The 115343-nt window shown below is 61.5% G+C and carries 89 protein-coding genes, 2 pseudogenes and 1 riboswitch (1 of these 92 running past the window's edge); of the genes and pseudogenes, 46 read left to right on the plus strand and 45 right to left on the minus strand.

Annotated elements, in window-relative coordinates; genetic code table 11:
* On the plus strand, positions 1-670 hold the 3' portion of the coding sequence (locus tag NN484_RS14295) for a malic enzyme-like NAD(P)-binding protein (RefSeq protein ID WP_127648631.1). Its footprint begins 599 nt before the window's first position; 670 of the gene's 1269 nt are visible here — the last part of the coding sequence; its start codon lies off the left edge, out of view; it ends in the stop codon at positions 668-670.
* Between the two features lie 222 nt (positions 671-892).
* On the opposite strand, the gene NN484_RS14300 is transcribed toward NN484_RS14295, so the two are convergent.
* Positions 893-3337 (minus strand): penicillin-binding protein 1A, encoded by a 2445-nt coding sequence (locus NN484_RS14300; protein WP_425518810.1) that lies wholly within the window; start codon positions 3335-3337, stop codon positions 893-895.
* A gap of 219 nt (positions 3338-3556) precedes the next feature.
* Here NN484_RS14300 and NN484_RS14305 point away from each other — a divergent pair, with 219 nt between their 5' ends.
* From NN484_RS14305 to hemE, 11 genes are all read left to right on the plus strand, one after another.
* Complete coding sequence (locus tag NN484_RS14305; protein WP_127648633.1) at positions 3557-4621, plus strand: pilus assembly protein PilM; 1065 nt, start codon at positions 3557-3559, stop codon at positions 4619-4621.
* Complete coding sequence (locus NN484_RS14310; protein WP_215501251.1) at positions 4621-5187, plus strand: PilN domain-containing protein; 567 nt, start codon at positions 4621-4623, stop codon at positions 5185-5187. Before NN484_RS14305 ends, NN484_RS14310 begins: the two co-directional genes overlap by 1 nt.
* Positions 5184-5807: a type 4a pilus biogenesis protein PilO gene (gene pilO / locus NN484_RS14315; protein ID WP_215501252.1), complete on the plus strand. Its 624-nt coding sequence runs from the start codon at positions 5184-5186 to the stop codon at positions 5805-5807. Before NN484_RS14310 ends, pilO begins: the two co-directional genes overlap by 4 nt.
* Positions 5804-6331, plus strand: coding sequence for a pilus assembly protein PilP (locus tag NN484_RS14320; protein ID WP_215501253.1), 528 nt, complete (start codon positions 5804-5806; stop codon positions 6329-6331). The genes pilO and NN484_RS14320 overlap by 4 nt, the downstream gene beginning before the upstream one ends.
* A 13-nt stretch (positions 6332-6344) precedes the next feature.
* On the plus strand, positions 6345-8420 hold the full coding sequence (locus NN484_RS14325; RefSeq protein ID WP_127648637.1) for a type IV pilus secretin PilQ: 2076 nt from the start codon (positions 6345-6347) through the stop codon (positions 8418-8420).
* 4 nt (positions 8421-8424) lie between these two features.
* Positions 8425-8943, plus strand: coding sequence for a shikimate kinase AroK (aroK, locus tag NN484_RS14330; RefSeq protein WP_024011270.1), 519 nt, complete (start codon positions 8425-8427; stop codon positions 8941-8943).
* Between the two features lie 151 nt (positions 8944-9094).
* Positions 9095-10195, plus strand: a complete 1101-nt coding sequence (gene aroB, locus NN484_RS14335) for a 3-dehydroquinate synthase (RefSeq protein WP_127648638.1) — start codon at positions 9095-9097, stop codon at positions 10193-10195.
* A gap of 10 nt (positions 10196-10205) precedes the next feature.
* Positions 10206-11795: an AAA family ATPase gene (locus NN484_RS14340; protein ID WP_127648639.1), complete on the plus strand. Its 1590-nt coding sequence runs from the start codon at positions 10206-10208 to the stop codon at positions 11793-11795.
* Between the two features lie 349 nt (positions 11796-12144).
* Positions 12145-16590: a glutamate synthase large subunit gene (gene gltB / locus NN484_RS14345; protein ID WP_274657368.1), complete on the plus strand. Its 4446-nt coding sequence runs from the start codon at positions 12145-12147 to the stop codon at positions 16588-16590.
* Between the two features lie 33 nt (positions 16591-16623).
* A complete protein-coding gene (locus NN484_RS14350) occupies positions 16624-18042 on the plus strand; it encodes an FAD-dependent oxidoreductase (protein ID WP_007909438.1) in 1419 nt (472 codons plus the stop codon).
* A gap of 240 nt (positions 18043-18282) precedes the next feature.
* A complete protein-coding gene (hemE, locus tag NN484_RS14355) occupies positions 18283-19350 on the plus strand; it encodes a uroporphyrinogen decarboxylase (protein WP_127648641.1) in 1068 nt (355 codons plus the stop codon).
* 133 nt (positions 19351-19483) lie between these two features.
* On the opposite strand, the gene NN484_RS14360 is transcribed toward hemE, so the two are convergent.
* A complete protein-coding gene (locus tag NN484_RS14360) occupies positions 19484-20758 on the minus strand; it encodes an MFS transporter (RefSeq protein ID WP_127648642.1) in 1275 nt (424 codons plus the stop codon).
* A 118-nt stretch (positions 20759-20876) separates the two neighbouring features.
* Here NN484_RS14360 and NN484_RS14365 point away from each other — a divergent pair, with 118 nt between their 5' ends.
* Positions 20877-21773: a LysR family transcriptional regulator gene (locus NN484_RS14365; protein ID WP_127648643.1), complete on the plus strand. Its 897-nt coding sequence runs from the start codon at positions 20877-20879 to the stop codon at positions 21771-21773.
* Between the two features lie 94 nt (positions 21774-21867).
* Here NN484_RS14365 and NN484_RS14370 read toward each other — a convergent pair whose 3' ends face one another.
* The 22 genes from NN484_RS14370 to NN484_RS14475 all read right to left on the minus strand — a co-directional run bounded on the left by NN484_RS14370 (position 21868) and on the right by NN484_RS14475 (position 41171).
* On the minus strand, positions 21868-22305 hold the full coding sequence (locus NN484_RS14370; protein WP_127648644.1) for an excinuclease: 438 nt from the start codon (positions 22303-22305) through the stop codon (positions 21868-21870).
* Positions 22306-22458: 153 nt separating this feature from the next.
* Positions 22459-22902, minus strand: coding sequence for an excinuclease (locus tag NN484_RS14375; RefSeq protein ID WP_274657369.1), 444 nt, complete (start codon positions 22900-22902; stop codon positions 22459-22461).
* Positions 22903-22931: 29 nt separating this feature from the next.
* On the minus strand, positions 22932-24158 hold the full coding sequence (locus NN484_RS14380; RefSeq protein WP_274657370.1) for a beta-ketoacyl-ACP synthase: 1227 nt from the start codon (positions 24156-24158) through the stop codon (positions 22932-22934).
* Positions 24158-24886, minus strand: coding sequence for a 3-oxoacyl-ACP reductase FabG (gene fabG / locus NN484_RS14385; protein ID WP_127648647.1), 729 nt, complete (start codon positions 24884-24886; stop codon positions 24158-24160). Before fabG ends, NN484_RS14380 begins: the two co-directional genes overlap by 1 nt.
* Positions 24879-25343 carry a hotdog family protein gene (locus tag NN484_RS14390; protein ID WP_127648648.1) on the minus strand — a complete coding sequence of 155 codons (465 nt, stop codon included), beginning with the start codon at positions 25341-25343 and terminating at the stop codon, positions 24879-24881. Before NN484_RS14390 ends, fabG begins: the two co-directional genes overlap by 8 nt.
* On the minus strand, positions 25340-26536 hold the full coding sequence (locus NN484_RS14395; protein ID WP_274657371.1) for a beta-ketoacyl-[acyl-carrier-protein] synthase family protein: 1197 nt from the start codon (positions 26534-26536) through the stop codon (positions 25340-25342). The genes NN484_RS14390 and NN484_RS14395 overlap by 4 nt, the downstream gene beginning before the upstream one ends.
* A complete protein-coding gene (locus tag NN484_RS14400) occupies positions 26533-27123 on the minus strand; it encodes a hypothetical protein (RefSeq protein WP_274657372.1) in 591 nt (196 codons plus the stop codon). Before NN484_RS14400 ends, NN484_RS14395 begins: the two co-directional genes overlap by 4 nt.
* On the minus strand, positions 27123-27848 hold the full coding sequence (locus NN484_RS14405) for a class I SAM-dependent methyltransferase (protein WP_274657373.1): 726 nt from the start codon (positions 27846-27848) through the stop codon (positions 27123-27125). The genes NN484_RS14400 and NN484_RS14405 overlap by 1 nt, the downstream gene beginning before the upstream one ends.
* On the minus strand, positions 27845-29092 hold the full coding sequence (locus tag NN484_RS14410) for an NAD(P)/FAD-dependent oxidoreductase (protein ID WP_274657374.1): 1248 nt from the start codon (positions 29090-29092) through the stop codon (positions 27845-27847). Before NN484_RS14410 ends, NN484_RS14405 begins: the two co-directional genes overlap by 4 nt.
* Positions 29079-30242, minus strand: coding sequence for a cation:proton antiporter (locus NN484_RS14415; RefSeq protein ID WP_127648653.1), 1164 nt, complete (start codon positions 30240-30242; stop codon positions 29079-29081). Before NN484_RS14415 ends, NN484_RS14410 begins: the two co-directional genes overlap by 14 nt.
* Positions 30239-32578 (minus strand): MMPL family transporter, encoded by a 2340-nt coding sequence (locus NN484_RS14420; protein WP_215501264.1) that lies wholly within the window; start codon positions 32576-32578, stop codon positions 30239-30241. The genes NN484_RS14415 and NN484_RS14420 overlap by 4 nt, the downstream gene beginning before the upstream one ends.
* A complete protein-coding gene (locus NN484_RS14425) occupies positions 32562-33164 on the minus strand; it encodes an outer membrane lipoprotein carrier protein LolA (RefSeq protein WP_215501265.1) in 603 nt (200 codons plus the stop codon). Before NN484_RS14425 ends, NN484_RS14420 begins: the two co-directional genes overlap by 17 nt.
* On the minus strand, positions 33161-33586 hold the full coding sequence (locus NN484_RS14430) for an acyl-CoA thioesterase (protein ID WP_027611337.1): 426 nt from the start codon (positions 33584-33586) through the stop codon (positions 33161-33163). Before NN484_RS14430 ends, NN484_RS14425 begins: the two co-directional genes overlap by 4 nt.
* On the minus strand, positions 33579-35123 hold the full coding sequence (locus tag NN484_RS14435; RefSeq protein ID WP_127648656.1) for an HAL/PAL/TAL family ammonia-lyase: 1545 nt from the start codon (positions 35121-35123) through the stop codon (positions 33579-33581). Before NN484_RS14435 ends, NN484_RS14430 begins: the two co-directional genes overlap by 8 nt.
* Positions 35104-36051, minus strand: a complete 948-nt coding sequence (locus NN484_RS14440; protein WP_127648657.1) for a lysophospholipid acyltransferase family protein — start codon at positions 36049-36051, stop codon at positions 35104-35106. Before NN484_RS14440 ends, NN484_RS14435 begins: the two co-directional genes overlap by 20 nt.
* A complete protein-coding gene (locus NN484_RS14445) occupies positions 36048-36782 on the minus strand; it encodes a glycosyltransferase family 2 protein (RefSeq protein ID WP_274657375.1) in 735 nt (244 codons plus the stop codon). The genes NN484_RS14440 and NN484_RS14445 overlap by 4 nt, the downstream gene beginning before the upstream one ends.
* 140 nt (positions 36783-36922) lie before the next feature.
* A complete protein-coding gene (locus NN484_RS14450) occupies positions 36923-38602 on the minus strand; it encodes an acyl-CoA synthetase family protein (RefSeq protein ID WP_274657376.1) in 1680 nt (559 codons plus the stop codon).
* Positions 38599-39144 carry a COG4648 family protein gene (locus NN484_RS14455; protein WP_127648660.1) on the minus strand — a complete coding sequence of 182 codons (546 nt, stop codon included), beginning with the start codon at positions 39142-39144 and terminating at the stop codon, positions 38599-38601. Before NN484_RS14455 ends, NN484_RS14450 begins: the two co-directional genes overlap by 4 nt.
* Positions 39141-39395, minus strand: a complete 255-nt coding sequence (locus NN484_RS14460; RefSeq protein ID WP_003220947.1) for an acyl carrier protein — start codon at positions 39393-39395, stop codon at positions 39141-39143. The genes NN484_RS14455 and NN484_RS14460 overlap by 4 nt, the downstream gene beginning before the upstream one ends.
* 9 nt (positions 39396-39404) lie before the next feature.
* Positions 39405-39680, minus strand: coding sequence for a phosphopantetheine-binding protein (locus NN484_RS14465; protein WP_127648661.1), 276 nt, complete (start codon positions 39678-39680; stop codon positions 39405-39407).
* Positions 39664-40470 (minus strand): lysophospholipid acyltransferase family protein, encoded by an 807-nt coding sequence (locus NN484_RS14470; protein WP_274657377.1) that lies wholly within the window; start codon positions 40468-40470, stop codon positions 39664-39666. Before NN484_RS14470 ends, NN484_RS14465 begins: the two co-directional genes overlap by 17 nt.
* The gene (locus tag NN484_RS14475; protein WP_127648663.1) at positions 40446-41171 is read right to left on the minus strand and encodes a beta-ketoacyl synthase chain length factor; all 726 of its coding nucleotides are present in this window, start codon (positions 41169-41171) and stop codon (positions 40446-40448) included. The genes NN484_RS14470 and NN484_RS14475 overlap by 25 nt, the downstream gene beginning before the upstream one ends.
* Before the next feature lie 377 nt (positions 41172-41548).
* Between NN484_RS14475 and NN484_RS14480 the strand changes: the two genes are divergently transcribed.
* Positions 41549-42319, plus strand: coding sequence for a ParA family protein (locus NN484_RS14480; RefSeq protein ID WP_127648664.1), 771 nt, complete (start codon positions 41549-41551; stop codon positions 42317-42319).
* 129 nt (positions 42320-42448) lie between these two features.
* Here NN484_RS14480 and trxC read toward each other — a convergent pair whose 3' ends face one another.
* From trxC to NN484_RS27345, 6 genes and pseudogenes are all read right to left on the minus strand, one after another.
* Positions 42449-42883 carry a thioredoxin TrxC gene (gene trxC, locus NN484_RS14485; protein ID WP_127648665.1) on the minus strand — a complete coding sequence of 145 codons (435 nt, stop codon included), beginning with the start codon at positions 42881-42883 and terminating at the stop codon, positions 42449-42451.
* A 79-nt stretch (positions 42884-42962) separates the two neighbouring features.
* Positions 42963-44426: a protein adenylyltransferase SelO gene (gene selO / locus NN484_RS14490; protein ID WP_274657378.1), complete on the minus strand. Its 1464-nt coding sequence runs from the start codon at positions 44424-44426 to the stop codon at positions 42963-42965.
* Between the two features lie 48 nt (positions 44427-44474).
* Complete coding sequence (gene mscK, locus NN484_RS14495; protein ID WP_274657379.1) at positions 44475-47828, minus strand: mechanosensitive channel MscK; 3354 nt, start codon at positions 47826-47828, stop codon at positions 44475-44477.
* A 34-nt stretch (positions 47829-47862) separates the two neighbouring features.
* Positions 47863-49605, minus strand: a complete 1743-nt coding sequence (locus tag NN484_RS14500) for a potassium/proton antiporter (RefSeq protein ID WP_274657380.1) — start codon at positions 49603-49605, stop codon at positions 47863-47865.
* Positions 49606-49908: 303 nt separating this feature from the next.
* Positions 49909-50781, minus strand: a complete 873-nt coding sequence (locus NN484_RS27340; RefSeq protein WP_425518811.1) for a methyl-accepting chemotaxis protein — start codon at positions 50779-50781, stop codon at positions 49909-49911.
* Between the two features lie 30 nt (positions 50782-50811).
* Positions 50812-51534 (minus strand): annotated as a pseudogene (locus NN484_RS27345) (MCP four helix bundle domain-containing protein); the annotation flags it as partial.
* Positions 51535-51814: 280 nt separating this feature from the next.
* Between NN484_RS27345 and NN484_RS14510 the strand changes: the two are divergent.
* The 4 genes and pseudogenes from NN484_RS14510 to NN484_RS27355 all read left to right on the plus strand — a co-directional run bounded on the left by NN484_RS14510 (position 51815) and on the right by NN484_RS27355 (position 54381).
* Positions 51815-52045: a hypothetical protein gene (locus tag NN484_RS14510; protein ID WP_003220969.1), complete on the plus strand. Its 231-nt coding sequence runs from the start codon at positions 51815-51817 to the stop codon at positions 52043-52045.
* Positions 52042-52344, plus strand: coding sequence for a cell division protein ZapA (locus NN484_RS14515; protein WP_003220971.1), 303 nt, complete (start codon positions 52042-52044; stop codon positions 52342-52344). The genes NN484_RS14510 and NN484_RS14515 overlap by 4 nt, the downstream gene beginning before the upstream one ends.
* A gap of 144 nt (positions 52345-52488) precedes the next feature.
* A pseudogene (locus NN484_RS27350) lies at positions 52489-53514 on the plus strand (cache domain-containing protein); the annotation flags it as partial.
* A gap of 135 nt (positions 53515-53649) precedes the next feature.
* Positions 53650-54381 carry a methyl-accepting chemotaxis protein gene (locus tag NN484_RS27355; protein ID WP_425518812.1) on the plus strand — a complete coding sequence of 244 codons (732 nt, stop codon included), beginning with the start codon at positions 53650-53652 and terminating at the stop codon, positions 54379-54381.
* A gap of 91 nt (positions 54382-54472) precedes the next feature.
* On the opposite strand, the gene NN484_RS14525 is transcribed toward NN484_RS27355, so the two are convergent.
* Together NN484_RS14525 and putA are read right to left on the minus strand one after the other, a co-directional pair.
* On the minus strand, positions 54473-56275 hold the full coding sequence (locus NN484_RS14525; protein ID WP_274657382.1) for an acyl-CoA dehydrogenase: 1803 nt from the start codon (positions 56273-56275) through the stop codon (positions 54473-54475).
* Between the two features lie 218 nt (positions 56276-56493).
* Positions 56494-60447 carry a trifunctional transcriptional regulator/proline dehydrogenase/L-glutamate gamma-semialdehyde dehydrogenase gene (gene putA, locus NN484_RS14530; protein ID WP_215501275.1) on the minus strand — a complete coding sequence of 1318 codons (3954 nt, stop codon included), beginning with the start codon at positions 60445-60447 and terminating at the stop codon, positions 56494-56496.
* 457 nt (positions 60448-60904) lie between these two features.
* Here putA and putP point away from each other — a divergent pair, with 457 nt between their 5' ends.
* The 4 genes from putP to NN484_RS14550 all read left to right on the plus strand — a co-directional run bounded on the left by putP (position 60905) and on the right by NN484_RS14550 (position 66093).
* Positions 60905-62389 (plus strand): sodium/proline symporter PutP, encoded by a 1485-nt coding sequence (gene putP, locus NN484_RS14535; protein ID WP_127648673.1) that lies wholly within the window; start codon positions 60905-60907, stop codon positions 62387-62389.
* Between the two features lie 352 nt (positions 62390-62741).
* Entirely contained in the window at positions 62742-64757 is a 2016-nt protein-coding gene (locus NN484_RS14540) for a type VI secretion system Vgr family protein (RefSeq protein ID WP_215501276.1), read from the plus strand.
* Entirely contained in the window at positions 64747-65451 is a 705-nt protein-coding gene (locus NN484_RS14545; protein ID WP_215501277.1) for a DUF4123 domain-containing protein, read from the plus strand. The genes NN484_RS14540 and NN484_RS14545 overlap by 11 nt, the downstream gene beginning before the upstream one ends.
* A 321-nt stretch (positions 65452-65772) precedes the next feature.
* On the plus strand, positions 65773-66093 hold the full coding sequence (locus tag NN484_RS14550; RefSeq protein ID WP_215501278.1) for a hypothetical protein: 321 nt from the start codon (positions 65773-65775) through the stop codon (positions 66091-66093).
* A 107-nt stretch (positions 66094-66200) separates the two neighbouring features.
* On the opposite strand, the gene NN484_RS14555 is transcribed toward NN484_RS14550, so the two are convergent.
* Positions 66201-66614 carry a hypothetical protein gene (locus tag NN484_RS14555; RefSeq protein WP_274657383.1) on the minus strand — a complete coding sequence of 138 codons (414 nt, stop codon included), beginning with the start codon at positions 66612-66614 and terminating at the stop codon, positions 66201-66203.
* Between the two features lie 186 nt (positions 66615-66800).
* On the opposite strand from NN484_RS14555, the gene NN484_RS14560 reads away from it, so the two are divergent.
* Complete coding sequence (locus NN484_RS14560) at positions 66801-67640, plus strand: 23S rRNA (adenine(2030)-N(6))-methyltransferase RlmJ (protein WP_016772007.1); 840 nt, start codon at positions 66801-66803, stop codon at positions 67638-67640.
* A gap of 126 nt (positions 67641-67766) precedes the next feature.
* On the opposite strand, the gene msrA is transcribed toward NN484_RS14560, so the two are convergent.
* The 5 genes from msrA to aceE all read right to left on the minus strand — a co-directional run bounded on the left by msrA (position 67767) and on the right by aceE (position 77873).
* A complete protein-coding gene (gene msrA, locus NN484_RS14565; RefSeq protein WP_274657384.1) occupies positions 67767-68432 on the minus strand; it encodes a peptide-methionine (S)-S-oxide reductase MsrA in 666 nt (221 codons plus the stop codon).
* Positions 68433-68634: 202 nt separating this feature from the next.
* On the minus strand, positions 68635-71331 hold the full coding sequence (locus tag NN484_RS14570; protein WP_274657385.1) for a sensor domain-containing phosphodiesterase: 2697 nt from the start codon (positions 71329-71331) through the stop codon (positions 68635-68637).
* 253 nt (positions 71332-71584) lie between these two features.
* Positions 71585-72982, minus strand: coding sequence for an alkaline phosphatase D family protein (locus tag NN484_RS14575; RefSeq protein WP_274657386.1), 1398 nt, complete (start codon positions 72980-72982; stop codon positions 71585-71587).
* 275 nt (positions 72983-73257) lie between these two features.
* Positions 73258-75216, minus strand: coding sequence for a dihydrolipoyllysine-residue acetyltransferase (gene aceF, locus NN484_RS14580; RefSeq protein WP_127648681.1), 1959 nt, complete (start codon positions 75214-75216; stop codon positions 73258-73260).
* 11 nt (positions 75217-75227) lie between these two features.
* A complete protein-coding gene (gene aceE, locus NN484_RS14585; RefSeq protein WP_127648682.1) occupies positions 75228-77873 on the minus strand; it encodes a pyruvate dehydrogenase (acetyl-transferring), homodimeric type in 2646 nt (881 codons plus the stop codon).
* A gap of 384 nt (positions 77874-78257) precedes the next feature.
* Between aceE and glnE the strand changes: the two genes are divergently transcribed.
* From glnE to NN484_RS14665, 16 genes are all read left to right on the plus strand, one after another.
* Positions 78258-81197 (plus strand): bifunctional [glutamate--ammonia ligase]-adenylyl-L-tyrosine phosphorylase/[glutamate--ammonia-ligase] adenylyltransferase, encoded by a 2940-nt coding sequence (glnE, locus tag NN484_RS14590; protein ID WP_274657387.1) that lies wholly within the window; start codon positions 78258-78260, stop codon positions 81195-81197.
* A 305-nt stretch (positions 81198-81502) separates the two neighbouring features.
* On the plus strand, positions 81503-82537 hold the full coding sequence (gene waaF / locus NN484_RS14595; protein WP_274657388.1) for a lipopolysaccharide heptosyltransferase II: 1035 nt from the start codon (positions 81503-81505) through the stop codon (positions 82535-82537).
* Position 82538: 1 nt separating this feature from the next.
* Positions 82539-83600 carry a lipopolysaccharide heptosyltransferase I gene (gene waaC / locus NN484_RS14600; RefSeq protein WP_127648685.1) on the plus strand — a complete coding sequence of 354 codons (1062 nt, stop codon included), beginning with the start codon at positions 82539-82541 and terminating at the stop codon, positions 83598-83600.
* The gene (locus NN484_RS14605; protein WP_215501284.1) at positions 83600-84721 is read left to right on the plus strand and encodes a glycosyltransferase family 4 protein; all 1122 of its coding nucleotides are present in this window, start codon (positions 83600-83602) and stop codon (positions 84719-84721) included. The genes waaC and NN484_RS14605 overlap by 1 nt, the downstream gene beginning before the upstream one ends.
* The gene (rfaP, locus tag NN484_RS14610) at positions 84722-85528 is read left to right on the plus strand and encodes a lipopolysaccharide core heptose(I) kinase RfaP (protein WP_215501285.1); all 807 of its coding nucleotides are present in this window, start codon (positions 84722-84724) and stop codon (positions 85526-85528) included.
* The gene (locus NN484_RS14615; RefSeq protein ID WP_127648688.1) at positions 85528-86262 is read left to right on the plus strand and encodes a lipopolysaccharide kinase InaA family protein; all 735 of its coding nucleotides are present in this window, start codon (positions 85528-85530) and stop codon (positions 86260-86262) included. The genes rfaP and NN484_RS14615 overlap by 1 nt, the downstream gene beginning before the upstream one ends.
* Entirely contained in the window at positions 86259-87011 is a 753-nt protein-coding gene (locus tag NN484_RS14620; RefSeq protein ID WP_274657389.1) for a lipopolysaccharide kinase InaA family protein, read from the plus strand. Before NN484_RS14615 ends, NN484_RS14620 begins: the two co-directional genes overlap by 4 nt.
* Entirely contained in the window at positions 87011-88462 is a 1452-nt protein-coding gene (locus tag NN484_RS14625) for a lipopolysaccharide kinase InaA family protein (RefSeq protein ID WP_215501287.1), read from the plus strand. The genes NN484_RS14620 and NN484_RS14625 overlap by 1 nt, the downstream gene beginning before the upstream one ends.
* 213 nt (positions 88463-88675) lie before the next feature.
* Positions 88676-89011 carry a YceK/YidQ family lipoprotein gene (locus NN484_RS14630; RefSeq protein WP_215501288.1) on the plus strand — a complete coding sequence of 112 codons (336 nt, stop codon included), beginning with the start codon at positions 88676-88678 and terminating at the stop codon, positions 89009-89011.
* Positions 89012-89017: 6 nt separating this feature from the next.
* Positions 89018-89872, plus strand: coding sequence for a DUF3800 domain-containing protein (locus tag NN484_RS14635; protein WP_215501289.1), 855 nt, complete (start codon positions 89018-89020; stop codon positions 89870-89872).
* Between the two features lie 225 nt (positions 89873-90097).
* Positions 90098-91855 carry a carbamoyltransferase family protein gene (locus tag NN484_RS14640; protein WP_007967355.1) on the plus strand — a complete coding sequence of 586 codons (1758 nt, stop codon included), beginning with the start codon at positions 90098-90100 and terminating at the stop codon, positions 91853-91855.
* Entirely contained in the window at positions 91839-92969 is a 1131-nt protein-coding gene (locus NN484_RS14645) for a glycosyltransferase (protein WP_127648970.1), read from the plus strand. The genes NN484_RS14640 and NN484_RS14645 overlap by 17 nt, the downstream gene beginning before the upstream one ends.
* Positions 92969-93865: an antimicrobial resistance protein Mig-14 gene (locus tag NN484_RS14650; protein ID WP_215501291.1), complete on the plus strand. Its 897-nt coding sequence runs from the start codon at positions 92969-92971 to the stop codon at positions 93863-93865. Before NN484_RS14645 ends, NN484_RS14650 begins: the two co-directional genes overlap by 1 nt.
* 8 nt (positions 93866-93873) lie before the next feature.
* Positions 93874-95310 carry a PIG-L family deacetylase gene (locus tag NN484_RS14655; protein ID WP_274657390.1) on the plus strand — a complete coding sequence of 479 codons (1437 nt, stop codon included), beginning with the start codon at positions 93874-93876 and terminating at the stop codon, positions 95308-95310.
* On the plus strand, positions 95307-96461 hold the full coding sequence (locus tag NN484_RS14660) for a glycosyltransferase family 4 protein (RefSeq protein WP_274657391.1): 1155 nt from the start codon (positions 95307-95309) through the stop codon (positions 96459-96461). Before NN484_RS14655 ends, NN484_RS14660 begins: the two co-directional genes overlap by 4 nt.
* Before the next feature lie 32 nt (positions 96462-96493).
* On the plus strand, positions 96494-97378 hold the full coding sequence (locus NN484_RS14665) for a glycosyltransferase (protein ID WP_274659297.1): 885 nt from the start codon (positions 96494-96496) through the stop codon (positions 97376-97378).
* Positions 97379-97396: 18 nt separating this feature from the next.
* Here NN484_RS14665 and NN484_RS14670 read toward each other — a convergent pair whose 3' ends face one another.
* The gene (locus NN484_RS14670; protein WP_274657392.1) at positions 97397-98614 is read right to left on the minus strand and encodes an acyltransferase family protein; all 1218 of its coding nucleotides are present in this window, start codon (positions 98612-98614) and stop codon (positions 97397-97399) included.
* Complete coding sequence (locus NN484_RS14675; protein ID WP_274657393.1) at positions 98614-100476, minus strand: bifunctional O-antigen ligase/aminoglycoside phosphotransferase family protein; 1863 nt, start codon at positions 100474-100476, stop codon at positions 98614-98616. The genes NN484_RS14670 and NN484_RS14675 overlap by 1 nt, the downstream gene beginning before the upstream one ends.
* 154 nt (positions 100477-100630) lie before the next feature.
* Here NN484_RS14675 and msbA point away from each other — a divergent pair, with 154 nt between their 5' ends.
* From msbA to hldE, 4 genes are all read left to right on the plus strand, one after another.
* The gene (msbA, locus tag NN484_RS14680) at positions 100631-102433 is read left to right on the plus strand and encodes a lipid A export permease/ATP-binding protein MsbA (protein ID WP_127648976.1); all 1803 of its coding nucleotides are present in this window, start codon (positions 100631-100633) and stop codon (positions 102431-102433) included.
* 233 nt (positions 102434-102666) lie between these two features.
* Positions 102667-103371 carry a sulfotransferase family 2 domain-containing protein gene (locus NN484_RS14685; RefSeq protein ID WP_274657394.1) on the plus strand — a complete coding sequence of 235 codons (705 nt, stop codon included), beginning with the start codon at positions 102667-102669 and terminating at the stop codon, positions 103369-103371.
* Complete coding sequence (cysC, locus tag NN484_RS14690) at positions 103364-103975, plus strand: adenylyl-sulfate kinase (RefSeq protein ID WP_127648978.1); 612 nt, start codon at positions 103364-103366, stop codon at positions 103973-103975. The genes NN484_RS14685 and cysC overlap by 8 nt, the downstream gene beginning before the upstream one ends.
* Positions 103976-104077: 102 nt before the next feature.
* Positions 104078-105499, plus strand: coding sequence for a bifunctional D-glycero-beta-D-manno-heptose-7-phosphate kinase/D-glycero-beta-D-manno-heptose 1-phosphate adenylyltransferase HldE (hldE, locus tag NN484_RS14695; protein WP_215501297.1), 1422 nt, complete (start codon positions 104078-104080; stop codon positions 105497-105499).
* Positions 105500-105589: 90 nt separating this feature from the next.
* Here hldE and NN484_RS14700 read toward each other — a convergent pair whose 3' ends face one another.
* From NN484_RS14700 to NN484_RS14715, 4 genes are all read right to left on the minus strand, one after another.
* On the minus strand, positions 105590-106558 hold the full coding sequence (locus NN484_RS14700) for a metal ABC transporter ATPase (RefSeq protein WP_215501298.1): 969 nt from the start codon (positions 106556-106558) through the stop codon (positions 105590-105592).
* Positions 106559-106589: 31 nt separating this feature from the next.
* Positions 106590-107402 carry an aldo/keto reductase gene (locus tag NN484_RS14705; protein ID WP_274657395.1) on the minus strand — a complete coding sequence of 271 codons (813 nt, stop codon included), beginning with the start codon at positions 107400-107402 and terminating at the stop codon, positions 106590-106592.
* Entirely contained in the window at positions 107399-108574 is a 1176-nt protein-coding gene (locus NN484_RS14710) for an NAD(P)/FAD-dependent oxidoreductase (protein ID WP_274657396.1), read from the minus strand. The genes NN484_RS14705 and NN484_RS14710 overlap by 4 nt, the downstream gene beginning before the upstream one ends.
* Before the next feature lie 196 nt (positions 108575-108770).
* A complete protein-coding gene (locus NN484_RS14715) occupies positions 108771-109103 on the minus strand; it encodes a DMT family transporter (RefSeq protein ID WP_003221050.1) in 333 nt (110 codons plus the stop codon).
* A 102-nt stretch (positions 109104-109205) separates the two neighbouring features.
* Between NN484_RS14715 and NN484_RS14720 the strand changes: the two genes are divergently transcribed.
* Together NN484_RS14720 and waaA are read left to right on the plus strand one after the other, a co-directional pair.
* Positions 109206-110108: a LysR family transcriptional regulator gene (locus NN484_RS14720; RefSeq protein WP_215501301.1), complete on the plus strand. Its 903-nt coding sequence runs from the start codon at positions 109206-109208 to the stop codon at positions 110106-110108.
* 11 nt (positions 110109-110119) lie between these two features.
* Positions 110120-111394, plus strand: a complete 1275-nt coding sequence (gene waaA, locus NN484_RS14725) for a lipid IV(A) 3-deoxy-D-manno-octulosonic acid transferase (RefSeq protein WP_274657397.1) — start codon at positions 110120-110122, stop codon at positions 111392-111394.
* A gap of 106 nt (positions 111395-111500) precedes the next feature.
* On the opposite strand, the gene NN484_RS14730 is transcribed toward waaA, so the two are convergent.
* Positions 111501-112934, minus strand: coding sequence for a TolC family outer membrane protein (locus NN484_RS14730; protein ID WP_127648986.1), 1434 nt, complete (start codon positions 112932-112934; stop codon positions 111501-111503).
* Positions 112935-113139: 205 nt separating this feature from the next.
* Positions 113140-113245, plus strand: a riboswitch (TPP riboswitch).
* A gap of 146 nt (positions 113246-113391) precedes the next feature.
* On the opposite strand from NN484_RS14730, the gene thiC reads away from it, so the two are divergent.
* Positions 113392-115281: a phosphomethylpyrimidine synthase ThiC gene (gene thiC / locus NN484_RS14735; protein WP_274657398.1), complete on the plus strand. Its 1890-nt coding sequence runs from the start codon at positions 113392-113394 to the stop codon at positions 115279-115281.
* Positions 115282-115343 lie beyond the last annotated feature (62 nt).

Genomic DNA, 115343 nt, shown 5'->3' on the forward strand with positions numbered 1-115343 from the left:
CTGCATGAAGTTGCTGGTGAGCATGGGCGCGAAGATCGAAAACATCTTCATGGTTGACCGTACCGGCGTGATCCACTCCGGCCGTGACGACCTGAACCAGTACAAAGCCGTGTTCGCTCACACCACCGACAAGCGCAGCCTGGCTGACGCCCTGAAAGGCGCAGACGTGTTCGTCGGTCTGTCCGGCCCGAACCTGCTGAGCGCTGAAGGCCTGCTGTCGATGGCGGCCAATCCGATCGTCTTCGCCTGCTCGAACCCGGATCCGGAAATCTCCCCGGAACTGGCGCACGCCACTCGCAACGACGTGATCATGGCCACCGGTCGTTCCGACTACCCGAACCAGGTCAACAACGTACTGGGCTTCCCGTTCATCTTCCGTGGTGCCCTGGACGTTCGCGCCAAGCGCATCAACGAAGAAATGAAAGTGGCCGCTGCCAACGCCCTGCGTGAACTGGCCAAGCTGCCGGTACCACAGGACGTATGCGATGCCTACGGTGGTGCCCCGCTGGCGTTCGGTCGTGAGTACATCATTCCGAAGCCAATGGACAAGCGCCTGATCACCCTGATCTCCGACGCTGTGGCCAAAGCCGCGATCGAGACCGGTGTGGCCACCCTGCCGTATCCGAAGAACTACCCGCTGAAAAGCGTGGATGACGTGTTCAACGGCTAAGCCGTTGTAGCGCTTCAACCGAAAGCCCCGGCTCGTGAGAGTCGGGGCTTTTTGTTGGGCAGATCAAAAGATCGTCCGAACGCGGCCCGAACCTGCGGCAGCTCCTACAGGGGGGGGCCAAATGTAGGAGCTGCCGCAGGCTGCGATCTTTTGATCTTGATCTTCAGGCAATAAAAAGCCCCGCACTTCTCTCGAAGGCGGGGCTTTTGGTGGTCGCTGCGATCAGAACAGATCGATCGGCGCCTGCTCGTCCGCCGGCAGCGGGCTGCCCGGTACGGCGCCGTTACCCAACTCGTTGACCGACGGCGGTGTGTCTTCAGCCTTGAACAGCTCGAAGTAGGCGCCAGGCGTGCTCGGCGTCGCCGCGCGACCGCTGGCCGGATCCACTCGCAGGCTGAGGATGCCTTCCGGCTCAGGCTGCACATGTGGCGGCTTGTCCTTCAGCGCGGCCGACATGTAATTCATCCAGATCGGTAGCGCCACAGTGCCACCGAATTCGCGACGACCAAGGCTTTCCGGCTGGTCGAAACCGGTCCATACGGTGGTCACGTAATCGGCGTTGTAGCCGGAGAACCACGCATCCTTCGATTCGTTGGTGGTACCGGTCTTGCCCGCGATGTCGCTGCGACCCATGGCCAGTGCGCGGCGGCCGGTGCCGAGCTTGATCACGTCCTGCAGCATGCTGTTGAGGATGTACGTGGTGCGGCCATCGACAATCCGCTCGGCCACGGCCGGTGCTTGTGGCGCGGCAGCAGCGCCCGGGGCTTCGCCCGGTACCGGCGCGGCGTTGACGGTGATCGACTGAGGTGCCGGCGCTGCGATGCCATCGGTGGCCGAGCCACCCTGTGGCACGGTCGGCGGGTTGGCGACGAACAGCGTGTCGCCGTTACGGCTTTCGATCTTGTCGATGATGTACGGGGTGATCTTGTAGCCGCCGTTGGCGAAGGTGCTCCAGCCGGTGGCGATTTCCATCGGGGTCAGGGTCGCGGTGCCCAGCGCCAGCGACAGGTTCGGCGGCAGATCCTGCTTGTTGAAGCCGAAGCGGGTGATGTAGTCGATGGTCTTGCCCACACCCATCGCCTGCAGCAGGCGGATCGACACCAGGTTACGCGACTTGTACAGCGCCTCGCGCAGACGGATCGGGCCAAGGAAGGTGTTGGTGTCGTTCTTCGGCCGCCAGACTTTGTCCAGGTACTCGTCGACGAACACGATCGGCGCGTCGTTGACCAGGGTCGCGGCAGTGTAACCACTGTCCAGCGCGGCGCTGTAGACGAACGGCTTGAAGCTCGAACCCGGCTGGCGCTTGGCCTGCAGGGCGCGGTTGTAGTTGCTCTGCTCGAAAGCGAAACCACCGACCAGCGAGCGGATCGCGCCATTCTGTGGATCCAGCGACACCAGCGCGCCTTGCGCCTGCGGGATCTGGCTGAACTTCAGCGAATTGTCCTTCTGACGCTGGACGCGAATCAGGTCGCCGACCTGAGCCACATCCGACGGCTGACGCGGTGCGGCGCCCATGCTGTTGGTATTGAGGAAAGGGCGCGCCCATTTCATGGTGTCCCAGGCGACGTGTTCTTCGCCGGTACGGGTCAGCACCTGCAAGCCGTTCTTGTCGACCTGAGTGACGATGGCCGGCTCCAGGCTGCTGATGGTGCGCTGCTTGGTCAGTTCGCTGGCCCAGGCCTCATGGGTCTTGCCTGGCAGGCGCGACTCTGGGCCACGGTAGCCGTGACGCTGGTCGTAGGTCATCAAGCCTTCGTGCAGGGCAGTATTGGCCATCTCCTGCAGGTTGCTCGGCACCGTGGTGGTGACGCGGAAACCTTCGGTATAAGCGTCGCTGCCGTAGCGGCCGACCATTTCGGCGCGGGCCATTTCAGCAATGTACGGTGCGTTCACTTCCGGGGTCGGCACGTGATAGCTGGCGTTCAGCGGCTCGTTGATCGCAGCGGTGTAGTCGGCCTCGGAAATCTTGCCGAGCTTGTACATGCGCCCAAGGATCCAGTCACGACGTTCCTTGCTGCGCGCCGGGTTGGCCAGCGGGTTGAAGCGCGATGGTGCCTTCGGCAGGCCGGCGATCATCGCCATCTGCGCCAGGCTGATGTCGCGGATCGACTTGCCGTAATACACCTGCGCCGCCGCTTCGATGCCGTAGGCGCGGTTACCCAGATAAATCTTGTTCACGTACAGCTCGAGGATCTCGTCCTTGGTCAGCTGCCGTTCGATCTGCAGGGCCAGGAGGATTTCGGTGGTTTTACGCGAGAAGCTGCGTTCGCTGGTCAGGAAGAAGTTCTTCGCCACCTGCATGGTGATGGTGCTGCCGCCAGACTGAATGTGCCCGCTTTTGACCAGTTGGGTCGCCGCACGCATCAGGCTGCTCGGATCGACGCCGTAGTGGTTGGCGAAATTGTCGTCTTCAGCACTTAGTAACGCATTAATGAAATTGGGGGGAATGTCGGCGAAACGGATCGGAGTACGGCGCATTTCGCCAAATTCTGCGATCAACTTGTTGTCGCTGCTGTAGACCCGCAGCGGAATCTGCAACTGAATGCTTCTCAGCGCCTCCACAGACGGCAAACCCGGACTAAGGTAAAGAAACGCGCCGCTGAGACCTAAAAGCAGTCCGCAGAAAACGGCGACGATGGACCAACCGAAAAATTTCAGCAGACGAATCAAGGCTTTTGGACATCCAGGGCAAAGAATGAATGTGGCGACAGGGTTCCGGTAACACACAGAACAACCTGGGCCGGCAGTAAAAAGCGGAAAAAAACGCTGGGCATTATAAGCACTTTTCTGCTGAGGGCGTCATTTGCGCTTCTGTCAAGACGGGGTGAAGGAACGCAATGCGTATTACAGAGTCCGTAACTCACGGAAAGTCATAGGGAATTGGTAGTGCTGGGACTCTTCAAGAAAAAGACCAATACGTTACTGGGGATCGACATCAGCTCCACTTCGGTGAAGCTGCTGGAGCTGAGCCGACAGGGCGACCGCTACCGGGTCGAGGCCTACGCGGTGGAACCGCTGCCGCCCAACGCCGTGGTCGAGAAGAACATCGCCGAGCTCGAAGGTGTGGGCCACGCCTTGTCCCGGGTACTGGTCAAGGCGCGCACCGGGCTCAAGAGCGTGGCGGTGGCGGTGGCCGGTTCTGCAGTGATCACCAAGGTCATCGAGATGGACGCCGGGCTGACCGACGATGAGCTGGAAAACCAGTTGAAGATCGAAGCCGACCAATACATTCCCTATCCGCTGGACGAAGTCGCCATCGACTTCGAAGTCCAGGGCGTTTCGCCGCGCAATCCGGAGCGGGTCAATGTGCTGCTGGCCGCCTGTCGCAAGGAGAACGTCGAAGTTCGCGAGGCGGCGCTGGCGCTGGCCGGGCTGACCGCGCGGGTGGTCGACGTCGAGGCCTACGCGCTGGAGCGCTCGTTCGGTCTGCTCGCCACCCAACTGGCGGCCTCGCAGGAGCGCCTGACTGTAGCGGTGATGGACATCGGCGCAACGATGACCACCCTCAGCGTCCTGCACAACGGCCGCATCATCTATACCCGCGAGCAACTGTTCGGTGGCCGGCAACTGACCGAAGAGATCCAGCGCCGTTATGGCCTGACCGTCGAGCAGGCCGGGCTGGCGAAAAAGCAGGGCGGTCTGCCTGACGACTATGTCAGCGAAGTCTTGCAGCCGTTCCGGGATGCGCTGGTGCAGCAGGTGTCGCGCTCATTGCAGTTCTTCTTTGCCTCCGGGCAGTACAACGCGGTCGATCACATCCTTTTGGCCGGTGGCACGGCGTCGGTGCCGGGACTTGATCGCCTGATCGAGCAACGTCTGGGCACCCCGACTCAGGTCGCCAACCCGTTTGCCGACATGGCCTTGAGCAGCAAGGTCAACGCCGGGGCCCTGGCCAGTGACGCGCCGGCCCTGATGATTGCCTGTGGGCTCGCGCTCAGGAGTTTCGACTGATGGCGCGGATCAACCTTCTCCCCTGGCGTGAGGAGCGCCGCGAAGAACGGCGCAAACGCTTCCTGCTGATCCTGATCGGGGTCTTCGTCGGCTCGGTGGGCGCGGTGTTCATCGCCGATCAGATCATCAGCACTGCCATTGAGCGGCAGGCAGCGCGCAACGCCTACATCGGCAGGCAGATAGCCGTGGTCGACGAACGGATCAAGCAGATCAGCGAACTCAAGGCGCGGCGCCAGCAATTGGTCGAGCGCATGCGCATCATCCAGGACTTGCAGGGTAACCGGCAGATCAGCGGGCGGATATTCGATCAGTTGGCGCGCACGCTGCCGGACGGCGTGTATTTCACCAGCGTGAAACTGGTGGGCAGGACGCTGACCATCAGTGGCGCGGCGGAGTCCAACAATCGGGTTTCGGAGCTGATGCGCAATCTGGATGCCTCGGACTGGTTTGACGCGCCGAGCCTCAACGAGGTGAAGGCGACGACCGCCGGTCAGGTGGATCAGGCCAACGTCTTTCAGTTGACCGTCCGTCAGACTCAGCCAGCAACCGTGGAGGGCGAAAAATGAAACCGTCCGAATGGTTGCAGGGCTTGCGCAACATCGACTTCAACGATCTGGACACCAGCAACATCGGTTCCTGGCCGGCCGCGGTGAAAACCATGGCAGGGGCGTTGCTGGCGGTGCTGGTGTTGGCACTTGGCTACAACTTTTTCATCAGCGACATGGAAAACCAGCTTGAAGCCAAGCGTCAGGAAGAAGACACCTTGAAGGAACAATTCGCCAGCAAGGCGCACATGGCCGCCAACCTGGAGCTGTACACCCAGCAGATGAAGGAAATGGAAAACTCCTTCGGTGTACTCCTGCGGCAATTGCCCAGCGACACTGAAGTGCCGGGGTTACTGGAAGACATCACACGCACCGGATTGGGCAGCGGCCTTGAATTCGAAGAGATCAAGCTGCTGCCGGAAGTGACCCAGCCGTTCTACATCGAATTGCCGATCCAGATCACCGTCACCGGGGCCTATCACGACCTCGCGACTTTCGTCAGTGGCGTCGCCGGGTTGCCACGGATCGTCACCTTGCACGACTTCGAGCTGGCACCGGCCAACCCGGACGGCGGGACGAAGCTGCGCATGAGCATCCTCGCCAAGACTTACCGCTATAACGACAAGGGGCTGCAAAAATGACCCCGATGCGTTATTTCGCCCTGTCGATGGTGTTGCTGGGGCTGAGCGGATGCGGCAGCAGTGATGAGTTCAGCGACCTCGACGCCTACCTGAACGAAGTGCGTCTGCGGCCGGCGGGCCGGATCGAGCCGACGCCGACTTTCCACTCCTACCCCACGTTCACCTACAGCGCAGCCAACCTGCGCAGCCCGTTCTCGCGCCAGGTACGGGTCGATCTGGCCGGTCAGCAGCGCGGCGCGCGCAACGTCAAACCCGACCCCAACCGGGTCAAGCAATACCTCGAAGGTTTCAACATCGAGCAGTTTGAAATGGTCGGCACGATCTCCAATGCCTCTGGCTCCTTTGCCCTGCTGCGCGGGGCGGGCGGGGTGCATCGGTTGAAAGTCGGCGACTACCTGGGGCGCAACGACGGTCGCATCGTCGCCATCAGCGCCACGCAGGTCGATGTGGTCGAGATCGTGCCCGACGGCGAAGGCGCCTGGCTGGAGCGTCCGCGCACCATTCCTTTGAAAGAGCACTCATAGTGGAAGTCGAACAATGAACAGGATTTTTTCCACCCTCGGTTTTTCGCTATGGATAGCGCTGCTGTCACCGATGGTTCTGGCGGCCAGCCTGAAGACGCTGGATGTCGCGGCGTTACCCGGTGACCGGGTCGAATTGAAGTTATCGTTCGACGGCCAGCCCCCACAGCCCAAGGGCTACACCACCGAATCACCGGCGCGAATCGCGCTGGATCTGCCGGGTGTCACCAACCAGTTGACGAGCAAGACCCGCGATCTGGGCAGCGGCAACGCACGCAGCGCCACGGTGGTCGAGGCCAATGATCGTACGCGCCTGATCATCAACCTGACGCAGCTGACGCCCTATACCTTCCGGGTCGAGGGCAACAATCTGTTCGTGGTAGTCGGGCAGGGCGCCAAAGCGGCTGCGCCACGTCCGGCCACTGCGGTTGTGCCACGCCCGGCTGCGGCGCCGGCGAAGGTTTACGCATCCACCGCCAAGGCCATTCGTGGCGTCGACTTCCAGCGCGGCACTGCCGGGGAGGGCAACGTAGTCATTGACCTGTCGGACCCGACCATCGCCCCGGACATCCAGGAACATGACGGCAAGATCATCCTCAGTTTTGCCCGAACCCAGTTGCCGGACCGGCTGCGGGTGCGCCTCGACGTCAAGGATTTCGCCACTCCGGTGCAGTTCGTCAACAGTGCTGCGACTGGCGATCGCGCGATCATCACCGTCGAGCCCAGCGGCACGTTCGACTACTCGACCTACCAGACCGACAACAAACTGACCGTCAGCATTCGCCCGATGACGGTCGATGACCTGCAAAAACGCAATGCCGAGCGCCAGGCCTACAGCGGCGAAAAGCTTTCGCTGAACTTTCAGGACATCGACGTGCGCTCGGTGCTGCAACTGATCGCCGACTTCACCAACCTCAATCTGGTGGCCAGCGACACGGTGCAGGGCGGGATCACCTTGCGCCTGCAAAACGTGCCGTGGGATCAGGCACTGGATCTGGTTCTGAAAACCAAGGGGCTGGATAAACGCAAGATCGGCAACGTGTTGCTGGTGGCGCCGGCTGACGAAATCGCCGCTCGCGAACGCCAGGAACTGGAGTCGCAGAAGCAGATCGCCGAACTGGCGCCGCTGCGTCGAGAGTTGCTGCAGGTTAACTACGCCAAGGCCGCGGACATCGCCAAGCTGTTCCAGTCGGTCACCAGTGCCGAAGCGAAAATCGATGAGCGCGGCTCGATCACCGTTGATGAGCGGACCAACAACATCATTGCCTATCAGACCCAGGATCGCCTCGACGAACTGCGACGGATCGTGGCGCAACTGGATATCCCGGTGCGTCAGGTGATGATCGAAGCGCGCATCGTCGAGGCCAACGTCGATTACGACAAGAGCCTGGGCGTGCGCTGGGGCGGTTCGATCCAGAACAAGGGCAACTGGAACACGTCCGGGGTCAGTAACGGCACCTCGACCACCATCGGCACGCCGGGCAGTACCAGCACCAACTCGCCGTTCGTCGACATGGGCACGGTCGGTAACACCTCGGGGATCGGTATCGCCTTCATCACCGACAACGTGCTGCTCGATCTTGAGCTGACAGCGATGGAAAAAACCGGCAACGGTGAAATCGTCTCCCAGCCGAAAGTGGTCACCTCCGACAAGGAGACTGCAAAGATCCTCAAGGGCACCGAGATTCCGTATCAGGAAGCCAGCTCCAGCGGCGCGACTTCGGTGTCGTTCAAAGAGGCTTCGCTGTCGCTGGAAGTGACGCCGCAGATCACCCCCGACAACCGCATCATCATGGAGGTCAAGGTCACCAAGGATGAGCCGGACTACCTGAACAAGGTGCAGGATGTACCGCCGATCAAGAAGAACGAGGTCAACGCCAAGGTGCTGGTGAACGACGGCGAAACCATCGTGATTGGGGGCGTTTTCTCAAATACTCAAAGCAAGGTCGTAGATAAGGTGCCATTTCTTGGCGATGTGCCGTATCTTGGCCGCCTTTTCCGGCGTGATGTGGTTTCGGAGAAAAAATCCGAGCTGCTGGTATTTCTCACTCCGCGTATCATGAATAACCAGGCGATTGCTGTGAGTCGTTGATTCTGTGCGAAATTTGATTCTTGTAGGACCGATGGGCGCTGGAAAAAGCACCATCGGCCGGTTGCTGGCCAAAGAGCTGCGCCTGCCGTTCAAAGATTCCGACAAGGAAATTGAACTGCGCACGGGCGCCAATATCCCGTGGATCTTCGACAAGGAAGGCGAGCCCGGCTTTCGTGACCGTGAGCAGGCGATGATCGCCGAGCTGTGCGCGTTCGACGGCGTGGTACTGGCGACCGGCGGCGGCGCGGTGATGCGCGATGCCAACCGCAAGGCCCTGCACGAGGGCGGACGGGTGGTGTATCTGCACGCCTCCGTCGAGCAGCAGGTCGGGCGTACGTCGCGCGATCGCAACCGTCCGTTGTTGCGCACCGCGGATCCGGCGAAAACCCTGCGTGACTTGCTGGAGATCCGCGATCCGCTCTATCGGGAGATCGCCGATCTGGTGGTGGAAACCGACGAACGGCCACCGCGCATGGTGGTGCTCGACATTCTTGACCGTCTGGCACAGCTTCCACCCCGTTAAAGCGCCGCCCGAAATGCGCTATCCTCGGCGTCCTGTCACAGTCGTCGAGGTTGTGGCGGGTGGTGTGCGAGCGGCGTCACATCAGCTAAAGGTCGCGGACATCCAATCATTCAAGGCAGGACGCCTGCTTCCATCTTCACTGTGGGGACACATGCAGACACTCAAGGTCGATCTAGGCGAGCGCAGCTACCCGATTCATATTGGCGAAGGTTTGTTGGATCAGCCTGAGTTGCTGGCGCCGCATATCCATGGGCGGCAAGTGGCAATCATCTCCAACGAGACCGTCGCGCCGCTCTATCTCGAACGTCTGACTCGCAGCCTTGCACCGTTCTCGGTGATTTCCGTGGTGCTGCCGGACGGCGAAGCCTTCAAGAACTGGGAAACCCTGCAACTGATCTTCGACGGCCTGCTGACTGCCCGTCACGACCGCCGCACCACGATCATCGCCCTCGGCGGCGGTGTCATCGGTGACATGGCCGGTTTCGCCGCTGCCTGCTACCAGCGCGGTGTCGACTTCATCCAGATTCCTACCACGCTGCTGTCCCAGGTCGATTCGTCGGTGGGCGGCAAGACCGGCATCAACCATCCGCTGGGCAAGAACATGGTCGGCGCGTTCTATCAGCCGAACGTGGTGCTGATCGATACCGCGTCGCTGAAAACCCTGCCGCAGCGTGAGCTGTCGGCCGGTCTGGCGGAAGTCATCAAGTACGGGCTGATCTGCGACGAGCCGTTCCTGACCTGGCTCGAAGACAACGTCGATGCCCTGCGTGCGCTGGACCAGAAAGCCCTGACTTACGCCATTGAGCGTTCCTGCGCAGCCAAGGCTGCCGTGGTCGGTGCCGATGAGAAGGAAACCGGCGTGCGCGCCACGCTCAACCTCGGCCACACTTTCGGTCACGCCATCGAGACCCACATGGGCTATGGTGTCTGGTTGCATGGTGAGGCGGTCGCCGCTGGCACCGTGATGGCGCTGGAAATGTCCGCGCGCCTGGGCTGGATCAGCGAGCAGGAGCGTGACCGCGGCATTCGTCTGTTCCAGCGCGCCGGTCTGCCGGTGATTCCGCCTGAAGAGATGAGCGAAGCCGATTTTCTTGAACATATGGCAATTGATAAAAAAGTGATCGACGGTCGTCTGCGTCTGGTACTGCTGCGCCGGATGGGCGAAGCGGTGGTGACCGACGATTATCCGAAAGAGGTTCTACAGGCCACGCTGGGAGCGGATTACCGCGCTCTGGCTCAGCTTAAAGGTTAATAAGATTCCGATGACTAGTTTGCATGCCGACGAGGCGTTCCTCGGCCATTTCCAGTTAAGTCACGACCCTTTCGCACCGCGGGTGCCGGGCTTCAAATTCTTCCCGGCCCAGCGCAAGCCGGTGCTGGGGCAACTGCACCACCTGGCGCGTTACAGCCAGTTGCTGCTGGTGGTCACCGGCCCGCAGGGCAGCGGCAAGACCCTGCTGCGCCAGGCGCTGGTGGCCAGTACCAACAAGCAATCGGTGCAGAGCGTTGTGGTGTCGGCCCGTGGTGCTGGCGATGCCGCCGGCATCCTGCGTCAGGTCGCCCAGGCGCTGGATGTGGCGCAGGCGGAAGTCGGCGCGATTCTGGCGCAGGTGGTGCAGCTTGCTCTCACGGGGCAGGAAGTCTATCTGCTGGTGGACGACGCCGAGCAACTCGACGAGTCCGCCCTCGAAGCGCTGATGGCGCTGGGCGCCGGTGCGCCGGAAGGTCGCCCGCACGTATTCCTGTTCGGTGAGTCGTCGCTGATCGCTCAGCTGGAGGCCTTGCACCTTGAGGAAGAGCGCTTCCACGTCATCGAATTGCAGCCGTACACCGAAGAAGAAACCCGCGAATACCTCGACCAACGGCTTGAAGGTGCGGGCCGGGGTGTCGAACTTTTCACCGCGGATCAGATCTCTGATATTCACGAAAGCTCCGAGGGTTGGCCTGGCAACATCAACCAGGTCGCTCGCGATGCTCTGATCGAAGTCATGATTGCCAGCCGCTCTGCGGTGAAGCGTCCAAGTATGGGGTTCAACATGCCGAAGAAACACGTATTGGCGATTTCCGCCGTCGTTGTGGTCGCGGTCGCCGCCGCCTGGCTGATGCCGGGTCGCAACAAGGCGCCAACCACCGGCGCACCAGCCAACGAACAGGCACAACTGCCATTGGGTCAGGGCGCCAGCGGTGGCGCGCCGAACGTCGAGTTCGCCGGCAATACCCAGCCAATGCCGCTGCCGCTGGTCGGCAACTCGCAGCCGGTAATGCGCGGCCCGTTGGCTGAAGCTGCTGGCGGCATCACCGAAGGTGACGACGGCGTGCCTGTCGAAGGCTCCAGCGCGACGCCGCCGACGGTAACCACCTCCGCACCACCTGCTGGCGTTCCGGCAGGTCCGGCGCCAACCCCGGTTCCGGTGCCAGCCGCCAAACCGACCCCGGCACCGACCCAGGTTGCCACCGCCAAGCCTGCTCCGGCAGCGCCAGCGGCAAAACCGGCTCCAGCTCCGGCCAAACCTGTAGCGGCCGCCAAACCGGCCGAGAAGCCGGTTACCGTCGCCAAGGCTGCCGGTGGCAGCTGGTACGCCGGTCAGCCGACCAGCAACTATGTGGTGCAGATCCTCGGCACCAGCTCCGAAGCGGCCGCGCAGAACTTCGTCAAGGAGCAGGGCGGCGAGTACCGTTATTTCAAGAAAGTCCTCAACGGCAAGCCTCTCTATGTGATCACCTACGGCAACTTCGCCAATCGTGATGCAGCCGTTTCTGCCATCAAGGCCTTGCCAGCGAAGGTTCAGGCTGGTAAACCTTGGCCTCGCACTGTCGCCAGCGTCCAACAGGAACTGGCAACAACTCGCTGAAGATTCGGCGGCCTTACCCAGGCCGCCTCTCCAAGCACCTCAAAATTTCTACGAGTGCGCGCCGTCCCTGCGACCGCGTGCCTTGTGGTGTCTGCGTCACAGTAGTCTTTGAGTCGTTGCAGTCAGAATTAAAAAAGTTTTGACTAGCACAGCATATCGCTTTAAACCTTTCACAAATGCGACATGGATTTGCGACATTTCGTCGTCAAATTTGTGAGCGTCTGTGTCGCTGTGTACAATGACCACCCTTTTGCCCCCGCAAAGCCGGCGTACGTTCGGCGCGGCAAGCAAGTGGTTGAATTGAAAAGAAATTTGCCTCGTAAAGAGGCAGCCTGGTGAGAAAGTGTCTATGAAAGCAGGTCTGTACCAACCAGATGAATTCAAGGATAACTGTGGTTTCGGCCTGATAGCCCATATGCAGGGCGAACCCAGTCATACCCTTTTGCAAACGGCCATCGAGGCCCTGACCTGCATGACCCACCGCGGTGGGATTAATGCCGACGGCAAGACCGGTGACGGTTGCGGTCTGCTGATTCAAAAGCCCGATGCCTTCCTGCGCGCGATTGCCCAGGAAGCCTTCAGCGTCGAGCTGCCCAAGCAATACGCTGTGGGCATGGTCTTCTTCAATCAGGATCCGGCCAAGGCCGAAGCCGCTCGCGAGAACATGAACCGCGAGATCCTCGCTGAAGGCCTGCAACTGATCGGCTGGCGCAAAGTGCCGATCGACACCAGCGTCCTCGGCCGCCTGGCCCTTGAGCGCCTGCCACAGATCGAGCAGGTGTACATCGGCGGTGAAGGCCTGAGCGATCAGGACATGGCGGTCAAGCTGTTCAGCGCCCGTCGTCGCTCGTCGGTGGCCAACGCCGCCGACACCGACCACTACATCTGCAGCTTTTCGCACAAGACCATCATCTATAAAGGCCTGATGATGCCGGCCGACCTGGCCGCGTTCTATCCGGACCTCGGTGACCAGCGCCTGCAAACCGCGATCTGCGTGTTCCACCAGCGCTTCTCCACCAACACCCTGCCGAAATGGCCGCTGGCTCAGCCATTCCGCTTCCTCGCGCACAACGGCGAGATCAACACCATTACCGGTAACCGCAACTGGGCGCAGGCCCGTCGGACCAAGTTCACCAACGATCTGATGGATCTGGAAGAACTCGGCCCGCTGGTCAACCGTGTCGGTTCCGACTCCTCGAGCATGGACAACATGCTCGAACTGATGGTCACCGGTGGCATCGACCTGTTCCGTGGCGTGCGGATGATCATTCCGCCTGCGTGGCAGAACGTCGAAACCATGGACCCGGATCTGCGTGCGTTCTACGAGTACAACTCGATGCACATGGAACCGTGGGACGGCCCGGCCGGCGTGGTGATGACCGACGGTCGCTACGCGGTGTGCCTGCTCGACCGTAACGGTCTGCGTCCGGCGCGCTGGGTCACCACCACCAATGGTTTCATCACCGTTGCTTCGGAAATCGGCGTCTGGAACTACCAGCCAGAAGACGTGATCGCCAAGGGCCGTGTCGGCCCGGGGCAGATCCTTGCCGTGGACACCGAAACCGGGCAGATCCTTGACACCGACGCGATCGACAACCGTCTGAAGTCCCGTCATCCGTACAAGCAATGGCTGCGCAAGAATGCCCTGCGCATCCAGGCGACCATGGAAGACAACGACCACGGTTCGGCCTTTTACGACGTCGATCAGCTCAAGCAATACATGAAGATGTATCAGATCACGTTCGAAGAGCGCGATCAGGTGCTACGTCCGCTCGGCGAACAAGGCTACGAAGCCGTGGGTTCGATGGGCGACGACACGCCGATGGCCGTGCTGTCGCAGCGTGTGCGCACGCCGTACGACTATTTCCGCCAGCAATTCGCGCAGGTCACCAACCCGCCGATCGACCCGCTGCGTGAAGCGATCGTGATGTCGCTGGAAATCTGCCTCGGTGCCGAGCGCAACATCTTCCAGGAATCGCCGGAACACGCCTCGCGCGTGATCCTCAGCTCACCAGTGATCTCGCCGGCCAAATGGCGCTCGCTGATGAACCTTGAGCGCCCGGGTTTCGAGCGGCAGATCATCGACCTCAACTACGAGGAAAGCGTTGGCCTCGAAGCGGCCATCCGCAACGTCGCCGATCAGGCCGAAGAAGCCGTGCGTGCCGGTCGTACCCAGATCGTTCTGAGCGACCGTCATATCGCGCCGGGCAAACTGCCGATCCACGCTTCGCTGGCGACCGGTGCCGTGCACCACCGCCTGACCGAAAAAGGCCTGCGCTGCGATTCCAACATCCTCGTTGAAACCGCGACCGCTCGTGACCCGCATCACTTTGCGGTGCTGATCGGTTTCGGCGCTTCGGCGGTCTATCCGTTCCTGGCCTACGAAGTGCTGGGTGACCTGATCCGTACCGGTGAAGTGCTGGGCGACCTCTACGAGGTGTTCAAGAACTACCGCAAGGGCATCACCAAAGGTCTGCTGAAGATCCTGTCGAAGATGGGCATCTCGACCATCGCCTCGTACCGCGGTGCGCAGCTGTTCGAAGCCATCGGCCTGTCCGAAGAAGTCTGCGAGCTGAGCTTCCGTGGCGTGCCGAGCCGCATCAAGGGTGCGCGTTTCGTCGACATCGAAGCCGAGCAGAAAGCACTCGCCAGCGAAGCCTGGAGTCCGCGCAAGCCGATCCAGCAGGGCGGTCTGCTGAAGTTCGTCCACGGTGGCGAATACCACGCCTACAACCCGGACGTGGTCAACACCCTGCAAGCCGCCGTGCAGCAGGGCGACTACGCCAAGTTCAAGGAATACACCTCGCTGGTGGACAACCGTCCGGTGTCGATGATTCGCGACCTGTTCAAGGTCAAGACCCTCGACAAGCCGCTGGACCTGAGCGAAATCGAACCGCTGGAATCGGTGCTCAAGCGCTTCGACTCCGCCGGCATCTCGCTGGGCGCCCTGTCGCCGGAAGCTCACGAAGCCCTGGCCGAAGCCATGAACCGCCTCGGCGCGCGTTCCAACTCCGGCGAAGGCGGCGAAGACCCGGCGCGCTACGGCACCATCAAGAGCTCGAAAATCAAGCAGGTCGCCACCGGCCGTTTCGGTGTGACTCCGGAATACCTGGTCAACGCCGAAGTGATGCAGATCAAGGTCGCGCAGGGCGCCAAACCGGGCGAGGGCGGGCAACTGCCGGGCGGCAAGGTCAACGGGCTGATCGCCAAGCTGCGTTACGCAGTACCGGGCGTAACGCTGATTTCGCCACCGCCGCACCACGACATCTATTCGATCGAAGACTTGTCGCAGCTGATCTTTGACCTGAAACAGGTCAACCCGAAGGCGCTGGTTTCGGTCAAATTGGTCGCGGAAGCAGGCGTCGGCACCATCGCCGCCGGTGTGGCCAAGGCCTATGCGGACTTGATCACCATTTCTGGCTACGACGGTGGTACCGGTGCTTCGCCGCTGACTTCGATCAAATACGCGGGCGCACCGTGGGAGCTCGGCCTCGCCGAAACCCACCAGACCCTGCGCGGCAACGACCTGCGCGGCAAAGTCCGGGTGCAGACCGACGGTGGCTTGAAAACCGGCCTCGACGTGATCAAGGCCGCGATCCTCGGTGCCGAAAGCTTCGGTTTCGGTACTGCGCCGATGATCGCCCTGGGCTGCAAATACCTGCGTATCTGCCACCTGAACAACTGCGCCACCGGCGTCGCGACTCAGAACGAGAAGCTGCGCAAGGATCACTACATCGGTACCGTCGACATGGTGGTGAATTTCTTCACCTACGTCGCCGAAGAAACCCGTGAGTGGCTGGCCAAGCTCGGTGTGCGTTCCCTCGAAGAGCTGATCGGCCGTACCGATCTGCTGGAAATCCTCGAAGGCCAGACCGCCAAGCAACATCACCTGGATCTGACCCCGCTGCTGGGCAGCGATCACATCCCGGCGGACAAACCGCAATTCTGCGGCGTTGAGCGCAACCCGCCGTTCGACCAGGGCCTGCTGGCCGAGAAAATGGTCGACATGGCGACGTCGGCGATCAACGACCTCAGCGGCGCCGAGTTCGATCTGGACATCTGCAACTGCGACCGTTCGATCGGTGCGCGGATCTCCGGCGAAATCGCGCGCAAGCACGGCAATCAGGGCATGGCCAACGCGCCGATCACCTTCCGCTTCAAAGGGACGGCCGGTCAGAGCTTCGGCGTGTGGAACGCCGGCGGTCTGAACATGTACCTGGAAGGCGACGCCAACGACTACGTCGGCAAAGGCATGACTGGCGGCAAGCTGGTCATCGTGCCGCCGAAGGGCAGCGTCTATCAGACTCAGAACAGTGCCATCATCGGCAACACCTGCCTGTACGGCGCCACTGGCGGCAAGCTGTTCGCCGCCGGCACCGCAGGCGAGCGTTTCGCCGTGCGTAACTCTGGTGCCCACACCGTCGTGGAAGGCACTGGCGATCACTGCTGCGAGTACATGACCGGTGGTTTCGTCTGCGTATTGGGCAAGACCGGTTACAACTTCGGCTCTGGCATGACCGGTGGTTTCGCCTACGTGCTCGACCAGGACAACACCTTCGTTGACCGGGTCAACCACGAACTGGTGGAAATCCAGCGGATCAGCGGCGAGGCGATGGAAGCCTATCGCAGCCACCTGCAAAACGTGCTGAACGAGTACGTCAAGGAAACCGACAGCGAGTGGGGTCGTGAACTCGCCGAAAACCTTGATGACTACTTGCGCCGTTTCTGGCTGGTCAAGCCGAAGGCTGCCAACCTGAAATCGTTGCTTTCCAGCACTCGTGCCAACCCGCAGTGATATGCGCCTGAAGAGTTTGATGAGGTTTTAACAATGGCTGAACGTCTGAATAACGACTTCCAGTTCATCGATGTCGGGCGCAAGGATCCGAAGAAGAAACTGTTGCGTCAACGCAAGAAAGAGTTCGTCGAAATCTACGAACCGTTCAAACCCCAGCAGTCGGCCGACCAGGCCCACCGCTGCCTGGGTTGCGGCAACCCGTATTGCGAATGGAAGTGCCCGGTGCACAACTTCATTCCCAACTGGCTCAAATTGGTGGCCGAGGGCAACATCCTCCAGGCCGCCGAGCTGTCGCACCAGACCAACACCCTGCCGGAAGTCTGCGGCCGGGTGTGTCCGCAGGATCGTCTGTGCGAGGGTGCTTGCACCCTCAACGACGGTTTCGGTGCGGTGACCATCGGTTCGGTCGAGAAGTACATCACCGACACCGCGTTCGCCATGGGCTGGCGTCCGGACATGTCCAAGGTCAAACCGACCGGCAAGCGTGTAGCGATCATCGGCGCGGGCCCGGCGGGCCTCGGTTGTGCCGACGTGCTGGTACGTGGCGGCGTGACCCCGGTGGTGTTCGACAAGAACCCGGAAATCGGCGGTCTGCTGACCTTCGGCATCCCCGAGTTCAAGCTTGAGAAGACCGTGCTGAGCAATCGTCGCGAAGTCTTCACCGGCATGGGCATCGAATTCCGCCTCAACACCGAGGTCGGCAAGGACGTGACCATGGAGCAACTGCTCGCCGAATACGATGCCGTGTTCATGGGCATGGGCACCTACACCTACATGAAGGGCGGTTTTGCCGGTGAGGACCTGCCGGGCGTCTATGACGCGCTGGACTTCCTGATCGCCAACGTCAACCGCAACCTGGGCTTTGAAAAGTCGCCGGAAGATTTCGTCGACATGAAAGGCAAGAAGGTTGTGGTGCTCGGCGGTGGCGACACGGCGATGGACTGCAACCGTACTTCGATCCGCCAGGGCGCCAAGTCGGTGACCTGCGCTTATCGTCGTGACGAAGCGAACATGCCCGGCTCGCGCAAAGAGGTGAAGAACGCCAAGGAAGAAGGCGTGAAATTCCTCTACAACCGCCAGCCGATCGCCATCGTTGGCGAAGACAAGGTTGAAGGTGTGAAGGTGGTCGAGACCCGTCTCGGCGAACCGGACGCCCGTGGCCGCCGCAGCCCCGAGCCAATCCCGGGTTCCGAAGAGATCATCCCGGCCGACGCCGTGGTCATCGCGTTCGGTTTCCGTCCGAGCCCGGCGCCGTGGTTCGAGCAGTTCGAGATCCAGACCGACAGCCAGGGCCGCGTCGTCGCGCCTGAGCAAGGTCAGTACAAGCACCAGACCAGCAATCCGAAAATCTTCGCCGGTGGCGACATGGTGCGCGGTTCCGACCTGGTGGTGACGGCGATCTTCGAAGGCCGCAATGCTGCCGAAGGGATCCTCGACTACCTGGGCGTCTAACCAAACAACGCAATACCTTGTAGGAGTGAGCCTGCTCGCGATGACGGTAGATCAGTCACCTGATGCATTGACTGAAACACCGCTATCGCGAGCAGGCTCACTCCTACAGTTGTTTTTGGGTGCTGCAGACTCTGTACTCCAACGCAATAAATTGACCCGATAGACAAAAGGCTGACCTGCATCCGTGCCTTTTGCGTCGCGCTCTGAGAAAATGCCCGCACTTTTTTTCCGGATGCCGACATGACTGCCCTGAAGAACGACCGTTTCCTCCGCGCCCTGCTCAAGCAACCCGTTGACGTCACCCCGGTGTGGATGATGCGCCAGGCCGGCCGCTACCTGCCTGAATACCGCGCCAGCCGTGCCCATGCCGGTGATTTCATGAGCCTGTGCATGAATCCGGAATTCGCTTGCGAAGTCACGTTGCAACCGCTCGACCGTTATCCACAGCTGGACGCGGCGATCCTGTTTTCCGACATCCTCACCATCCCCGATGCCATGGGCCAGGGCCTGTACTTCGAGACCGGTGAAGGTCCGCGCTTCAAGAAAGTTGTCAGCACCCTGGCAGACATCGAGGCGTTGCCGATCCCGGATCCGCACAAGGATCTCGGCTACGTGATGGACGCGGTCAGTACCATCCGCCGCGAGCTGAACGGCCGTGTGCCGCTGATCGGTTTCTCCGGCAGCCCATGGACCCTGGCGACTTACATGGTTGAAGGCGGCTCGTCGAAAGACTTCCGCAAGACCAAGGCGATGCTCTACGACAACCCGCAAGCCATGCACCTGTTGCTGGACAAGCTGGCGCAGTCGGTGACCTCGTACCTCAACGGCCAGATCCAGGCCGGCGCGCAAGCGGTGCAGATCTTCGATACCTGGGGCGGCAACCTGTCGGCGGCGGCGTACCAGGAGTTCTCCCTGGCTTACATGAAGAAAATCGTCAGCGGCCTGATCCGCGAGCACGATGGTCGCAAGGTGCCGGTGATCCTGTTCACCAAGAACGGCGGTCTGTGGCTGGAAAGCATCGCCGAAGCCGGTGCCGACGCACTGGGTCTGGACTGGACCTGCGACATCGGCAACGCCCGCGCCCGCGTTGGCGACAAGGTCGCGCTGCAAGGCAACATGGACCCGACCGTGCTGTACGCAAAGCCTGAAGCGATCCGCACTGAAGTCGGGCGCATTCTGGCCAGCTACGGCAAGGGCAGCGGCCACGTGTTCAACCTCGGCCACGGCATCACCCCTGAAGTGGATCCGGAGCATGCAGGCGCGTTCCTGCGCGCGGTGCACGAGTTGTCGGCGCAGTATCACGAGTGATCTTCGCCCAATAAAAAACGCCCGGCTTATGTCGGGCGTTTTATTAAGCTCAAAAGATCGCAGCCTGCGGCAGCTCCTACATTGGGATTCGCGTTTCCCTGTAGGAGCTGCCGCAGGCTGCGATCTTTTGCTTTTAAGCTTTCACACCGCCAAGTGGCGGCAACTTCGCCAGTTTCAACGCCACCAACAGCGCGATCAGCAACAGCGAGCCGATAAACAGACCGATGCCATTCCACCCGCCGAGATGCCAGAACACCCCGCCTGCCGTCCCGGCAATACTCGAACCGGCGTAATAGCTGAACAGATACAACGACGACGCCTGCCCCTTGGCCTTGGTCGCCCGCCGCCCGATCCAGCTGCTCGCCACCGAGTGCGCGCCAAAGAAGCCGAAGGTGAAAATCAACATACCGACAATCACCAGCAACAGCGGCGTGAACATGGTCAGCGCAAGGCCGGCGAACATCAGCGCAATGGTTGCCCACAACACCTTGCGCCGACCCAGTTTGTCGGCCAGCGAACCAATCTTCGCCGAACTGTAGATGCCCGACAGGTACACCACCGAGAGCAGGCCGACGAACACTTGATCAAGGTTGTACGGCGCGGCCAGCAGGCGATAGCCGATGTAGTTGAACAGGGTGACGAACGCGCCCATCAGCACGAACGCTTCCAGAAACAGCAGCGGCAGGCCGGCGTCGCGAAAGTGCATGGTGAAGCCGTCGAGCAGGCTGCGTGGGTGCAGTGAGCGTGCGCGGAAGTTGCGCGACTCGGGAAGGATCTTCCAGAACACCGCCGCCGCGACCAGCGCCAGGCCGCCGATCACCAGCATCGCCGTGTGCCAGCTGACAAAGTCGATCAGCACCCCGGTGATCAACCGCCCGCTCATCCCGCCAATCGCGTTGCCGCCAATGTACAGGCCCATCGCCAGGCCGATGTGCTGCGGATGGATCTCTTCGCTCAGGTAGGTCATCGCCACCGCCGCCAGGCCGCTCAATGACAGCCCGATCAGCGCACGCATGATCAACACCCCGTGCCAGCTCGGCATCATCGAACTGGCGATGGTGCACAGGGCGGCGGCGAACAGCGCCGCGACCATCACCGGTTTGCGCCCGATGCGGTCGGAAATCGGCCCGGTGATCAACAGACCGAAGGCCAGCATGCCGGTCGCCACCGAGAGGATCAGGCTGCTCTGCGCCGCGTTGATCGAATACTCGTGGGACAGCAGCGGCATCATCGGTTGCACGCAGTACAGCAGGGCAAAGGTCGCGAAGCCACCGCTGAACAGCGCCAGCACTGTGCGCATGAACATCGGCGTGCCTTTTTCGATGTAGATCTCTTGCAGCTCGGCGATCACATCGTCCGCGGCAGCAGGCGGGACTTCATGGGCCAGGGGGGCGACAGCTGTTTTCACTTCAGACCTCGGAGGGCACGGCCAGGCAGGCAATGAAAAAATCATATAGCTGGCTAATGTTTCTATCCAATATATTGTTCGACCTGTTTGATAGCTTTAACGACCTAATGGGGTGTCCATGGAATTGCGTCACTTGCGCTACTTCATCGCCGTCGCCGAAGAGCTGCATTTCGGCCGCGCTGCACAGGTGCTGGGCATCTCCCAGCCGCCGCTGAGCCAGCAGATTCAGGCGCTGGAGCAAGAGGTCGGTGCCCGGTTGTTCGAACGCACCAATCGTCGGGTCGAACTGAGTGAGGCCGGCCGATTGTTCCTGGAAGAGGCGCGGCTGGTGCTGGCGCAGGTCGACAAGGCGGCGGATGTCGCCCGGCGTGCGCAACTCGGTGAGCTGGGTGAATTGAAAATCGGCTTCACCTCGTCGGCACCGTTCAACTCGACCATTCCCCAGGCGATCTTTGCCTTTCGCCAGCGTTTTCCGGCAGTGCACCTCAACTTGCGGGAGATGAGCAGCACACAAGTCGCCGAGGGCCTGGTGGATGAGTCGATCGAGGTCGGGATCATGCGCCCGCTGGGCCTGCCGGATTCGCTGAATGTGGTGGAACTGATGCGTGAGCCGCTGGTGGCGGTGCTCGGCTCCAAGCATCCGTTGGCGCAGGGCACTGAGGAAGGGCTATTCCTCTCGGCGCTGGCGCTGGAACCGTTCGTGTTCTTCCCGCGCAGCTACGGCAGCGGTCTGTATGCGCAATTGCTGAGTCTGGCGCGCGATGCCGGGTTCAGCCCGCACTTCGCCCAGGAGGCCGGGGAGGCGATGACCATCATCGGTCTGGTCGCGGCGGGGCTGGGGGTTTCGGTGTTGCCGGCGTCCTATCAGCGGATGCGCATCGACGGTGTGGTCTATCGACCGTTGCTCGATCCGGAGGCGGTGTCGGCGGTGTGGCTGGTGCAGCGCAAGGATCAGAAGTCGCCGATGGCCAAGGCGTTTGTCGAACTGCTGACGCGCAAGGTCGAGGGTGTTTGACCTGCCGCCAAAAGATCGCAGCCTTCGGCAGCTCCTACATGGATATGTGGTCCCTGTAGGAGCTGCCGAAGGCTGCGATCTTTTGATCTTGCCGTTAAGGCAACCGCACCAAATCCCCCTTCAACGCCACCCGCGTCACGAACACCCCGGCCCGGCACTCATAGGTATTCAAATCCTTGCGCACATGCTGGTCGTAATAACTGACGATATTGACCACTGCATTCGCCCCGACCCGCTTGGCATCGGCCTGCAACTTGATCAGGTTCGACTGCAGCACCCACTCGCAGGAAGCGTGATCACTCTTGTTGAAGCCGTTGGTGCGTAAATCGCTGACCACGTCCCGGCGCAACAATTGCTGCGTGCCCTGCGGCCCATTGCCGATCAGAAAGAACTTCACGCTGCCGTCCAGCCGCCCGGCGCGGATCGCGTCCGAGAGCACGGTCTCGAACGGCATGTACATCAGATTCGTGGCGTGGCTGGCGCTGGGCAAAAAACCAAGTAACGCGGCGGCAATCAGGGCTTTCACATGCATGGTCATCTCCTTGACGGTGAAAGAGAACCGCGAGTGCTCGATGGACAGGGCTCGCCGCTCTGACAGGCGAGGTGTGGTGGCTTGTCAAAACGAGTGTAGATGCTGAAAACGAAAAGGGCGCCCGATGGCGCCCTGGTGACAGTGCTCCGGCGGTTACTGCACGTTCGCCAGATCACCCTTCAATGCAACGCCGGCCATGATCGCGCCGGCGTGGCATTCGTAGTTCTGCGAATCCTTGCGCTCGTTGCTCTTGTAGAAGCTGACGATGTTGGTCACGGCGTTGGCGCCGGCGCTTTTTGCCGCTTGGTGCAGGCTGATGATGGCCGATTGCACGACCCATTCGCAGGCTGCCTGATCGGACTTGTTGAAGGCGTTGGTCTTTTTGTTGGTCACGGCGCCGCTGCTCACGACGGTGACTTTGCCGGCCGGGGCGTTGCCGGCCAGGTAGAACTTCACACTGCCATCGATCTTGCCGCTGCGGGTCGCTTCGGCCACCGCTTTGTCGAACGGCAGGAAGACCTGGGTGTCACGGGCCTGGCTGACCGTCGGCAAGGCACAGAGCAGCAGGGAGGCAATGGCGAGCTTGTTGAAACGCATGGAGGTCTCCTTGACCTGGATTGATACGGTTACGGCCAGCGGCGGAAAATCAACGAGGTGTTGACGCCACCAAAAGCGAAATTGTTGTTCATCACATACTCGTGGTGCATCGGGCGGAATTCGCCGCGCAGGTAGTCGAGCTTGCCGCAGTGCGGATCGACCTCATCGAGGTTGAGCGTGTGCACGTACAGGTCGCGATTGAGCATTTCGATGCTGAACCACGACTCCAGCGCCCCACAGGCCCCGAGCGTGTGGCCGAGGAAACTCTTCTGCGAGCTGATCGGCATGTGTTCGCCGAACAGGCTGCTGGTGGCCAGGGTTTCGGCAATGTCGCCCTGTTCTGTCGCGGTGCCGTGGCCGTTGACGTAGCCGATGGCATCCGCTGTGAGCCCGGCGTCTTCCAGCGCCAGTTCCATGGCGCGGCGCATGGTGATCTGTTCCGGGCGGGTGGTGTGCTGGCCGTCGGCGTTGCTGCCGAAACCGACGATTTCCGCGTGGATCCGCGCGCCGCGAGCCAGGGCATGTTCCAGCTCTTCGAGCACCAGCATGCCGCCGCCTTCGCCGATCACCAGGCCATCGCGGCCCTTGTCGTACGGACGTGGGCTGGTCTGCGGCGCATCGTTTTTCAGGCTGGTGGCGTAGAGCGCGTCGAAGACCATCGCTTCAGTCGGGCACAGCTCTTCGGCACCGCCGGCGAGCATCAGTGGCAGACGGCCGAACTTGATCGCCTCATAGGCATAGCCGATGCCCTGGCTGCCACTGGTGCAGGCGCTGGACGTCGGGATCAGGCGCCCGGTGAGGCCGAAGAAGATGCTGATGTTGGCGGCGGTGGTGTGCGGCATCATCCGCACGTAGGAGTTGGCGTTGAGGCCCTCGGCGACCGAGTTGAGCAGCATGTTGCCGAACGCCTTGATCTCGTCGGTGCTGCCGGTGGACGAGCCGCAGGCTACGCCCATGCGCCCGTCCTTGATCGATTCGTCGCCGAGCAGGCCGGCATCCGCCAGGGCCTGTTCTGCCGCGCCCACCGCCAGCCGCGACACCCGGCCCATGCTGCGCAGTTGCTTGCGCGTCCAGTGCGCCGGGACGACAAAGTCATCGATCGGACCGGCCAGACGCGTGTTGAGTTCGCTGAAGCGGTCCCACTCGTCCATCCGGCGGATGCCGCTGCGGTTGGCCGCGAAGTTGCCGGCGATGGTCTGCCAGTCGCTGCCCAGCGAGGTGATGCCGGCCATGCCGGTGACGACGACGCGCTTCATCAGCACAAGCCTCCGTTGACCGCCAGGACCTGGCGGGTGATGTACGAGGCTTCCGCCGACATCAGGAAATTCACCGCACTGGCGACCTCTTCCGGGGTGCCCATGCGTTGTGCGGGGATCATTTTCATCAGCTCTTCCACCGGCACGTTTTCATCCAGCATCGCCGTGTCGATCAGACCCGGCGCGACGCAGTTAACCGTGATTTTGCGCTTGCCCAGCTCGATCGCCAACGCTTTTGCAGCGCCGATCACCCCGGCCTTGGAGGCGCTGTAATTGACTTGGCCACGGTTGCCGATCAATCCCGACACCGAGGTGATGCAGACGATCCGACCGGCGGCGCGACGGCGGATCATCGGCATCATCACCGGGTGCAGGACGTTGTAGAAACCGTCGAGGTTGGTGCGCAGCACCACGTCCCAATCGTCATCGCTCAGCGCCGGGAAGGCGCCGTCGCGGGTCAGTCCGGCGTTGAGCACCACACCGTAATAGGCGCCGTGGGTTTCGACGTCGGCCTCAAGTATGGTTTTGCAGGTTTCGCGGTCGGCGACGTCGAATTGCAGGATGCGCGCCTTGCGACCCAGCGCCTGGATCTCGGTCTGCACCGCTTGGGCTTCGACAACGCCGCTGCGGCAATGCAGGACGATGTCGTGCCCGGCCTGCGCCAGACGCAAGGCAATGGCGCGGCCGATGCCACGGCTGGAGCCGGTGACCAGTACGGATTCAGTCATCGTTCGACTCCCGGTTTTGTTCAAGATATTGGGATGGCTGGGGCGGACGGAACACATTCAACCGCGCGCTGGCCTCGATGCCGGGCCCGTGGATGTGGCATTCGAACACGCCCATGCCGTTGTCGTCTTCCAGCGAACGGATGCCATGGATGGTCAGTTCGCTGCCGGCCGGGAACACCTCGACGTTGCACTCGAATTTACGCGTGCCGAGCAGGAAACCCAGCACCACCGGGTTGCCCTTCTGCCGTGCGTGGCAACCGGCGAACGCGGCGACACTCTGCGCCATCAACTCAACGCCGACCCACGCCGGCAGGCTGCCGTCGGACAGGCTGAACAAACCGTCGGGCTTGACCGTGAGGCACGTGTGGATCTGCTCCTCGTCGAAACTGAGGATGCGATCGATCAGAATCATGTCGCCAGCGTGGGGCAGCAGTTCGGCGAGCGGCCAGTCGGTCATGGGGCGTCTCCGATAATCAGGCTGACGTTGTTGCCCCCGAAGGCAAACGAGTTGCTCATCAGGTAGCGGGGTGCAATGGACGACAGGCGTTCGCTCGCGGTCACCCAGTTCAGGGCCGGCAGGTCGGGATCGGCCTGGGCATCCCAGACGTGCGGTGGCAAGGCTTGTTGCGGATTGTCGGCGCTCAGGCTCAGCCAGCAGAACGCCGCTTCCAGCGCACCGGCCGCGCCGAGGGTATGACCGGTCATTGGCTTGGTCGACGAGCAAGCCACGCCGTCGGGGAACAGGGTGGCGACCGCCAGACTTTCCATCGCATCGTTATGCTGGGTCGCCGTGCCGTGCAGGTTCAGGTAATGGATTTGCGCAGCTTGCAGCTGTGCGCGGTTCAAGGCTTTCTGCATCGCTTGCAGGGCGCCGCGGCCGCTCGGTTCCGGGGCGGAAATGTGGTGCGCGTCGGAGCTGGCACCGGCGCCGAGCAGGGCGATGGCCGGGCCGCCGTCACGGTGCTTGCTCATCAGGAACAGCACCGCCGCTTCGCCGATGTTGATGCCGTTGCGGTTGGCCGAGAACGGATTGCAGCGCTCGTCGGACACCGCCTCCAGCGCGCTGAAACCGTTGAGCGTGAGTTTGCACAGGCTGTCGACCCCGCCGCACAGCACGGCATCGCACAGGCCCAGATCAAGCAGGCGCTGCGCGCTCATTAAGGCCCGGGCGCTAGAGGTGCAGGCGGTGGAGATCACGTAGGCCGGGCCGCTGAGTTGCAGCCAGTCGGCCAGAAAATTCGCCGGTGCGCCGAGCTCCTGTTGCCGATAGTCGTACTCGATGGGGAACTGTTGCTCGCGGATGTAGTGCGCCAGACCGCGGCTGGCTTCGTCGATCCCCGAAGTGCTGGTGCCGAGCACCACACCGATGCGCTCGCGGCCATAAGTCTGGATGGCCCGCTCGATGTCAGCGCGAATCTGCAACGCAGCTTCCAGCAGCAGTTGATTGTTGCGGCTGCTCTGGTCGGCCAGTTCGGCCGGGATCGCCGCCAGCTCACCGTGCACCGCCGCCACGGGCAGTTCGCGCCCGGCGACCCAGCCGGATTCGCGGCGCATGCCCGAGCAGTCACCGGCAAACAGATTCTGCGCGACTTGATGCTTGTCGCGGCCTAGGGCGCAGATCACGCCGAGGGCATTGAGGTAGGCAGTCATGGCGTCGATTCACCGAGGGGAGAAACCCGATAGTGCGGGCCTTGGGGCAGGTTCAATTCGAAGCTCAACGGTTGTGCATAACGGATCGCCCAGCGTGGCGGCAGCGAGCGTTGCCCAGCCTGTTGCTGCGCGGCGGGATAATTGCGCAACAGCTCGCCGGACGGGGTCAGGGCGAACAGCAGCGCGGCAAACAGCTCCCGGGCTTCCGGGTTGGGCGGCAGCAGACCGTCGGCCTGCCAGCGCCCGTCGATCAGTCGCTGACGGGCCTGAGGAATGCCCAGCGGGTCCATCATCGACCAGCGAATGCCAGGGCCTTCGCGCTGGATCACCAGCAGCCAGTCCTGACGCTGATCGGCTTGCTGGCGTTCGATGTGCAGTTGCAGCGGCAGGGGCAAAGTCGGGTTGCTCGCGGGCAGCGGGGCCTGGCTGGCGCAACCACTTAGCAGGGCGAACATCACCAGCATCAGCCACACCACAAACCTTGTAGGAGTGAGCCTGCTCGCGATGACGGTGGCACATTCGAAAAACATGTTGGTTGACCTACCGCTATCGCGAGCAGGCTCACTCCTACAGGTTATGTGTCGCATCAGAGACCACCTTCAAGCGGCTTGCGGGCAACGACATTCACCAAGGTTTCCTCGCGCTCGCCAAACGGTTTCGGCTTGCGCAACCCAAACCGTTCCAGCAAACCGAAATCCTTCGACCGGCTCCACCACAGATACGGGTACGAGACATTGCGTTCACCGAACTCGAAACCCTGCTGGCGAATCATCTCCAGGTACTGCGCGGCACTCTTCTGCACCTGCATCGGATGGCGGAACAGCCAGCGGATCACCCAGGTATCAATGTAGGCTTCGGTGGACTCGGCGAACAGCAGATAACCGCCCGGCTTGAGTACGCGGTAGAACTCGGCGAGGGCTTTTTCCTGTTCGACCAGGTGATGAAAGGTCTGGTGGCAGAACAGCAGGTCGACACTGGCGTCCGCCACGTTGAGCGTCGCGCAGTCGCTGCCGAGCAGTTCTACGTCAAAGCCTTGCCGCGCTGCTTCTTCGGCGCTCAATTGCAGACTGTGCGGGTCGGCATCGACGCCGATCAAACGCTGTGGCGCGAAGGTCTGGCGCAGATACCGGAACGACTTGCCTTGGCCACAGCCGGCATCCAGCAGCACCGGATTGGCCGGCAGCGCCTCGTTGAAGAGCCCGCGCAGGTCGTTGATCGCCACGCGCAACACATGGTGCTGCCAGGTGTGGCTGCGCAGGAACCAGAAGCCGAAGCGGGTTTCCTCGACGTAGCTGTCGCTCAAGTAATTCATGGGGCGTCCTTTGCACAGAGTTCGGAAATCATCTTCAACCGGCGGCGCGCTTCGCTGACGAACGGGTTGCGTTCATCCCAGGCGTAACCGGCGAGGATCGAGCAGATCATCCGGCGAATGTCCGCCTGGCTGTCTTCATAAAAAATCACGTCCTGGAAGGTGCCGGCGTACCAGCCCTCGACGTAGCAACGGAAGGTGTCGACCCCGCGTTTGAGCGGCTCGGCGAACTCGCGCTGCCAGTCGACGGTTTCGCCCTGCAACTGCCGGTGCAGGACGGCGGCAGCCATGCTCGCCGAGCGCATGGCGATGGTCACGCCGGAGGAAAACACCGGATCGAGAAATTCCGCCGCGTTGCCGAGCAGGGCGAAGCCCGGGCCGTGCAGGGTTTTGACGTTGGCCGCATAGCCGCCGAGGGTGCGCGCCGGGGTGTCCCACACGGCGTTGTTCAGCACGCCGGCGAGGCTTGGGGTCTCGGCGATGAAACCGCGCAGGCAGGCATCCAGATCGGTATCGCGGCCGTTGAAGTGTTCGGCGGCAGCGACTACGCCCACCGAGCAGCGACCATGGCTGAACGGGATCGTCCAGAACCAGATGTCGCGATGCTCTGGATGGGTGGTGACGAGGATCTTTTCGCGGTCGAAGGCCGGGTTGTCGATGTGATCTTCGACGTGGGTGAACACCGCCTGGCGCACCGGGAAATTCGACGGTGCTTCCAGATCGAGCAGGCGCGACAGCACCCGACCGTAACCGCTGGCGTCGAGCACGAAATTCGCTTGGATGCGGTACTCGCTGCCGTCTTCGCGCAGCACGTCGAGCTGCGGTTTGGCGCGGTTGAAATCGACGCGGACGATGGCGTCGCCATAGCGGATCTCGACACCTTGCAGCGCTGCCTGATCGGCCAGCAGCTTGTCGAAATCGGCGCGCTGCACCTGGAACGTGGTCGGCTTGCCGCCGGTGAAGGTGTCGCCGAAATCGAAGGCGCTGTAGCGCTCGCCCCAGGCAAACGCGGCACCGGTTTTGCGCTGGAATCCGGCGGCGTTGACCGCGTCGAGCATGCCGGCCTCTTCGACGAAATCCAGACAATGACTGAGCAAGCTTTCACCGATGGAAAACCTTGGAAAATGCTGGCGCTCGATCACCAGCACATCGTGGCCCTTGCGCTTGAGCAATGCGGCGGCGATGGCCCCGGATGGGCCCGCGCCGATGATCACGACCTGACGGGATTCCATTTCAACGATTGGCACGTGAGCTCCGGGACAGTGGGTTTTGCAAGTTCAGGGGCGCGCGATGCAGGCCGATCAGGGCCGGCAACAGCGTCGCGATCAGGCCCATCAGCATCAGTGCGAAGTACAGCGCCGGGCTGATGAGCTGTTGTTGCAGCAACAGGTTGAGAAAGACGATTTCGCTCAGGCCGCGGATGTTCAGCAGCACGCTTTCGCGCCAGCGGCTGGCGCCTTCGAACGACGCGCCGGCCCAGCCCAGACCGAGCCAGTTGCCGAGCAGTTTACTGGCAATCGGCAACAGCAGCAGTGCCACCCATTGCAGCGCACCAAGGCTGGCGAGGGCGCTGTGTACGTCGATCTGCACGATGCCGAAGGTGAGGATCAGCGGGATCGCGATCCACGTCTGCAAGCGGCTCATCCACAGCGCTGGCAATGGCAGCACCAACGGCACTTTCAGCAGCGCCATGCACAACAGGTAACCGATGCCGAAAATCAGTGCGTTGAGCTTGTAGTGCTCGGTCAGTACCAGCAGCGCGAAGAAGCCGAGGCTGTAAGTCAGCGGTCGACGCACACGGAGCAGATGCAGCAGCACCGGCACGCAGGCCAATCCAAGTGGCAGTAACAGACTGCTCAAATGCAGGCTGCCCTGAGCGAGGCCGAACAGCGTCCAGCAGGTCAGATCGATCAGGATCGCGGTCTGCACCAGACGCCTTGTGGCGGCGGGCGGGTAATCGATGTGGCGCAAGTACAGGTACAGCACCGGGATCGCGGTGATCGCGAACACCAGGCCGATCGCCAGCGAGTTCAGCCACGGTTGCGTCGGCAACAGCCAACAGGCGACCGCTAGCCCGCAGGCGAACGGCACGGCAAAACTCGGCACGGCGATTTTCACGCTCTGGCGGTCCAGACGCAGGTCGATCACATCGCTGAGGATGTGCCCGAGCAACAAGGCGAAACTCAGGCTGTAGAGGTCTTTCAGCCACACGGGCGCGATCAGCTCGGCGCCGCTGAGCTGCCAGCCCGGTTCGATCCAGAAGTACATCAGCAGCGGCAAACCGAAGCTTGCCAGGAGCAACTGGCTGACGATCGGGATCAGGCCGAAATACCGGCCGACACGGGTCGCCACGGCGAACAACGCCAGGGCCATCAGCCAGAAGCCGACGACCATCACGCTGCCGGCTCCGCGACGGCGGCGCTGTGGGCGTGACGTCCGGCCCACGGCGCGAGGATGAAACTGAAGGCCAGCCCCAGGCTTACCGACAGGCCGAAATTGCTCACCGCCGGCGTACTCGACACCGCCAGCAAACCGAACGACAGCCAGGTCGTCAGCGCCGCCAGCAAGGTGCCCAGCAGGCTGACAGCCGCGCCGCCGACCTGCTCACGCATGAGGATCGCGTAATCGACGCTGATCGCCGTTACGAGCAGCAGGCCGAACAGGCTGAACAGGGTCAGCGGCTGGCCGAGCCAACCGAGGCTGGCGAGGCTGCACAGCGCCGCCAGCAGCGGCAGGGCGACGATGCGCAAGGCGCCGCCGAAGCCGAACGGCACGATCAGCACCAGCACGATCAATACACAGGAGGCGAGTTTCAGTTCGGCGGCGCTGATCTGGGTCGCGGCGAATACGTTGTTCAACTCGCCGAGACGATCAACCAGCATCACTCCCGGTAAGTCCAGCGCCTGCACCCGCAGCAGCGACGGATTGTTCAAACCTTGCAGGCTGGTCATCGCCGCCACGCCATCATCGGTCGGGCCGAGCCACAGCGTGCGGTACGGTTCGCCCAAGGGGCCCGCCAGCGCGGCGTCGATGTCCTCGGCAGGCAGGTTCTGCAACTGTTGCAACTCGGATTGCAGCGCGGCGAGCGGTACGCCGAGGTCGAGCAATGGCTGCCAGAACTGCGGCAGTTGGCTCAGTGCCTCGCGAACCTGCTGTTGCTGGCTCGGTGGGCTGAGCAGTTGATCGAGGGCCAGATAGCCTTGCAGCTTGTCGAGGTTGACCAGTTGTTGCAGACGTTCGCTCAACGCGGCCTGGCGCTCCAGCAGCTCCTGCTGATTGGCCCCGCGCACCAGGAAGAACTGGCTGGTCGGCTGGTAGCCGGTGATGCGCGCGATGGTCTGCGCCTCGTCGGTCAGCCGTTGCGGTGCGCCGACCCATTGGCGGATGTCGTTCTTGCTTTGCAGTTGCACCAGACCGCCGGCGCAGAACGCGATCAGCAGCGCCAGCAGCACCGGGGTGCGTACATGTTCGAGCAGGGTTTCGCGCAACTTCACCAGGCGTTCGGCGAGGCGCAGCGGCCATTGCGCCGGCTGCAGCTCAACGTTTTTCAGCAAGGCCGGCAGCAGGCACACCGCCGACAGGTAGGCGCCGAGCAATCCGGCGGCGGAGAACACCGCGATTTGCGTCAGCGCCGGGAATGGCGTCCAGGCCAGCGCCAGATAACCGATGGCGCTGGTGATCAGGCTCAAGGTCAGCCCGGAGAGTGTCAGGCGCAATGCCGGCCAACTGCGCCACGGTTTGAGGCTCCAGCTTTTCGACAGATAGTGCAGAGGGTAATCCACTGCCACGCCGATCAGGCTGGAGCCGAGCACCAGCGTCATCACATGCATGTGGCCGAACAACGCCACGCAGGCCACCGCGCCGAACAGCATGCCCACCAGCACCGGCACGAACGCCAGCAACACCCGCCAGCGGCGAAACGCCAACAGCAGCAACAGCAAAATGCCGAGGGTGGCGCCGCCGCCGACCCAGGTCATTTCGCGGGTAGCTTGCTGCTGACCGTTGGCGGCGTAGAGCAGACCGCTGGCGGCCAGCAGTTGCACGTCGGCTTTCGCCGCCTGCTCGCGACTGTGCTGGAGCAGGTCCGCCACTTTCAGTGGCAGGTTCATGTCGAAGGCATTGCCGGTGGTGCGCGCGCGCAGCAGCACCCAGCTCTTGCCGTCGGCATCGGCGACCAGTGTTCCGCTGCCGATGTCCAGTTGCACCGCGCCGTGTTTCGGCTGGCTGTTCTGGATGCGTCCGGTGAGGCCCAGCCAGTCGTCCTGGCTCGGCACCAGACTGAAACCGCTGAACGGGTCGAACAATGCCTGCACCCGTTGCTGGATAAACGCATCGGGGTGCTCGGTCAGCAGTTGCCGGTCATCCGCCGAGAGCATCGCCAGCCGCCCTTGCAGCAGTTGCGTGCGCAGGGCCGGGAGGTCGGCTTGCAGATTCCACTGAACCTTTTCGAACAGGCCGCTGGCTTGCCATTGCTCGCCCAGGGTCTGGGCCATGACGACCGCTTGCTGGCGATCGGTATGGCCGACCAGCACCAGCATTTCCCGGTTGAGCGGCTCCTGCATGCGCTGTTCGGCACGCAGTTCGAGGGCGTCAGGGTGAGTGCCGGGCACCAGTTCCATGAGGTTGGCCGACAGCGGCGCACCGTCGCGCCACTGCCAACCGGCCAGCGCGACGACCGCCAGCAGCAGGATCAGGAACAGCCACGGCAGCCTGCGTTCACTCGGCAAAGTCATGTTGCTCCGTGTCGCTCAACGGCTGGCTTGCGGTGCTGTCCTGCATGCGCAGCACGGTGCTGTCGCCCTGGGTTTCCAGCAGTTCGATGGTCTGTACCAGCGCACCGCCGTCGATATTGATTTGGTTGAACACTTGCTTGAGCAGCACCGAACGCGGGGTCAGGGTCAGTTTCCATTGCTGTGCGTCGCCGCTCAGGGCCAGCTCGAAATCCCGTTGCAGGCCGCTGCTGTCACCTTGCAGCACGGCGAGAAACAAGCGGTTCTGCTCGGCCCCGGCGCTCTTGTTCGGCAGCATCTGCCAGCCGTTGCCGTCACGGCGGGCGATGCCGTTGGCGGTGATGCGGTAGTCCTGCTGCAGCGGGGTCTTGAGCAACCAGAGCAGGCCATGGTTTTTCGCCAGGACGAAGCTGCCCTTGCTGATCAGTGGCTGGGGCAGGGCGCGCAGGTGTTTCTCCTGGATGAACTGGCCGTGGATCACGTCCGGTTTCGCCAGTTGCTCGCTGAGCTGTTGCAGATCGAAGGCGTTGGCCAGGCTTGAGACAGCGAGCAGTGCCAACGCACCGAGGCATTTGCAGATCAGGTTCATCGCAGCATCCTTTCCACCGCATCGGTGAACACTTTGGGTGAGGCCAATTGCATCTCGCGGCTGCTGATCTCGACCGCCACTTGCACCGAGCTGGCGCGGGTCAGGCGTTCGCCGGTCTGCAGGTCGGTGATCAGGTAATTGATCTTCAGCCGGTTCTCCCATTCCACCAGGCTGGCGCGCACGTTCAAGCGCTGGCCGAACACCGCGCCACGCACATAACGCAGTTGCAGGTCGATGATCGGCCATGCATAACCGGACTCGGACATCTGCGTGTAGTTGTGGCCGATCTGGTCGAGCAGCGCGCAGCGCGCCACTTCCAGGTATTTGACGTAGTGCCCGTGCCAGACCACATGCATCGTGTCGACGTCGAAGAACGGCACGAGGATTTCCGTGTCGGCGTGCAGGACTCCGGCGCTACGCATGCAGCCTCCAGTGTTGCTCGGCGATGCGTTGCAGGCACAGGCGCAGTTCGCCTTCCAGCGCACGGTCTTCGATGACCGGCGGGAAGTCTTTGCCCAGTGCTTCGTGCATGGCGGCCAGAGCGGGCGGCAGCGGTCGCGCATCCTGATCGCGACCGCGCAGCCACACACCTTGGTTAGCCGCGAGCAACGTGGCAGCGGCGACCTGTTCGGTCAGCTCCAGCACGCGGATCGCGTCGCGGGCGGCGATGGTGCCCATGCTCACCTTGTCCTGGTTGTGGCACTCGGTGGAGCGCGAGAACACGCTGGCCGGCATGGTGTTTTTCAGGGCTTCGGCGGTCCAGGCGCTGGTGCCGATCTGCACGGCCTTGAAGCCGTGGTTGATCATGGCGCGATCCGCCGGGGCGCCGGACAGGTTGCTCGGCAAACCATGGTTGTAGCGCTCGTCGACCAGCAGCGCGAGTTGTCGGTCGAGCAGGTCGGCCACGTTGGCCACGAGGTTTTTCAGGCTGTCCATGGCGAACGCGATGTGCCCGCCGTAGAAGTGCCCGCCGTGCAGCACGCGCTCGGCTTCGGCGTCGATGATCGGGTTGTCGTTGGCGCTGTTGAGTTCGGTTTCGATGAACGAACGCAGCCAGCTCAGGCTGTCGGCCAGCACGCCGAGCACGTGTGGGGCGCAACGCAGCGAGTAGCGATCCTGCAGGCGATGCAGCGGCGCGGTCGGCGCGTCGATCGCCAGATCCTTGCGCAGCCACGCGGCGACCTGCATCTGCCCCGGGTGCGGTTTGGCGGCGAACAGGCGTTCGTCGAAGTGTTCCGGATTGCCTTGCAGCGCGACCACGTTGAGCGCGGTGATGCGTGTGGCCAGTTGCAGCAGGTAGTCGGCGCGGGCGTAGGCAAGACAGGCAAGGCCAGTCATCACTGCCGTGCCGTTCATCAAGGCCAGCGCTTCTTTCGGGCGCAGCACCAATGGCGTCCAGCCGAGTTCGCGATGCACGTCGGCCGCTTGTCGGCGTTCCCCACGGAACATCACTTCGCGCTCGCCGGACAGGGTCGCGGCGACGTAGGACAGCGGCGTCAGGTCGCCGCTGGCGCCCACCGAGCCTTCTTCGGGAATCAGCGGCAGGATGTCGTGTTCGAGGAACTCTTGCAGGCGCTCCAGCAGTTCAATGCGCACCCCGGACACGCCGTGGCACAGCGACTGCAAACGTGCGGCCAGCACGGCGCGGGTGGCCTGGGCGTCGAGCAGTTTGCCCAATCCGCAACCGTGGAAGGTGTAGAGATGACGCGGCAGCGCCTCGACGTGATGCAGCGGCACCGCAACCACGCAGGAATCGCCGTAACCGGTGGTCACGCCATAGATCACGCCTTCCTTGTCCAGCAGCGAGTCGAGAAACCGCGCGCCCTTGGCGATGCGCTCACGGTAATCGGCGTCGCTCTGCAACTGCACGGGCGCCTGACGGTTGGCCAGGGCCAGCACGTCTTCGATGCGCAAAGGGCGTTCGCCGAAGGTTACCGGCTCATGGGTTGGCGTCGTCATCGGTCTTCCAGAAAGGGTAAAAGTTGAACCATTGGTGCGGGGCTTCGAGGCAATAGTGACTCAGGCGCTGCGCATAACGGGTGGCCCACTGATGAATGACCTGTTCGCGCTCGCGACGTGTCCACGTCACGCTGTCGGCAAACGGCTCGAGGGTCAGGCGATAGTGGCCGTCCGGTTGTTTCAGGCACATCAACAGATTGACCGGGCATTTGAGTAGCCCAGCCAGCAGCCACGGCCCCTGCGGGAACGGTGCCGGGTGGCCGAGAAAGTCGACGGTGACGCTGCGCCCGCCGTGCAGCGGCACACGGTCGCCGGCAATCGCCAGCCACTCGCCGCGCTCCAGGCGTTCGTGCAGTTGCAGCATGATCACCGGGTCCAGTTCGCTGACCTGAATCAGGCGCAGGTTGGTCGCCCCGGCCTCGCCGAGCAATCGGTTGAACTGCTCGGCGTGCTTGGTGTGCACCAGCACGTTCATGGTGACTTTTTCGCCGATCTCCGCCAGCGCCCGGCACACTTCGAGGTTGCCCAGGTGCGCGCCGACCAGCAGTTGCCCACGCTGGCCGCGCAGCTGATTGCGCAACAGCGCCGGGTCGATGATTTCGATCTGCTCGATGCGGATTTTGCCGTTCCACACGTCGAGCTTGTCGAGCAGTGAATCGGCGAACGCCATGAACTGGCCGAACACCCGCCAGTGGCTCGGGCGCAAATCGTCGCGCTGGCTCCAGTCGGCCAGTCGTTGCTGGTACTGCCAGGTGCTGTGGCGGGCGGTGCGACCGAACAGGAAAAAGTACAGAACGATGCCGTACAGCAACGGACTCAGCAGGCGCCGGCCAAGGACTTTGGCGGCCAGCGCGGTGAATTTCATCAGCAGGAAACTGCCGCGCTCTTCGCGGTCGGCCCAGTGCTTGTTGTCGCTCTCGACGCTCATGTTCGCCACCGGCGCCAGAGGATCAGCGGCAGGCGCAGCAACATGCCGAAGAACAACCGGGTGTGCATGCTGGAAATCAGCGCGTTGTCGTGAAACAGACGGAAGTGCGACACGCCGTCCAGCGGGTAATGCACGCTGGTTTGCAGCCAGCGCATCGGCTGATTGCGCCACGACAGGCGCACCAGGATGTCCGAGTCGAAATCCATGCGCTTGCCGATCCGTGCCGAGTCGATCAACGCCAGGGTCGGGGCCAGTGGATACACGCGAAAGCCGCACATCGAATCGCGGATCTGCAGCGACAGCGTGTTGATCCAGACCATCACGTGGGTCAGGTAGCGCGCATACAAACGGCCCTTGGGCACGCTGTCGTCGAACAGCGGGTAACCGCAGATCAGCGCTTGAGGATGCGCGCGCGATTCTTCGACGAAACGGGCGACGTCCTGCAGGTCATGCTGGCCGTCAGCGTCGACCTGCAAGGCATGGCTGAACCCCAGGTGCGCCGCTTCGCGCAGGCCGGTCATCACCGCGCCACCCTTGCCCTGATTGAGGGTCAGGCGCACCAAGTGCACGTTGTCGCGTTCAGCCAGGGCGTCCAGCACTCGTGCGCAGGACGGGCTGCTGGCGTCGTCCACCAGAATGCACGGCAGCTCTTGGGCGAGCAGGGCGTCAACCACGGTGCTGATCGCGGTTTCGTGGTTGTAGACCGGGATCACGGCGCAAGGGCTATGCATGGTTCTCACCCCGGCTCACACAATCTTTGTGGCGAGGGAGCTTGCTCCCGCTCGAGTGCGAAGCACTCGCACTCGGTGGTGTGCCGAGTAGTTTTGGGGCCGCTTTGCAGCCCAGCGGGAGCAAGCTCCCTCGCCACAGGTTATGCATGACTTGGCTCCAAAAGAATCCGTCCGCTGGAGCAGGTGGCCGTGTCGTTACGGTAGGCGAAATACAGTTTGCCGCGCTCACGATCAAAGCGCAGGTGCAGCTGGATTTCATCGCCCGGGCGCACCAGTTGCTGGAACTTCAGCACTTCCATGCCGGCAAATTTACCCGGCAGGTCCAGCAGCTGCTGACCGAGTTTCAGCGCCCATTCCACTTGCACCACGCCGGGCAACACCGGGGCCTTGGGGAAGTGGCCACTGAAGTAGGCCAGATCCGCTGGCACCGCCAGTTGCAGGCTCCACTCGCCCGCGGTTTCGACCTGTTCCAGCACTTCGGGGGCTTTCGGCCGTGGCGCCAGCAGCAGCGCGTCGATGTCGGCCTGTGGCAGCTTGCCCTGGCTGTTCAGCGGCAGTTGCCGCACCAGACGCCAGCGCCGTGGCAAGGCCAGGGCTTCGCAATGCTGGCTCAGGTGTTTGCGCAGGGCTTCGGTCAGACTGCGGCGACCATGTTCGCGCAAGGCGAACAGCCCCGACTCACTGAGCACCAACACGGCACCGAGCACCGCGCGGTTTTCCTGGACTACGCCCAGCCGCGCTTCGGCGACCCAGTCGTGGGCGATCAGCGCCTGTTCCAGCATCGGCAGGGAAATGCGCTTCTCTTCGAGTTTGACGATGCGGTCCAGCCGCCCCAGCAGCTCGAAGCGACCGTCGGCGGCGATGCGTGCGGCATCGGCGGTGTGTTCGACATGACCGGCCGGCAGATAGGGTGAGGCGACCAGCAGGGCGCCGTCACTGTCCTGGCTCAGTTCAACCCCGGCGAATGGCTGCCACAGGCTTGCGCCCTGACGCCAGGCGATGCCGCCGGTTTCCGAGCTGCCGAGGATTTCCGTCGGCCACTGCTGTAAACGTTGCTGCAGGCTGTGCGCGGCGTCTGCCGGCAATGCGCCGCCGGAGGAAAACACCCGGCGCACGGCACTCAGGGCCGGCCAGTCGAGGTTATCGCCCATGCGTTTGAGCAGCGCCGGGCTGCTGACCCAGGCGAAGGCCGGGTGTTCGCGGCTGGCGCGTTGCAAGTCTTCCGGAAACGCCAGTTGCTTGCGCACGAATGGGCGCCCGGCGCACAGCGGCCACAACACGCGGAACAGCAAACCGTAGATGTGCTGGGTGGCGACGCTGCCGATGATCCACGCCTCACCGAGATCCGCGCCCCACAGTTGCTCCAGCGCCGCGACCTCGTTGGCCAGTTGGCGCAAGGTCTTGTCGATGCGCTTGGGCTCGCCGCTGGAGCCGGACGTGCACAGGCTCAGGTGGCACTGGTCCAGATCCAGTTCAGCGCCAGGCAGGGCTGGCTGCTGCAGATCGTTCAAGTGAAGATCCGCGCTGTGATCGGTCAGCCAGACATCGACCTCACTCGACCAGCGCTGGCGGGTCTGCGCCTGCAGGTCCGCTGGCAGCAACACACTGACGCCGGCGCGCCAGGCACCGAGCAGGGCACTGGCGAGGTCGGCGGCATCTTCCAGATGCACTGCCATACGCTGCACGCCACGTGCCTGCAGGCCGGCGGCAATGCTCAGCGCCTGCTCGCGCAGTTGCGCGTGGTCGAGGGCCGGGGTGTCGGTGATCACTCGCCCCGGCAGGGCCTTGAGCAACAGGTGCTCAAGTTTTATCCAGTTCATTTACGGCCTCTTACCCGTTGTCGTATCAGCCATTCAATGGCAAACATCAGGCCGATCAATCCGTAGGAGATCAGGCCGGTGTACAACATCCACCAATTCAGCGGCGCCCACAGGGTCAGGAGGGCGGCGCACAAACCGTTGCAGAAGAAAAACACGCTCCAGGCCACGGTGACCTGGCGGGTGTAGCGGATCGCCTCGGGCGGCAGTTGCGGCTCGCGGATTCGCGCCAGGCGCTCGACCATCGGCGGGCCCCATTTCAGGCTCAGGCTGAACAGCGCCAGCATGAAGCCGCTGATCAGCACCGGGTACCAGCGCAGCAACAGCGGGCTGTCGAACAGCGCCAGCATCACGCAGAAAACGATCGCCACGCAGGCCATCCACAGACTGCCGGGCTTGCGCTCGCCGGTCAGCGCGCGCGCCAGCCACAGGCTGCCCAGCAGCAGCCCGAACTGCCACGGGGCGAAGTGCTCCATGCCGAAATACACCGCAAAGGGGTACAGCAGGCCCGCCAGCAGCAGGCCGAGGCCGATCAATCGGCTCATGCGGCCGGTTGAACCAGACGGTAGACCGCCTCGACCACGTCACCGACGGTGCGCACCGACTTGAATTCTTCGGCGGCGATTTTCTTGCCGGTCTGGCGTTTGATGTGATCGATCAGGTCGACCGCGTCGATGCTGTCGATTTCCAGATCCTGATACAGATTGGATTCCAGGCTGATACGCGCCGGATCCAGTTCGAACAGCTCGACCAAGGCATCGCGCAAGGTGTTGAAAATGTCGTCACGAGTTTGCATGGTCCGGTCTCAAGCTGCCTGTTTTGCCGTGACGAACGCCGCAAGGCTCGCCACGTTGGTGAAGTGGTTACGGGTGTCTTTGGCGTCGGCGTCGATCTTGATGCCGTATTTTTTCTGGATGGCCAGACCCAGTTCCAGCGCGTCGACAGAATCCAGGCCCAGGCCTTCGCCGAACAGCGTCTGCTCGTCGCCGATATCGTCGACGCTGATGTCTTCGAGGCCCAGGGCATCGATGATCAGCAGTTTGATGTCGCGCACCAGGCCAGGGTTATTCAGATCGCTCATCTTCGGCGAGCTCCTTAATGAAGTAAGAGTGCAAATAATCGTTGAGCTTGCGCGAGGCCTGCGGAGCCGGACCTTGCGTTGCGTAAGTCTGTGGGTCTATATCGGCCCCGACACGAAAACTGAAGTGCACGCGGCGGTGAGGGATCCGATACCAGGGTTCGGCCTTGGTCAGGGTGGTCGGGTTGACCTTGATGACCACCGGGGTAACGATTTTCGCACCGCGCAGGGCAATCGCCGCGGCCCCCCGATGAAAGGCCGGTGCCCGCCCCGGCCGGGTGCGGGTACCCTCGGGGAAAATGATCAGGGTCTGGCCGTTTTGCAGGGATTGGGCGGCAGCGTCGAGCATGTCCATGCTGCCGTCATTGCTGATGTATTCGGTGCTGCGCAGCGGGCCACGGGTGAAAGGGTTTTCCCACAGGGTTTTCTTCACCACGCAGTTGGCCTGGCGCACCAGACCGATCAGGAACACCACATCGATCAGCGACGGGTGGTTGGCGATGATCATCTGCCCGGGGCGGCCCAGGCGTTCGGCCCCTTGAATGTCGTAGGTCAGCACGCCGCTCCGGGCCATGAATCGCACAAAAAACCAGAACAGCTGACTGACGGTCTGCCGCGCGCGCTGACGATGTTTCAACGCATCCCCGGGCAGGCAACCGAGCAGCGGAAACACCAGCAGGCGCAGGCACAGCCCGCCCAGCCCGAACAGCGCAAAACTTGCGGCGGTGGCCAGCAGGCGCCAGTAGTAGGCGTCGCGGTTTTTCTCGGTCACGGGTTGCGTTGCCAGGTCCATACACGATTTTTCCAGGCATGTTGGCAATGGGTTTGCTGACCGAGCAGGGTTCGCAACAGATTCAGCGCATGCGGCCAGTGCGCTTTGGACAGTGCTTCGGGGCCGCTGTTCAGGGTCAGCCGCCAGTCGGTACCCGGGGTGAGCAGCAGGCCGACCGCATAGGGGAAGGGCACATCGTCGATCCACTGTGAGTAAGCCTGCGGTGGCTGTTCTTCGGTGATCACCAGCAGCACCGCCGGAGCGCCTTCGTCGAGCAGGGCCGCGGCTTCGAGCATGCCGTGCTCCAGACCATCGCCGGCTGCCGCGAGGGCCGTCATTTCGCTGGTTTCGCCGCGCATGATCGACCACAGGCCGATAATGGCGTTGTGCACCGACAGGCTGAACTGGGTCGGTGATAACGGCTCGTCCTTGGCCAGGTCACTGAGGATTTCAAAGGTGCGCGGGGTTTCGCCGTGCCGCGAAACAAACACCAGCGGCAGGTTCTCCCGTCCGTCGGCCAGCGGCCAGCCGACACTGAACGCCATCCGCGCCAGGCGGCTGAGGCGCCGGCGCTGCATGGCTGGCAGGAACGACACATCGGGCGCGGCATCGCTGCTCTGGAGCACGACCGGTTGTCGGCTCCAGGCCTGCCAGGCGTCCACGCTGTCGAGCCCCGGGGCCCACGCGCGCCATTGGGCGATGTTGAAGTTGATCACGGACATTTATCCCGCCCCTGCGGGCTTGTATTGACGCGTTGAGTCGCCAAAGCCGCAGCCGGGCTGTGCTGACGTTACCGGACGCGGCGTGGCGCCTGACGTTCGGGTGGCGCGCATTATCCCGGTGCGATGAGTGTGTAGCAAATGCTGGTTACATTTTGCGCAGTTAAATGTACCGGCTGGTTCGTGGAAAAAATGTTAATCGGCCATTGTCCATATTGGCGGAAGTTTGTCTGTCGGGCATCTCGGCGATTACTGGCAGTTTTTGCCCCGTTGCCATGGGGATATTTGCACCTGACCTTGTAGTCCGTGTCCATGAAGGTAGCGAAGCCAACCCGCACGCATCTACACTCGGTCATTCTTTGATACACGGAGGTTTTGTCATGCGGCGCGTGGTGTTCAATCAGAAAGGTGGCGTGGGCAAATCCAGCATTGCCTGCAATCTGGCGGCGGTCAGTGCCAGCGAGGGCTATCGCACGCTGTTGGTGGATCTCGATGCCCAGGCCAATTCCACTCAGTATCTGACGGGGCTCACCGGGAACGACATACCGATGGGCATCGCCGACTTCTTCAAGCAGACCCTGTCTTCAGGGCCGTTTTCGAAGAAGAACCAGGCCGACATCTACGAAACCCCGTTCGACAACCTGCACATCATCACCGCGACCGCCGAACTGGCCGATCTGCAGCCCAAGCTGGAGGCCAAGCACAAGATCAACAAGCTGCGTAAGTTGCTGGACGAGTTGTCGGAAGATTACGACCGGATCTACCTCGACACCCCGCCGGCCCTGAATTTTTATGCGGTGTCGGCACTGATTGCCGCCGATCGTGTGCTGATTCCCTTCGATTGCGACAGCTTCTCGCGGCAGGCGCTGTACGGGCTGCTGGCGGAGATCGAAGAGTTGAAGGAAGACCACAACGAAGGTCTGGAAGTCGAAGGCATCGTGGTCAACCAGTTCCAGGCCCGGGCCAGCCTGCCGCAGCAGATGCTCGATGAGTTGATTGCTGAAGGCTTGCCGGTGCTGCCGGTGTATCTGAGCAGTTCGGTGCGCATGCGTGAGTCGCACCAGGCCAGCACGCCGCTGATCCACCTCGACCCCCGGCACAAGCTGACGCAGCAATTCGTCGAGCTGCATAACTTGCTCGAAGACGCCTGATACCGCGAATTGCACAGTTCCAATTGTAGGAGTGAGCCTGCTCGCGATGAGTCCGTCACATTCAACATCTCTGTTGATTGCAACGACGCCATCGCGAGCAGGCTCACTCCTACAGGGGCTTGTGGTGTTTCAGATGCCCTGGCTACGCAGCCACGCCATCAACTGTGGCAACGGAAACGCCCCGCTCTGGCGCGCCACTTCCCGCCCATTCCTGAACAAAATCAGGCTCGGTATCGAACGAATCCCCAACTGCGCCGACAACTGCTGATTGGCCTCGCTATCGAGCTTGGCCAGTCGGCATTTGCCCGCCAGTTGCGCCGCCGCCTGCTCGAACACCGGCGCAAACGACTTGCACGGCCCGCACCAGTCCGCCCACACGTCCACCAACAGCGGCAGATCACCCTTGATCTGGCTGGCGTAGTCGCCTTGCTTGAGGTCGAACGGCTTGCTCAACAGCACGTCGGATTTGCAGCGCCCGCATTTAGGCTGGTCCGCGAGGCGCTCGGCCGGGATGCGGTTGAGGCCGTTGCAGGAAGGGCAGGGGATAAGGAGTGGGCTGGTCATGTTCGGCTCGTTGAGTTCAGCGGTTCGTACAACTTATCTGGTGCCGTACGAACTGTTTATCAAGATGAGGCGCTGGCACTCACGACGAACAACTAATTTCCAAATGCTTGCCCCACTCCGGCGGCCGCTCGGCATAACCCTCCATCCCCGGTTGCTCGTCGAACGGCTTGCTCAGCACCGCATGCAGCCGGCGTACCTCTGAGTAATCGCCTTGCTCAGCCGCATCGATGGCTTTTTGCGCCAGATAATTGCGCAGGATGTACAACGGATTGACCGCATGCATCCGCGTGCGGCGCTGTGCCTGATCAGCGTCGCCATCACGGGCAACCCGGGCGACGTAGCGTTCGCCCCAGGCATCAAAGCCCTTCATGTCGACAAAATCGTCGCGCAAACGGGCGACGGCCTGCTCGGCGGAATCTTCACCGAGGCGACGGAAGAACAACGTGTAATCAACGCCGCTGTTCTGCATCAGTTGCAGCAGGTTTTCCACCAGTTGCTGGTCATCCTCTTCGGCCGTGGTGAGACCGAGGCGACGGCGCATCAGGTCGAGGTAGTGCGCCTGGAACAGTGGCAGGTACAAACCGAGGGTTTCGCGCAGGGCTTCGACGCTGATGAACGGCGTCAGGGCCTGGGCCAGGGCGCTGAGGTTCCACTGGCCGATCGGCACCTGATTGCTGAACGAGTAACGGCCCTGATCATCGGAGTGGTTGCAGATGAAATTGGCGTCGAAATCGTCAAGGAAGGCGAACGGGCCGAAGTCGAAGGTGATGCCGAGGATCGACATGTTGTCGGTGTTCATCACCCCGTGGCAGAAGCCGTAGGCCTGCCACTTGGCGATCAGTTCGGCATTGCGCTCGACGATTTCGCGGAACATCGCCAGATGCGGTTCCGGTTGTTCCAGACACTCGGGGAAATGCATCGCCAGCACGTGCTCGCCGAGCTGCTTCTGCTGCTCGGGACGCTTGGTGTAGTAGAAATATTCGAAGTGGCCGAAGCGGATATGGCTCGGCGCCAGGCGCAGCACCATCGCCGCGCGTTCCTGCTTTTCGCGCCACACCGGGGTGTCGGAGCCGATCACGCAGGCTGCTCGTGAAGACGGGATGTTCAGTGCGTGCAGCGCTTCGGAGGCGAGGAACTCACGGATCGATGAGCGCAACACCGCGCGGCCATCACCCATGCGCGAAAACGGCGTCTGCCCGGCGCCCTTGAGGTGCAGGTCCCAGTGCTCGCCAGCGTTGTTGTAGACCTCGCCCAGCAACAGGCCTCGACCGTCGCCCAGTTGCGGTGTGTAGCCGCCAAACTGGTGCCCGGAATAGACCATCGCCCGAGGCTCGGCATCGGCCCACAGCTTGTGGCCGCCGAACAGTTCGGCAAACTCCTGGGTTTGCGCGGTTGCCGGGTCGAGATCGAGCAGGGCCAGCGCCGCCGGGCTGGCGACGACCAGACGCGGGTTGTCGATCGGCTCGGGCAGCACATGGGCGCAGAACGCATCACCCAGGCGGGCGAAGCGATTGTCGAAGGTCAGTTCGTCGAGGGCTTTCAAGGGCCGGCTCCAGCAGAATGTCCGAGCATTCTGCTGGGATTAGACCGGTTAGTCGAGTTTGGTGGGCGGCGGCTCTTGCAGCGGCTTTTGCTCCGCGCCGATCGGGACGATGGTTTTGGTTTCCGCTTCAACCGGCACCAACTTGTATTCCTGACCGTGGAGGTTCTTCAGGTAGACCTCCATCTGGCGGAACGAGATGTTGATGTGCTGCTTCTTGAATTCGCGGTTGATGAAGCGGTTCACTTCGTCGATCACCGGGTTACGGTCACCGAGGTCACGCACGTGCATGCGCAATTCGTGATCGAGGGTGCTTTCGCCGAAGTTGAGGAAGTACACGTGCGGCTCGGGTTCCTTGAGCACGCGCGGGTTTTCCCGGGCGGCCTTGAGCAGCAGTTCCTTGACCAGATCCAGGTCGGAGCCGTAATCCACGCCGAGTTTCAGCGTGACCCGGGTGATGGTGTCGGTCAGCGACCAGTTGATCAGTTGCCCGGTGATGAACGTCTTGTTCGGGACAATGATGTCCTTGCGGTCGAAGTCGGTAATGGTCGTGGCGCGGATACGGATCTTGCTCACGGTGCCGGACAGGTTGCCGATGGTGATGGTGTCGCCGATCCGCACCGGGCGCTCGAACAGGATCATGATGCCGGAGATGAAGTTCGCGAAGATCTCCTGCATACCGAAACCAAGGCCCACCGACAGCGCCGCCACCAGCCATTGCAACTTGTCCCAGCTCACGCCGAGGGTCGACAAGGTGGAGACGAAGCCGACGCCGGCGATCACGTAGGACAGCAGCGTCGTGGTCGCGTAGGCACTGCCCTGGGCCAGGTTGAGTTTTGACAGCACGAACACTTCGAGCAGACCCGGCAGGTTGCGCGCCAGGGCGAAGGTGATGCCGATGATGATCAGCGCACCGAGCATGTCGCCGATGCTGATCGGCACCATGCTCATGTTGGCGCCGGTGCCGCTGGTGTATTCGTAGAGGGTGATGTTGTCGAGGTACGAGAACACCGAAATCAGGTCAGCCCAGACCCAGTACAGCGCGGCGATGAAGCCGCCGAGCAGCGCCAGACGGATCAGACGCAGCGACTGTTCGTTGACCTTTTCGATGTCCAGCGTCGGCTCTTCGATCACCGCTTCGCCGTCGCCGGCCTCTTTGGCGGCCTGACGCTTGGCCAGGGCGCGCTGGTAGGCCAGACGTCGTGCGGCGACCGCCAGACCACGGACGAACGTGGCTTCGATCACCAGCCAGAACATCAGCAGGTACAGGGTGTTGATCAATCGGTCGCTGAGTTTCAGCGCGGTGTAGTAATAGCCGAAGCACACCGCGACGAACAGGGCGATCGGCAGCACGGTGAACATCACGCCGACGGCCTTGCGGAACAGCGAAGTGTTTTCGTGGGCCGGGCTGCTGATCAGCAGACGGCTGAGCAACCACGCCATCAGCGCGTAGCAGGTCAGCACCACCGGCATGCCGAGCACGTCGTCGGCCAGCGCCGCCGGTTGCAGTTCGGCGACGGCTACCACAGTCACCAGCGCCATCACCACCAGCCCGAGGCGCCGGATCCAGCCCTGGAGGAACTCGACCTGCGGCTTGTCCCAGCGGAAGTGCAACTCGGCCACGCCGCCCGGCGAGAGAATCCGGTAAGCGGTGTAGAACACCAGCCACGCCTGCCCCATTTGCAGCAGCGCCGCGCCCATGTTGGCGTTCTGTCCGCGGGCGTCGATCTGCAAGGCCAGACCGCACAGCGCCAGGCCAAGAGCGACCGGCATCGCCAGCAGAATGTTGATCAGGATCGCCTGCGGCGTGTGCCACTGGCTGTCACGCTTGAAGTGACCGATGTCCTGGTGAACCTTGTTCAACCGCGCATACAGCGCCTTGCGCCGCCACAGCAGGGCGCCGATCAGCAAGGCCAGCGGCAGGAACAACAGCGGACGCTGGGTCAGGCCGTCGGTCAGCTCGCTCAGGCTCGAAGCCAGCGGCAGGGTGTCGATCTGGCGTTTGAGCCGTTCCGGCACGCCGCGTATCCATTCCATGTCCAGCGGCTTGTTGCTGGGAATCCAGAACATCTGCTCGTCGAGGGTCGCGCGCAGGCTTTGCGCGGTACTCAGCAGTTGTTTCTGGTTGAGTTGCAGGGTGATCGATTCGTTGAGCACCGCGCTCAGTTCGCGGTTCAGACGCTCCAGCAGGTCGGCGCGGGTGTTGGCCAGTTCCATCAGGCTCTTGCGCAGTTGCGGGGTGACTTGCTCGGGCGGTTGGGTGGAGAGCAGGTTGTCGACGTAGGTTGCCGGATTGCTCAGCAGTTCGCGCTGCTGGCTGACTTCGAACTGATACAGGCGAATGTCGGCGATCTGGTCCGCCAGATCCCGGTCAACCTTGAGTCGCGGCAACGCCTGCTTCTGCTTATAGAGAATCTTCGACAGCAGCAGGCTGCCCTTGAGCACGTTGATCTGCTCGTCGAGGGCCGAGTCGCTTTGCGTCAGGCTGTCGAGCTGCTGTTTGGTCTGCAGGTTCTGCTGGGTGACTTCGTTGAGGCGGTCGGTGCTTTTGAGCAGATAGTCGGAGAGCTTGAGGTTGGCCGAACTTTCGGTGGCGAGCAGGCTGCTGCCGCCGGCCTTTTGTGCCTCGATCGATTGTTGGGTAACGGTTTCCTGAGACTGCGCCAGACGCTTCTGGTTGATCAGCGTCTGCAGTTCCTGAATCTCGCGGTCGAGGCGGTCGGACTTCTCCGAGAGCAGGTCATGCTGACTGTTGCCCAGATCCTGCAACTGGCTGTTGCCGGCCAACTCCTGACGGCGCAGCGGGATCAGCGCGTTCAGCGCGGCGAGCTCGGCGTTCAACTGATCGCGCTGCTCGGCACTGACTGTCTTGCCCGCGTCCTTGCCTGACTTGAGGATGTTGTTGATCTGCTGAATGCGCGTCTGGCTGCTGGAAATCTCCGCCTGAGCGCGCTCGGGGCGGGTCTGGGCGGTGATGATCAGGCTGTTGGCATCGGCCAGGGCTTTTTGCAGATCGCTTTGCTGGGTCGAGCGATCAGTGAGGATCTGCTCCAGTTGCTGGATCGACTCTTTGGGGAAACGCTGCGCTACCGGTACCACCGCCGTAGCCTTGAGGCGCGTCAGTTCGCGGGTGTTCTCGATGGTTTGCCGCGGTGCGGTCGCCAGTTGCTGCTTGAGGTCGATCAGCTTCTGGTCGTAATCACGCCGGCTGTTGAGCTGATTGAGCGTGGTTTGCAGGACCGTTTGCAGGGCCTTTTTATCGGCATCCGGCAGTTTGCTGTCGGCGAGTTTGTCCAGGCTGGCCTGCACGGCTTCGCTGGACGGCGGTTCGGCGGCGTACAGCGGGCCGACGGAAAGACTCAGGCCCAGCAGGGCCGCGAAAAAGAAGGAGCGCAGGGTAGGCATAGAGACCGGTCAAGCAAGTGAGAGTGGACGCAGTTTAGAGGAAGAGACCGGGACCCGGGCGACTTCCTTCGGGGAATCTGACGCCCACTTTGCCGATCTTGTTCCCGTCCATGACCGCGACCGTCCAGTGGGTGTTGTTCCACTCCACCTGGTCGCCAACGATCGGTGCACCACCGACCTTGTGGGCAATGAACGCGCCCAGGGTCATGTCTGGATCAATGCCCTCGGCCGGCAACCCGTAAAGCGCTGCAACCGCTTTAAGCTGGGCGTCTCCTTCGAGCACAAAGTCGCCGAAGAAACGCAGATCCAGGCCACGTTGCGGCGCTTGGCTGAACAGTTTGCCGAGGGCGGGAAGGTTGTGTTCATGGCCGATCACACACAGCAAATCATCGACTTCCAGCACCGTACTACCCGACGGATGGAGCAGTTGCTGACCACGAAACAGGGCGGCGATGCGTGTGCCTTCGGGCATTTTCAGTTCACGCAGGGGCGAGCCGATGCACCATTTCTCGGCGCCGAGCTTGTAAACGAACAGTTCCCACTCGCTGGTGACGTGCACTTCCAGCGCGGAACGGGAGATCGGTGCAGGCTCCGGCGGTACCGTCACCTTCAACAGTTTGGCGACCCACGGCAGGCTCGTGCCCTGCACCAGCAGCGACACCAGCACGATGAAGAACGCGAGATTGAAGTACAGCTGCGCATCCGGCAGCCCGGCCATCAACGGGAACACCGCCAGAATGATCGGGACCGCGCCGCGCAGGCCGACCCAGGAAATAAACGCTTTCTCGCGGCCATGGAACGCCTTGAACGGCAGCAGTCCGACCAGTACCGACAACGGCCGGGCGAACAGAATCATCCACAGCGCCAGGCCGAGGGCGGGCAGGGCGATGGGCAGCAAATCATGTGGGGTGACCAGCAGCCCCAGCACGAGGAACATGCCGATCTGCGCCAGCCACGCCATGCCGTCGAGCATGTGCAGAATGCCGTGGCGGCTGCGCACCGGGCGGTTGCCGATCACCAGACCGCACAGGTACACCGCGAGGAAACCGCTGCCGTGCAAGGCGTTGGTCAGGGCGAACACCACCAGGCCGCCGGCGATCACCAGAATCGGGTACAGGCCGGTGGCAAGGTTGATCCGGTTGACCAGTTGCAGCATCAGCCAGCCGCCACCCAGACCGATCACGCCACCGATGCCGAACTCGCGGATCAGGTGGATCAACAGGCTCCAGTGCAGGCCGGTCTGGCCGCTGGCGAGCATGTCGATCAGGGTCACGGTGAGAAACACCGCCATTGGGTCGTTGCTACCGGATTCGATTTCCAGGCTGGCGGTCACCCGTTCGTTGAGGCCCTTGCCGCCGAGCAGCGAGAACACCGCCGCCGCATCGGTGGAGCCGACGATGGCGCCGATCAGCAGGCCCTGGATCAGGTTCAGGTCGAACAGCCACGCGGCGGCCATGCCGGTCAGCCCGGTGGTGATCAACACCCCGACCGTCGCCAGCGACAGCGCCGGCCACAAGGCCACGCGGAAACTCGAGACCCGGGTACGCAAGCCACCGTCGAGCAGGATCACCGCGAGCGCGAGGTTGCCGACCAGATAGGCCGTCGGGTAGTTATCGAAAATGATCCCGCCGCCATCGACCCCGGCGGTCATGCCGACCGCGAGAATGATCACCAGAATGGGGATGCCGAGACGGGAAGAGAGTGAGCTGACGAGAATGCTCGCACCTACCAGCAACGCGCCGATCAAGAACAGGCTGTTGATGGTCGTCGCATTCAAAGGCAGTACTCCAGAAGCGTAAAGACGGGCACAAACTGACCATGCAGTCTGCGTGCCAGCGATTCTAACCTGTTGAAATGTGATGCTGTCAAAAAGCTTTTTACAGCGTGATCACACAGGCGGTGCGGCATGTGATGCCTGTGGCGAGGGAGCTTGCTCCCGCTGAGGTGCGCAGCGCCCCCAAAAATCAGACGCTACGGTTTTCTCAGAGCAGACGCAGTGGCTGGATTGCGACTGCTGCGCAGCCGAGCGGGAGCAAGCTCCCTCGCCACAGAGAGTTCATTTACTTCAAGGTAAATGTTGTTACAGGCTGAAGCGCCCAACCATGTTGTTCAGGTCCAGCGCCAGACGCGACAGCTCATTGCTCGCCGCACTGGTCTGATTCGCGCCGGTAGCCGACTGCACCGACAGGTCGCGGATGTTCACCAGGTTGCGATCCACTTCGCGGGCCACTTGGGCCTGCTCTTCGGCGGCGCTGGCGATCACCAGGTTGCGTTCGTTGATTTCGACGATCGCGGTGTTGATGGTGTCCAGCGACAGGCCGGCGCCACGGGCGATGTTCAGGGTCGATTCGGCGCGTTCGGTGCTGTTGCGCATCGAATCCACGGCGTGTTCGGTGCCGCTCTGGATGCTGCCGATCATGCGTTCGATCTCGCTGGTCGACTGCTGGGTGCGATGGGCCAGCGCACGGACCTCATCCGCCACCACAGCAAAACCACGCCCGGCTTCGCCGGCACGGGCTGCCTCGATGGCCGCGTTCAAGGCCAGCAGGTTGGTCTGATCCGCCAGACCACGAATCACGTCCAGCACCTTGCCGATGTCACGGGATTCATTCGCCAGATCACCGATCAGGTTTGCGGTGCTCTGCACGTCGGCGCTCATGCGTTCGATGGCGCTGACGGTTTCCTGCACCAGGTCACGACCGTCGCCGGCTGAGGTGGTGGCGTTCTTCGAGGCTTCCGAAGTGCTCACGGCATTGCGTGCGACTTCTTCCACAGCGCTGGTCATTTCGTTGACCGCGGTGGCGGCCTGTTCGATTTCGTTGTTCTGCTGGGTCAGGCCACGGGCGCTTTCGTCGGTGACGCTGTTCAGCTCTTCGGCAGCGGAAGCCAGTTGGGTGGCGGAACCGGAGATGCGTTGCAAGGTGTCGCGCAGCTTCGATTGCATCTTGGCCATGGCGGCCAGCAGGCGCCCGGCTTCGTCGCTGCCATCAACGTGGATCGGCTGGGTCAGGTTGCCTTCGGCAATGGTCTCCGCCGCGTCCAGCGCTTTGGAAATCGGCTTGGTGATGCTGATGGTCAGCAGCCAGGCGAACAGCAACGTCAGACCGGTGGCGACGACCAGCAGGGTGACCACCAGATTGAACGCCGAAGCATATTGCTCGGCGGCCTGCTGGTTGGTTTCGCTGATCTGCTGACCGTTGATCTGCATCAGGCGGTTGAGCACGGTGTTCATCGCTTCGGAGTTGTTCAACAGATCGGTGTTGAGCAGATTGCGCAACTCGTCCACCTGATTGTTGCGCGACAGGCTCTTCATCCGGTCTTCAATCTGGCGATACTGGCCCAGCAACTGCACGTATTGATCGTAGGCGGCGCGTTCTTCCGGGCTGCCGATCAGCGGCTCGTAGGCAGTCTGGGCGGCGCGGATCTGCTGGTTGCGCGTCTCCAGCAGCTCGATGGTCTTCTGCTGCACGTCCGCTTCGCGGTTGACCAGCAAGCGGTATGACAGTACCCGCTGGCGCAGGGTCAGTTGAGTGAACTCGTCGAGGTTCTTGATGCTCGGCACGCTGTTGGCGGTGATATCCTCGGCCGCGCCGCGGATTTTGCTCATCTGGTTCAGGGCGAACACGCCGAGAATCAGCATCAGGCCGCCGATCAGGGCGAAACCGGTAAACGCCCTGGGGGCGATATTCATATTTCGAAGGGACATGGTGCGGGTACCAAGGAAAGGGCCGCATCCATGCGGGCTGAGACTGCTGTATGGATGACTTATCGGTCATGCGACTAAAGTCTTGAGGCGGTGTGCGTATTTGTCGCATACGGCCCTTGGCGACGAAGTGCAGGAACCAGATCGGCAGATCACAGTCTTTTAAACTCGCGAGAACGGTCGGCCACCAGGAAAATCAAGGCCTTGCGCCGGTTTAACCCTGGCATCCGCAGTGACTTTTCTTTATCGTACGCGCCCTTTGAAAAACGCCTGGAAGATCAAAATGTTGGAAGCATCCCTCAGCCAATTGGAACAGCTCGTCAGCGACCTGGTGCAACAGAACCAGACCCTCACGCAAACCAACCAGACCCTGTCCACGGAACTGGCCCAGGCCAAGGATGAAAACGAAAGCCTGCAACTGAGCCTGATGGAACAGGAAGAGAAGCACGGCGCCACCGCAGCGCGCATCCAGGCTCTGGTTGATCGCGTCAACGCAGGTCCTGTCAGCGCATGAACCACGGCACAGCAGGGGTAAAAGTCATCTCCATTCTCGGGGAGGACTATTCGATCAAGGCACCGGCCGGGGAAGAACAGACCCTGCTGGACGCCGCACTGATGCTCAAGGCCGCACTGGCCGACACCAAACGCAAATACCCGACGCTGATCGGTGACCGCTTGCTGGTGCTGGCAGCCATGAATCTGTGCTCGCAGCAGATCGAAATGAAGAAGCAGCACCAGGAAGAACTCGACCGTTACCAAGAGCAAGTCAGCGCCACGGTCGAAACCATCGCCAAGACCATCAATCAGGGCTGATGGGGTTGCGCACAACCAAAGAATAGATTGTCGATCGGGTTGTATACAATCGGCACGGCTGTTGCATTGTTTCGGCCACTTATTCTTTGGGGGTGCTCCATGCAGTTCTGGCGTCGCAGTATTCAATGGCAGCTGATTCTCGGCATGGGCAGCGCCCTGTTGGTCAGCGTCCTGATCGTGGTTGGCATTTATACCCTGGTGGTCAACCGCCTCGCCCAGAGTTATCTGGTCGAACAAGCGCTGCCGTCGAGCATCGAAGCGACGCGCAACGACATCGAACGCATCCTCGTCCAGCCACTGACCGCCGCCAAAGATATCGCCAGCAACAGCATGGTCCGCGACTGGCTGGTCTCGGGTGAAGACAGCAGCAAAACAGCGGCCTTCGCGCAGTATCTGGAAGGCATCCGCGCCGAACACAAGGCTTTCACCGCGCTGATCATCGGCACTGAATCCAATCACTACATCACCGAAAAAGGCCTCGACCGCACCCTCAGTCGCGCCAAACCGGCCGATGCCTGGTTCTATTCCTTCCTCGACAGCCCCCAGCCGCGCACCCTGAATATCGACAACGACGGCGCTACCGGAGAACTGGCGTTGTTCATCGACCTGAAAGTCGAGCAGGCCGGCAAAGTGGTCGGCGTGGCGGGGCTTGGCCTGAGCATGAAAGAGCTGTCGGCGCTGATCCACAATTTCAGTTTCGGCGAGCGCGGCAAGGTCTATCTCGTGCGTTCCGACGGTTTGATCCAGGTTCATCCTGAAGCGCAGTTCAGCGGCAAGCGCACTTTGAGCGAGCAGATCGGTGCTGATGCAGCGCAGTCGGTGATGGGCCAAAAAGAGGCCGTGAGCAGCAGTTTCCAGCGCGACGGCGAAGACTTCCTCGCTTTCAGCCTGCCTTTGCGTGATCTGGGCTGGACACTGGTGGCCGAAGTGCCGCAGTCGCAGATCTATGCCGAAGCTCGCAAAGCAATGTGGATGAGCGGCGGTATCGGTCTGGCGGTGGCATTGGTGTGTCTGGCGCTGGTGGTGTGGCTGGCCCAGGGCTTGGTGCGACCGATTCGTCAGGTAACAGCCGCGCTGGTAGCCATCGGTAGCGGCGGTGGAGATTTGACCCATCGGTTAGATTCCAGCCGCGCCGATGAGCTGGGCGATCTGGCTCGGGGTTTCAACCGATTCCTCGACAGCCAGCGCGCATTGATCGGTGAAGTGCTGACCACCAGCGAGCGCTTGCGCACCGCCGTCGGCCAAGTGGCCAGGGTGGTGGAAAACACCGCCGAGCGCTCCGGACGCCAGCAGGAAATGACCGACATGGTCGCCACCGCCGTTCACGAAATGGGCCTGACCGTGCAGGAGATCGCGCAGAACGCCGGCAACGCCGCGCTGGCCTCGCAAACCGCGCGCGATGAAGCGCTGCAGGCGCGGGAAGTGGTCGGTGGCTCGATCCGCCATATAGAAAGCATGTCTGATGAGATCGGTATAGCGGCGGGGGCGGTGGGTGAGCTGGCGCATCAAGTGGCGTCGATTGACTCGGTGCTGGCGGTGATTCGCGGGGTGTCCGAGCAGACCAACCTGCTGGCACTCAATGCCGCCATCGAAGCGGCGCGCGCCGGCGACATGGGGCGTGGGTTTGCCGTGGTGGCGGATGAAGTGCGCACCTTGGCGCGTCGCACACAGGCCTCCACCGACGAGATTCAGCAGATGATCGGCAGCCTCAAGCAGGGCGCCGAGAATGCGGTGTCATCGATGCGCACCGGCCAGGCCGCGACCGGCACTGGCGTTGAATCGAGCCAGCGTACCGGCGCGTCGCTGACCGCGATTACCGGGCAGGTGGAGCGTATCAGTGACATGAATCATCAGGTGGCGACGGCGACCGAGGAACAGTCAGCGGTGACCGAGGAGATCAATCGCAATGTGCAGGGGATTTCCGACCTGGCGCGGGCCACAGCAGGGGAGGTTCGGGCGTGTCGCGAGGATTGTCAGATGTTGCAGCGGTTGGCGGATGATCTGGCGCGGCAGATGGGTGGGTTCAAGTTGAGCTAAAGGATCAAGATCAAAAGATCGCAGCCTTCGGCAGCTCCTACATTGGAATGCGTTTCCTGTAGGAACTGCCGAAGGCTGCGATCTTTTGCTTTTAGAACCACGCATCCTGCATCGCCAGACACGTATCATCCCGCGCCTCCAGCAACGCCAGCTCATGCTGGCAACCTGGCACTTCCCACGTCAGGAAATACCGCGCCGCCTGCAGCTTGCCCTTATAGAAGTCGGCATCCGCCGGATTGCCCTTGGCCAGGCCTTCTTCGGCGCGGATCGCCTGCTCCAGCCAGCGCCAGCCAATCACCGTGTGCCCGAACACTTTCAGGTACAGCGCCGAATTCGCCAGGCTGCTGTTGACCTTGCCCTGCGCCAGATCGGTCAGCAGGCCGATGGTTACTGTTTGCAGGCGCGCCAGCAGTTTTTCCAGTGGCTCACGCAGTGCGGTCAGCGATTCATGCGCGGTAGAGCGCTCGGCAGTGTTGGCGATCAAGCGGATCAGTTGCTTGAGCCCTGCGCCACCGTTTTGCGCCAATTTGCGTCCGAGCAAGTCCAGCGACTGGATGCCGTGGGTGCCTTCGTGGATCGGGTTCAGGCGGTTGTCGCGGTAATACTGTTCTACCGGGTATTCACGGGTGTAACCGTGGCCGCCGAGGATCTGGATCGCCAGTTCGTTGGCCTTCAGGCAGAACTCCGACGGCCAGGATTTGACGATCGGCGTCAGCAGGTCCAGCAGCTCATGGGCCTGTTTACGCTCGGCGTCGGTCTCCAGCGTCGTGGTGTCATCGAACAGCCGCGCCGCGTACAGGCCGAGGTCAAATGCTCCTTCGACGTAGGACTTTTGCGTCAATAGCATGCGTCTGACATCCGCGTGCTGAATGATCGCTACCGGCGCGGTGGTCGGATCCTTGCTGTCCGGTACTCGGCCCTGCGGGCGCTCCCGGGCGTACTCCAGCGAATACAGGTAACCGGCGTAACCGAGCATCACCGCGCCCATGCCGACGCCGATCCGTGCCTCGTTCATCATCTGGAACATGTAGCTCAAGCCGTGGTGCGGCTTGCCCACCAGATAGCCGACGCACTCGCCGTTATCGCCGAAGTTCAGTGCTGTAGAGGTGGTGCCGCGCCAGCCCATCTTGTGGAACAACCCGGCCAGCAGCACATCGTTGCGCTGGCCCAGAGTGCCGTCATCGTTGACCAGAAACTTCGGCACGATGAACAGCGAAATACCCTTCACCCCCGGCGGCGCGTCCGGCAGCTTGGCCAGCACCATGTGCACGATGTTTTCCGACAGCGGGTGATCGCCGCCGGAAATGAAGATCTTGTTGCCCTTGAGGCGATAAGTGCCGTCGGACGCGGGCTCGGCACGCGTACGAATATCCGACAACGAGGAACCCGCGTGTGGTTCGGTCAGGGCCATGGTGCCGAAGAAGCGACCGTCGATCATCGGTTGCAGAAAGCGCTGTTTCTGCTCATCGGTGCCGAAGCTTTCGATCAGGTTGGCCGCACCCATGGTCAGGAACGGGTACGAAGTGGTTGCCGCGTTCGCCGATTGAAAATGCGCAAAGCAGGCTTGCGACAGCAACGTCGGCAGTTGCATGCCGCCGGCATCGAAACTTCTCGCGGCGTTGAGGAAACCGGCTTCGAGGAAGGCATCCACCGCCGGTTTGACTTCCGGAATCAGAATCGCCTGGCCATTCTCGTAGCGCGGCTCGTTCTCGTCACCTTTGCGGTTATGCGGTGCGAAATATTTCTCGGCGATGCTGCGCGCGGTGCCGATGGCGGCGTCGAAGGTCTCGCGGTTGTGCTCGGCAAAGCGCTCACGCCGGGTCAGGCCCTCGGCATCGAGGACTTCGTACAGCTCGAAAGCCAGATTACGGGAACTGAGCAGCGTCTCGGACATGGCGGCCTACCTGAAATTTGGGGTTGGGCCGAGTCTAGGCTTGCTGATAGAGGCTGAACAGGATGATTGATGGGCGTGATACAGAAGCAAAAGATCGCAGCCTTCGGCAGCTCCTACAGAGAAACACGATCCCCTGTAGGAGCTGCCGAAGGCTGCGATCTTTTGATCTTCTGTATGAGTGCCAGGCGACCATTGCGGTCGCCTGGAGTTACAGAGGTTTAACCGATGGTCATCAAGCTCGCATTACCACCCGCCGCAGCGGTGTTAACACTCAACGCCCGCTCGATCACCAGACGCTCCAGCGCAATGTTGGTTTCGCCCTGGGACAAGCCCTGAACCCCAACGATCGCACCGGCGCGCTTGGCGATCTGCTGGCAGACACCGCGCAACTGGTCGGAATGGCCGTGATGCAGAACGGCATCAAACACCACCTCGTCCTTGTTCCAATCGGAAACCAGCTTGATCCGCGCCTGAATCTCCTTCGGCAGGCGTGCGAACAACGCCTTGCTGAGGTCGGACTCCGGCCATACCGCCGAACCGCCGACAGCCAATACCGCCGCCAGTTGGGTCAGCAGATCGCCTTCAACCTCCGCCAGGCACAGCACGTGCTCACGCGGCAGGATCGCGTAGCTGTTCTTCTCGCCAGTCGGACCGGCCAGCACGCGGGTGATACCGCTTTGCGACTGGGCGGCGTACTGCGCGCACAGGGTGCTCAGGTCGGCGTACTTGTTGCTTTCAGCCCAGGCTTTCAGCGCGTTCAGCGGTTTGCTCATGGCATCACGCAGGCGCACGTCCGGTGCGACGACCGCATCACCGCGAGCGAAGGATTGTTCGATCGCATCGGTAGGACGAGTCGACAGCAGGCGGTACAGGTACAGCGGGCCACCGGCTTTCGGGCCAGTACCCGACAGGCCTTCGCCGCCGAACGGCTGCACGCCGACCACGGCACCGACGATGTTGCGGTTGACGTAGACGTTACCGGCGTTGACGTTGTCGATCACCTTGGCGATGGTCTCGTCGATGCGGGTGTGCACGCCGAGAGTCAGGCCATAACCGGAGGCGTTGATCTGGCCGATCAACTGGTCGATGTCCTTGCGCTTGTAACGCACCACGTGCAGCACCGGGCCGAAGATCTCGCGTTGCAACTCGTCGAAGCTTTCCAGCTCGATCAGGGTCGGCATGACGAAGGTGCCGCGTTTAACTTCTTCGCTGTCGGCAATCGCCACCTGGTACACACTGCGACCTTTATCACGCATGCCCTGGATGTGCTTGTCGATGCCGGCCTTGGCTTCGGCGTCGATCACCGGGCCAATGTCCACAGACAGACGCTCAGGGTTACCGAGACGGGATTCGGCCATCGCGCCTTTGAGCATTTCGATGACACGGTCTGCGGAATCTTCCTGCAGGCACAGTACACGCAGTGCCGAGCAACGCTGGCCGGCGCTATCGAAGGCCGAGGACACCACGTCGATCACGACTTGTTCGGTCAGTGCCGAGGAGTCGACGATCATCGCGTTCTGGCCACCGGTTTCGGCGATCAGTGGAATCGGACGGCCCTGGCTGTCGAGACGGCCAGCGATGTTGCGTTGCAGCAGACGTGCGACTTCGGTGGAACCGGTGAACATCACGCCTTTGACGCGCTCATCACCAACCAGCCCGGCACCGACGGTTTCACCGCGCCCCGGCAGCAGTTGCAGCACGCCTTCGGGAATCCCGGCTTCGAGCAGCAGGCGCACGGCTTGCGCGGCTACCAGCGGAGTTTGCTCTGCCGGTTTGGCGAGTACCGGGTTACCGGCGGCCAGTGCGGCAGCCACCTGGCCACTGAAGATGGCCAGCGGGAAGTTCCACGGGCTGATGCACACCACCGGGCCCAGTGGGCGGTGGGCGTCGTTGCTGAAATCGTTGCGTGCCTGCACCGCGTAATAACGCAGGAAGTCGACGGCTTCACGGACTTCAGCGATGGCGTTGGCGAAGGTCTTGCCGGCTTCACGGGCCAGCAGGCCCATCAGTGGCTGGATCTCGCCTTCCATCAGGTCGGCGGCACGTTCCAGAATCGCGGCGCGTTCGGCTGGCGGGGTGGCCTGCCAGATTGGCGCGGCATTCAGGGCGCACTGGATCGCATTGTCGACGTCTTCGACGGTGGCTTCCTGCACGTGACCGACTACATCGCGGTGATCTGCCGGGTTCAGCACCGGTGCTGGCGCTTCGGTGCTGGAGGCGCAACCGAGCATCGGCGCGGCTTTCCAGTTGTTGTGCGCGGTGGCGAGCAGGGCGCAGGACAGCGAGGCCAGACGGTGTTCGTTAGCCATGTCGATGCCGGCGGAGTTGGCGCGCTCGGCGCCGTACAGGTCACGCGGCAGCGGAATGCGCGGGTGCGGCAGACCAAAACCACCTTCCACGGTCGCCATCTGCTCGATCTGAGCCACCGGATCGGCCACCAATTCCTGAATCGAAATCGACTGGTCGGCGATGCGGTTGACGAACGAGGTGTTCGCGCCGTTTTCCAGCAGGCGACGCACGAGGTACGCCAGCAGGGTTTCGTGGGTGCCGACCGGTGCGTACACGCGGCACGGACGGTTCAGCTTGCCTTCGGAAACTTTGCCGACAACCTGCTCGTAGAGCGGTTCGCCCATGCCGTGCAGGCACTGGAATTCGTACTGGCCCGGGTAATAGTTCTGACCGGCAATGTGGTAAATGGCCGACAGGGTGTGGGCGTTGTGCGTGGCGAACTGCGGGTAAATGACTTCCGGTACCGACAGCAGTTTGCGTGCGCAAGCGATGTAGGAAACGTCGGTGTACACCTTGCGGGTGTAGACCGGATAGCCTTCCAGGCCTTCGACCTGGGCGCGCTTGATTTCGCTGTCCCAGTACGCGCCTTTCACCAGGCGGATCATCAGGCGATGACGGCTGCGGCGAGCCAGGTCGATCACGTAGTCGATCACGTACGGGCAACGCTTCTGATAAGCCTGGATCACGAAACCGATGCCGTTCCAGCCGGTCAGCTGCGGTTCGAAGCACAGACGCTCGAGCAGATCCAGCGACAGTTCGAGACGGTCGGCCTCTTCGGCGTCGATGTTCAGACCGATGTCGTATTGCTTGGCCAGCAGGGTCAGCGACAACAGGCGCGGGTACAGCTCATCCATCACGCGCTCGTACTGCGCACGGCTGTAACGCGGGTGCAGTGCCGAGAGCTTGATGGAAATGCCCGGGCCTTCATAAATCCCACGGCCGTGGGAGGCTTTGCCGATCGAGTGAATAGCTTGTTCGTACGACGCCAGGTACTTCTGCGCGTCGTGCTCGGTCAGTGCCGCTTCACCGAGCATGTCGTAGGAATAGCGGAAGCCCTTGGCTTCGAACTTGCTCGCGTTGGCCAGTGCCTCGGCGATGGTTTCGCCGGTGACGAACTGCTCGCCCATCAGGCGCATGGCCATGTCGACGCCCTTGCGGATCATCGGCTCGCCGCTCTTGCCGATGATGCGGCTCAGCGACGACGTCAGGCCGGCTTCGTTGTGGGTCGACACCAGTTTGCCGGTCAGCAGCAGACCCCAGGTCGCGGCGTTGACGAACAGCGACGGGCTGTTGCCCAGGTGCGGATGCCAGTTGCCGGTGCTGATCTTGTCGCGGATCAGTGCATCGCGAGTGCCTTTGTCCGGGATACGCAGCAGCGCTTCGGCCAGGCACATCAGCGCTACGCCTTCCTGGGACGACAGGGAAAATTCCTGCAGCAGGCCCTGAACAATGCCTGCACGACCGCCGGCACTTTTCTGGTTACGCAGTTTTTCCGCGATGGTCGCGGCGAGTTTGTTGGTGGCTTCGGCCATCGGTGCCGGCAGGCGTGCCTGTTCGATCAGCATCGGTACCACTTCCGGCTCGGGGCGGCGGTAAGCGGCGGTGATCGACGCGCGCAGTACTGATTGCGGCAGGATGCTTTCAGCGAATTCGAGGAAGCACTGGTGGGCGTGATCGGTGTGGACTTCACCGGCGTCATCGCTGTCCTTGGCGGTCAAACCGTTCAGCTCGGTCAGGGTTGCACCACCCTCGAGTTTCTCCAGGTAATTGAAAATTGCCTGCTTGATCAGCCAGTGCGGCGTGCGATCAATCGAGGTTGCGGCAGCCTTCAGGCGCTCGCGGGTCGGGTCATCGAGTTTGACCCCAAGGGTGGTGGTAGCCATATTTTTATCCTCATGGTTGCCACAGTTGCGTGGCATCAGCTGGCGGCAAGATTAGCCGTGCGCTGAGAGAGGTGCAACCGGGTGCAACCCTTTTTTTGTCGGAATAATAGGCAGCTCGTCAGGAATTATTTTCTGGTACGAAAGTGCTGCTCCTGCTTGGTGCTTTTGCTTCTAGCCAACGGTTATGACTGCCACAAAAGGGAGCAAAAACGGGGTATTTGAGGCTAAATCCGACTAGGTGCAACTTATTCGTTCGAAACTGGTTGCACCTTATTTGATTTGTTGCATAGCATTCGCGCCCAAGGTGCAACCGGGATACCCGGTGTACCCGGCTGATGGCTTTCCTGGGGAAACATCAGTCTTAAATGCGCGGGATCCCGGATCGTCTGCCAAACGTCGTCGTTTGCGAGCGGTTCACCACCGCCGCTACATAAAAACAAAGCCAGGGCGTAACTCAATGAGCGTTAGCAATCCAACCCTGATCACGTTCGTGATCTACATCGCAGCAATGGTGCTGATCGGCCTGATGGCCTATCGCTCCACCAACAACCTTTCTGACTATATTCTGGGCGGTCGTAGCCTGGGCAGCGTCGTGACGGCTCTGTCTGCCGGTGCTTCCGACATGAGCGGCTGGTTGCTGATGGGCCTGCCGGGCGCCATCTACATGTCCGGCCTGTCCGAAAGCTGGATCGCCATCGGCCTGATCGTCGGCGCCTACCTGAACTGGCTGTTCGTCGCCGGCCGTCTGCGCGTGCAGACCGAGCACAACGGCGATGCGCTGACCCTGCCGGACTACTTCTCCAGCCGTTTCGAAGACAAAAGCGGCCTGCTGCGCATCATTTCGGCGATCGTGATTCTGGTGTTTTTCACTGTCTATTGCGCATCTGGCATCGTGGCTGGCGCCCGCCTGTTCGAAAGCACGTTCGGCATGACCTACGAGACGGCGCTGTGGGCCGGTGCTGCGGCGACGATTGCCTACACCTTCGTTGGCGGTTTCCTCGCGGTGAGCTGGACCGACACCGTACAAGCCACGCTGATGATTTTCGCGCTGATCCTTACGCCGATCATCGTGTTGCTGGCTACTGGTGGCGTCGACACCACGTTCCTGGCGATCGAAGCGCAAGACCCAAGCAACTTTGACATGCTCAAGGGCACCACCTTCATTGGCGTCATTTCGCTGATGGGCTGGGGCTTGGGCTACTTCGGTCAACCGCACATCCTGGCGCGTTTCATGGCCGCTGACTCGGTGAAGTCGATTGCCAATGCCCGTCGCATCTCCATGACCTGGATGATCCTGTGCCTGGGCGGCACCGTGGCTGTGGGCTTCTTCGGTATTGCCTACTTCTCGGCGCACCCGGAAGTTGCAGGTCCCGTGACTGAAAACCACGAGCGCGTATTCATCGAGCTGGCAAAACTGCTGTTCAACCCATGGATTGCCGGTGTGCTGCTGTCGGCGATTCTGGCTGCGGTGATGAGCACCCTGAGCTGCCAGTTGCTGGTGTGCTCGAGCGCCCTGACTGAAGACTTCTATAAAGCGTTCATTCGCAAGACAGCTTCCCAGAAAGAACTGGTCTGGATCGGTCGCGCCATGGTGCTGGTGGTGGCGCTGATCGCCATCGCACTGGCAGCCAACCCGAAAAACCAGGTACTGGGTCTGGTCAGCTACGCGTGGGCCGGTTTCGGTGCTGCGTTCGGTCCGGTGGTGCTGATCTCGGTCGTCTGGAAAGGCATGACTCGCAACGGCGCACTGGCGGGTATCCTTGTCGGTGCGATCACCGTTGTGGCGTGGAAACACTGGGAAGTGATGGGTCTGTACGAAATCATCCCGGGCTTCATCTTCGCCAGCCTCGCGATCTACATCGTCAGCAAGTTCGGTTCGCCGACCACTGGCATGGTGCAGCGCTTCGAAGCGGCGGAAAAAGATTTCCACCTGAACAAGTGATGCGCTGAGCTTCGGCTCACAAGAGAACGGTCCGTTTCCTACAGGAGGCGGGCCGTTTTTTTATGCCTGTGATTTCTTGAAAACGCTGAGGATCTCATGTGGGAGCGAGCTTGCTCGCGAAGACGTCGTGTCAGTCGGTGGGGATGTCGGCTAATAGGCCGCTTTCGCGAGCAAGCTCGCTCCCACAGGGTTCAGTGATGTTGCAGAGGGATTTGTCTGTAGTTGAGGGCGCTGCTTTTTGCAGGGTTTTTCATCAATGAGAGTAGGGCAAATCTGATTTTCCCGTCACCCACCCAACACCCCTTACCCCTCATGCAGAATCGCCCGCCCTCATTTTGCAGAGACACATCGGATGTTCGCGCCTGCCAATCAACCGCGTTTCACGTTGACCCTCGAAGGCGCCCAACTTGACCTCAAGGTCCTTGAGTTCACGGGCAAGGAAGCCATCAGCCAACCCTTTCGCTTCGAGCTGGAACTGGTCAGTGAGCGACCGGATCTGGATCTCGAAAGCCTGCTGCACCGTCAGGCGTTTCTGAGTCTTGATGCGGACGGTTCCGGTATCCATGGTCAGATTTATCAGGTCGGGCAGGGCGACTCCGGGAAACGTCTGACGCGCTATCACCTGAGCCTGGTGCCGCGTCTGACGTACCTCGGTCATCGCATCAACCAGCGGATTTTCCAGCATCAAACGGTGCCGCAGATTGTTGCGCGAATCCTCAAGGATCACGCGATCCTGCGCGATGCGTTCGAGTTTCGACTCGGCAGCGATTACCCGGTGCGTGAATATTGCGTGCAATACAACGAGAGCGATCTGGCCTTCATCCAGCGCCTGTGTGCCGAGGTCGGCATTCATTACCACTTTCAGCACAGTCCCGAAGGTCACGTGTTGGTGTTCGGCGACGACCAAACGGTGTTCCCGCGTCTGGCCGCGCCGACGCTGTACCTGCCGGGCAGCGGCATGTCGGCCGGTGCAGCGGCCATCCAGCGTTTCAATGTCCGGGTGGAAACCCGCACCAGCGTGGTGACCCGGCGCGACTACAACTTTGAAAAGCCGCAATTGCAGCTGCAAAGCCGCAGCGAAAGCGAGCTGCGCCCGGTGCTGGAGGACTATCACTTTCCCGGCCAGTTCAACGACCGTGAAACCGGCAAGCACCTGGCGCAACGTGCGCTGGAAAGGCATGTCGCCGACTACCGTCAGGCTGAAGGTCTCAGCGATGAATCCGCCCTGGTGTGCGGACATTTCCTGCAACTGACCGAGCATCCGCGCCAGGACTGGAATGACCTGTGGCTGCTCACTGCCATCGAGCACCGTGGACGACAGCCACAAGTGCTGGAGGAATCGGTGACCAGTGATGGGGAAACATTCCAGGGCTACCGTAATACCTTTCTCGCCACGCCGTGGGACGTATTCTTCCGCCCGGCCCTCGGCCCGGAGAAACCACGGATGCTCGGCTATCAACCTGCCGTCGTCACCGGACCGAAAGACACCGAAATCCACTGCGACGAGTACGGGCGGGTCAAGGTGCAACTGGCCTGGGATCGCGACGGCGAGCTCAACGAGCATTCCAGTTGCTGGCTGCGTGTCGCTGCAGGGTGGGCGCATGACCGTTACGGCAGCGTGCTGATCCCACGGGTTGGCATGGAAGTGCTGGTCGGTTTCATCGACGCCGATGCCGACAAACCGCTGGTCATGGGTTGCCTGCCAAACGCCGCGACCCCGGTGCCGCTGGACTTGCCGGCGGACAAGACCCGCAGCATCTTCCGCAGCCAGAGCAGTCCCGGTGGCGGCGGTTACAACGAACTGCGCATCGAGGACAAGAAAGGCGCCGAGGAAATCTACCTGCGTGCCCAGCGCAACTGGACCCAGCATGTACTGCACGATCAACAGGTGCAGGTCGACAACCAGCGCAGCATCGTCGTCACGGGCACTGCCAAACATGAACTGAAGGCCGACGAACAACGAATCACCCACGGCCAGCGCCAGACCGAGGTGAAGCAGGACGATCACCTGAGCGTGTCCGGCGACCGGCATATTCGGGTAAGCAATCAGGCAACCAGTGCCAGCGGACAAGTCCACGTCAGCGCTGGGCAACAAGTGGTCATCGACGGCGGCGCGAGCGCGACGATTCAGGCAGGCGGGCAGTGGATCAACATCGGCCCCGGGGGGATCTTCAGCAGCGTGCCGATCCAGGTCGGTGGCGCGCCGATGGCGGCGATGAGCGCGACACCGAGTGTGCCGGGATTGCCGGCAAAACTCGCAGCAGTACCTGCGGCCATTCTCACCGCTGCGCAAATCATGAGCTTTAAAGGTGATGCGCCATTCTGCGAAGAGTGCGAGCGCTGCAAGGACGGTGTTTGTGCAGCCTGATTGCCTCACACCTGCAGCGTGGTTGGCGCGTGAACCGCTGAAACCTTCGGAGCAACTGTTCGCAATCTTCAGTAGCGCCAGCGACGCCAAGCCACCGCAGATAGCACCAAGCCGGATTTGGGCGGAGACGATCTACGCCGAGTGGGACGCAGTGATGCCGTTTGTGGGAATTGTCGCGGCGGACAGTGAGTTTCTCGATTGGGTGGCGAACACCGAGTCTCGCGATTGGGGATGGCTGGCGGTGTCCTCGGCGAGTCTGGAAGTGCTGGTCGAGCATTTTCGTAGTCTGACGCAGGTGCTGATGCCGGATGGGAAGGCAGTGTTCTTTCGCTTCTGGGATGGGCGGTTTTTGTTGCCGATCTTGCAGTCCGATGAAGTGGATTCGGCGCAACTGATGTCGGTGATATCGCGCGGTTTGATCAATGGTCAGGCTGCGGATATCGGGGGCAGGGCGCAAGCTTCGGGTCGGGTGTTTCCTTGGTGGACGGTGCCGGAATCGGTCTTGGCTGCGGCGGGGGATGACGTTCGCGTCGGCAATGCTGTGCAGTGGCTGAGCGAGCAAAATCCTGCATTGTTCGAGGCCTTTCCCGAGCTGGTTTTACAGTGCAAGGTCAGGCAGTTTTTTCTGCTGGCGACGTCGGAAGAATCGTCTTCATCGGCGTTACTGGAGTATTTGCTGGCAGAGACGGAGTGACATTTCCGGGCGAAGTCCTCGGACGTTTCCTGCGAGTTGCGGCGGCTTTCATGAACTGGTGGGCGGTGGGTGGCAGGGATAGTCTTTTCGTTGTCACCGCAAACTCGGTGACAGGGTGTGGAAGCCCTTTATCGTTAGGCGCCTCTAGCGCCACCCGTCAGGCGCTCGTTATTGTCTGTGATTTATGGTGGCTGTGCGCGGGGCGCTTTCGAGTGCGCCGGGTGCCTAACGTCCTGGTCTTCCACACCTGCGTACAGCCGCCACCCTTTTGCGTGGAAGCAAAGGTTGGCGGTTTCCGTCCATACGTTAGGAGGCAACCCCATGACAAATTTGAACCCCGATCCACCCTACGAACAACACATCCCCCACCCCGACAACCGCTACATGGCCCTGACCAGCAACTGCAACGACATGCCCACGTTGTTCGTCGACACCCACGCCCCGCTCGATATCCTGATGGACGCCGCCAACTACCGCATCCGCGCCGTGGTCCAGGTGCTGGAAAACCTGTGCATGCGCGGTTCGATCGAGTGCGACTCGATGATCCTCAGCGACTTTGCCCAGCTCTGCGTGATTCCGTTGCGCGATGGGTGTGATGTGCTGGATGTCATCGGCAAGCGGTTGCATGCAATGCCTTCCTGAATTTCCAGGAGCAAAATCAAAAGATCGCAGCCTTCGGCAGCTCCTACACGGGATCATTTGTAGGCGCTGCCGAAGGCTGCGATCTTTTGACGTTGAGGGTGTGGCAGTCAGTCTGCGATGTACCGATCCTGACTCTTGATAAAACTGTCGAAAGCCTCTGAGTTGTAGACCTCCAGGCATCCATAAAAAACGACATTGCTTTTCGAGTGCTTGCTGATCGACGGTGTCTGCTCATAGGCCGCATACACATAGTTTCTGGTTTCTTTATAGGGATCGTGCAGCACCTGCAGCGTGTCTTCATTTTGCAGGACGGTGTGCATGCCTTTGCCCATGAACGAGTAGGCGCCAGCGGACAGACCGATGTCTTTTTGCAATGCTGAATTTTCTTTGAATGGCTTCAGGATGCAGTGACTCAAACCGTAGTTCTTGAGCATTTGGCGAGCCTGCGCTCTGTGATTTTCGTCCGATACGGCGTGCATTGAGCAGATCAGGGACAGAGAGAAAATGAAAGGGCGACGCATGGGTTTGACTTCCTGTCGAGGTTACCTGCCAGTCAAGCGAGATAGATGACCCGTGGCGAGGGGATTTATCCCCTCGCCAGCCACAGGTATTGGGTCAGATCTTAACGTGTAAGAGGCCGCTCAGCCGCCAACCCCTGACTTGCCGCCCGGTAAAAGGTAAACTTCACGGCCCTCGCAGGAGCAGCCATGAATTATCGTCACGCCTTCCATGCCGGCAATCACGCCGATGTGTTCAAACACCTGACCTTGACCCGCCTCATCGCTCTGATGTCGCGCAAGGAGCAGCCGTTTGCCTATCTCGACACGCACGCCGGGATCGGTCTGTATGACCTGCAGGGCGACCAGGCCAACCGTACCGGCGAGTACCTGGAAGGCATCGCGCGTTTGTGGGATCAACCAGACCTGCCGGCGCTGACCGCCGACTACATGAAGGTGCTGCACGAGATGAACCCGGATGGCCAGTTGCGCTACTACCCGGGCTCGCCGGAGCTGGCGCGGCGTCTGACCCGGCCGCAGGATCGGGTGATGCTCAACGAGAAGCACCCGGAGGACGGCGTGCTGCTCAAGGACAATATGGCCGGCGACCGTCGGGTGAAAGTGCATCTGGGCGAGGGCTGGCATGTTGCGCGGGCGATGCTGCCGGTGCAGGAAAAGCGCGCGGTGATGTTGATTGATCCGCCGTTCGAGCAGCTCGACGAGATGCAGCGTTGCGCGGCGTCGATGAAAGAGGCCATTGGCCGGATGCGCCAGACGGTGGCGGCGATCTGGTACCCGGTGAAGGACCAGCGTGCGCTGCGTCGTTTCTATCAGGACCTGGCCGGTACCGGTGCGCCGAAGTTGCTGCGCGTGGAGTTGCTGGTGCATCCGCTGGACACGCCGAACAGCCTGAACGGTTCGGGTCTGGCGATAGCCAATCCGCCGTGGGGGCTGGAGGAAGAGTTGCGTGAGCTGCTGCCGTGGTTGTCCAAGAAGCTTGGGCAGACCCAGGGTGGGTGGCAGATGGATTGGTTGATTGCCGAGAGCTGATCAACGGCAAGATCAAAAGATCGCAGCCTGCGGCAGCTCCTACAAGGTTTAGTGTCGTCCACCAATGTGTGAACGATTACGGACCTGTAGGAGCTGCCGCTGGCTGCGATCTTTTGCTTTCAGGGTTTAGTTACCCGCCAGGCTCGGTGGCATGCACACGCCGGTGCCGCCGATCCCGCAGTAGCCTTCCGGGTTTTTCGCCAGATATTGCTGGTGATAGGTCTCGGCGAAGTACACGGTCGGTGCCTGTTCGATCTCGGTGCTGATTTCGCCCAGGCCGGCCTTCGACAGTTCTGCCTGATAAACAGCCTTGCTCTTCAGCGCCGCTTTGAGTTGCTCAGGTGAGGTCGCGTAGATCACCGAGCGGTACTGGGTGCCGATGTCGTTGCCCTGACGCATGCCCTGCGTCGGGTTGTGCAGTTCCCAGAACATCGCCAGCAGCTCTTCGTAGGTGACCTTGGCCTTGTCATACACCACCAGCACCACTTCGGCGTGACCGGTCAGGCCCGAGCAGACTTCTTCGTATGTCGGGTTCGGCGTGTAGCCGCCAGCGTAACCGACCACGGTGCTGACCACGCCTTCACGCTGCCAGAAGCGGCGTTCCGCGCCCCAGAAGCAACCCAGACCGAAGATCGCGAAGTCGACGTCCTGGAAAAACGGGCCGAGCAGCGGGGTTTCTTCGAAGACGAAATGCTTTTCAGGCAGGGTCATCGCGGTTTCGCGGCCGGGCAGGGCTTGGTCTTTAGTCGGTAGCACGTTTTTATTCACCAGAATTTCCGAGCGCAGAACCATGAGCGTTCCTCTCAGTCAGGATGGGATGTAAAAGGTAGACCGTCAGTGTGCCCAATGATGCCGAGTTAATCACTACCCAATGTAGGAGCTGCCGAAGGCTGCGATCTTTTGATTTTGCTTTTTAAAAACCAGATCAAAAGATCGCAGCCTTCGGCAGTTCCTACAGGGGTCGGCATGTTATGGCGAGAATGGGGTAGCGGGGTTAGAGGCAGAGCGGGCCGCGCGGATAGCGCTTGAGTGCCTGGATCAGTTCGGCGCCGGGGATCGGCCGGTCGAACAGGTAGCCCTGGCCGACGTCGCAGCGGTGACGACGCAGGAACGCCAGTTGCTCGGCGGTCTCGATGCCTTCGGCCACGACTTTGAGTTTCAGGTTGTGCGCCATGGCGATCACCGCCGAGGTGATTTCCATGTCGTCCTGGTTGTCCGGGATTTCGTGGATGAAGCTGCGATCGATCTTGATGATGTCGATCGGGAATTTCTTCAGGTAGCTGAGCGACGAGTAGCCGGTGCCGAAGTCGTCCATGGCCAGGGTCAGGCCCAGGCGCTTGAGCTGGTCGAGCTGCAAGTGCGTGTCTTCGGTGGCTTCCAGCAGCAGGCCTTCGGTCAGCTCCAGCTCCAGCAGGTTGGCCGGCAGCGCTTCTTCCTTGAGGATGTTGGCGATGGACGCGACCAGATCCGGATCGGAGAACTGTTTCGGTGACAGGTTGATCGCCACCTGCAGATTGCCCATTCCGGCCGCGGTCAGCGCCTTGCTCATGCGGCAGGCCTGACGGGCGATCCACTTGCCGATCGGAATGATCAGGCCGGTTTCTTCGGCGACGCTGATGAACTGGTCCGGGCGGATCATGCCGCGTTCCGGGTGATTCCAGCGCAGCAGCGCTTCCATGCCCAGCAAACGACCGCTGCGCAGGCACAGCTTGGGCTGGTAGAACACGTCCAGCTCGTTCTGGGTCAAGGCGCGGCGCAGGTTGTTCTCGACGAACAGCTTGTAACTGGCCTCGGCGTTCAGCGCTTCGGTGAAGACTTGCACCTGGTGTTTGCCGTTGGCCTTGGCCTTGTGCAGGGCGAGGCCGGCGTTGCGCATCAAAGTCTGCGGGTCGCGCCCGTGCAGCGGCGCGCAAGCCAGGCCCACGGAGCCGGTGACGCTGATCAACTGGTTGTCGACGAACATCGGTTTGTCGAGGGTCATCAGCAGTTGGCTGGCAATCTGCTGACCGGCTTCGAGATCGGTGTCGTCGAGCAGCACGGCGAATTCGTTACTGGCGAAACGGGCGAGGCTGCCGCTTGGGCTGAGGCTGTTGCGCAGGCGCCGGGCGAGGCTGATCAGCAGTTTGTCGCCGGTCTGGTGGCCGAGGCTGTCGTTGATCCGCTTGAAGTTGTCGATGTCCACCAGCAGCAGGCTGATCGGGGTATCGCTATCCCGGGCGAAGCGTTCGTCCAGATTGCGGATAAACGCCGGGCGGTTGCCGAGGTTGGTCAGGTTGTCGGTGTACGCCAGACGCTCGATGCGTTGCTGCGCCAGTTTGGTCTGGGTGATGTCTTCGTAGATGCCGATGTAGTGCGTCAGCTCGCGGTTGTCGCCATATACCTTGGAGATCGACAACTGCCCCCAGTACGGTTCGAGGTTTTTGCGGCGGCTCTTGAACTCGCCCTGCCAGCTGTTGCTTTTGGCCAGCGCCGAGGGCGCGTCGAACAGCAGCTCGCTGAGGTTCTCCAGCGCCGGTAGCTCCGACAGGCGCTGGCCGTGGACTTCCTCGGTGGAGTACTGGGTGATCGCAGTGAAACTCGGGTTGACGTACTCGACCACGCCGTCGCAATTGACCAGCAAAAAGGCGTTGGCGCTTTGCTCGACCGCACGCTGGAACAGGTGCAGGGCGCTGGTGGCGGTGCGGCGGTTGTGGTTGTTGATGACCTGGGCGAACTGATCGGCCAGTTCACCGGCAAAGGCGATTTCATCCGACTGCCAGGCACGGCTGACGCCGGTCTGCTCCAGGCACAGCACGCCGACCACCTGACCGTCGACACGGATGCTGGCGTCGAGCATGGCGTTGACGTCCCGCGGGCGCAGGGCTTCGGCCATCTCGCGGGTACGCGGGTCGCGCATCGCATTGTGCGCGTCGATGGCGCGGCTGCCGTGCAGGGCTTCCATGTAGTCGGGGAAACCGCTGATGTCGATCACCTCCGGCAGGATGTATTCCTGAGTCGCGCGGTGATACGCGGAAATCGGCACCAGCAGATTCCCTTCGAGGTTCCACAGGCTGGCGCAGTCGATTTCATAGATGTCGCAGGCGCAGCGGGTGATCAGCTCGGCGGCTTCTTGCAGCGAGTTGTGGCTGCTGTAGCGCTGGCGGGCCAGCAACAGAATCAGATCCTGTTGGGCGCGCACCCGCTCAAGGTGCTGCAGTTGTTCCTGCTGGGCGCGCTGGTTGAGTTCCAGAGCGATCTGCAGACGGGAATTCTGGGTTTCGAGGTCGACGGACGGCAGCGTCGGCGCCTCGTCGAACACGTCATCGACGGCCAGCAGATAGCCGCGCAACAGATGACGATTGTGCTGTTTGTAGGCTTCGCCGAGTTCGAGGATGCTCAAGGCGCCGGCGACGGTGTGCAGGGTGTAGCGCACCAGATAGTGCGGGCTGTCGCGCAGTTGTTGCTGAATGGTGTCGTGCAGTTGATAGCGCGCTTCTGGCTCCATCAGGCTGGCGTAGGGCGAGCCGACCAGCGCACACAATTCGACAGCCGGCTGGCCGAACTGGCGCTCGCAATTGGGATCGAGAAACAGCATCGCCCAACTGGCTTCATTCAAGCGCTCGAAACGCAGCATGCCGAGCCGCGAGGGCACAGGCAACTGCGTCACTACCTCGGCCGCCATACGGCTGGCGGCATCGGGTTGGCTCTTCATGAAGGAACTCGCTTGGAAATATGCTGAACGCGCCGGGCTCTCGCCCTCTTTACTGTTGCCTGCGGCAAGGTTGCATCATTGCGGCACCGACTGACAAGAGAGATGAAGGCCAAGTGCTATAAGAATATGTCGGCCGCCCAAGGCATTTCTCCAGCGCCTCTTGCAAAAGAGCAAAAGATCGCAGCCCGCAGCGGCTCCGACAGGGTACGCATGCCGATGTAGGAGCTGCCGAAGGCTGCGATCTTTTCGGAATTCAACGCAATTTCAGGCCAATCGACTGCAGGCGTTTACCATCCCGATCATGGTAATTGATCAAAATCTGATCAGATTCGACCAGCACATGGGCGAAGTTGTCTTCGCTGACCACAGTGCTGGTCAACTCATGCTGATAGTCACCCGCAGCCGTGCGCACCAGCGGTTGATCGAGGATAAACGTCGACGCCTTGGCATAAGGCAACAGCTTGCTGTTGCAAAACGGCGAGGAAACGATGGTGTGCACTTCGAAGTCCGGGTCTTCGCTGTGGGTCAGGCGCGAGGTCAGTGAGCCGTGCACATCACCCGAAACAAACACCACATTCCTGATCCGCTGGGTGCGGATGGTTTCCAGCAGGCGCAGGCGTTGTTCCGGGAAGGCTTTCCAGGCGTCGTCGCCGTGCAGTTTGCGGTCCGGGTAGAACATCACGCTGGTGACGACGAATTTGACCCGCGCCGGGCTGTTGATCAGCCATTCGAGCAGCGCCTGCTCCTGCGCCTCGTCAAGTATGCGGCGATCATTGGTGGACAGGTTGCGCCGGGTGCGGCTGTCGGTCACGAACCATTCAATGTCGCCGTCGCTGAATTGATACCAGTAGTGCTCGAGTTTTGCCCGGTTCACTTCATTGTTAGTTGTCAGTTCATGTGCGGGGCTGTGGCTGACTTGATAGATTTCATACGCCGCCATGGCATTGCGATATAACTCGTGATCGGACTTTCCGGCGTTCGCCGGCCAGTTGTCTTCGATTTCGTGATCATCAAGAATCATGTAAGTCGAGGTGCCGGCCATCAGTCGCTGAATGTTGGGTTGTGAGAACGCTGCACGGTATTTACTGAGAATTTCCTTATATTCACGATCAGGTGCAATCAGATTAAGGTCGTCGACATAAATCTGATCGCCCGTCATCAATGTGGCACTGATGGGTGGTTGTGCACCTTCGATCAACTGGTTGATGGAAGCAAAGATCCGGTCACCGAGGTGGGGCAGCGACGGGATACCCGCGCTCATGCGCAAATAGCGGCAGGAGCCGACGATGTAAGCCCGCGGCTGCAAGGCTTTGCTGGAACGGGTACGCAGGCGGTAGATTTCCCGGGGCCACTGCAGTGGCAGTTCGGCAACACTGTCCACGGTGTGTACCGGACTCATCGGGCTGAACCAGCCGGTCTGGTATTCATATTCGGTGTCGCTGCTCAAGTTATTGAGTGCGAATACTGTCGTCATGTCGCGCAAACTATCGAGTTCGGCGAAAGTGCCGGTCGACCATTGCTGTGTGCCTGTCACCCTGTAACGGATGGCGGCAAATACCGGCGAGTTACCTTGATAGTCTGCACGAATAAATATTCGCGCATGATTAGTTGTCGTGTGGCCGATGGTCGGGCCAATAGTCGGTTTGAACATATTCGAATCCGTTCGAGTAAGTTTGTTGTTGGTAGATAGCGCAGAAGTTTTGTTCTTTAACTAGAGGGGCAGAGGTTAGTTGGCTGGCGATAAAAAATATCGAGGCGAAGTGGACTAAGTTCGTAGCTTAAGTAAACCGAACGTGTAGGAAGAGTTGCTGCTATTTACTTCAGGCAAAAAAAGCCCCGTCAAACTGACGGGGTTGAGGTACGAGCGTGTGGCGCTCGAAAACGTGAAACACGATTGGCCCTCCCGTGGGGGAGGGCCAATCGGGGTTACAGCAGGATGGTGCGGATGTCGCCCAGCAGGCTGCCCAGACGCTGAGTGAAGCGTGCAGCAGCGGCGCCGTTGATCACGCGGTGATCGTAGGACAGCGACAGTGGCAGCATCAGTTTCGGCTGGAAGGCTTTGCCGTCCCAGACTGGCTGGATGGTTGCCTTGGAAACACCGAGGATCGCCACTTCCGGCGCGTTGACGATCGGCGTGAAGCCGGTGCCGCCAATGTGGCCGAGGCTGGAAATGGTGAAGCAGGCGCCCTGCATCTCGTCCGAAGACAGCTTCTTGGTGCGGGCTTTTTCAGCCAGCGAAGCGGCTTCTGCAGCCAGTTGCAGCAGGCTCTTCTGGTCGACGTTCTTGATGACTGGTACCAGCAGGCCATCCGGGGTGTCGACCGCGAAGCCGATGTTGACGTACTTCTTGCGAATGATCGCCTTGCCGCTTGGTGCCAGCGAACTGTTGAAGTCCGGCAGTTCCTTGAGCAGGTGCGCACAGGTCTTGAGCAGAAGCGGCAGGATGGTCAGCTTGACGCCGGCCTTCTCTGCAACGGCTTTCTGCGCAACACGGAAAGCTTCCAGCTCGGTGATGTCCGCCGAGTCGAATTGCGTCACGTGCGGCACGTTCAGCCAGCTGCGGTGCAGGTTGGCAGCGCCGACCTGCATCAGGCGGGTCATCGGCACTTCTTCGATTTCGCCGAAGCGGCTGAAGTCCACGACCGGGATCGGCGGGATGCCCGCGCCACCGGTTGCGCCGCCAGCAGCCGGCGCTTCCTTGGCCTTCTGCATCATCGCCTTGACGTAAACCTGCACGTCTTCCTTGAGGATGCGACCGTGCGGACCGCTGGCGCCAACAGCGCTCAGCTCGACGCCGAACTCGCGGGCCAGTTGACGCACGGCAGGGCCGGCGTGAACTTTCGCGCCAGGTTTGGCAGGCGCAGCCACTGGAGCGGCAGCAGCAGGTGCGGCGGCCGGAGCAGCAGCGGCTGGCGCTGGGGCGCTCGGTGCAGCGGCGGCAGCTGGAGCCGGGGCAGCAGCAGGGGCCGCGCCTTTGACTTTCAGCTTGAGGATCAGGTCGCCGGTGCCGACTTCGTCGTCCAGCTTGATGGAAACGCTTTCCACCACGCCGGCGGCAGGCGATGGGATTTCCATGCTCGCCTTGTCGGATTCCAAGGTGATCAGCGACTGGTCGGCTTCAACGCTGTCGCCAGCCTTGACCAACACTTCGATGATCTTGGCCTTGCCGGCCGAACCGATGTCCGGAACGTGGATGTCCTGAACGCTGTCGGCTACCGGTGCGGCTGGAGCAGCGGCTGGCGCCGGCGCAGCAGCAGCGGCTGGCGCAGCAGCCTGGGCCGGAGCGGCAGCAGCAGGGGCCGCAGCACCCGCCACTTCCAGATCCAGGATCAGGTCGCCGGTGCCGACTTCGTCGTTGAGCTTGACGCTGATGGCCTTGACCACGCCAGCGGCAGGCGACGGGATTTCCATGCTCGCCTTGTCGGATTCCAGGGTGATCAACGATTGATCAGCCTCGACCTTGTCGCCGACCTTGACCTGGATCTCGATGATCTGGGCCTTGCCCGACGAACCGATGTCCGGCACGTGCACTTGCTGAACCGAAGCGGCAGCAGGAGCAGCGGCTGGCGCGGCGGCAGCAGGGGCAGCAGCCGGTTTGGCTTCAGCTTTTGCAGCCGGTGCAGCGGCAGGCGCAGGGGCCGCTTGCGCGGCGCCCTCGACTTCCAGCTCGAGCAGTTCGTCGCCTTCTTTCAGGCGGTCGCCCAGCTTCACTTTCAGGCTTTTGATGACGCCGGCTTTCGGGGCCGGCACTTCCATGCTGGCCTTGTCCGATTCCAGGGTCAGGATGCTCTGGTCGGCTTCGATACGGTCGCCGACCTTCACAAACAGTTCAATGACTTCACCTTCACCGCTGCCGATGTCAGGTACGCGAATGAGTTCGCTCACAAAATGTCTCCTCAGCAGTCCAGTGGGTTGCGTTTTTCCGGGTCGATGCCGAACTTGACGATGGCCTCAGCCACGACTTTAGGTTCGATATCACCACGGTCAGCCAGTGCTTCCAGGGCTGCCAACACCACGAAATGACGGTCGACTTCGAAGAAATGACGCAGTTTCTTGCGGCTGTCGCTGCGGCCGAAACCGTCGGTGCCCAGGACTTTGAATTCCTTGGACGGTACCCACTGACGGATCTGCTCGGCGAACAGCTTCATGTAGTCGGTAGAGGCAATGACCGGACCCTTGCGGCCGTTCAGGCACTCTTCGACGTAGCTCAGCTTAGGCTTCTGGCCAGGCTTCAGGCGGTTGCTGCGCTCTACGGCCAGGCCGTCGCGACGCAGTTCGTTGAAGCTGGTGACGCTCCACACGTCGGCGCCGACGTTGAACTCTTCACGCAGGATCTTCGCTGCTTCACGGACTTCACGCAGGATGGTGCCGGAGCCCATCAGCTGTACGTGGTGTGCCGCGTCGCGGGTGTCTTCTTCGAGCAGGTACATGCCTTTCTTGATGCCTTCTTCGGCACCGGCCGGCATGGCTGGCTGCTGGTACGACTCGTTCATCACGGTGATGTAGTAGAAGATGTCCTGTTGCTCTTCGGTCATCTTCTTCATGCCGTCCTGAATGATCACCGCCAGCTCGTAGCCGTAGGTTGGATCGTAGGTGCGGCAGTTCGGGATGGTCGCGGCCAGCAGGTGGCTGTGACCGTCTTCGTGCTGCAGGCCTTCACCGTTCAGGGTGGTACGGCCGGCGGTGCCGCCGATCAGGAAGCCACGGGTACGGCTGTCGCCAGCGGCCCAGGCCAGGTCACCGATACGCTGGAAGCCGAACATCGAGTAGAAGATGTAGAACGGCAGCATCGGCTGGTTGTGGCTGGAGTACGAAGTACCGGCGGCGATGAACGAGCTCATGGCGCCTGCTTCGTTGATACCTTCTTCAAGGATCTGACCTTTCTGGTCTTCCTTGTAGAACATCACCTGGTCTTTATCGACTGGCTCGTAGAGCTGGCCGACGGACGAGTAGATGCCCAGCTGACGGAACATGCCTTCCATACCGAAGGTACGGGCTTCGTCCGGGATGATCGGAACGATGCGCGGGCCGATTTCCTTGTCCTTGACCAGCTGCGCGAGGATCCGCACGAAGGCCATGGTGGTGGAGATTTCACGGTCGCCGGAACCATCGAGGATGGCTTTGAGGGTGTCCAGATCCGGCGTCGGCACGCTGAAACTCTGTGCGCGGCGCTGTGGAACGAAACCGCCCAGGGCTGCACGGCGCTCGCTCAGGTAGCGGGCTTCGGCGCTGTTTGGCTCTGGCTTGAAGAACGGCAGGTTCTCCAGCTCTTCGTCCTTGACCGGGATGTCGAAACGATCGCGGAACAGCTTCAGGCTTTCAACATCAACCTTCTTGGTGTTGTGCGCGGTGTTTTTCGCTTCGCCGGCGCCGGTGCCATAACCCTTGATGGTCTTGGCCAGGATAACGGTCGGCTGTTCTTTGTGGTTGACCGCTTCGTGGTACGCCGCATAGACCTTGTACGGGTCGTGGCCGCCACGGTTGAGTTTCCAGATCTCGTCGTCGGACAGATCGGCAACCATCGCCTTGAGTTCAGGCGTGTTGAAGAAGTGCTCGCGAACGAACGCGCCGTCTTTGGCTTTGTAGTTCTGGTACTCGCCGTCGATGACTTCGTCCATGCGACGTTGCAGGATGCCGTCGACGTCTTTGGCCAGCAACGGGTCCCAGAAACGGCCCCAGATGACTTTGGTCACGTTCCACTGAGCACCGCGGAACACGCCTTCGAGTTCCTGGATGATCTTGCCGTTGCCGCGAACCGGGCCGTCGAGGCGCTGCAGGTTGCAGTTGATGACGAAGATCAGGTTGTCCAGCTTCTCGCGGCCGGCCAGGGAGATGGCGCCCAGGGATTCCGGCTCGTCGCACTCGCCGTCGCCCAGGAAGCACCAGACTTTCTGTTTGCCCGGCTGGATGAAACCGCGGTGTTCCAGGTACTTCATGAAGCGTGCCTGGTAGATCGCCTGAATCGGACCCAGACCCATGGATACGGTCGGGAACTGCCAGAAGTCAGGCATCAGCCATGGGTGCGGATAGGACGACAGGCCCTGACCGTCGACTTCCTGGCGGAAGTTGTTCATCTGGTCTTCGGTGATGCGGCCTTCCATGAATGCACGGGCGTAAACGCCTGGCGAGGTGTGGCCCTGGAAGTAGATCAGGTCGCCACCGTGTTCGTCGGTCGGGGCCTGGAAGAAGTAGTTGAAGCCGATGTCATACAGGGTCGCACTGGAGGCGAAGCTGGAGATGTGACCACCCAGGTCAGAATCTTTCAGGTTCGTACGCATTACCATGGCCATCGCGTTCCAGCGTACCAGCGAGCGAATGCGGCGTTCCATGAACAGGTCGCCAGGCATGCGTGCTTCGTGGGTGACGGGGATCGTGTTGCGGTAAGGCGTGGTGATGGCGTAAGGGAGCTGCGAGCCGCTGCGGGTCGCGAGTTCGCCCATACGGGTCATCAGATAGTGAGCACGGTCTTCGCCTTCTTTGTCGAGAACCGATTCCAGGGCGTCCAGCCATTCCTGGGTTTCGACGGGATCGAGGTCTTGCATGGCTTGCTCCAGGGCGGAAAGGCTTCCAGAATCGGTTGCCTGAGTTTGCGACTGGCCTTGTGGGCAGACGATTTAAAATTCTTGGATTGCCGACAGGTTGTTCCGGCGGCGTGTAGTTTTACTACAAATCTTTGAGCATTTCAGCCTTTCGGATGTATAGACGAGTAGTAAAACTACAGATGAAAGGCTTGTGGCCTCCGACTGCGTTGTGAGAATAATCGTTAAGGTTGGTCGATTACCATCCGTAAAAGGTGAAACTTTGATGCTGGATGCTAAAGAAGAAGAAATTTCAGCTATTTCTAACTTTTGTTCGACAGTCCTTCGCGTAGCGGGTTTTCATCAAACACTACAAGCGGCCATTTACACGCCGATCAAGGATAGACCATGACCCTGCCCGCGCTTGCCGAACTGCCCGCCATTCTCCTGCCGTTGGTCACTCGATCCGAGCAGTCGTTCCGTACGGCCGTCGCTTCACTGGAAGACGATCACGGCTTCTCTACCTGGACGCCGCAACGCTGGGTGCAATTCGCCCGCGTCAGTGCCGCCAGCGATTTCGTCATTGAACAGAGCGTTCGTGACCCTTTGATGTTGCTGTCGCTGGTGCAGTCCGGCGAACTCGACCGGCCATTCGCGCCGGGTGAGCTGTGCGCGCAGATTGCCGCCGCCGTGAACACCGCGCAAAGCGAAGACGAACTCGGTCGTGTACTGCGTCGGCAGCGCGCTCGCCATCAAGTGCGGATCATCTGGCGTGATCTGAACCGCCAGGCCGATCTGGTGCAGACCTGCCGCGACCTTTCCGACATGGCCGACGCCACCATCGACCAGGCTTATCAATGGTTGTACAGCCGCCATTGTCAGCAGTTCGGCACGCCGACCGGCCGGCGCAGCGGCCTGGCGCAGCAGATGGTCATCCTCGGCATGGGCAAACTCGGCGCGGTCGAGTTGAACCTGTCCTCCGACATCGACCTGATCTTCGCCTACCCCGAGGGCGGCGAAACCGTCGGCGTGAAGCGCGCGCTGGATAATCAGGAATTCTTCATTCGGCTCGGTCAGCGCCTGATCAAGGCCCTCGACCCGATGACCGTCGACGGTTTCGTATTCCGCGTCGACATGCGCCTGCGTCCGTACGGTTCGTCCGGCGCGCTGGTGCTCAGCTTTAATGCACTGGAGCAGTATTACCAGGATCAGGGCCGCGACTGGGAACGCTACGCGATGATCAAGGCGCGGGTGGTGGCCGGCGATCAAGCGGCGGGCGCGCAGTTGCTCGACATGCTGCGGCCGTTCGTTTACCGGCGTTATCTGGATTTCTCGGCGATCGAAGCGCTGCGCACCATGAAGCAACTAATACAGCAGGAAGTGCGGCGCAAGGGCATGGCCGACAATATCAAGCTGGGTTCCGGCGGTATCCGCGAAGTCGAGTTCATCGCCCAGGCCTTCCAGTTGATCCACGGCGGGCGCGATCTGAGCCTGCAGCAGCGTCCTCTATTAAAGGTACTGAGCACGCTGGAGGGGCAGGGTTATCTGCCGCCGGCGGTGATCAGCGAGCTGCGCGAAGGTTATGAATTCCTGCGTTACACCGAACACGCGATCCAGGCGATTGCCGACCGCCAGACCCAGATGTTGCCGGACGGCGCTCAGGATCAGGCGCGCATTGCGTTCATGCTCGGTTTCGCCGATTGGGAGGCTTTCCACGAAAAACTGATGTTCTGGCGTGGCCGGGTGGCCTGGCACTTCGCGCAGGTGATCGCCGATCCCGATGAAGAAGAGGGTGCCGATTGCGAAGTGGTGGTCGGCGGTGAATGGCTGCCGCTGTGGGAAGAGGCGCAGGACGAAGAGGCCGCTTGCCGGCAATTGGAAGAAGGCGGCTTCAAAGATGCGGCCAAAGCGCTGAAAGCGCTGGCCGGTTTGCGCGGCAGCGCACAGTTGCGCGCGATGCAGCGGCTGGGGCGCGAGCGTCTTGATGCCTTTATTCCACGATTGTTGGCGCAGGCGGTGGAGCACGCCGATCCGGATCTGGTGCTGGAACGGGTGCTGCCACTGGTCGAAGCAGTGGCTCGACGCTCGGCTTATTTAGTGTTGCTGACGGAAAATCCAGGCGCCCTGCGGCGTTTGCTGACGCTGTGTGCGGCCAGTCCGTGGATCGCCGAGCAGATCACCCGCTTCCCGTTGCTGCTCGACGAACTGCTCAACGAGGGGCGCCTGTTCAAGCCGCCGCTGGCCCCTGAGCTGGCTGCCGAACTGCGCGAGCGTCTGACGCGGATTCCCGAAGACGACCTCGAACAACAGATGGAAGCGCTGCGTCATTTCAAGCTCGCGCACCGTTTGCGCGTCGCCGCGTCGGAAATTGCCGGCAGCCTGCCGTTGATGAAGGTCAGCGATTACCTGACCTGGCTGGCCGAAGCGATTCTCGAGCAAGTGCTGGCCCTGGCTTGGCGCCAGACGGTCGCCAAGTACGGCACGCCGCTGCGCACCGACGGCACCTTGTGCGATCCCGGCTTCATCATTGTCGGTTATGGGAAAGTCGGCGGGCTGGAACTGGGGCATGGTTCTGACCTGGACCTGGTGTTCATCCATGACGGCGATCCGCAGGCGGAAACCGATGGGCCGAAGCCGATCGATGGCGCGCAGTTCTTCACCCGGCTGGGCCAGCGGATCATTCACCTGCTGACCGCGCAGACCAACTCCGGGCAGTTGTATGAAGTGGACATGCGCCTGCGGCCGTCCGGTGCCTCGGGGCTGTTGGTCAGTTCGCTCGGTGCGTTCGAGCGCTATCAGGAAAATGAAGCCTGGACCTGGGAGCATCAGGCGCTGGTGCGGGCGCGGGTGCTGGTCGGCAGTCAGGATGTCGGGCAGGCGTTCGAGAAAGTCCGGGCGCAGGTATTGGGCAAGGCGCGGGATCTGGCGAAGTTGCAGCAGGAAGTCAGCGAGATGCGCGCCAAGATGCGCGACAACCTCGGCAGCAAGGGCACCGCGGCCGGTACGGCGGCGAACGCCTTCGAAGCCACGGCACCGTTCGACCTCAAGCAGGACGCCGGAGGTATCGTCGATATTGAATTTATGGTGCAATACGCGGCCCTGGCGTGGTCGCACAGCCACCCGCCATTGCTGCGCTGGACCGATAACATCCGCATTCTGGAAGAGCTGGAACACGAAGGGCTGATGCCTGCCGAAGACGCCAGCCTGCTGCGCGAGGCCTATAAAGCCTACCGCTCCGCCGCCCACCGGCAGGCCTTGCAGAAGGACGCCGGGGTGATCCCGGGTGACCAGTTTGTCGAGGAACGCCGGCAGGTATTGCGGATCTGGAAAGAGTTGGGGCTGAGCTGAACACGGTTTGAGCTGCACGTAATACCCTGTGGGAGCGAGCTTGCTCGCGAAGGCGGCGTGTCAGGTGACAGCGATGTCGAATGTGATGGCCCCTTCGCGAGCGAGCTCGCTCCCACATGGGATGTGTGGTGATTTGCAGATTGAGACACGAACAAACAATGTAGGAGCGAGCCTGCTCGCGATAGCGGAGTGACTGTCGACAGTGATGTTGAAGGTAATGACCCATCGCAAGCCGCCGGTGTTCCCACTGTGATTCTCGAGGCGGGGAGGCGTAAATGCCTCCCCGGTTCGTTTATGGAAACCACATGAATATTCTGATCGTTGGGCCCAGTTGGGTCGGTGACATGGTGATGGCGCAGACACTGTTTCAGTGTCTCAAGCAGCGCCACCCGCAATGCGAAATCGACGTGCTGGCCCCCGAGTGGAGCCGGCCGATCCTTGAGCGCATGCCCGAAGTGCGCAAGGCCTTGAGCTTCCCGCTCGGCCATGGCGCGCTGGAGCTGGCGACGCGCCGGCGGATCGGCAAATCCCTGGCCGGCCAGTACGATCAGGCGATCCTGCTGCCCAACTCGCTGAAGTCGGCGCTGGTGCCGTTCTTTGCCGGGATCAAACAGCGCACCGGCTGGCGCGGCGAGTTCCGCTACGGCCTGCTCAATGACGTGCGCACGCTGGACAAAGAGCGTTATCCGCTGATGATCGAGCGCTTCATGGCCCTGGCCTATGAACCGAACGCCGAGCTGCCGAAACCCTATCCGCGTCCGAACCTGCAAATCGATCCGGTGACCCGCGAAGCGGCGCTGGCCAAATTCGGCCTGACGCTTGATCGCCCGGTGTTGGCCCTGTGCCCCGGTGCCGAGTTCGGCGAATCCAAGCGCTGGCCGTCCGAGCATTACGCCAAGGTCGCCGAAACGCGGATTCGCGAAGGCTGGCAGGTGTGGTTGTTCGGCTCGAAAAACGATCACGCGGTGGGTGAAGACATCCGCGCGCGGCTGATTCCCGGCCTGCGTGAGGAGTCGGTCAACCTCAGTGGCGGCACCTCGCTGGCCGAGGCCATCGACCTGCTGTCCTGCGCCGACTCGGTGGTGTCCAACGATTCGGGTCTGATGCATGTGGCGGCGGCGCTGAACCGTCCGCTGGTGGCCGTCTACGGCTCGACTTCGCCGGGTTTCACCCCACCATTGGCCGAACACGTCGAAATCGTTCGGCTGGGGCTCGATTGCAGCCCTTGCTTCGATCGCACCTGCCGTTTCGGCCATTACAACTGCCTGCGCCAGCTGATGCCGGACGCGGTCAACGATGCCTTGCAGAGATTGCAGGGCTCCGTGGTCGAGGTTCATTAAGTTGCGGGTATTGTTGATCAAGACTTCATCGCTGGGCGACGTGATTCATGCGTTGCCAGCGCTGACCGACGCGGCCCGGGCCATCCCCGGGATCAAGTTCGACTGGGTGGTGGAAGAGGGCTTCGCCGAGATCCCGACCTGGCACCCGGCCGTCGACAAGGTGATTGCGGTGGCCATCCGCCGCTGGCGCAAGAACCTCTGGCAGACCCTCAAGAGCGGCGAGTGGAAACGCTTCAAGCAAAGCGTGCGCGCCAACAAGTATGACCTGGTGATCGATGCTCAAGGCCTGCTGAAAAGTGCCTGGCTGACCCGCTACGTCAAAGCCCCGGTGGCTGGTCTCGACAAGGGATCGGCGCGCGAGCCGATCGCTGCGCGTTTTTATGACCGCAAACTGGCCGTGGCCCGTGGTCAGCATGCTGTCGAACGCGTGCGGCAGTTGTTCGCCATCGCCCTCGGTTATGACCTGCCCAAGGGGCTGGGCGACTATGGCCTCAACGTCGAGCGTCTGGTGGAGTTGCCACGCAAGAGCGCGTTCGTGGTGTTCCTGCACGGCACCACATGGGACACCAAACACTGGCCGGAAGCCTATTGGCGCGAGCTGACCGAACGGGTCGGCTACCTGGGCGTCGGGGTCAAACTGCCGTGGGGCAACCCGCTGGAGAAGGCCCGCGCCGAGCGTATTGCCGCCGGTTTCAAACACGCCGAAGTGTTGCCGAAGCTGAATCTGGCCGGCGTCGGCAAAGTGCTGGCCGGTGCCCAGGCGTGCGTGGCGGTCGACACCGGTCTCGGTCATCTGGCGGCCGCGCTGGATGTACCGACGATTTCGCTGTTCGGCCCGACCAACCCGGGCCTGACCGGCGCCTACGGCAAGGTGCAGATTCACATGGCCAGTGATTTCCCCTGCGCCCCTTGCCTGCAAAAGAAATGTACCTATCAACCGACCGCGCAGGATGCCCGTCAGTTTGACCTGAAGCGTGAACAGCCTCTGTGCTTCACGCGTCTGAACCCCGAGCGTGTCGCCAGCCGACTGAGCACGTTGTTAATGGCTGAGGAACTGCGCTGATGCAATTGGCATTCGTCCTGTACAAATATTTTCCGTTCGGTGGCTTGCAGCGCGATTTCATGCGCATCGCCCTCGAATGCCAGAAGCGCGGTCACCAGATTCGCGTCTACACCCTGATCTGGGAAGGCGACGTGCCGCCCGGTTTTGAAGTGCTGGTGGCGCCGGTCAAGGCGTTCTTCAACCATCGACGCAACGAGAAACTCACCGCGTGGATGGAAGCGGACCTGGCCAAGCGTCCCGTGGATCGACTGATCGGATTCAACAAGATGCCGGGGCTGGACGTCTACTACGCCGCCGACGGCTGCTTCGAAGACAAGGCGCAGAACCTGCGTCACTCGCTGTACCGCCGCTGGGGCCGTTATCGCCACTTCGCCGAGTACGAGCGCGCGGTGTTCGCCAAAGACGCGAAAACCGAAGTGTTGATGATTTCCGAAGTGCAGCAACCGCTGTTCATCAAGCATTACGACACGCCGCTTGAGCGCTTCCACCTGCTGCCGCCGGGCATTGCCCAGGATCGTCGGCGCCCGGCGGATGCCGATGAGATTCGCGCCGGTTTCCGCGCCGAATTCAACCTCAAGGACGACGAACTGCTGCTGGTGCAGATCGGTTCCGGGTTCAAGACCAAAGGCGTCGATCGCAGCCTCAAGGCGCTGGCCGCATTGCCCGCCGAGCTGAAGAAACGCACCCGGCTGTTTGTAATCGGCCAGGATGACCCCAAATTGTTCCAGATGCAGAGTGCAACTTTGGGCCTGGGCGACAACGTGACGTTCCTCAAGGGCCGCAGCGATATCCCGCGTTTTCTGCTCGGTGCCGATCTGTTGATCCATCCGGCGTACAACGAAAACACCGGTACGGTGCTGCTCGAAGCGCTGGTGGCGGGTTTGCCGGTGCTGGTCAGCGCGGTCTGCGGTTACGCCCATTACATTGCCGAGGCGGACGCCGGGCGCGTGCTGGACGAGCCGTTCGATCAGGCGCAGCTCACCCAATACCTGATCGACATGTTGGGCGACGCCTCTGCACGCGCGGCCTGGAGCCGCAATGGTCTGGCCTTCGCCGAGACGGCCGACCTCTATAGCATGCCGCAGCACGCGGCCGATGTGATTCTGGCGGAGCACGCTTAAATGAAGTTGATGCTGGCTGAACCGTTCAAGAGCCTATGGGCCGGGCGCGATCCGTTCGCCGAAGTCGAAGGCTTGCAGGGCGAGGTCTACCGCGAGCTGGAAGCTCGACGGACGCTGCGCACGGAAGTCGATGGCAACGGATTTTTCGTCAAGATCCACCGTGGCATCGGCTGGGGCGAAATCTTCAAGAACCTGCTGACCGCCAAGCTTCCGGTGCTCGGCGCGGGTCAGGAGTGGAAGGCGATCCAGCGTCTGCAGGAAGTCGGCGTGCCGACCATGACCGCTGTCGCCTACGGCGAGAAGGGCAGCAACCCGGCCGATCAGCATTCGTTCATCGTCACCGAAGAGCTGGCGCCGACCATCAGCCTTGAAGACTTCAGCATCGACTGGGTCAAGCAGCCGCCGGAGCCCACGCTCAAGCGGGCGCTGATCGCTGAAGTCGCGCGCATGACCGGCATGATGCACCGCGCCGGAGTCAACCATCGCGACTGCTACATCTGCCACTTCCTGCTGCACACCGACAAGCCGGTCACCCCGCAGAGCTTCAAGCTGTCGGTGATCGACCTGCACCGTGCCCAGACCCGTCCAAAGATCACTCAACGTTGGCGCAACAAGGACCTGGCGGCGCTGTATTTTTCGGCGCTGGATATCGGCCTGACCCGTCGCGACAAGCTGCGTTTCCTCAAAGGCTATTTCCAGCAACCGCTGCGGCAGATCCTGGCCGAAGAAGCGCCGCTGCTGAGCTGGCTCGAAGGCAAGGCCAACAAGCTCTACGCGCGTAAACAGCGTTACGGGGATGCGCTCTGATGGCGGGTTGGACTCTGGAGCCGCAATACAGCGATCTGGTCGACGATTTTGGCAGCCTCGAAGCGGTGTTTGCCCTGCAGGGCGAGCGCCTGACCCGCGACCCGCTGTCCGAAGTCATCCGCGTGCAGCGCAACGGCGTCAACTATTACGTCAAACGCTACGTCGGCGCCGGTAAAGGTTTGCGCCGTTACCTGGGCAAGCCACGAGTGAAGATGGAGTGGCAGAACCTCAAGCGCTTCGCCAAGTGGGGCATTCCCACCGCCGAAGTGGTGGCTTGGGGCCTGGAACGACGTGGCGCCGCTTATGCCCGTGGAGCGATGATCACCCGCGAGCTGCCGCGCACCGAAGACCTCTCGGCGCTGGCCGAACGCAACGATCCCAAGCTCAAGGATCGCGGCTGGGTCGATGGCATCAGCCGGCAATTGGCGGTGTACACCCGAACCATGCACGATCAGCGCTTCACCCATAACGATCTGAAGTGGCGCAATCTGCTGATCGACGATCAGGCGCAACTGTTTCTGATCGACTGCCCGAATGGCGATTTCTGGCGCGGCTTCTGGCTCAAGTACCGGATCACCAAAGACCTGGCCTGCCTCGACAAGGTGGCCAAATATCACCTGTCGAACACCCAGCGCCTGCGCTTCTACCTGCAATACCGCGGACGTGATCGGCTCAATGCCGCCGACAAGAAACGGATTCGTCACGTGGTGAGATTTTTCGAGGGACGCGAATGACTGATTTCCTGGCCGCTGAAGACCGGGCGCTGCTTGAGCGTCATGGCCTCGGCACTTTCGATGCGCTCTGGGCCAAACAGCTCGAAGCGGTGGACGAGCCGAACACCGATGGCGGTGGCTGGAGCAGCGTGTTTCGCCTGGAGCTGGACGGGCAGGCCTATTACCTCAAGCGGCAGAGCAATTATCTGACCCGCACCCTGCATGCACCGTTCGGCGAGCCCAGTTTCGCCCGCGAGTTTCGCAATATCAGCCGTTACAACAAATTGGGGATTCCTGCGCTGCAGGCGGCGTTCTTCGGTGAGCGCAAGGTCAAGGGTGACGTTCACGCGATCCTGCTGACCCGCGCCCTCGACGGCTGGGACGACCTCGATTCGCTGTTGCAGCGCTGGTCCGAGCTGACCGCCGCGCAGCAGTCGGCGATTCTCCAGGCCTGCGGGCAACTGGCGCGCCAGCTGCACGGCGTGCGTCAGGTGCACGGCTGCTTTTACCCGAAACACATCTTTTTGCAGGCTGATGGCGAGCGCTATCGGGCGCAACTGATCGACCTGGAAAAGACCCGGCCACTGCTGTTCGGTCAGCGTGATCGGGTCAAGGACCTGGAGCCACTGCTGCGTCGCGCACCTGAATGGAGCGAGGCGCAATTGCGCGAATTGCTCGCGGCGTATCTCGATCAGCCAATCGACAGTTCGCTGGTCGACAGTTGGGTTTCACGACTGACCGCACGTCGCAGTCGCAAGGAGACCCGTTGATGCAGTTGTCCGAACTGAAAAACGCCGGACGCACGCCGAGTCTGCCGCTGACGATCACCCTCGCCGATGCGGCAGGCCCCGCGGATCTGCAGTTGCTGAGCCTGCTGCGGGTGTTGCCCGGGCAGCGCTATGTCGGTGCCGGGGTCTGGCGCGGGCGGCCGGTGCTGGCCAAATTGCTGGTGGGCAGCAAGGCCGCGCGGCACTTTCAGCGTGAGCTGGCGGGCGTCAAGTTGCTCGCCGGCCAAGGCCTGACCACACCGTTGCTGTTGGCCGATGGCTTGCAGGACGGTGAGGGCGGCTGGCTGCTCTTCGAATTTCTTGAAAACGCCGAAAGCCTCGGTGATGCCTGGCAGCAGGTCGAATCGCTGCCAGTGCTGGCGGACGAGCAATCGGCGGTACTGGCCGAGGCGCTGGGGGCCATCGGTCAGCTGCATGGCAAGGGCCTGTGGCAGGAAGATCTGCACCTGGACAACCTGTTGCGCCATGGCGGTCAGTTGTACCTGATCGATGGCGCGGGGATTTGCGCCGAGACCGCCGGTCAACCGTTGTCGCGGCAGAAGGTGCTGGAAAATCTCGGGGTGTTTTTCGCCCAGTTGCCCAAGTCGCTGGAGCCGTTCACCGAAGAATTACTGGTGTATTACCTGCTGAGCAACAGCGAGCATGCGCTACCGCTGGAAGCGTTGCAGAAGCAGATCGCCAAGGTTCGCGCCTGGCGCCTGAAGGATTACCTGATCAAGGTTGGCCGCGAATGCACCTTGTTCAGTGTGCGGCGCGGTGCGTTTGGCCTGCGGGCGATCCGTCGCGAGGAAGAGGTGGCGATGCTGCCGGTACTGGAGCAGGCCGATGCGCTGCTCGATCAGGGCCATCTGTACAAGACCGGTGGTGCGGCGAGCGTTGGCAAGGTCGAAGTGGCCGGGCGTACGCTGGTGATCAAACGCTACAACATCAAAGGCTTTGCGCACTGGCTCAAGCGCTTCTGGCGTCCGAGCCGCGCGTGGCACTCGTGGCGTGAAGGCAATCGCCTGGCGTTTCTCGGCATCGCCACGCCGAAACCGCTGGCGGTGCTGGAAAAGCGCTTTCTGTGGTTGCGCAGCCGCGCCTATCTGGTGACCGAGTTCCTGCCGGGGCCGGACATCATCGAGCGCTTCGCGCCGTACGTCGAAAGTGGCGCGGCGCCGGAGTCCGAATTGTTGGCGCTGGATCAACTGTTTGCGCGGCTGATCGCCGAGCGCATCAGCCATGGCGACTTCAAGGGCCATAACCTGTTCTGGCAGGAGGATCGCTGGGCATTGATCGACCTGGATTCGATGTGTCAGCACGCGTCTGTCAGCAGTTTTGCGCCGGCTTATGCGCGGGATCGGGCGCGGTTCATGCGTAACTGGCCCGAGAGCAGCGCGCTGTATCAGGTGATCGATCAGCGGTTACCCAAGGACATCTCCAGCGCTAACTGAAACCCTTCGCCAGCAGGCTGCTCCCACATTGGAATGCATTCCCCTGTAGGAGTGAGCCTGCTCGCGATGAGGCTTTAACCCCCCCAAAAAAATTCCCCTTGAGCAATGACGGACAAACACCACTGACTTGTCCTACAGCTTCTCCAGAAGCCATGAACTGTGCCCGCCCCAGCCCAGATGCTAGCTTGCCCTGACCACTTCGGAGGGCAAAACTTGACCATCAAAAAGGCTGTAGCGTTGGGCGCCTGCTCATGGGTTTTATCCGGTTGCGGCTCCGCCGCCTCGGTGCTGCAAATGGACGCCGACGTCGCCCGCGACCTGCGCAAACAGAAAACCTACTGCCAATCGATTCCACGGATCTACAGCGGTCTGGTATTCGATTTCTGCGTACTCAATGCCCCACCTGACCCTACCGGTGTGCTGCTGCCATTCGTGCTGCTGGATCTGCCGTTGTCCGGTGTGCTGGACACGGTGGTGCTGCCGTATACGATTTATCAACAGGTCGTGGATGGCAATATCAGCATCTATTGGCGATCGGATCGCGGGTGACCTGTTTTGCAGTTTTCTCTGTTTGAAAACCAGAGCGAGTCGCAAGCGATTGTCGAAGCGACAGCGCTTTTGTATCCGTCCGGAAGATACAGCGACTTCGTCATCTATGTTGATGAAAGCGGTGATCACGGAATGCAGAAGCTGGATCCCTATTACCCGATATTCGTGCTCGCTTTTTGCGTTTTTCACAAAAGACATTACTGCGAAAAGGTCATTCCGGCTGTCCAGAAATTCAAGTTCAACCATATGGGGCATGATCTGATCGGGCTGCATGAGCTCGAGATCCGAAAAGAAAAAGGAGCATTCTCCAGCCTGTTCACGTCCAGAGCGCACAAGCATGGCTTTCTTGACGAGCTGACCGGCATTATCGAGGCCAGCAATTTCGTCCTGATCAGTTGCGTCATCGACAAGGCCTTGCTTCGTGAAAAGCAGGCATTTGCTGACAACCCCTATCACTTGGCTCTCGGCTTCTGTCTGGAAACGCTGCATGAGTTTTTGCAGGAAAAGCATCAACAAAAAGCGTTAACACATGTGATTTTCGAGCGGCGAGGCAAGCGCGAAGATAACGAGCTTGAGTTGGAATTCCGTAGGGTATGTGGTGGGGCGAACCGATTGGGTATTCAGATGCCGTTTGACATCGTCTTCGCCACAAAACAAGTGAATTCCACCGGATTGCAGCTGGCTGATCTTGTTGCGAGACCCATCGGCATGAGCGTTTTGAGGCCGGGTCAGGAAAATCGAGCGTTTGACGTGCTCAAGCGCAAGTTCTACTGCAGCGGTGGGCGGCACAATGTCGGAGAAGGTTTCGAGAATTGGGGGTTGAAGCTTTTCCCGCCCTCAGAAAGCGAAAAGCCCCGGTGATCTCACCGAGGCATTAGCGCCGACCGGGATCCCCCAGTCCATTTGCACGTGAGTCTATGTTCAGAGGCTCGAGAGTGTCAACGCGAAGGCCCGCCAGTTCCGCTAGAGGCTTGTCGGCGCTTTTACGCTATAATCCCGCCCTTTAGCTGTCTCTCGCCCGGTGCGAGGGCACATCAATTTTCAAGGCGCATCGCGCCTGAATGCAGACTAAAGAGGCTAGACCCTGTGGCATTGACGATTCTTGGCCTGTCCGGCGCCCTTAGCCATGACCCTTCAGCCGCCTTGTACATCGACGGCAAGCTGGTGGCGGCGGCTGAAGAAGAGCGCTTCGTCCGCGATAAGCATGCAAAGAACCGCATGCCCTACGAATCGGCGAAGTTCTGCCTGGAGCAGGCCGGTATCAAGCCGTCCGACGTTGACGTGGTGGCGATTCCGTTCGCCCCGATCAGCCTGTTCGGCAAGGCTCGCTGGCACTATGCCAAGCGTTACTGGTACGCCCCGGATCGCGCCCTCGATGCGATCCTGATGGGCAACCGTCGCTACAAGCGCTATCGCAACAAGATCGTCTGGTGCCTGGAGCAGCTGGGTTTTGATCCGAAGAAGATCAAGATCGAGCCGGTCGAGCACCACCTGGCTCACGCCTCCAGCGCCTACCACTGCTCGGGTTTCAAAGAGAAAACCGCGATCCTCGGCATCGACGGCAAGGGCGAGTACGCCACGACCTTCTTCGGTTACGGCGAAAACGGCAAGATCCACAAGATCAAGGAATTCTTCGATCCGGACTCCCTCGGCGGCCTGTACGGCGCGATCACCGAGTTCCTCGGTTTCGAGATGCTCGACGGTGAGTTCAAGGTCATGGGCATGGCGCCGTACGGCGATGCCAGCAAATATGACTTCTCGCGTCTGGCCTCGTTCGAGAACGGCGAGCTGGTGATCAACACCGACTACGCCAACGTGATTGGCCTGCGTCGCTACAAAGAGAAGGGCAAAGGCTTCTACTTCTCGCCGAAGCTGATCGAGTGGCTGGGTCCGAAGCGCGAAGGCGACATCGCCGACGAGCCGTACATCCACTACGCCGCGAGCATGCAAGCGCTGTTCGAGAAACTGGCGTTGCAGATGATCGACTACTACCTGGGCGACGTGCTCAAGGAAACCGGCAAACTGGCCTTCGCCGGTGGCTGCGCGTTGAACGTCAAGCTGAACCAGAAAATCATCGCCCGCGATGACATCAAGGAACTGTTCGTCCAGCCAGCGTCCGGCGATGCCGGTACGGCGGTCGGCGCAGCGGCCTATGTGTCCCACGCCCGTGGCGTACCGGTCGAGAAGATGGAACATGTCTACCTCGGCCCGTCGTACAGCAACGAAGACGTGATCGCCGCGTGCGCCCGTCACGAGAACAAGCCGACCTGGCGCAAGCTCGACAACATGCCGGAGCAGATCGCCAAAATCATGGTCGATGGCAACCCGGTGGCCTGGTTCCAGGGCCGCATGGAATTCGGTCCGCGTGCACTGGGTGGTCGTTCGATCATCGGTTGCCCGAGCGTGGCCGGTGTGGCTGACCGCATCAACCATCAGATCAAGTTCCGCGAGCGCTGGAGGCCTTTCTGCCCGTCGATGCTCGACACCGTGGCGCCACAGATGATCAAGATCGATCACCCGGCACCGTTCATGACCTTCACCTTCGAAGTGGCGGAAGAGTGGAAGACCCGCGTGCCGGAAGTCGTCCACGAAGACGGCACCTCCCGTGCCCAGGTGCTCAAGCGCGAATACAACCCGCGCTACTACGACATGATGAAGGCGCTGGAAAATCTCACCGGCAACGGCGTGTCGCTGAACACCTCGCTGAACCGTCGTGGTGAACCGATGATCTGCTCACCGACCGACGCCCTGAACATGTTCTTCGGCTCCGATCTGCAGTACCTGATCATGGAAGACATTCTGGTGGTCAAAGAGGGTGCAAACGCTTATGACTCGCTCGGCTGAACGCCATGTGCTGCAGTTCTGTCACGGCTATGACGGGCCGTTCCTCGACTGCGCACGGCAGTACGCCAGCCTGTTCGCGGGCACCGGTTATCGGGTGACCACGGTCTTTCTGACCGGGGCCGCCGACAGCGAGGTGGCCGCCGCGTGTGCTTCCGATGAAGTGTTGTTCATGGAATACAGCTCCAAGGCCATTCGTGGCCTGAAGCTGGGCGCCATCGGCGATCTGCGCAAGATCGCCGCTTCACGCAATTTCAGTTTCTGCATCGCCCATCGCTTCAAGCCGATCTACATCGCCTTGCTCGGCACGTCGCTGCCGGTGATTGGCGTGCACCACGCGTTTGACGATTACAAACGCGGCACGCGCAAGCTGTTCGCGCACATTTTCCGCAAGCGCCTGAGCCTGCTCGGTGTATCCGACGCGGTGCGCGACGACATGCGTCGTTGTCTGCCGAAATGGCCGTCCACCCGCATCCAGACCCTGTACAACCGCATCGACGTGCCGGCCTTGCAGGCCAGTCAGGTGTCGGCTCGCGAAGCCCGCGAGACCCTGGGGCTGGCGGCGGATGCGTTTATTGTCGGCAACGTCGGACGGCTGCACCCGGACAAGGATCAGGCCACGTTGCTGCACGGCTTTGCTGCAGCGTTGCCCGGTCTGCCGGGAAACAGCCAACTGGTGATCCTCGGCAAGGGCCGTCTGGAGCAGGACCTCAAGGAGCTGGCGCGCGAGCTGGGCATCGGTGACCGGGTGCTGTTTCTCGGCCAGGTACCGGATGCGCGCAATTACTTCCGCGCCTTCGATGTGTTTGCCCTGAGTTCCGATCACGAACCGTTCGGCATGGTGCTGCTGGAGGCCATGGCCGCCGGCGTTCCTTTGCTCGCCACCGCGTGTGGCGGGGCGAGGGAAGTGGTCGAAGGCGTGGGTATCCTGTTCCCGCTGGGCGATGCCGAACACCTTGCACAAGGTCTGCAACATTTGGCGGGTATGGATGATCAGCAACGCCGGCAGTGCGCCGAGCTGATGCTCGATCGCCTGCGTGAGCGTTTCTCCGACCGTGCGGTGCGCGACACCTTCTGGCGTCTGCCGCAAGTTACCGATCTGGCACCGAGGGGCTGATGCTCAACCGATTTCAAGGCTGGCGCGAGCGTGGCTGGTCGCCCGTTGACGCCTCCATCTATGCAACCGCCTGGCAGCGTTTTGGCGGTAGCGTCGCAACGCATCCGCTGGTGGTCGAACGTCTGGCCGCGCTGGCCGGTATCCCGGTGCGTTATCTGGCCTGGGAGCAGGGCGGCGAAGTCAAAGCGGCGATCCCGACCTGGGGCCGCGACCTGGCCCTGTCCAAGGACGTGCTCAAGCGCAACGGCAAGAAAGGCCTGTTCGATCTCGGCAATGCCGAACTGATCCTGCCCGCTGCTGCCGATGCCCAGGCACCGCTGCGTCATCGCGCGCGCTATCTGTCGGCGCTCAACGAAAACCGCTTCAGCGGCATGAAGTTGCAGACCGAGCAACTGGCCATGGCCCGCACCCCCGAAGAACTGTCGAAGAAATTTCGCTACAACCAGCGCCGCGAACTGCGTCTGCTGGAAGAAGCGGGCGGTGTGGTGCGCCCGGTCGGCGAGTTTTCCAGTGCCGAGCTGGCGGCGATCTACTGCGACTTGTTCCAGCGCCGCTGGGGCTTCCCGGCCACTGGCGCGGCGCGCATGGCCGAGGTCATCGAGCTGCTGCGCGAACTGCTGATCGGCTCGGTGATCTTCCTCAACGATGCGCCGATCGCGATTCAACTGGTGTACCGCGTCGAAGCGCCGGAGTGGATCAGCGTTGAGTACATCAACGGCGGTGTCGATCCCGAAACCCGCGAATTCAGCCCTGGCAGCGTGTTGAGCTTCCTCAATACGCAAAGCGCCTGGGAACACGCGCGAGCACTGAACAAGCCGCTGCGGTTTTCCTTCGGTCGTGCCGACCGTGAATACAAGGATCGCTGGTGCAATCCTGTGCCGGTGTTCACCGTATGAGTCAGCCCATGAGCCGCAAACAACAACTGCTCAAACGTCATCGTCGCAATAAACGCATCACGTTGCTGATCGCCCTGATCGTATTGATCGCGCTCGGTGTGCTGGTGGCGTGGTGGTTGCCGTTGGTGCTCGCGGTGGTCGGCTGGATCGCCCACGAAGCGTGGTTTGCCGATCATCTGTTCTACTCGCCGAAAGACGATTACCAGTACAGTTTTCCGCCGTTCACGCCGCAGCCGAAGGTCCATCTGAACGGTGAGCAATTGCGCCTGGACGAGGGCGTGATGCTGGTGGAGGAGGCCACGCTGATCCTCGCGGTGCGCGTCAAAAGCAGCTGGCTCGGACGCTTCTTCGATCCACGTGTCGAACTGCTCGGCGGGACGCACCCGGATGCGCAAACCTTTGAGCGCGGCGTCAACGGCCTGCGTTACCTGAACCTCAGCGGTCAGGCGCAAGCCCTGTCGCAAGGTCAGTTGCGTCTGCGCGGGCGGTTCTGCCGGGTGACCGGTGAGCCGGTGCTGTGGGCGCTGGAACAACCTGATTATCGCCGTCAACGCGTGATGGTGATTGCACCGCACGCCGACGATGCCGAGCTGGCCGCCTATGGCTTGTACAGCCAGGCCGATGAAACCTGGATCGTCACCCTCACCGCTGGCGAGATCGAAGCCGAACATTATCAGCAGATGGGCATGAGCAAGGTTGAGGCCGCGCGGCTCAAGGGCCGTCTGCGTGCCTGGGACAGCCTGACCGTACCACGTTGGGCCGGCGTGCCGCAGGAACACTGCGTGCAGCTCGGTTATTTCTGCCTGCAACTGGCGGCGATGCAAGCCGCGCCGAATCTGGCAGTGGGCTCGCGGGAAGCTGACCTGAACGACACGCGACTGTTTCGTCAGTTGAATCCGTTCACCTTGCCGGGGGACGCCGACGGCGCGCCGACCTGGAACAATTTGCTGGCTGATCTGCGTGAAGTGCTGCTGCGCGCCCGCCCGGACGTGATCGTGCTGCCGCATCTGACGCTCGATCCGCACCCTGATCATATCTGCGCGCAACACGCCGTCTTGCAGGCCTTGCACGGCCTCGACTGGCAGCCGACGCTGCTCGGTTACGCCAACCATCTGCACGACAACGACCGCTGGCCGATGGGCAACACCGGACAGGGCATTGCGCTGCCGCCGGCCTTTGATTCGAGCGTGGCGATGCAGCCGCTGTGCCTGCCGCTGTCCATCGAACAGCAGCGGGACAAGGCCATGGCGCTGGGCATGATGCATGACTTGCAGCCACCGGCACCGTTCAAGCGTCGTCTGCGCCGAGTCATTCAGCGCCTGCTGGCCGGTCGGGCAACCTCGGTCTACGGGGAAAACGAGTTTTTTCGAAAAGCGGTCAGACGCCAGGAATTGTTCTGGTTATTGAAGCACGGTGAACCGGGCGATCAGCGGGGAGAGTCATGAGTCAACGGTCCAAGGTGTTGCAGCTGCAACCCGACTACAACGTCAAAGCCCATGACTTCGCCGACCTGGCCGAGCAGATCGTCAAGGCGTTGCCGTCGGATCGCTATGAGGTCACTGCTGCGTTTCTGCGCGGCAAGCCCGGGCCGGGCGAGCCGGTCAGCCGGGCCGACCGTTCGGTGTATTTCGAGTTTTCCGACAAGTCGCTCAAGGGCATGCGTCTGCGGGCGATGTGGCAGCTGTACAAGTTCTGCCGCCGGGAAAAGTTCGACGTGGTGATCTGCAACCGCTTCAAACCGGTGAACATGATGCTTGCGCTCAACCGCTGGTTGAAGGTGCCGCTGTGCATCGGCATCTCCCACGGTTTCGGCGAATACGATCGTTTTTACCGGCGCCGCCAGACTCAGCGCCTGATCGACCGCCACTGGCGGTTCGTCGGGGTGTCGCCGGCGGTTAAACAGTACCTGCTGGACTGCGATTGCGGATTTACCGACCAGAACACCTACGCGATTACCAATGCTATCGACATCGAGCAGGCCGAAGGCTTGCAGCACAGCCGCGAAAAAGCTCGCGAGTTGCTGGGCATCGATCCGAATGTGCGTTTGATCGGCGCGTTGGGGCGATTGGTGTCGGTCAAGGGCCATACTTATCTGCTACAGGCTTTTGCCGCGCTGAAAGACAAATACCCGAACACGCAGTTGGCGATCATCGGTGCCGGACGCCTGCAAGCGCCGCTGGCCGCCGAGATCGACCAACTGGGCCTGAGCGGCCGTGCGCACCTGCTGGGTTTCAAGGAAAACGCCCTGCAATACGTGCGCGCGTTCGACATCTGGACCATGCCGTCGCTGGCCGAAGGCCTGGGGTTGGCACTGCTCGAAGGTATGAGCGGCCACTTGCCGGTAATCGCCTCGAACGTGCCGGCCATGTTGCCGCTGATCGAGGGTGCCGGCGGCCTGGCGATCACGCCCAAGGATGTGCCGAGCCTGGTCGCCGCGCTGGATAACTACCTGGCGCTGTCGGACGACGAGCTCAAGGCCAAGGGCGAGCAGGCCTACCGCTATCTGCAGGAACAGCACGACATCGAGGTGTTCCGTCAGCAATACCTGGACCTGATCGACTCTGGCCTTGAGCAGGCTCGCAAGGAACAGCCGTGAGCGAAGAACAAGCCGTGAGCGAAGACAAAGCCATCAGCGAAGCAGACGCCCTCGTCACCGTCATCATCGCCTCGTACAACCACGGCCCGTACATTGAGGAAAGCATCCTCAGCGTTCTCAATCAGAGCTACAAGAACATCGAGTTGTTGGTAGTCGATGACGGTTCGAAAGACGACAGCGTCGAGCGCATCAGCGCGCTGCAGGCGCAGTACGGTTTCGATTTTCGTGTGCAGCAGAATCAGGGCCTGACCAACACCCTCAACGGTGCCATCGCCCGTTCGAAGGGTAGCCTGATCGTGCCATTCGGCTCCGACGACATCATGTACCCGGAGCGGATCGCCACCCAGGTGGCGTACATGGACGGCAAGCCTGAAGTCGGGATCTGTGCCGGCAACATCGAGTTGATGCACGCCGACGGCAGCCTTTACCCGGAGAAGCGTCAGCGCCGCGACGTGCCGTTCCGCCGCCTCGATTTCGATGACATGTTCCTTGAGCGCAAGCCTTACCCACCGGCACCGACCCTGATGATCCGTCGCGAGGCGTTGGAAAAGGTGGGTGGGTTCGACCCGACGATTCGTCTTGAAGACCTGTACATCGAGCTGAAGGTGACCCGCGCCGGTTACTTCATCGATGGCCTGAACGTGGTGATGGCGCGCTACCGCAAGCACGCCACCAACTCGTACAAAAACCATCGCTTCATGATCGAGAACATTCTGCGCACCTATGCGCTATTCAGCGATCATCCGCTGTACGACGAAGTGCGCTTCAAGGCGCTGAACTCAATGTTCCTCAAGACCGCCAACCGCAATCGCAAGCTGGCGCGTGAGCTGCTGGCGCAGATCCCGTTCAAGGCCTGGAACAAGAAGACCTGGCGCGGCTTGGGGCGTTTGCTCTTTTCTCCGCTGGAAAAGGATTGAGGCGACGGTCGCTCGCTCTCAGCGAGCGGCTTTCTCCGGCAGGCGCTTTTCACCCTTCTGGCGCTGACGCAACCAGTGCACAACCTTCTTGCCGACAGCCATGCCCGGTTGCTCGATATAGAGAAACGTCGCGCTGCTGATCAGAATCAGCAAGCACGTGCAGACAGCCACCAAGGGCAGGTACACCGACGTTTCCCGCGCATCGATATCCAGCAGCAGCGGTAGCCGTTGCACCATCAGCCACAGGACGAACCCGTGCAGCAGATAGGTGCTGTAGCTGATCTCGCCGAGCCAGCGAATGCTGCGTGGTTTCAGCGCACCGAACAGATCATTGCCGGACGCGACGATCACGAAAAACAGTCCCAGCAAAAACAGCGGTGCAGTCTTGAACGCTCGGTTGAACGCGGTGAACGCAATCACCAGCGCGAGCACAGCGATGATGCTCGCCAGGCGCGACTGGCTCCACGCCACGAGCGCCGGCCGACGGATCCAGTACGCGGCGGCGATGCCACCGAGAAAGCTCGCCAGAAAGTGCTTCTTCAGCGAATGCTCCCAGCCGATGAGTTGGTACAGCGCGTAGATGCCGATCAGGCACAGCACCACTTGCAACCAGCTGCCGCGGTAGATGAACACCAATCCGGCCAGTGGCAGCGCCAGGTAGAAAAACACCTCATAAGCCAGCGTCCAGGTGACGTTGGATATCAGCATGCCGGAGTGGGGGTACTGGTTGATGTCCGGCCGGTCGAACGTCAGCCAGGCGAGAATCTGCTTGGACAGTTCCAGGCCAGGCTCTTTCAGTTGCCAGTTCTGCAAGTGGAAGATCGACACGAACACCAGCAGCATCAGCGGCAGGTACAGCGGATACAGGCGAAATACCCGTGAAACGCCGAACGCCAGCCAGTCGTGGTTGCGTCCTTGCGCGAGCAGGCGGCTCCAGAACAGAAACCCGGTAATCATGAAGAACAGCGCAACGCTGCCCTGACCCAGCATCGAATAGAAGTTGCTCGGAGGGAAGTCGATTACCCCGGTGCGCAAGAAGATCCAGGTAATGATCGAGTGGTGCACGAATACACCAAACGCCAGATAGCCGCGCAGTCCGTCGATGCTGGCATAACGGCTTTCGCCGGAATGCTGCAGGTGCCGGGCGATTTTCGGTACCGCGCGCAATAGCAGGGCGGAGGTGGCGATGGCCAGCAGATAGGCGACCAGCGCAAATAGAGGATTGTTTTCAGTCATCAGTGAACTCGGGCCGGAGTGTTGCCGGCCAGCACTTGCCTGTGCAGATTTTCAACCGCGGATTTAGACGCCGTCACGGCGTACCCCTGGAGCAACGCATCGAGGTGATCCTCGAACAACCAGCGTTTGTCGACAGTGTAACGTTGCATATGACGCAAATTGCGTTGGCGCAGTGAAAGACTGAGCGGGGTAGGGTAGATGCGCAGGTCGGCCAGATCAATCAGCCCGAATTCGCCATCTTCCAGTACCAGAACGTTGCCCAGGTGCAGCGAGCGGAAATAAACGCCTTTCTCGTGCAGTTGCGCCATGAATTTGCCGAAGCGCTCTACCAGCGCCTGACGCACCGCCGGAGCCGTGATGCTCTGCAGTACCTGGCGCAGGGTGTGACCCGGCAACGGCGCATAATGCACGGCGCTGCTGCCATCGTCGAGGCGGTACAGATTCAATACTTGCGGGGTGGGAATGCCCATTTGACGCAATTGTTCGCTGTTGACCGCAAAACGTTCGGAATAAGGATTGAAACTGCCTGAGGTGTACCAGCGACGCCGGCGGAACAGTTTGAGGAAGCTGCCGTCGCTCAGGCGCAGGACTTTCGGGCCGAGGCCGTCTTCCTCGATGATCTGGGCTTCGCTGCTCAATTGTTCAAGGCACGCAACCGTCAACTTTTGCACCGGCAGGGTCAACAGGCGCCGCGCGCGTTGATTGATGCTCAGCGCCGCGATCAGCGCCAGCGGGATCCACAGCAGGAACCAGTGCTCCTTGGGCCGCGAAATGATTCCGCCGCCTTCGGTCAGCCCGGCACCGATACCGAATACCAGCAAGGTCGAGGCAATGATCAGCAGTGGCTGCACACGCTGGCGCCAGCTGCTCAGCAGGCCCCAGGTCAGGAAAAACAACCAGGGCAGCAAGCCGATGATGCCGACGTAATACAGAACACCCAGGGCAAAACTGTGCGGCTCTTGAAAGCTGACACCGTTGCCGGGATCGACCGCAAGGCTGGCGCTGTAGCCATGACCGATCCATGGATGATCCGCAATCATGTGCAGCACTTTCTGCCAGATTTCCAGCCGGTAGGAGTCGCCACGCTCGGTGATCATCTGTCTAAACATCATTACAACGGTCACACCGCTCATGGCCAGGGCGATCAGTAGTCCGACCGAACGTCGGTTCCAGCAGATGAAACACAGCCATAGCGCCGCCATGGTCAGTGCCACCAGCGGCGTTCTGGAGCCAGTGCCAATCACCGCCATGAACATGATGGCCATCGCGGGCACGCTGAGCCACATCATCTGGCGGCGTTTGCAAGTCATGGTCACGCTCAGCCAGTAGGCACTGAAGAATCCGAACAGGTGCGAACTGAGCAGCGGATTATCGAAGGCACCGCCGCCGATCAGACGCATCCCCGGCTCATAGACCCGGGCGAACATGAACAGGAAGAGGGTGGTGGCAATCAGGGCGACCAGCGCCGCGCCGAACAGCAGGGGTTGAAGGATATCGCTGCGGTAGCGCACCAGCAGGTAGCAGCCGGCAAACAGCAGCAAGGTATGCAGTGGTGGTTTGAGCATTCCGCCGAAGGGCTCGCCTCCGGGGCCCCAGGCGAGGCTGAGCAAAGCCCATGCGGCAAACAGCAGGATCGCGATGAAAATCGGCTCGCGCAGCAGTTCCTTGAGTTCGCGCGGGCGCAGGCACAGCGCGATCAGTGTCGGAATGCTGAACAGTCCGTAAAACAGCTTGTGATGCAGGCTTCGGCCCGGCAAAAAGAACAGCGCGCACAAGAGCAAGAAATAACCCGTGGGAAGTATCCACAGGCTAATGAAATCGAAAATCCGATTGGACGTACTGCTGAAGCCGCGAAGTTGCATGCTGTGAGATTCGTTCCTGAGGTTGATCGACCATTCGAGTGATGGCTATTTGATGCGGAAAAAGATGCCTAACAATAACAGCCTTTCGCCGATTGCCAGAACCCTGAAGAAGCTGTGCTAAAGTCAGCGTCCTTTTTATCGACTTTCGCGTGATATGACCGACTCCAGTCCCGCCGCAAGCCCTTCGAGCTTGAAAATCTACTTCCGCCTGCTCGGTTACGTCCGGCCGTACATCAGTCTGTTCCTGATCAGCATCGTCGGCTTTCTGATTTTCGCCTCGACGCAACCGATGCTCGGCTACATTCTCAAGTACTTTGTCGATGGCCTGTCCAACCCCGAAGCGGTGCTGTTTCCCACCGTACCGTACCTGCGTGACCTGCAACTGCTGCAGGCCGTGCCGCTGCTGATCATCCTGATCGCGGCGTGGCAGGGGCTGGGTTCCTATCTGGGCAACTATTTCCTGGCCAAGGTTTCCCTGGGCCTGGTGCATGACCTGCGGGTGCAGTTGTTCAACAACCTGCTGGTTCTGCCCAACCGCTACTTTGACAAGCATAACTCCGGTCATCTGATTTCGCGTATCACCTTCAACGTGACCATGGTCACGGGGGCGGCAACAGATGCGATCAAGGTCGTAATCCGTGAAGGGATGACGGTGATCTTTCTGTTTGCGTCGCTGCTGTTCATGAACTGGAAGCTGACGCTGGTGATGGTTGCGATCCTGCCGCTCATCGCCGTGATGGTGCGCACCGCGAGCAAGAAATTCCGCAAGCAGAGCAAGAAGATCCAGCTGGCGATGGGCGACGTCACGCATGTGGCCTCGGAAACTATCCAGGGCTATCGCGTGGTACGCAGCTTCGGCGGCGAGGCGTACGAAGAACAACGCTTCCTCAACGCCAGCCAGAGCAACACCGACAAGCAACTGCGCATGACCCGCACCGGTGCGATCTATACGCCGATGCTGCAACTGGTGATCTACACCGCGATGGCGGTGCTGATGTTCCTGGTGTTGTTCCTGCGCGGTGACGCTTCGGCCGGTGACATGGTCGCCTACATCACGCTGGCCGGCCTGCTGCCCAAACCGATCCGCCAATTGTCCGAAGTCAGCTCGACCATCCAGAAAGGCGTGGCGGGTGCCGAGAGCATCTTCGAGCAGCTGGACGTCGAGCCAGAAGTCGATACCGGTACGGTGGAACGCGACTCGGTGAGCGGTCGTCTGGACGTGCGCAACCTGAGCTTCACCTACCCGGGCACCGAACGGCAGGTGCTCGACGACATCAGCTTCTCGGTCCAGCCGGGGCAGATGGTTGCACTGGTAGGGCGTTCCGGCAGCGGCAAGTCGACGCTGGCCAACCTGATTCCGCGTTTCTATCACCACGACAAGGGCGAGATCCTTATCGACGACGTGGAAGTCGAACAGTACAAACTGCTCAACCTGCGTCGTCACATCGCCCAGGTCACCCAGCATGTCACCCTGTTCAGCGACACCGTGGCCAACAACATCGCTTATGGCGATCTGGCCGGTGCACCGCGTGAGGACATCGAAAAAGCGGCGCGTGATGCCTACGCGATGGACTTCATTTCGCAACTGCCGCAAGGCCTGGACACCCAGGTCGGTGAAAACGGCGTATTGCTGTCCGGTGGTCAGCGCCAGCGGCTGGCGATTGCCCGTGCGCTGCTCAAGAATGCACCGTTGCTGATTCTCGACGAGGCCACCTCGGCACTCGATACCGAATCCGAGCGGCACATTCAGGCGGCACTGGATCAAGTGATGAAAGGCCGCACCACGCTGGTGATCGCCCACCGTCTGTCGACTATCGAGAAGGCCGACCTGATCCTGGTCATGGATCAGGGGCGGATCGTCGAGCGCGGCACTCACGATCAGTTGCTGGCACAGAACGGCTACTACGCCCGCCTCAACGCCATGGGCCTCGATGCCCCGGCCGAAGATATCGCCTGATTCCGGGCCTTACCCTGTGGGAGCGAGCCTGCTCGCGACAGCGCTGCAACAGACGACATCCGTGTCGAATGTGCATACGCCATCGCGAGCAGGCTCGCTCCCATAGTTGTTTGTATCCAGACCTTTACCCTTCTTGACCAAACCGGAATAAATCCCGGCACCGCGCTTGTTAAGGTTCCTGAACGAACTCTGACTTTTATCGAGGGGGCCATCCCCGTCGCGCGGGTACTTTCATGCTGCAACGCTATCTCTGGAAACTGCTGCCCAAGCCGCAGCGGGCCTTTCTGCTCGGGCGCCTGTCGGTGGTCGATCGCCAGGTGGTGAACAAATCGATGTCGGCCAAGCTGACCTTTCCCAAGGCCTTCGAGCAACGTTCCTGCCTGTTCATCCATGTCCCCAAGTGTGCCGGTAGCAGCATCTGCACGGCGATGTTCGACGGCTGGCGTCCTGGGCATTTGCCGCTGTACTGGTATGAAGAGCAATTTCCCGAACAGTTCGCGAAGGCCTTCAAGTTCGCTTTTGTCCGTGACCCGCTGGAGCGTGCTTATTCGGCCTACGCCTTTTTACGCGGTAATGAACTGAGTGCGCGTGACCATGCGGCGCAGCGGCTGGTGCGGCAATATCGTGATTTCGACGACTTTGTCACACGCTGGCTGCGTCCGGAAACGATAGCCCGGCAATTGCACTTTGCGGCACAGACCGACTTTCTTACCGACTCGCTGGGGCATCTGGCGCTGGACTTCGTCGGCTATCAGGAGCATCTGGCGCGGGATTTTGCTCTGGTCTGCGAGCGGTTGGGGCTGACCGGCCAGCTGCCGCACGTCAACAGTTCCCGGGAACGGCAAGCGATGCCGGCGCGTGAGTTCTGTTCCGTGCGCACTCGGCGTCTGGTGCGCCGGGTTTATCAGCGTGACTACGAGTTGCTCGGTTATGAATGAGTTCTTGTCCCTGCCTGTACAGGCGCGAGCCATTCGGCCTTATGGTCTGGCGCTCTCGCAACAGGCCCGGGCCGCGCTCAAGGCGCAGCGCCCATGCTGCCTGTGGCTGACTGGCTTCTCCGGAGCCGGCAAGTCGACCCTGGCCAATGCACTCGAATTGCACCTGTATGAGTCAGGTCTGCACACCTTCCTGCTGGATGGCGACAATGTGCGTAATGGTCTGTGTCGGGACCTGGGTATGAGCGACGCCTGCCGTCGGGAAAACACACGGCGCATGGCGGAAGTGGCGCGGCTGATGGTCGAGGCCGGACTGATTGTGATCGTCGCGGCCATTTCGCCGTTCCGCGCCGAACGGGACGCCGCGCGCAGGCTGTTTGCGCAGGGTGACTTTATTGAAGTGCACGTCAGTACTTCGCTCAAGGTTTGTGCCCGCCGCGATCCGAAAGGTTTGTATCAGGCTGTACGGGAAGGGCGAATCAAGCACTTCACGGGGGTGGACAGCCCTTATGAAGCCCCCCTGGCTGCAGAGTGGCAGATCGATACCGAGGACGTGGAGTTGTCCGAAGCCTGTGGACAACTCGCGGCGCTGGTGCTCAAAAAATAAGCAAAATACTCAGCTGTTTCATCCTGTTGCAGGCGGCACTCAAGCCTGCGCCAACCCTGTGTTAATATCGCGCCCCTGTTCATTTTGTATGTGGGTTGCTCCATGAAGTTGTCCATGCCGCGATTCGATCAAGCCCCAGTCTTGGTGGTCGGCGATGTCATGCTCGACCGTTACTGGCATGGTGGAACCTCACGGATTTCCCCTGAGGCACCGGTTCCGGTCGTAAAGGTCGAGCAAATCGAGGACCGCCCGGGCGGTGCTGCCAACGTTGCCCTGAACATTGCCGCGCTGGGTGCGCCGGCGTCGCTGGTCGGTGTGACCGGTGATGACGAAGCCGCCGACAGCCTGAGCAACAGTCTCAAGGGCGCGGGCGTGCGCGCGCTGTTCCAGCGCATTGCGCATCAGCCGACCATCGTCAAACTGCGGGTCATGAGCCGGCACCAGCAATTGCTGCGTATCGACTTTGAAGAGCCGTTTGCCACCGATGCCCTGGCCCTGGTCTCGCAGGTCGATGAGCTGCTGGAAGGCATCAAGGTGCTGGTGCTGTCCGACTACGGCAAAGGCGCGCTGAAAAACCATCAGGCCTTGATTCAGGCAGCCCGGGCCAAAGGCATTCCGGTGCTGGCCGATCCCAAGGGCAAGGATTTCTCGATCTACCGTGGCGCCAGCCTGATCACGCCGAACCTCAGCGAATTCGAAGCCATCGTCGGCGGCTGCGCCGATGAGCACGAGCTGGTGAGCAAGGGCGCTGCGCTGATGCACGATCTCGAACTCGGCGCGCTGCTGGTGACCCGTGGCGAACACGGCATGACCCTGTTGCGTCCGGAGCATCCGGCGCTGCACCTGCCGGCCCGTGCCCGTGAAGTGTTCGACGTGACCGGTGCCGGCGACACGGTGATTTCCACGCTGGCGGCCGCAATTGCTGCCGGTGAAGAGTTGCCGCACGCCGTGGCGCTGGCCAACCTCGCTGCCGGCATCGTGGTCGGCAAGCTCGGTACTGCTGCGATCAGCGCTCCGGAACTGCGTCGTGCGATCCAGCGCGAAGAAGGCTCGGAACGTGGCGTTCTGGGGCTCGAGCAACTGGTACTGGCGGTCGCCGATGCCCGCGCGCATAACGAGCGCATCGTCTTCACCAATGGCTGTTTCGACATTCTGCATGCCGGTCACGTGACCTACCTCGAGCAGGCGCGCGCCCAGGGCGACCGTCTGATCGTGGCGATCAACGATGACGCCTCTGTCAGCCGCCTGAAAGGACCGGGACGTCCAATCAACAGTGTCGACCGACGCATGGCGGTCCTCGCCGGCCTCGGTGCGGTGGACTGGGTGATCAGCTTCCCGGAGGGTACCCCGGAAAACCTGCTGCGCGAGGTCAAACCGGACGTGCTGGTCAAGGGCGGTGATTACGGCATCGACCAGGTAGTCGGCGCGGACATCGTCAAGGCTTACGGCGGCACGGTGAAAGTGCTGGGGCTGGTGGAAAACAGCTCGACGACGGCGATCGTGGAGAAAATCCGCGGTCACTGATCCAAGCTAAAAAGATCGCAGTCTGCGGCAACTCCTACATTGGAACGCGTTTCCCTGTAGGAGCTGCCGCAGACTGCGATCTTTTGCGTTTCAGGAACTGACTTTCTTGCGCGGTACGATCTTCTTCAGCAGTTGCTTGGCCTTGCCGCGCAACCGCGCCAGTCCCGTGGGCTTCTCCGGTGGCGTCAGGCCTTGCTGGCGCAGCCAGTCCTTCCAGCGAATCCGCTCCTCCCGCACCAGCCAGCCATCCTGTTTGGCAAAGCTTTCTGCCAGATACAAGCCGCGTGTGCCTGCTGGATACAGCTGCCCTTTCTTCAAGGTATACAGCTCGGCCAGTGGCTCGCCATCCTGCAACGGCATCAGGTACAGGTCCGGGCGTTTGCGATCCAGGCGCGCCACCAGTTGATCACCCTCCAGCCGCTCATCGACATGGAACAGACTCAGGGATTTGGCTTCCTTGGGCACTTCCAGGCGCAGGTCGTAGATCAGTTGCAGCGACGCGGTGGGCAAATGCACATAGGCCCGTGGCCGTTCGAGCAATTGCAGATTGGCGCAGCGCACCGGCCGCGCCGAGCCGGACAACGGCGTCAGGCGAAACGGCAGCGCCTCGCGATAATGCAGGGCGGACGAGTAGGGCGCGGGCAGCCAGGTGTCGTTGAAACGCCCGCCGAGCCAGCCTTCCGGGGTTTCCAGCAGGCACTCTTCGGCAATCTCCTGAATCGCGGTGTGCAGCGGGATATTCAGCTCATGGGCCGGCACGTAACCGGAAATCAGCTTGAGCACCACGTCACCGCGATCCTGGCGGCGTTGGCGCACCAGCACCCAGTAGTCGCGATTCTGCCAATGCAGGGTCAGGCGCACCGAGACTCCGAGGTTAGCCAGCTCCAGCGCGAAACGCTCGGCATCCGCCACGCTCACCGGTTTGCGTCGCTGCAGGGTCTGGGCGAAGTTCAGCGGCATGCCCACGCTCTGATAGGTCAGACCTTCGGGCGTGGCTTCGACGAACAGCGGCAGAGTCTTGAAGTTGCTCGGGTTCTTTCTGATGAGCGTGCGCGGCATGTCGGCTCCTGCTTAAGGCCGCGGGGCGGCGTCAGTGACCACGAAGGACCTGGGCAACGGTCGCAACGTTATGGGCGAGGTGCAGCGGATTGATCGTCCCGACAATAGCACTGGCGACGCCGGGCTGTTGGAACAACAACTCGAAGCTGGCGCGCACCGGGTCCACGCCGGGGCTCAGGCACACATGGCCGCTGGCCAGGGCTTTTTTCACCAGAATGGCTTTGCCGTGGGCAGCAGCATAGTCAATGACTGCCTTCTCGCTCTGTTCGTTCAGATTGTAGGTGACCATCGCGCAGTCCCCTTGCTCCAACGCTTTCAAGCCGCCTTCGACAGTTTTGCCGGAGAAGCCGAAGCCACGAATCTTGCCCTCGGCCTTGAGCACGGCGAGGGTGGCATAGACTTCCTCGTGCTCAAGGATCGCCAGGTCGTTGCCGTCGGAGTGCACCAGCACCAGGTCGATAAAGTCGGTTTCAAGACGTTGCAGGCTGCGCTCGACCGACATCCGCGTATGCGCGGCGCTGAAGTCATGGCGCGACAGGCCGTCGGCAAACTCTTCACCGACCTTGCTGACGATCACCCAGTCCTGACGCTGGCCGCGCAGCAGCGGGCCGAGGCGTTCTTCGCTGCGGCCATAGGCCGGGGCGGTGTCGATCAGGTTGATGCCCAGCCCCTGCGCCTGTTTGAGCAACATGCGCGCCGCGTCATCGTCAGGGATCTGAAAACCGTTGGGGTATTTCACGCCCTGGTCGCGGCCGAGCTTGACCGTGCCCAGGCCCAGCGGGGACACCAGCAAACCGGTGCTGCCCAACGGGCGATGCAGTTCGTGCAGGGTCGCTACGCTCATGGCAACAGTTGCTCCCAGGCCGGTACGCCCATCGGTGGTTTCGGCAGCGCCGGCAGTGGCTCGGCGGCTTGCGGCTGAATGCCGTCGCGCTCCAGCGAGGCGATGACCCGGTCGGCGAAGTCCGGCGCCAGCGCGAGTTTGGTCGGCCAGCCCACCAGCAGGCGACCAAACTCGGCGAGGAACGCATTGTCCGGACGGGTCAGGCCGGTTTGCAGCGGTTCGGCGCGATCCACACGCAAGGTCGCCCATTGCGTAGTGCTGAGGTCGATCCACGGCAACAACTGAGCGATTTCCTTTTGCGCCGTGGCAATCTGCTCCGCCGGCTCGCGGTTCACGCCCTCGCTTTCGGCGATGTCACCACCCAAATACCAGACCCACTGACCGTCGGCGGCCGGGTGCGTGGTCACGGTGATGCGCGGTTTGGTGCCGCCGCCCAGGCAGTGAGCGTAGAGCGGCTTCAGGCCCGGGCCTTTGGCGATGATCATGTGCAGCGGCCGACGTTGCATGGCCGGTTGGCTCAGGCCCAGGTCTTCCAGCAACTGGGCGGTACCGGCCCCGGCGCTGAGGACGATGCGTTGAGCACGAATCTCGCGGCCGTCGACTTTCAGGCCGACCAGCACGCCTGCTTCCAGCAATGGCTCGATGGTTTGCCCGGCGAGCAGACCGTCACCGGCCAGATCGGCCAGGCGCTGGATCAGGCTCGGCACATCGACCACCAGTTCAGCCAGGCGGTAGACCTTGCCTTTGAAGCGTTTGTCTTGCAGCGCGGGCGGCAGTTGATCGCCCTTGACCTGATCGACCCGGCCGCGCACGGCTTTGCTGGCGAAGAAACTGGTGAGATTGCCGGCCAGGGTGCCGGGCGACCACAGGTAATGCGCTTCGGACAACAGGCGTACGCCGGTCAGGTCCAACTCGCCGTTGCCAGCCAGCGCTTCGCGCCAGCGGCGCGGCATGTCGGCGATGGCTTCCGAGGCGCCGGTCAGCGCGCCGTGCAGCGCGTACTTGGCGCCGCCGTGGATGATGCCCTGGGACTTCACACTCTGCCCGCCGCCGAGGCTGGCGCTTTCCACTAGCACGGTCGAAAAACCCTGACGGCGCAGACGCGCGTTCAGCCAGAGGCCGGCGACACCAGCGCCGACAATCAGAACGTCGGTGGAAATAACGGATGGCATGCAACGACCTCAGTGTTCAAGACGAGGGCGCAGTATACAGACTCGGGAAAGAGGGGGATTTGTCGATGATCAACAGGGGGCCGTAAACCTGTAGGAGTGAGCCTGCTCGCGATGGCGGTGGATCAGACGACATGAATGTTGAATGACAGACCGCCATCGCGAGCAGGCTCACTCCTACAGGAAGCCGCGTGGTCTGTTAATGCCCGGCAGTTTTCGAGAACAGCTGGATCACGACGACGCCAAGCACGATCAGCGCCATCCCGAGCATCGCCGGCACGTCCAGCTTTTGCCCGTAAATGAACAGCGCCGCGACGCTGACCATCACAATACCCATGCCCGCCCACACGGCGTAGGCGACGCCCACCGGCACGGTGCGCACCACCAGGGTCAGCATCCAGAAGGCGATCCCGTAGCCGACGATGACCAGGATCAGTGGCAGCGGGGTGCTCAAGCCTTTGACCGCTTTCATCGAAACGGTGGCAATCACTTCGGCGCAGATGGCGATAGCCAGAAAGGCGTAGGCGTTCATGTGTAGATCCTCATGTAAAACGTTGCTTGCTGGGGCGGCATTCTAGTGATTCGCCAGATGGGGTAAAGTCATTACCTATCTGTTTAAAAGATGGGTTAAGTCATGAATACCCAGTGGAACCTGGAACAACTGCGCGCCTTCGTCAGCGTCGCCGAACACCGCTCTTTTTCCGCCGTGGCGCGCCAGCAGCGCAAGGCGCAGTCGGCGATCAGCAGCGCCATTGCCATGCTTGAAGATGACCTTGGCGTCAGCCTGTTCGAACGTAGCAGTGGTCGCCAACCCAGGCTCACCGAAGCGGGCGAAGCGCTGCTCGAAGAGGCCCGGGAAGTGCTGCGTCAATGCGAACGCCTGAACGGTCGGGCGATGGCGATGATGCGCGGCCAGGAAGCGCAGTTGCGCGTGGCGCAGGACGAAGCGATGCCTTATCAGGCTCTGGTGGAAAGTTTCGACGCCCTGGCCGAGCAATTTCCCAGCCTCGAAGTGCAACTGACCAGTGCCGCCCAGGGTGAAGTGGCGCGCAAACTGGTGGAGCGTCGTGCCGATCTTGGCTTGCTGTTCTATCACGATGAAATCCCTGAAGCACTGGAGCGTCGAGTACTGGGCCGGGTGGAAATGGTCACCGTCTGCGGGATCAATCATCCGCTGGCGACGCAGGCCTACGTCACCTGCCAGCAACTGGCGCAACACCGGCAGCTGTTGATGTCGACGCAAACCAGCGTCTATCCCGGCAACGAGCCGGCCAGCCCGCAGGTGTGGCGTGCCGACAGTTTCTACGTGATGGCCGAATGGCTGGTGCGCGATCTTGGCTGGGCGTGGTTGCCCCGGCATGTGGTGCAGTATTCGGCTTATCAGGGGCTGATGGTGGAACTGGACAGCGAATGGACGCCGCCGGCGCTGGTGGTGGAACTGGTCTGGCGCCGGGATGAGCCTTTGGGGCCTGCCGCGCGCTGGCTGGCCGAACGTTTTGCCGTGCACTTGCGGGCGATTGGCGACAAAAGTCGATAAACTCCGCCGCCATGAATAGAACTCTCTACACCGCGCTGTTTTACCTGGGGCTGCCATTGGTGGCGATTCGGCTGTGGCTGCGCTCGCGCAAGGCTCCGGCGTATGCCAAGCGGATTGGCGAGCGCTTCTCCTACGCAATGCCGTCATTGCAACCCGGCGGGATCTGGGTGCACGCGGTGTCGGTGGGCGAAAGCATCGCCGCCGCGCCGATGATCCGCGCCTTGCTGCAACGTTATCCACAGCTGCCGATCACCGTGACCTGCATGACCCCGACCGGTTCGGAGCGGATTCAGGCGCTGTTCGCCAACGAGCCGCGCATCCAGCATTGTTATCTGCCGTACGACTTGCCATGTGCGGCGGCGCGCTTCCTTGATCGGGTGCAGCCGAAACTCGCGGTGATCATGGAAACCGAACTGTGGCCCAACCACATTCACCAGTGTGCCAAACGCGGGATTCCGGTGGCGCTGGCCAACGGGCGACTGTCCGAGCGTTCAGCCCGAGGTTATGGCCGCTTCAGCAAGCTGACCGCGCCGATGCTCGCTGAAATGAGTTTTTTCGCGGTGCAGACCGAGGCCGAAGCCCAGCGTTTCCGCGATCTGGGCGCGCGTCCGGAGACGGTCGAGGTCACTGGCTCGATCAAGTTCGACCTGACCATCGACCCGCAACTGCTGCAACGCGCCAACGAACTGCGCGGCCAATGGCAGGCGCTGGAGCGACCGGTGTGGATCGCCGCCAGCACCCACGAAGGCGAAGACGAAGTGGTGCTCGACGCCCATCGTCGCCTGCTGGCGAATTACCCGAATGCGCTGCTGATTCTGGTGCCGCGCCATCCCGAGCGTTTCAATACGGTGTTCGAACTGTGCCAGCGTGAAGGCTTTGCCACGGTGCGCCGTTCAACCGGTGTCAGCGTCGAGGCGGACACCTCGGTGCTGCTCGGCGACACCATGGGCGAGCTGCTGTTTCTCTATGCGCTGGCCGACAGCGCTTTTGTCGGTGGCAGCCTGGTACCGAGCGGCGGGCATAACCTGCTGGAGCCGGCGGCCCTGGCCAAGCCGGTGCTCAGCGGCCCGCATCTGTTCAACTTCCTCGACATCGCCGCGCAGTTGCGCGAAGCCGGTGCGCTGGCCGAAGTGGATGATGCCGAAGGGCTGGCGGTGGAGGTACAACGGCTGTTCGAATTGCCGCGTGATGCGCAGCGCATGGCCGAGGCCGGGCTGGCGGTGATGCGCCGCAATCAGGGCGCATTGCAGCGGTTGCTGGATGGCTTGGGCCGGCTGATCAAATAAGTCAGCACATCCAAAAGCAAAAAGATCGCAGCGTGCCGCAGCTCCTACAGGAAAATGCATTCCAATTGTAGGCGCTGCGGCACGCTGCGATCTTTTGCTTTAAGGCTTAAGGTCGGGCCTTGAGCTGTGCTTCCGCAGCCTTGGCCAGGTCCGGCGGCAGGAAGTCCTTGTCCGGGTTGTAGTCGGCTTTCAGATAGCGGCTCAGGTCCTGCAAGTCACCCGGGTTCAACGTCCCCGCCGCCTGCTTCAGGCGCAGGTTGTCGAGGATGTAGTCGTAGCGGGTGTTGTTGTAGTTGCGCACCGAGGTGTACAGCTGGCGCTGGGCGTCGAGCACGTCGACGATGTTGCGCGTTCCCACCTGATAGCCGATTTCCGTGGCTTCCACCGCGCTCTGGTTGGAGATGATCGACTGGCGGCGCGCCTGCACCTGCTCGACATCGGTGTTTACCGCGCGGTGCAGATTGCGGGTGTTTTCGACGATCTGCCGGCGCAGGGATTCGCGCTGTTGCTCGCTCTGATCCAGTTGCGCATACGATTGGCGCACTTGCGAGCTGGTCAGCCCGCCGCTGTAAATCGGGATGTTCAGTTGCAAGCCCAACGTGCTTTGCTCGACGTTGCCACTGTATGGGGTACCGAAGGCGTTAGGGTTGGCGAAACCGAGGGCGTCGTTGTCACCCTTTTCGTATTTGGCCACGGCATCGAGGGTCGGCAAGTGGCCGGCCTTGCGCTGCTTGAGGGTCTGTTCGGCGGAGCTGACCGCGAAGTTGCTCGCCAGCAGATTGAGGTTCTGTTTGGCGGCAGTGTCGACCCAGGCCTTGGCGTCGTTCGGCGCCGGCGGCAGGATCGGCAGCGTGTGCACGATGCCCTGAATCGAGTTGTACTGACGGTTGGTCAGGGTGATCAGCGCTTCGAACGCATCATCGACCTGACGCTGGGCAACGATGCGGTTGGCGCGTGCGGTGTCGTAACTGGCTTGCGATTGCAGCACGTCGGTCTTGTCCGACAGGCCGACGTCGAAGCGTTCGTTGGACTGGTCGAGCTGACGCTTGAACGCGGCTTCTTCAGCCTTGGTCGAGGCCAGGTTGTCCTGACTGCGCAGCACGTTGAAATAGCTTTCGGCCGATTGCAGGATCAGGTTCTGCTCGGTGGCCGACAGTTGCAGCGCGGCCTGCTCGTTGACGTCCTTGGCAGCCTGGTACTGGAACCAGCGGTCGGCGCGGAACAATGGCTGAGCCAGAGTCGCCTGATAGGAATGCGCGCTGCGATTGGCAATGGCGGAAGGCTGGTCGATCGAGGTGCGCACGTCCGCGACTTCAGCGCCGCCGGAGAGGTTAGGCAGCAACCCTGCGCGAGCCTGCGGCACCACTTCTTTCTGGGCGCCGTACTGAGCGCGGGCGGCGGCCAGATCGGCGTTGTTGTCGACCGCTTCCTGATAGACGCTGACCAGATCGGTCTTGGTCGACAAGGGCGCTTCTGCTGCCCAGGCCATTGCGTTGGACGCACAAGACACGGCAAGAGCCAGTGAAAGTTTGCGCAGCATGAGGCGATCCCTAGCAAAAATATTATGAAAATAATGTGCGCGCCAAGGCTACGGCGCGGCCCCGACAGCGTCAAGGCGCGCAGGGCAAAGCGAGTGTAGTTGCGCAATCGTGCGGCAACAATCCTGCAAGTCCCGGTAATTGCGCCATTCATCATGGTGTTTGCCGCGGTGTTGGCGTTCTTTGCCGGTTGTGTCTAGACTGGCCGGGTTCTTGTCGGGGTGCCTTGCTATGAGGCTGAGATCGAATAATTTCGGATCCCGTTGAACCTGATCAGGTTAGCGCCTGCGTAGGGAACAAGATTTCTCGTCACCCGGCGAGTCCTCTTGTGCTTCGTCCGGGATATTGTTCGACAATCGAACGCTCGACGACGATGCACAGCACCTGTCCTGGTGCGTCCGTGCCTTTCAGGTTCTGCTCCGACAATCCACTGCCTGGATGCTGTCTGGAGAGCCCGTGATGACTACAAAATCAAAAAACGCGATCAACCTGAGTGACTCGGCCAAGGTCGATGAGCAGTCGGTTCAACCGTTCACCCGTTCGCAAAAAGTCTACGTTCAGGGCTCGCGCCCGGACATCCGCGTGCCAATGCGCGAAATCACCCTGGATGTGACCCCGACCGACTTCGGCGGCGAGATCAACGCGCCGGTCACCGTCTACGACACCTCGGGCCCGTACACCGATCCGAACGTGGTGATCGACGTGCGCAAAGGTCTGGGCGATGTGCGTTCGGCGTGGATCGACGACCGTGGCGACACCGAGCGTCTGCCGGGCCTGAGCTCCAACTTCGGCCAGGAACGTCTCGCCGATCCGGAGCTGACCAAGCTGCGTTTCGCCCACGTCAACAACCCGCGCCGTGCCAAGGCCGGGGCCAACGTCAGCCAGATGCACTACGCGCGCAAAGGCATCATCACCGCCGAGATGGAATACGTCGCCATCCGCGAAAACATGAAACTGCAAGAAGCCCGCGCCGCCGGCCTGCTGGACCAGCAACACGCCGGCCACAGCTTCGGCGCGAGCATCCCGAAAGAAATCACCGCTGAATTCGTCCGCGAAGAAATCGCCCGTGGCCGTGCGATCATTCCGGCCAACATCAACCACGTCGAACTGGAACCGATGATTATCGGCCGTAACTTCCTGGTGAAGATCAACGGCAACATCGGCAACAGCGCCCTGGGCTCGTCCATCGAAGAAGAAGTGGCGAAACTGACCTGGGGCATTCGCTGGGGTTCGGACACCGTGATGGACTTGTCCACCGGCAAACACATCCACGAAACCCGCGAGTGGATCATCCGCAACTCGCCGGTGCCGATCGGTACCGTGCCGATCTATCAGGCGCTGGAGAAGGTCAATGGCGTCGCTGAAGACCTGACCTGGGAGCTGTTCCGCGACACGCTGATCGAGCAGGCCGAGCAGGGCGTCGACTACTTCACCATCCACGCCGGCGTGCTGCTGCGCTACGTGCCGCTGACCGCCAAACGCGTGACCGGCATTGTGTCCCGTGGCGGTTCGATCATGGCCAAGTGGTGCCTGGCGCACCACAAAGAGAACTTCCTCTACACCCACTTCGACGAAATCTGCGAAATCATGAAGGCCTACGACGTCAGCTTCTCGCTGGGCGATGGCCTGCGTCCGGGCTCGATTGCCGACGCCAACGACGAAGCGCAGTTCGGCGAACTGGAAACCCTCGGCGAGCTGACCAAGATCGCCTGGAAGCACGATGTGCAGTGCATGATCGAAGGCCCGGGCCACGTGCCGATGCAGTTGATCAAAGAAAACATGGACAAGCAGTTGGAGTGCTGCGACGAGGCGCCGTTCTACACCCTCGGCCCGCTGACCACCGACATCGCGCCGGGTTACGACCACATCACCTCGGGTATCGGTGCGGCAATGATCGGCTGGTTCGGTTGCGCGATGCTTTGCTACGTGACGCCGAAGGAGCACTTGGGTCTGCCGAACAAGGATGACGTGAAGACCGGGATCATCACCTACAAGATTGCTGCCCACGCAGCGGACCTTGCGAAGGGCCATCCGGGCGCACAGATTCGCGACAACGCCTTGAGCAAGGCGCGGTTCGAATTCCGTTGGGAAGACCAGTTCAACCTCGGTCTCGATCCGGACACCGCGCGTTCCTATCACGACGAAACCCTGCCGAAGGACTCGGCCAAGGTCGCGCACTTCTGTTCGATGTGCGGGCCGAAATTCTGCTCGATGAAGATCACTCAGGAAGTCCGCGAATACGCGGCCAACCAGCGGATCGACGCGGTCGACGTGGACGTCGCCCAAGGCCTGGCGGAACAGGCCGAGCGGTTCAAGAAGGAAGGCAGTCAGCTGTACAAAAAAGTCTGATCTGACCTGAAAGGCTCCGGGATGACCGGAGCCTCTGTGGCGAGGGAGCTTGCTCCCGCCCG

The sequence above is a fragment of the Pseudomonas serboccidentalis genome (assembly GCF_028830055.1).
GTDB lineage: Bacteria > Pseudomonadota > Gammaproteobacteria > Pseudomonadales > Pseudomonadaceae > Aquipseudomonas > Aquipseudomonas serboccidentalis.

What these genes read in the sequence shown, in the direction of transcription:
- NN484_RS14450 (WP_274657376.1), bottom strand. Translation starts at nt 38,602, where the DNA reads ATGAACTGGATAAAACTTGAGCACCTGTTGCTCAAGGCCCTGCCGGGG.
- NN484_RS14320 (WP_215501253.1), top strand. Translation starts at nt 5,804, where the DNA reads ATGACCCCGATGCGTTATTTCGCCCTGTCGATGGTGTTGCTGGGGCTG.
- NN484_RS14400 (WP_274657372.1), bottom strand. Translation starts at nt 27,123, where the DNA reads ATGCGACACATAACCTGTAGGAGTGAGCCTGCTCGCGATAGCGGTAGG.
- msrA (WP_274657384.1), bottom strand. Translation starts at nt 68,432, where the DNA reads ATGGTTCTGCGCTCGGAAATTCTGGTGAATAAAAACGTGCTACCGACT.
- NN484_RS14475 (WP_127648663.1), bottom strand. Translation starts at nt 41,171, where the DNA reads ATGTCCGTGATCAACTTCAACATCGCCCAATGGCGCGCGTGGGCCCCG.
- NN484_RS27355 (WP_425518812.1), top strand. Translation starts at nt 53,650, where the DNA reads ATGGTCGCCACCGCCGTTCACGAAATGGGCCTGACCGTGCAGGAGATC.
- putP (WP_127648673.1), top strand. Translation starts at nt 60,905, where the DNA reads ATGAGCGTTAGCAATCCAACCCTGATCACGTTCGTGATCTACATCGCA.
- NN484_RS14720 (WP_215501301.1), top strand. Translation starts at nt 109,206, where the DNA reads ATGAATACCCAGTGGAACCTGGAACAACTGCGCGCCTTCGTCAGCGTC.
- NN484_RS14645 (WP_127648970.1), top strand. Translation starts at nt 91,839, where the DNA reads ATGACTCGCTCGGCTGAACGCCATGTGCTGCAGTTCTGTCACGGCTAT.
- NN484_RS14730 (WP_127648986.1), bottom strand. Translation starts at nt 112,934, where the DNA reads ATGCTGCGCAAACTTTCACTGGCTCTTGCCGTGTCTTGTGCGTCCAAC.
- NN484_RS14380 (WP_274657370.1), bottom strand. Translation starts at nt 24,158, where the DNA reads ATGAAGCGCGTCGTCGTCACCGGCATGGCCGGCATCACCTCGCTGGGC.
- NN484_RS14375 (WP_274657369.1), bottom strand. Translation starts at nt 22,902, where the DNA reads ATGCGTTTCAACAAGCTCGCCATTGCCTCCCTGCTGCTCTGTGCCTTG.
- trxC (WP_127648665.1), bottom strand. Translation starts at nt 42,883, where the DNA reads ATGACCAGCCCACTCCTTATCCCCTGCCCTTCCTGCAACGGCCTCAAC.
- NN484_RS14405 (WP_274657373.1), bottom strand. Translation starts at nt 27,848, where the DNA reads ATGAATTACTTGAGCGACAGCTACGTCGAGGAAACCCGCTTCGGCTTC.
- NN484_RS14480 (WP_127648664.1), top strand. Translation starts at nt 41,549, where the DNA reads ATGCGGCGCGTGGTGTTCAATCAGAAAGGTGGCGTGGGCAAATCCAGC.
- pilO (WP_215501252.1), top strand. Translation starts at nt 5,184, where the DNA reads ATGAAACCGTCCGAATGGTTGCAGGGCTTGCGCAACATCGACTTCAAC.
- NN484_RS14675 (WP_274657393.1), bottom strand. Translation starts at nt 100,476, where the DNA reads ATGCAACTTCGCGGCTTCAGCAGTACGTCCAATCGGATTTTCGATTTC.
- cysC (WP_127648978.1), top strand. Translation starts at nt 103,364, where the DNA reads ATGAATGAGTTCTTGTCCCTGCCTGTACAGGCGCGAGCCATTCGGCCT.
- glnE (WP_274657387.1), top strand. Translation starts at nt 78,258, where the DNA reads ATGACCCTGCCCGCGCTTGCCGAACTGCCCGCCATTCTCCTGCCGTTG.
- NN484_RS14420 (WP_215501264.1), bottom strand. Translation starts at nt 32,578, where the DNA reads ATGACTTTGCCGAGTGAACGCAGGCTGCCGTGGCTGTTCCTGATCCTG.
- NN484_RS14605 (WP_215501284.1), top strand. Translation starts at nt 83,600, where the DNA reads ATGCAATTGGCATTCGTCCTGTACAAATATTTTCCGTTCGGTGGCTTG.
- NN484_RS14445 (WP_274657375.1), bottom strand. Translation starts at nt 36,782, where the DNA reads ATGCATAGCCCTTGCGCCGTGATCCCGGTCTACAACCACGAAACCGCG.
- msbA (WP_127648976.1), top strand. Translation starts at nt 100,631, where the DNA reads ATGACCGACTCCAGTCCCGCCGCAAGCCCTTCGAGCTTGAAAATCTAC.
- aroB (WP_127648638.1), top strand. Translation starts at nt 9,095, where the DNA reads ATGCAGACACTCAAGGTCGATCTAGGCGAGCGCAGCTACCCGATTCAT.
- hemE (WP_127648641.1), top strand. Translation starts at nt 18,283, where the DNA reads ATGACTGCCCTGAAGAACGACCGTTTCCTCCGCGCCCTGCTCAAGCAA.
- NN484_RS14560 (WP_016772007.1), top strand. Translation starts at nt 66,801, where the DNA reads ATGAATTATCGTCACGCCTTCCATGCCGGCAATCACGCCGATGTGTTC.
- mscK (WP_274657379.1), bottom strand. Translation starts at nt 47,828, where the DNA reads ATGCCTACCCTGCGCTCCTTCTTTTTCGCGGCCCTGCTGGGCCTGAGT.
- NN484_RS14540 (WP_215501276.1), top strand. Translation starts at nt 62,742, where the DNA reads ATGTTCGCGCCTGCCAATCAACCGCGTTTCACGTTGACCCTCGAAGGC.
- NN484_RS14555 (WP_274657383.1), bottom strand. Translation starts at nt 66,614, where the DNA reads ATGCGTCGCCCTTTCATTTTCTCTCTGTCCCTGATCTGCTCAATGCAC.
- NN484_RS14705 (WP_274657395.1), bottom strand. Translation starts at nt 107,402, where the DNA reads ATGAGCGTAGCGACCCTGCACGAACTGCATCGCCCGTTGGGCAGCACC.
- NN484_RS14700 (WP_215501298.1), bottom strand. Translation starts at nt 106,558, where the DNA reads ATGCCGCGCACGCTCATCAGAAAGAACCCGAGCAACTTCAAGACTCTG.
- gltB (WP_274657368.1), top strand. Translation starts at nt 12,145, where the DNA reads ATGAAAGCAGGTCTGTACCAACCAGATGAATTCAAGGATAACTGTGGT.
- NN484_RS14470 (WP_274657377.1), bottom strand. Translation starts at nt 40,470, where the DNA reads ATGGACCTGGCAACGCAACCCGTGACCGAGAAAAACCGCGACGCCTAC.
- NN484_RS14670 (WP_274657392.1), bottom strand. Translation starts at nt 98,614, where the DNA reads ATGACTGAAAACAATCCTCTATTTGCGCTGGTCGCCTATCTGCTGGCC.
- thiC (WP_274657398.1), top strand. Translation starts at nt 113,392, where the DNA reads ATGACTACAAAATCAAAAAACGCGATCAACCTGAGTGACTCGGCCAAG.
- hldE (WP_215501297.1), top strand. Translation starts at nt 104,078, where the DNA reads ATGAAGTTGTCCATGCCGCGATTCGATCAAGCCCCAGTCTTGGTGGTC.
- NN484_RS14425 (WP_215501265.1), bottom strand. Translation starts at nt 33,164, where the DNA reads ATGAACCTGATCTGCAAATGCCTCGGTGCGTTGGCACTGCTCGCTGTC.
- fabG (WP_127648647.1), bottom strand. Translation starts at nt 24,886, where the DNA reads ATGACTGAATCCGTACTGGTCACCGGCTCCAGCCGTGGCATCGGCCGC.
- NN484_RS14370 (WP_127648644.1), bottom strand. Translation starts at nt 22,305, where the DNA reads ATGCATGTGAAAGCCCTGATTGCCGCCGCGTTACTTGGTTTTTTGCCC.
- rfaP (WP_215501285.1), top strand. Translation starts at nt 84,722, where the DNA reads ATGAAGTTGATGCTGGCTGAACCGTTCAAGAGCCTATGGGCCGGGCGC.
- waaA (WP_274657397.1), top strand. Translation starts at nt 110,120, where the DNA reads ATGAATAGAACTCTCTACACCGCGCTGTTTTACCTGGGGCTGCCATTG.
- NN484_RS14430 (WP_027611337.1), bottom strand. Translation starts at nt 33,586, where the DNA reads ATGCGTAGCGCCGGAGTCCTGCACGCCGACACGGAAATCCTCGTGCCG.
- NN484_RS14710 (WP_274657396.1), bottom strand. Translation starts at nt 108,574, where the DNA reads ATGCCATCCGTTATTTCCACCGACGTTCTGATTGTCGGCGCTGGTGTC.
- NN484_RS27340 (WP_425518811.1), bottom strand. Translation starts at nt 50,781, where the DNA reads ATGGCCAAGATGCAATCGAAGCTGCGCGACACCTTGCAACGCATCTCC.
- NN484_RS14615 (WP_127648688.1), top strand. Translation starts at nt 85,528, where the DNA reads ATGGCGGGTTGGACTCTGGAGCCGCAATACAGCGATCTGGTCGACGAT.
- NN484_RS14460 (WP_003220947.1), bottom strand. Translation starts at nt 39,395, where the DNA reads ATGCAAACTCGTGACGACATTTTCAACACCTTGCGCGATGCCTTGGTC.
- NN484_RS14310 (WP_215501251.1), top strand. Translation starts at nt 4,621, where the DNA reads ATGGCGCGGATCAACCTTCTCCCCTGGCGTGAGGAGCGCCGCGAAGAA.
- NN484_RS14340 (WP_127648639.1), top strand. Translation starts at nt 10,206, where the DNA reads ATGACTAGTTTGCATGCCGACGAGGCGTTCCTCGGCCATTTCCAGTTA.
- waaF (WP_274657388.1), top strand. Translation starts at nt 81,503, where the DNA reads ATGAATATTCTGATCGTTGGGCCCAGTTGGGTCGGTGACATGGTGATG.
- putA (WP_215501275.1), bottom strand. Translation starts at nt 60,447, where the DNA reads ATGGCTACCACCACCCTTGGGGTCAAACTCGATGACCCGACCCGCGAG.
- NN484_RS14390 (WP_127648648.1), bottom strand. Translation starts at nt 25,343, where the DNA reads ATGACCGACTGGCCGCTCGCCGAACTGCTGCCCCACGCTGGCGACATG.
- NN484_RS14515 (WP_003220971.1), top strand. Translation starts at nt 52,042, where the DNA reads ATGAACCACGGCACAGCAGGGGTAAAAGTCATCTCCATTCTCGGGGAG.
- NN484_RS14395 (WP_274657371.1), bottom strand. Translation starts at nt 26,536, where the DNA reads ATGACTGCCTACCTCAATGCCCTCGGCGTGATCTGCGCCCTAGGCCGC.
- NN484_RS14365 (WP_127648643.1), top strand. Translation starts at nt 20,877, where the DNA reads ATGGAATTGCGTCACTTGCGCTACTTCATCGCCGTCGCCGAAGAGCTG.
- NN484_RS14620 (WP_274657389.1), top strand. Translation starts at nt 86,259, where the DNA reads ATGACTGATTTCCTGGCCGCTGAAGACCGGGCGCTGCTTGAGCGTCAT.
- NN484_RS14550 (WP_215501278.1), top strand. Translation starts at nt 65,773, where the DNA reads ATGACAAATTTGAACCCCGATCCACCCTACGAACAACACATCCCCCAC.
- NN484_RS14650 (WP_215501291.1), top strand. Translation starts at nt 92,969, where the DNA reads ATGCTCAACCGATTTCAAGGCTGGCGCGAGCGTGGCTGGTCGCCCGTT.
- NN484_RS14325 (WP_127648637.1), top strand. Translation starts at nt 6,345, where the DNA reads ATGAACAGGATTTTTTCCACCCTCGGTTTTTCGCTATGGATAGCGCTG.
- NN484_RS14435 (WP_127648656.1), bottom strand. Translation starts at nt 35,123, where the DNA reads ATGACGACGCCAACCCATGAGCCGGTAACCTTCGGCGAACGCCCTTTG.
- NN484_RS14625 (WP_215501287.1), top strand. Translation starts at nt 87,011, where the DNA reads ATGCAGTTGTCCGAACTGAAAAACGCCGGACGCACGCCGAGTCTGCCG.
- NN484_RS14570 (WP_274657385.1), bottom strand. Translation starts at nt 71,331, where the DNA reads ATGAAGAGCCAACCCGATGCCGCCAGCCGTATGGCGGCCGAGGTAGTG.
- NN484_RS14455 (WP_127648660.1), bottom strand. Translation starts at nt 39,144, where the DNA reads ATGAGCCGATTGATCGGCCTCGGCCTGCTGCTGGCGGGCCTGCTGTAC.
- NN484_RS14685 (WP_274657394.1), top strand. Translation starts at nt 102,667, where the DNA reads ATGCTGCAACGCTATCTCTGGAAACTGCTGCCCAAGCCGCAGCGGGCC.
- NN484_RS14350 (WP_007909438.1), top strand. Translation starts at nt 16,624, where the DNA reads ATGGCTGAACGTCTGAATAACGACTTCCAGTTCATCGATGTCGGGCGC.
- NN484_RS14525 (WP_274657382.1), bottom strand. Translation starts at nt 56,275, where the DNA reads ATGTCCGAGACGCTGCTCAGTTCCCGTAATCTGGCTTTCGAGCTGTAC.
- aceE (WP_127648682.1), bottom strand. Translation starts at nt 77,873, where the DNA reads ATGCAAGACCTCGATCCCGTCGAAACCCAGGAATGGCTGGACGCCCTG.
- NN484_RS14575 (WP_274657386.1), bottom strand. Translation starts at nt 72,982, where the DNA reads ATGTTCAAACCGACTATTGGCCCGACCATCGGCCACACGACAACTAAT.
- NN484_RS14715 (WP_003221050.1), bottom strand. Translation starts at nt 109,103, where the DNA reads ATGAACGCCTACGCCTTTCTGGCTATCGCCATCTGCGCCGAAGTGATT.
- NN484_RS14655 (WP_274657390.1), top strand. Translation starts at nt 93,874, where the DNA reads ATGAGCCGCAAACAACAACTGCTCAAACGTCATCGTCGCAATAAACGC.
- NN484_RS14440 (WP_127648657.1), bottom strand. Translation starts at nt 36,051, where the DNA reads ATGAGCGTCGAGAGCGACAACAAGCACTGGGCCGACCGCGAAGAGCGC.
- NN484_RS14660 (WP_274657391.1), top strand. Translation starts at nt 95,307, where the DNA reads ATGAGTCAACGGTCCAAGGTGTTGCAGCTGCAACCCGACTACAACGTC.
- NN484_RS14510 (WP_003220969.1), top strand. Translation starts at nt 51,815, where the DNA reads ATGTTGGAAGCATCCCTCAGCCAATTGGAACAGCTCGTCAGCGACCTG.
- NN484_RS14465 (WP_127648661.1), bottom strand. Translation starts at nt 39,680, where the DNA reads ATGAGCGATCTGAATAACCCTGGCCTGGTGCGCGACATCAAACTGCTG.